The sequence below is a fragment of the Parapedobacter defluvii genome (assembly GCF_014642075.1).
Taxonomy (GTDB): domain Bacteria; phylum Bacteroidota; class Bacteroidia; order Sphingobacteriales; family Sphingobacteriaceae; genus Parapedobacter; species Parapedobacter defluvii.
The window spans coordinates 1-113,593 of the sequence record NZ_BMIK01000016.1 but is presented as its reverse complement, the minus strand read 5'-3'; the positions used below and the strand labels follow the sequence as shown (position 1 = coordinate 113,593).

At 47.5% G+C, this 113,593-nt stretch carries 110 protein-coding genes; 69 read left to right on the top strand and 41 right to left on the bottom strand.

Annotated elements, in window-relative coordinates:
- Window positions 1-488: 488 nt before the first annotated feature.
- The 3 genes from IEX60_RS18845 to IEX60_RS18835 form a co-directional block, all read right to left on the bottom strand.
- Window positions 489-758: a hypothetical protein gene (locus IEX60_RS18845; RefSeq protein WP_188752960.1), complete on the bottom strand. Its 270-nt coding sequence runs from the start codon at window positions 756-758 to the stop codon at window positions 489-491.
- Window positions 759-783: 25 nt separating this feature from the next.
- Window positions 784-1,905, bottom strand: coding sequence for an AAA family ATPase (locus IEX60_RS18840; RefSeq protein ID WP_188752959.1), 1,122 nt, complete (start codon window positions 1,903-1,905; stop codon window positions 784-786).
- A 104-nt stretch (window positions 1,906-2,009) separates the two neighbouring features.
- The gene (locus IEX60_RS18835) at window positions 2,010-3,146 is read right to left on the bottom strand and encodes an AAA family ATPase (protein ID WP_188752958.1); all 1,137 of its coding nucleotides are present in this window, start codon (window positions 3,144-3,146) and stop codon (window positions 2,010-2,012) included.
- A gap of 584 nt (window positions 3,147-3,730) precedes the next feature.
- Between IEX60_RS18835 and IEX60_RS18830 the strand changes: the two genes are divergently transcribed.
- The 8 genes from IEX60_RS18830 to IEX60_RS18795 all read left to right on the top strand — a co-directional run bounded on the left by IEX60_RS18830 (window position 3,731) and on the right by IEX60_RS18795 (window position 10,192).
- Window positions 3,731-4,153 carry a CBS domain-containing protein gene (locus IEX60_RS18830; protein WP_188752957.1) on the top strand — a complete coding sequence of 141 codons (423 nt, stop codon included), beginning with the start codon at window positions 3,731-3,733 and terminating at the stop codon, window positions 4,151-4,153.
- 36 nt (window positions 4,154-4,189) lie between these two features.
- Entirely contained in the window at window positions 4,190-5,014 is an 825-nt protein-coding gene (locus IEX60_RS18825) for a universal stress protein (protein WP_188752956.1), read from the top strand.
- Window positions 5,011-5,913, top strand: a complete 903-nt coding sequence (gene prpB / locus IEX60_RS18820) for a methylisocitrate lyase (protein WP_188752955.1) — start codon at window positions 5,011-5,013, stop codon at window positions 5,911-5,913. Before IEX60_RS18825 ends, prpB begins: the two co-directional genes overlap by 4 nt.
- A 73-nt stretch (window positions 5,914-5,986) precedes the next feature.
- Window positions 5,987-7,144 (top strand): bifunctional 2-methylcitrate synthase/citrate synthase, encoded by a 1,158-nt coding sequence (gene prpC, locus IEX60_RS18815; RefSeq protein WP_188752954.1) that lies wholly within the window; start codon window positions 5,987-5,989, stop codon window positions 7,142-7,144.
- 52 nt (window positions 7,145-7,196) lie between these two features.
- On the top strand, window positions 7,197-8,651 hold the full coding sequence (locus IEX60_RS18810; protein WP_188752953.1) for a bifunctional 2-methylcitrate dehydratase/aconitate hydratase: 1,455 nt from the start codon (window positions 7,197-7,199) through the stop codon (window positions 8,649-8,651).
- Window positions 8,652-8,688: 37 nt separating this feature from the next.
- Window positions 8,689-9,384: an RluA family pseudouridine synthase gene (locus tag IEX60_RS18805; RefSeq protein WP_188752952.1), complete on the top strand. Its 696-nt coding sequence runs from the start codon at window positions 8,689-8,691 to the stop codon at window positions 9,382-9,384.
- A 114-nt stretch (window positions 9,385-9,498) separates the two neighbouring features.
- Window positions 9,499-9,777 carry a CAMCR motif-containing small membrane protein gene (locus IEX60_RS18800; RefSeq protein WP_188752951.1) on the top strand — a complete coding sequence of 93 codons (279 nt, stop codon included), beginning with the start codon at window positions 9,499-9,501 and terminating at the stop codon, window positions 9,775-9,777.
- A gap of 7 nt (window positions 9,778-9,784) precedes the next feature.
- Window positions 9,785-10,192, top strand: coding sequence for a DUF983 domain-containing protein (locus IEX60_RS18795; protein WP_188752950.1), 408 nt, complete (start codon window positions 9,785-9,787; stop codon window positions 10,190-10,192).
- A 17-nt stretch (window positions 10,193-10,209) separates the two neighbouring features.
- Here the strand turns inward: IEX60_RS18795 and rfbC are convergent, their stop codons facing one another.
- Together rfbC and IEX60_RS18785 are read right to left on the bottom strand one after the other, a co-directional pair.
- Window positions 10,210-10,758 (bottom strand): dTDP-4-dehydrorhamnose 3,5-epimerase, encoded by a 549-nt coding sequence (gene rfbC / locus IEX60_RS18790; RefSeq protein ID WP_188752949.1) that lies wholly within the window; start codon window positions 10,756-10,758, stop codon window positions 10,210-10,212.
- A gap of 5 nt (window positions 10,759-10,763) precedes the next feature.
- Window positions 10,764-11,099, bottom strand: a complete 336-nt coding sequence (locus IEX60_RS18785) for a DUF4286 family protein (protein ID WP_188752948.1) — start codon at window positions 11,097-11,099, stop codon at window positions 10,764-10,766.
- Window positions 11,100-11,175: 76 nt separating this feature from the next.
- Between IEX60_RS18785 and IEX60_RS18780 the strand changes: the two genes are divergently transcribed.
- From IEX60_RS18780 to IEX60_RS18740, 9 genes are all read left to right on the top strand, one after another.
- On the top strand, window positions 11,176-13,062 hold the full coding sequence (locus IEX60_RS18780; protein ID WP_188752947.1) for a S9 family peptidase: 1,887 nt from the start codon (window positions 11,176-11,178) through the stop codon (window positions 13,060-13,062).
- The gene (locus IEX60_RS18775) at window positions 13,059-14,723 is read left to right on the top strand and encodes a sensor histidine kinase (protein ID WP_188752946.1); all 1,665 of its coding nucleotides are present in this window, start codon (window positions 13,059-13,061) and stop codon (window positions 14,721-14,723) included. Before IEX60_RS18780 ends, IEX60_RS18775 begins: the two co-directional genes overlap by 4 nt.
- A 25-nt stretch (window positions 14,724-14,748) precedes the next feature.
- Complete coding sequence (locus tag IEX60_RS18770) at window positions 14,749-15,441, top strand: response regulator (protein ID WP_188752945.1); 693 nt, start codon at window positions 14,749-14,751, stop codon at window positions 15,439-15,441.
- A 121-nt stretch (window positions 15,442-15,562) separates the two neighbouring features.
- A complete protein-coding gene (greA, locus tag IEX60_RS18765) occupies window positions 15,563-16,036 on the top strand; it encodes a transcription elongation factor GreA (protein WP_188752944.1) in 474 nt (157 codons plus the stop codon).
- A gap of 124 nt (window positions 16,037-16,160) precedes the next feature.
- Window positions 16,161-16,574 (top strand): HIT family protein, encoded by a 414-nt coding sequence (locus tag IEX60_RS18760; RefSeq protein ID WP_188752943.1) that lies wholly within the window; start codon window positions 16,161-16,163, stop codon window positions 16,572-16,574.
- A 79-nt stretch (window positions 16,575-16,653) separates the two neighbouring features.
- The gene (locus IEX60_RS18755) at window positions 16,654-17,310 is read left to right on the top strand and encodes a DedA family protein (protein WP_188752942.1); all 657 of its coding nucleotides are present in this window, start codon (window positions 16,654-16,656) and stop codon (window positions 17,308-17,310) included.
- Window positions 17,311-17,331: 21 nt separating this feature from the next.
- A complete protein-coding gene (locus IEX60_RS18750; protein WP_188752941.1) occupies window positions 17,332-17,883 on the top strand; it encodes an inorganic diphosphatase in 552 nt (183 codons plus the stop codon).
- Window positions 17,883-19,196 (top strand): hemolysin family protein, encoded by a 1,314-nt coding sequence (locus IEX60_RS18745; RefSeq protein ID WP_188752940.1) that lies wholly within the window; start codon window positions 17,883-17,885, stop codon window positions 19,194-19,196. Before IEX60_RS18750 ends, IEX60_RS18745 begins: the two co-directional genes overlap by 1 nt.
- 6 nt (window positions 19,197-19,202) lie before the next feature.
- Window positions 19,203-19,919 (top strand): 16S rRNA (uracil(1498)-N(3))-methyltransferase, encoded by a 717-nt coding sequence (locus tag IEX60_RS18740; protein ID WP_308420762.1) that lies wholly within the window; start codon window positions 19,203-19,205, stop codon window positions 19,917-19,919.
- Window position 19,920: 1 nt separating this feature from the next.
- Here the strand turns inward: IEX60_RS18740 and IEX60_RS18735 are convergent, their stop codons facing one another.
- From IEX60_RS18735 to IEX60_RS18725, 3 genes are read right to left on the bottom strand one after another with little or no spacing between them, the layout of a single operon-like run.
- Complete coding sequence (locus IEX60_RS18735; RefSeq protein WP_188752939.1) at window positions 19,921-20,394, bottom strand: DUF3299 domain-containing protein; 474 nt, start codon at window positions 20,392-20,394, stop codon at window positions 19,921-19,923.
- A gap of 8 nt (window positions 20,395-20,402) precedes the next feature.
- Window positions 20,403-21,755 (bottom strand): ABC transporter permease, encoded by a 1,353-nt coding sequence (locus IEX60_RS18730; RefSeq protein WP_188752938.1) that lies wholly within the window; start codon window positions 21,753-21,755, stop codon window positions 20,403-20,405.
- Between the two features lie 25 nt (window positions 21,756-21,780).
- Window positions 21,781-22,434 carry an ABC transporter ATP-binding protein gene (locus tag IEX60_RS18725; RefSeq protein ID WP_229717642.1) on the bottom strand — a complete coding sequence of 218 codons (654 nt, stop codon included), beginning with the start codon at window positions 22,432-22,434 and terminating at the stop codon, window positions 21,781-21,783.
- Window positions 22,435-22,699: 265 nt separating this feature from the next.
- On the opposite strand from IEX60_RS18725, the gene IEX60_RS18720 reads away from it, so the two are divergent.
- Both IEX60_RS18720 and IEX60_RS18715 read left to right on the top strand, forming a co-directional pair.
- The gene (locus IEX60_RS18720) at window positions 22,700-25,435 is read left to right on the top strand and encodes a TonB-dependent receptor (RefSeq protein ID WP_188752937.1); all 2,736 of its coding nucleotides are present in this window, start codon (window positions 22,700-22,702) and stop codon (window positions 25,433-25,435) included.
- A 105-nt stretch (window positions 25,436-25,540) separates the two neighbouring features.
- The gene (locus IEX60_RS18715) at window positions 25,541-26,722 is read left to right on the top strand and encodes a beta-helix domain-containing protein (RefSeq protein ID WP_188752936.1); all 1,182 of its coding nucleotides are present in this window, start codon (window positions 25,541-25,543) and stop codon (window positions 26,720-26,722) included.
- Between the two features lie 112 nt (window positions 26,723-26,834).
- Here the strand turns inward: IEX60_RS18715 and IEX60_RS18710 are convergent, their stop codons facing one another.
- Window positions 26,835-27,683, bottom strand: a complete 849-nt coding sequence (locus tag IEX60_RS18710) for a sulfite exporter TauE/SafE family protein (RefSeq protein ID WP_188752935.1) — start codon at window positions 27,681-27,683, stop codon at window positions 26,835-26,837.
- Window positions 27,684-27,935: 252 nt separating this feature from the next.
- On the opposite strand from IEX60_RS18710, the gene IEX60_RS18705 reads away from it, so the two are divergent.
- Both IEX60_RS18705 and IEX60_RS18700 read left to right on the top strand, forming a co-directional pair.
- A complete protein-coding gene (locus IEX60_RS18705) occupies window positions 27,936-28,652 on the top strand; it encodes an MIP family channel protein (protein WP_188752934.1) in 717 nt (238 codons plus the stop codon).
- A 111-nt stretch (window positions 28,653-28,763) separates the two neighbouring features.
- Window positions 28,764-29,234 (top strand): Dps family protein, encoded by a 471-nt coding sequence (locus tag IEX60_RS18700; protein WP_188752933.1) that lies wholly within the window; start codon window positions 28,764-28,766, stop codon window positions 29,232-29,234.
- 66 nt (window positions 29,235-29,300) lie between these two features.
- On the opposite strand, the gene IEX60_RS18695 is transcribed toward IEX60_RS18700, so the two are convergent.
- Window positions 29,301-31,211: a TonB-dependent receptor plug domain-containing protein gene (locus tag IEX60_RS18695; RefSeq protein ID WP_188752932.1), complete on the bottom strand. Its 1,911-nt coding sequence runs from the start codon at window positions 31,209-31,211 to the stop codon at window positions 29,301-29,303.
- A 98-nt stretch (window positions 31,212-31,309) separates the two neighbouring features.
- Between IEX60_RS18695 and IEX60_RS18690 the strand changes: the two genes are divergently transcribed.
- Window positions 31,310-32,749 (top strand): aminotransferase-like domain-containing protein, encoded by a 1,440-nt coding sequence (locus tag IEX60_RS18690; RefSeq protein ID WP_229717641.1) that lies wholly within the window; start codon window positions 31,310-31,312, stop codon window positions 32,747-32,749.
- A 12-nt stretch (window positions 32,750-32,761) separates the two neighbouring features.
- On the opposite strand, the gene IEX60_RS18685 is transcribed toward IEX60_RS18690, so the two are convergent.
- A complete protein-coding gene (locus IEX60_RS18685; protein ID WP_188752930.1) occupies window positions 32,762-33,709 on the bottom strand; it encodes a zinc dependent phospholipase C family protein in 948 nt (315 codons plus the stop codon).
- A gap of 234 nt (window positions 33,710-33,943) precedes the next feature.
- Here IEX60_RS18685 and IEX60_RS18680 point away from each other — a divergent pair, with 234 nt between their 5' ends.
- The 7 genes from IEX60_RS18680 (at window position 33,944) to IEX60_RS18650 (ending at window position 41,059) form a co-directional block, all read left to right on the top strand.
- Window positions 33,944-34,945 carry a glycosyltransferase family protein gene (locus tag IEX60_RS18680; RefSeq protein WP_188752929.1) on the top strand — a complete coding sequence of 334 codons (1,002 nt, stop codon included), beginning with the start codon at window positions 33,944-33,946 and terminating at the stop codon, window positions 34,943-34,945.
- 3 nt (window positions 34,946-34,948) lie between these two features.
- On the top strand, window positions 34,949-36,286 hold the full coding sequence (locus tag IEX60_RS18675) for a GH1 family beta-glucosidase (RefSeq protein WP_188752928.1): 1,338 nt from the start codon (window positions 34,949-34,951) through the stop codon (window positions 36,284-36,286).
- Window positions 36,287-36,398: 112 nt separating this feature from the next.
- The gene (locus IEX60_RS18670; RefSeq protein WP_188752927.1) at window positions 36,399-37,076 is read left to right on the top strand and encodes a DedA family protein; all 678 of its coding nucleotides are present in this window, start codon (window positions 36,399-36,401) and stop codon (window positions 37,074-37,076) included.
- Between the two features lie 30 nt (window positions 37,077-37,106).
- A complete protein-coding gene (locus tag IEX60_RS18665; RefSeq protein WP_188752926.1) occupies window positions 37,107-38,321 on the top strand; it encodes an MFS transporter in 1,215 nt (404 codons plus the stop codon).
- 166 nt (window positions 38,322-38,487) lie between these two features.
- Window positions 38,488-39,228: a BamJ family beta-barrel-assembly machinery protein gene (gene bamJ / locus IEX60_RS18660; protein ID WP_188752925.1), complete on the top strand. Its 741-nt coding sequence runs from the start codon at window positions 38,488-38,490 to the stop codon at window positions 39,226-39,228.
- 24 nt (window positions 39,229-39,252) lie between these two features.
- Entirely contained in the window at window positions 39,253-40,152 is a 900-nt protein-coding gene (locus IEX60_RS18655; protein ID WP_229717640.1) for an aldo/keto reductase, read from the top strand.
- A 61-nt stretch (window positions 40,153-40,213) separates the two neighbouring features.
- Window positions 40,214-41,059, top strand: coding sequence for a sugar phosphate isomerase/epimerase family protein (locus IEX60_RS18650; protein ID WP_229717639.1), 846 nt, complete (start codon window positions 40,214-40,216; stop codon window positions 41,057-41,059).
- Window positions 41,060-41,095: 36 nt separating this feature from the next.
- On the opposite strand, the gene kdsB is transcribed toward IEX60_RS18650, so the two are convergent.
- From kdsB to trpS, 3 genes are all read right to left on the bottom strand, one after another.
- Window positions 41,096-41,848, bottom strand: coding sequence for a 3-deoxy-manno-octulosonate cytidylyltransferase (gene kdsB, locus IEX60_RS18645; protein ID WP_188752923.1), 753 nt, complete (start codon window positions 41,846-41,848; stop codon window positions 41,096-41,098).
- An 11-nt stretch (window positions 41,849-41,859) separates the two neighbouring features.
- Window positions 41,860-42,474, bottom strand: coding sequence for a deoxynucleoside kinase (locus IEX60_RS18640; RefSeq protein WP_188752922.1), 615 nt, complete (start codon window positions 42,472-42,474; stop codon window positions 41,860-41,862).
- 65 nt (window positions 42,475-42,539) lie between these two features.
- Window positions 42,540-43,535, bottom strand: coding sequence for a tryptophan--tRNA ligase (gene trpS / locus IEX60_RS18635; RefSeq protein WP_188752921.1), 996 nt, complete (start codon window positions 43,533-43,535; stop codon window positions 42,540-42,542).
- 158 nt (window positions 43,536-43,693) lie between these two features.
- On the opposite strand from trpS, the gene IEX60_RS18630 reads away from it, so the two are divergent.
- Entirely contained in the window at window positions 43,694-44,794 is a 1,101-nt protein-coding gene (locus IEX60_RS18630; RefSeq protein ID WP_188752920.1) for a fatty acid desaturase family protein, read from the top strand.
- Here IEX60_RS18630 and mazG read toward each other — a convergent pair.
- From mazG to clpB, 3 genes are all read right to left on the bottom strand, one after another.
- Complete coding sequence (mazG, locus tag IEX60_RS18625; RefSeq protein WP_188752919.1) at window positions 44,789-45,592, bottom strand: nucleoside triphosphate pyrophosphohydrolase; 804 nt, start codon at window positions 45,590-45,592, stop codon at window positions 44,789-44,791. The genes IEX60_RS18630 and mazG overlap by 6 nt on opposite strands.
- A 36-nt stretch (window positions 45,593-45,628) precedes the next feature.
- Window positions 45,629-48,151: an ATP-binding protein gene (locus IEX60_RS18620; protein WP_188752918.1), complete on the bottom strand. Its 2,523-nt coding sequence runs from the start codon at window positions 48,149-48,151 to the stop codon at window positions 45,629-45,631.
- A gap of 198 nt (window positions 48,152-48,349) precedes the next feature.
- On the bottom strand, window positions 48,350-50,944 hold the full coding sequence (gene clpB / locus IEX60_RS18615) for an ATP-dependent chaperone ClpB (protein ID WP_188752917.1): 2,595 nt from the start codon (window positions 50,942-50,944) through the stop codon (window positions 48,350-48,352).
- A gap of 246 nt (window positions 50,945-51,190) precedes the next feature.
- On the opposite strand from clpB, the gene IEX60_RS18610 reads away from it, so the two are divergent.
- Both IEX60_RS18610 and IEX60_RS18605 read left to right on the top strand, forming a co-directional pair.
- Window positions 51,191-51,529: a PadR family transcriptional regulator gene (locus IEX60_RS18610; protein ID WP_188752916.1), complete on the top strand. Its 339-nt coding sequence runs from the start codon at window positions 51,191-51,193 to the stop codon at window positions 51,527-51,529.
- Window positions 51,526-51,969, top strand: a complete 444-nt coding sequence (locus IEX60_RS18605) for a hypothetical protein (RefSeq protein ID WP_188752915.1) — start codon at window positions 51,526-51,528, stop codon at window positions 51,967-51,969. The genes IEX60_RS18610 and IEX60_RS18605 overlap by 4 nt, the downstream gene beginning before the upstream one ends.
- A gap of 68 nt (window positions 51,970-52,037) precedes the next feature.
- On the opposite strand, the gene IEX60_RS18600 is transcribed toward IEX60_RS18605, so the two are convergent.
- Window positions 52,038-52,193 (bottom strand): hypothetical protein, encoded by a 156-nt coding sequence (locus tag IEX60_RS18600; RefSeq protein WP_188752914.1) that lies wholly within the window; start codon window positions 52,191-52,193, stop codon window positions 52,038-52,040.
- A gap of 105 nt (window positions 52,194-52,298) precedes the next feature.
- Here IEX60_RS18600 and IEX60_RS18595 point away from each other — a divergent pair, with 105 nt between their 5' ends.
- The gene (locus IEX60_RS18595; protein ID WP_188752913.1) at window positions 52,299-52,694 is read left to right on the top strand and encodes a hypothetical protein; all 396 of its coding nucleotides are present in this window, start codon (window positions 52,299-52,301) and stop codon (window positions 52,692-52,694) included.
- 201 nt (window positions 52,695-52,895) lie between these two features.
- On the opposite strand, the gene IEX60_RS18590 is transcribed toward IEX60_RS18595, so the two are convergent.
- Entirely contained in the window at window positions 52,896-53,606 is a 711-nt protein-coding gene (locus IEX60_RS18590; RefSeq protein WP_188752912.1) for an LOG family protein, read from the bottom strand.
- A gap of 115 nt (window positions 53,607-53,721) precedes the next feature.
- Here IEX60_RS18590 and recR point away from each other — a divergent pair, with 115 nt between their 5' ends.
- On the top strand, window positions 53,722-54,336 hold the full coding sequence (gene recR, locus IEX60_RS18585) for a recombination mediator RecR (protein ID WP_188752911.1): 615 nt from the start codon (window positions 53,722-53,724) through the stop codon (window positions 54,334-54,336).
- Window positions 54,317-55,138, top strand: coding sequence for an SDR family oxidoreductase (locus IEX60_RS18580; protein ID WP_188752910.1), 822 nt, complete (start codon window positions 54,317-54,319; stop codon window positions 55,136-55,138). The genes recR and IEX60_RS18580 overlap by 20 nt, the downstream gene beginning before the upstream one ends.
- A 10-nt stretch (window positions 55,139-55,148) precedes the next feature.
- Here the strand turns inward: IEX60_RS18580 and IEX60_RS18575 are convergent, their stop codons facing one another.
- From IEX60_RS18575 to IEX60_RS18565, 3 genes are all read right to left on the bottom strand, one after another.
- The gene (locus tag IEX60_RS18575) at window positions 55,149-56,351 is read right to left on the bottom strand and encodes an MFS transporter (RefSeq protein ID WP_188752909.1); all 1,203 of its coding nucleotides are present in this window, start codon (window positions 56,349-56,351) and stop codon (window positions 55,149-55,151) included.
- Window positions 56,352-56,429: 78 nt separating this feature from the next.
- The gene (locus tag IEX60_RS18570; RefSeq protein WP_188752908.1) at window positions 56,430-57,395 is read right to left on the bottom strand and encodes a bifunctional metallophosphatase/5'-nucleotidase; all 966 of its coding nucleotides are present in this window, start codon (window positions 57,393-57,395) and stop codon (window positions 56,430-56,432) included.
- Window positions 57,370-58,137 (bottom strand): 5'-nucleotidase C-terminal domain-containing protein, encoded by a 768-nt coding sequence (locus IEX60_RS18565; RefSeq protein WP_229717638.1) that lies wholly within the window; start codon window positions 58,135-58,137, stop codon window positions 57,370-57,372. The genes IEX60_RS18570 and IEX60_RS18565 overlap by 26 nt, the downstream gene beginning before the upstream one ends.
- Before the next feature lie 214 nt (window positions 58,138-58,351).
- Here IEX60_RS18565 and IEX60_RS18560 point away from each other — a divergent pair, with 214 nt between their 5' ends.
- The 7 genes from IEX60_RS18560 to IEX60_RS18530 all read left to right on the top strand — a co-directional run bounded on the left by IEX60_RS18560 (window position 58,352) and on the right by IEX60_RS18530 (window position 67,926).
- Window positions 58,352-58,849 carry an Lrp/AsnC family transcriptional regulator gene (locus IEX60_RS18560; RefSeq protein ID WP_188752907.1) on the top strand — a complete coding sequence of 166 codons (498 nt, stop codon included), beginning with the start codon at window positions 58,352-58,354 and terminating at the stop codon, window positions 58,847-58,849.
- Window positions 58,850-58,892: 43 nt separating this feature from the next.
- The gene (locus IEX60_RS18555) at window positions 58,893-59,960 is read left to right on the top strand and encodes an EamA family transporter (RefSeq protein WP_188752906.1); all 1,068 of its coding nucleotides are present in this window, start codon (window positions 58,893-58,895) and stop codon (window positions 59,958-59,960) included.
- A 139-nt stretch (window positions 59,961-60,099) separates the two neighbouring features.
- Window positions 60,100-61,680, top strand: a complete 1,581-nt coding sequence (locus IEX60_RS18550; protein ID WP_188752905.1) for a hypothetical protein — start codon at window positions 60,100-60,102, stop codon at window positions 61,678-61,680.
- A gap of 89 nt (window positions 61,681-61,769) precedes the next feature.
- On the top strand, window positions 61,770-62,414 hold the full coding sequence (locus tag IEX60_RS18545) for a TetR/AcrR family transcriptional regulator (RefSeq protein WP_188752904.1): 645 nt from the start codon (window positions 61,770-61,772) through the stop codon (window positions 62,412-62,414).
- Between the two features lie 31 nt (window positions 62,415-62,445).
- A complete protein-coding gene (locus tag IEX60_RS18540) occupies window positions 62,446-63,801 on the top strand; it encodes a TolC family protein (RefSeq protein ID WP_188752903.1) in 1,356 nt (451 codons plus the stop codon).
- Between the two features lie 12 nt (window positions 63,802-63,813).
- Window positions 63,814-64,863 (top strand): efflux RND transporter periplasmic adaptor subunit, encoded by a 1,050-nt coding sequence (locus IEX60_RS18535; RefSeq protein WP_188752902.1) that lies wholly within the window; start codon window positions 63,814-63,816, stop codon window positions 64,861-64,863.
- A 6-nt stretch (window positions 64,864-64,869) separates the two neighbouring features.
- Window positions 64,870-67,926, top strand: a complete 3,057-nt coding sequence (locus tag IEX60_RS18530) for an efflux RND transporter permease subunit (RefSeq protein ID WP_188752901.1) — start codon at window positions 64,870-64,872, stop codon at window positions 67,924-67,926.
- Here the strand turns inward: IEX60_RS18530 and IEX60_RS18525 are convergent.
- Window positions 67,923-68,108, bottom strand: coding sequence for a hypothetical protein (locus IEX60_RS18525; RefSeq protein WP_188752900.1), 186 nt, complete (start codon window positions 68,106-68,108; stop codon window positions 67,923-67,925). The genes IEX60_RS18530 and IEX60_RS18525 overlap by 4 nt on opposite strands.
- 107 nt (window positions 68,109-68,215) lie before the next feature.
- Window positions 68,216-69,394 carry an AI-2E family transporter gene (locus tag IEX60_RS18520; RefSeq protein ID WP_188752899.1) on the bottom strand — a complete coding sequence of 393 codons (1,179 nt, stop codon included), beginning with the start codon at window positions 69,392-69,394 and terminating at the stop codon, window positions 68,216-68,218.
- A gap of 227 nt (window positions 69,395-69,621) precedes the next feature.
- Here IEX60_RS18520 and IEX60_RS18515 point away from each other — a divergent pair, with 227 nt between their 5' ends.
- The 15 genes from IEX60_RS18515 to IEX60_RS18445 all read left to right on the top strand — a co-directional run bounded on the left by IEX60_RS18515 (window position 69,622) and on the right by IEX60_RS18445 (window position 89,370).
- Window positions 69,622-70,794, top strand: coding sequence for a FecR domain-containing protein (locus IEX60_RS18515; protein WP_188752898.1), 1,173 nt, complete (start codon window positions 69,622-69,624; stop codon window positions 70,792-70,794).
- Between the two features lie 234 nt (window positions 70,795-71,028).
- Entirely contained in the window at window positions 71,029-74,325 is a 3,297-nt protein-coding gene (locus IEX60_RS18510) for a TonB-dependent receptor (protein ID WP_229717637.1), read from the top strand.
- Between the two features lie 14 nt (window positions 74,326-74,339).
- Window positions 74,340-76,175: a RagB/SusD family nutrient uptake outer membrane protein gene (locus tag IEX60_RS18505; protein WP_188752897.1), complete on the top strand. Its 1,836-nt coding sequence runs from the start codon at window positions 74,340-74,342 to the stop codon at window positions 76,173-76,175.
- Window positions 76,176-76,202: 27 nt separating this feature from the next.
- Window positions 76,203-77,126, top strand: a complete 924-nt coding sequence (locus IEX60_RS18500) for a DUF1735 domain-containing protein (RefSeq protein ID WP_188752896.1) — start codon at window positions 76,203-76,205, stop codon at window positions 77,124-77,126.
- A 26-nt stretch (window positions 77,127-77,152) separates the two neighbouring features.
- Entirely contained in the window at window positions 77,153-78,364 is a 1,212-nt protein-coding gene (locus tag IEX60_RS18495; protein ID WP_188752895.1) for an IPT/TIG domain-containing protein, read from the top strand.
- 7 nt (window positions 78,365-78,371) lie between these two features.
- The gene (locus tag IEX60_RS18490; RefSeq protein WP_188752894.1) at window positions 78,372-80,243 is read left to right on the top strand and encodes a beta-N-acetylhexosaminidase; all 1,872 of its coding nucleotides are present in this window, start codon (window positions 78,372-78,374) and stop codon (window positions 80,241-80,243) included.
- Between the two features lie 5 nt (window positions 80,244-80,248).
- On the top strand, window positions 80,249-82,240 hold the full coding sequence (locus IEX60_RS18485) for a sialate O-acetylesterase (protein ID WP_188752893.1): 1,992 nt from the start codon (window positions 80,249-80,251) through the stop codon (window positions 82,238-82,240).
- A gap of 24 nt (window positions 82,241-82,264) precedes the next feature.
- Window positions 82,265-83,245 carry a hypothetical protein gene (locus IEX60_RS18480; RefSeq protein ID WP_188752892.1) on the top strand — a complete coding sequence of 327 codons (981 nt, stop codon included), beginning with the start codon at window positions 82,265-82,267 and terminating at the stop codon, window positions 83,243-83,245.
- A gap of 849 nt (window positions 83,246-84,094) precedes the next feature.
- Window positions 84,095-85,072, top strand: coding sequence for a collagen-like protein (locus IEX60_RS18475; RefSeq protein WP_188752891.1), 978 nt, complete (start codon window positions 84,095-84,097; stop codon window positions 85,070-85,072).
- Between the two features lie 212 nt (window positions 85,073-85,284).
- Window positions 85,285-86,019, top strand: coding sequence for a restriction endonuclease (locus tag IEX60_RS18470; RefSeq protein WP_188752890.1), 735 nt, complete (start codon window positions 85,285-85,287; stop codon window positions 86,017-86,019).
- A 134-nt stretch (window positions 86,020-86,153) separates the two neighbouring features.
- Window positions 86,154-86,873: a hypothetical protein gene (locus tag IEX60_RS18465; protein WP_188752889.1), complete on the top strand. Its 720-nt coding sequence runs from the start codon at window positions 86,154-86,156 to the stop codon at window positions 86,871-86,873.
- 319 nt (window positions 86,874-87,192) lie between these two features.
- Window positions 87,193-88,527 (top strand): AlbA family DNA-binding domain-containing protein, encoded by a 1,335-nt coding sequence (locus IEX60_RS18460; RefSeq protein WP_188752888.1) that lies wholly within the window; start codon window positions 87,193-87,195, stop codon window positions 88,525-88,527.
- A gap of 2 nt (window positions 88,528-88,529) precedes the next feature.
- Complete coding sequence (locus IEX60_RS18455; protein ID WP_188752887.1) at window positions 88,530-88,769, top strand: hypothetical protein; 240 nt, start codon at window positions 88,530-88,532, stop codon at window positions 88,767-88,769.
- Complete coding sequence (locus IEX60_RS18450) at window positions 88,766-89,053, top strand: hypothetical protein (RefSeq protein ID WP_188752886.1); 288 nt, start codon at window positions 88,766-88,768, stop codon at window positions 89,051-89,053. The genes IEX60_RS18455 and IEX60_RS18450 overlap by 4 nt, the downstream gene beginning before the upstream one ends.
- Window positions 89,054-89,061: 8 nt before the next feature.
- Window positions 89,062-89,370 carry a hypothetical protein gene (locus IEX60_RS18445; RefSeq protein WP_188752885.1) on the top strand — a complete coding sequence of 103 codons (309 nt, stop codon included), beginning with the start codon at window positions 89,062-89,064 and terminating at the stop codon, window positions 89,368-89,370.
- A gap of 22 nt (window positions 89,371-89,392) precedes the next feature.
- Here IEX60_RS18445 and IEX60_RS18440 read toward each other — a convergent pair whose 3' ends face one another.
- The 7 genes from IEX60_RS18440 to fsa all read right to left on the bottom strand — a co-directional run bounded on the left by IEX60_RS18440 (window position 89,393) and on the right by fsa (window position 97,068).
- Window positions 89,393-89,737 carry a HepT-like ribonuclease domain-containing protein gene (locus IEX60_RS18440; RefSeq protein ID WP_188752884.1) on the bottom strand — a complete coding sequence of 115 codons (345 nt, stop codon included), beginning with the start codon at window positions 89,735-89,737 and terminating at the stop codon, window positions 89,393-89,395.
- Window positions 89,718-90,035, bottom strand: a complete 318-nt coding sequence (locus IEX60_RS18435) for a nucleotidyltransferase family protein (RefSeq protein WP_188752883.1) — start codon at window positions 90,033-90,035, stop codon at window positions 89,718-89,720. The genes IEX60_RS18440 and IEX60_RS18435 overlap by 20 nt, the downstream gene beginning before the upstream one ends.
- Before the next feature lie 53 nt (window positions 90,036-90,088).
- Window positions 90,089-92,218, bottom strand: coding sequence for a ribonuclease R (gene rnr, locus IEX60_RS18430; RefSeq protein ID WP_188752882.1), 2,130 nt, complete (start codon window positions 92,216-92,218; stop codon window positions 90,089-90,091).
- Between the two features lie 195 nt (window positions 92,219-92,413).
- On the bottom strand, window positions 92,414-93,127 hold the full coding sequence (locus tag IEX60_RS18425; RefSeq protein ID WP_188752881.1) for a 3'-5' exonuclease: 714 nt from the start codon (window positions 93,125-93,127) through the stop codon (window positions 92,414-92,416).
- 2 nt (window positions 93,128-93,129) lie between these two features.
- Window positions 93,130-95,532, bottom strand: a complete 2,403-nt coding sequence (pbpC, locus tag IEX60_RS18420; RefSeq protein ID WP_188752880.1) for a penicillin-binding protein 1C — start codon at window positions 95,530-95,532, stop codon at window positions 93,130-93,132.
- Window positions 95,533-95,897: 365 nt separating this feature from the next.
- Window positions 95,898-96,359 carry a Fur family transcriptional regulator gene (locus tag IEX60_RS18415; protein ID WP_188752879.1) on the bottom strand — a complete coding sequence of 154 codons (462 nt, stop codon included), beginning with the start codon at window positions 96,357-96,359 and terminating at the stop codon, window positions 95,898-95,900.
- Window positions 96,360-96,408: 49 nt separating this feature from the next.
- A complete protein-coding gene (gene fsa, locus IEX60_RS18410) occupies window positions 96,409-97,068 on the bottom strand; it encodes a fructose-6-phosphate aldolase (protein ID WP_188752878.1) in 660 nt (219 codons plus the stop codon).
- Between the two features lie 155 nt (window positions 97,069-97,223).
- Between fsa and IEX60_RS18405 the strand changes: the two genes are divergently transcribed.
- On the top strand, window positions 97,224-98,432 hold the full coding sequence (locus IEX60_RS18405; protein ID WP_188752877.1) for an MFS transporter: 1,209 nt from the start codon (window positions 97,224-97,226) through the stop codon (window positions 98,430-98,432).
- Between the two features lie 7 nt (window positions 98,433-98,439).
- Here the strand turns inward: IEX60_RS18405 and IEX60_RS18400 are convergent, their stop codons facing one another.
- The 3 genes from IEX60_RS18400 to IEX60_RS18390 form a co-directional block, all read right to left on the bottom strand.
- A complete protein-coding gene (locus IEX60_RS18400; RefSeq protein ID WP_229717636.1) occupies window positions 98,440-99,819 on the bottom strand; it encodes an exonuclease domain-containing protein in 1,380 nt (459 codons plus the stop codon).
- 244 nt (window positions 99,820-100,063) lie between these two features.
- Window positions 100,064-100,543: a hypothetical protein gene (locus tag IEX60_RS18395; protein ID WP_229717635.1), complete on the bottom strand. Its 480-nt coding sequence runs from the start codon at window positions 100,541-100,543 to the stop codon at window positions 100,064-100,066.
- Window positions 100,544-100,548: 5 nt separating this feature from the next.
- A complete protein-coding gene (locus tag IEX60_RS18390; RefSeq protein ID WP_188752876.1) occupies window positions 100,549-101,121 on the bottom strand; it encodes a hypothetical protein in 573 nt (190 codons plus the stop codon).
- An 834-nt stretch (window positions 101,122-101,955) separates the two neighbouring features.
- Here IEX60_RS18390 and IEX60_RS25000 point away from each other — a divergent pair.
- Window positions 101,956-102,087, top strand: a complete 132-nt coding sequence (locus IEX60_RS25000; RefSeq protein WP_262892333.1) for a hypothetical protein — start codon at window positions 101,956-101,958, stop codon at window positions 102,085-102,087.
- 36 nt (window positions 102,088-102,123) lie between these two features.
- Here IEX60_RS25000 and IEX60_RS18385 read toward each other — a convergent pair whose 3' ends face one another.
- From IEX60_RS18385 to IEX60_RS18370, 4 genes are all read right to left on the bottom strand, one after another.
- Window positions 102,124-102,582: a DUF6934 family protein gene (locus IEX60_RS18385; RefSeq protein WP_188752875.1), complete on the bottom strand. Its 459-nt coding sequence runs from the start codon at window positions 102,580-102,582 to the stop codon at window positions 102,124-102,126.
- Between the two features lie 469 nt (window positions 102,583-103,051).
- A complete protein-coding gene (locus IEX60_RS25185; protein ID WP_373285064.1) occupies window positions 103,052-103,594 on the bottom strand; it encodes a DUF6933 domain-containing protein in 543 nt (180 codons plus the stop codon).
- Window positions 103,595-103,816: 222 nt separating this feature from the next.
- Window positions 103,817-103,993, bottom strand: coding sequence for a hypothetical protein (locus IEX60_RS18375; protein WP_188752873.1), 177 nt, complete (start codon window positions 103,991-103,993; stop codon window positions 103,817-103,819).
- 168 nt (window positions 103,994-104,161) lie between these two features.
- Window positions 104,162-104,377 carry a hypothetical protein gene (locus IEX60_RS18370; RefSeq protein WP_188752872.1) on the bottom strand — a complete coding sequence of 72 codons (216 nt, stop codon included), beginning with the start codon at window positions 104,375-104,377 and terminating at the stop codon, window positions 104,162-104,164.
- A gap of 146 nt (window positions 104,378-104,523) precedes the next feature.
- Between IEX60_RS18370 and IEX60_RS18365 the strand changes: the two genes are divergently transcribed.
- The 7 genes from IEX60_RS18365 (at window position 104,524) to IEX60_RS18335 (ending at window position 108,056) form a co-directional block, all read left to right on the top strand.
- Window positions 104,524-104,736 (top strand): nucleotidyltransferase domain-containing protein, encoded by a 213-nt coding sequence (locus IEX60_RS18365; protein ID WP_188752871.1) that lies wholly within the window; start codon window positions 104,524-104,526, stop codon window positions 104,734-104,736.
- 508 nt (window positions 104,737-105,244) lie between these two features.
- Complete coding sequence (locus IEX60_RS18360) at window positions 105,245-105,454, top strand: DUF8506 family protein (RefSeq protein WP_188752870.1); 210 nt, start codon at window positions 105,245-105,247, stop codon at window positions 105,452-105,454.
- 18 nt (window positions 105,455-105,472) lie between these two features.
- Window positions 105,473-105,916 carry a hypothetical protein gene (locus IEX60_RS18355; protein WP_188752869.1) on the top strand — a complete coding sequence of 148 codons (444 nt, stop codon included), beginning with the start codon at window positions 105,473-105,475 and terminating at the stop codon, window positions 105,914-105,916.
- A gap of 551 nt (window positions 105,917-106,467) precedes the next feature.
- Window positions 106,468-106,647: a type II toxin-antitoxin system HicA family toxin gene (locus IEX60_RS18350; RefSeq protein WP_188752868.1), complete on the top strand. Its 180-nt coding sequence runs from the start codon at window positions 106,468-106,470 to the stop codon at window positions 106,645-106,647.
- Between the two features lie 37 nt (window positions 106,648-106,684).
- Window positions 106,685-107,086, top strand: coding sequence for a type II toxin-antitoxin system HicB family antitoxin (locus IEX60_RS18345; protein WP_188752867.1), 402 nt, complete (start codon window positions 106,685-106,687; stop codon window positions 107,084-107,086).
- A 51-nt stretch (window positions 107,087-107,137) separates the two neighbouring features.
- A complete protein-coding gene (locus IEX60_RS18340; protein ID WP_188752866.1) occupies window positions 107,138-107,536 on the top strand; it encodes a hypothetical protein in 399 nt (132 codons plus the stop codon).
- Window positions 107,537-107,705: 169 nt separating this feature from the next.
- The gene (locus IEX60_RS18335) at window positions 107,706-108,056 is read left to right on the top strand and encodes a DUF8506 family protein (protein ID WP_188752865.1); all 351 of its coding nucleotides are present in this window, start codon (window positions 107,706-107,708) and stop codon (window positions 108,054-108,056) included.
- Window positions 108,057-108,177: 121 nt separating this feature from the next.
- On the opposite strand, the gene IEX60_RS25180 is transcribed toward IEX60_RS18335, so the two are convergent.
- Complete coding sequence (locus tag IEX60_RS25180) at window positions 108,178-108,381, bottom strand: DUF6933 domain-containing protein (protein WP_373285065.1); 204 nt, start codon at window positions 108,379-108,381, stop codon at window positions 108,178-108,180.
- A gap of 107 nt (window positions 108,382-108,488) precedes the next feature.
- On the opposite strand from IEX60_RS25180, the gene IEX60_RS18330 reads away from it, so the two are divergent.
- Together IEX60_RS18330 and IEX60_RS18325 are read left to right on the top strand one after the other, a co-directional pair.
- Window positions 108,489-109,391 (top strand): Rpn family recombination-promoting nuclease/putative transposase, encoded by a 903-nt coding sequence (locus IEX60_RS18330; protein WP_188752864.1) that lies wholly within the window; start codon window positions 108,489-108,491, stop codon window positions 109,389-109,391.
- A gap of 258 nt (window positions 109,392-109,649) precedes the next feature.
- Complete coding sequence (locus IEX60_RS18325) at window positions 109,650-109,880, top strand: hypothetical protein (RefSeq protein WP_188752863.1); 231 nt, start codon at window positions 109,650-109,652, stop codon at window positions 109,878-109,880.
- Between the two features lie 429 nt (window positions 109,881-110,309).
- Here IEX60_RS18325 and IEX60_RS18320 read toward each other — a convergent pair whose 3' ends face one another.
- Window positions 110,310-110,675, bottom strand: a complete 366-nt coding sequence (locus tag IEX60_RS18320) for a hypothetical protein (protein WP_188752862.1) — start codon at window positions 110,673-110,675, stop codon at window positions 110,310-110,312.
- Window positions 110,676-111,030: 355 nt separating this feature from the next.
- Window positions 111,031-112,068, bottom strand: a complete 1,038-nt coding sequence (locus IEX60_RS18315) for a POT-type proton-dependent oligopeptide transporter (protein WP_188752961.1) — start codon at window positions 112,066-112,068, stop codon at window positions 111,031-111,033.
- A gap of 520 nt (window positions 112,069-112,588) precedes the next feature.
- On the opposite strand from IEX60_RS18315, the gene IEX60_RS18310 reads away from it, so the two are divergent.
- Window positions 112,589-113,275 carry an Rpn family recombination-promoting nuclease/putative transposase gene (locus IEX60_RS18310; RefSeq protein WP_229717634.1) on the top strand — a complete coding sequence of 229 codons (687 nt, stop codon included), beginning with the start codon at window positions 112,589-112,591 and terminating at the stop codon, window positions 113,273-113,275.
- Window positions 113,276-113,593 lie beyond the last annotated feature (318 nt).

The following is a 113,593-nucleotide window of genomic DNA, read 5'->3' as shown; positions in this document are numbered from 1 at the left end:
GATTCACTAAACTTACTTTTTTTCATTGTCCCTAAATTATAAAACTACATTAATATGCGTAGCTGTTTTCGGGGAAGATTACATAATGAACAGCTTTCATAACGTAGGGCTATGTTTTCCTTTTCCCGCTCCATTTGGATGTCTTTGACATGATTCACTTGTCCGGTTCAGAATACTTGAACGGTGGATGCCACAATATTTACAGGTATATTGCGATTTCTCGCTCCCCTCATAAAGTTTATGCTTCCCTTTACCTCCTCCGTTGGGATGCCGCATACACGAGCCATTTGTCAGACTTGAGACACTTGGTTACTTTGTACCACAATACTCACAATAAAAATTTGCCATGGTGATTTACTGATTTTGGTTTATACTTCTGTCTAAGTCGTTTTTGTCGTTGTTGGTTATCATTCCCAATATCCCCTGCCTCACCCACCACATGCTAAACCGGTCAAAGCGATCCCGCAAATCGGCGCTGTTTCCGGCCTTCAATAGGTCAGATAAAGCGTGTCTCCCGGCATACAGCACATCTTCGAGGGGAATGGTCGGTTCCAATACAGTTTGGCCACGGCCAATATATAAATTTCCATACTTTCCACCAACCTTTCAGTGGCTTTTTCGTCGCCCAGCAAGACAGCTTGCCAAACCGCTTCTAAGGTTTCGGAATCCAACTGTTTTTTTGAAGCAGCAAACATGAGTTGATTAATCGCTGCTACTCGGTTGTCCTTTTTCGCTTCTCGAATGTGGATTTGTCTCATGTCTATTAATAGCTTGCATGCTGGTTTAACCAGCCTTGAATCCGATGGCGTTCATTTTTCGCATTACACCGAAATCGGCTTCATTTTGATTGAAGATATCTGTCAATGCCATAGGCTTTGTGATTTTGGATGTGAATCCGAGTTCGTCGGATAAGCGTTGAGCTTTATGCGCCGTCAATTCAGTGAACTCGTATCGCGCGATCAATCGCCCCTTGCGCAGCAGCGCGGGGTCGATTTTGGAAAGGTCGGTGTTGAAGGTGCAAATGATCTGGATATTCAGGCAATCCGCAAGTAATCCATCCGCCAGGTTCAGAATGCCTGCAACAGGAGAACCGTTTTGGAGGTTCCGGTCAATGACGACGTTCTCCGCATCTTCGATAACGAAAACCGAATTTGGGTGATCGATAAGCAACTCCATAAAAGTCGGGGAGGTTAGTTCGCCTGCGATCTGCACCGGAAGGAATACCACCTGTTTTTTTATTGTCGAGATGAGGTGCCGGATATAGGTGGTTTTCCCTGTGCCTGGTTTTCCATGCAGCAGGATGATACCATTATCGTTCTTTTTAGAAAGGCGTTTGACAATCGTTTCATGTACGGTTTTGAAATCGTCGTTGTAATTATTTTCAATGTCGATTCGCCGTCGCGTAATCTCCATTTCACGTGTGTCAAAACCTTTGGACGAATTGACTACTAACGAGATTTCTGGCTTAATACGAACACGACGCTTAAATTTTTTAACCCCGTCTACGATACGGTCGATGGTTTCCATAGGTGTATGACGAAAAAGCAACAGAGCCTCATTACCTTTTGTGTCAAAATAGATGAGGATATCGTTGTAAATGATATAGTACACATCGTCGTATTCTAATTTACTTTCTTGTTTCATGGGTCTTTTGGTGAAATACGCGTCGTTGATGTCTTGTTTAAAAGCATCGACTAACCATAATTGTGCTTTTTCACAGCAAATCACACCCAGGGTAATTACATTCGGTATGGTATTGAAATAAGTCGCATATAAGGCAGCGGGGTTTATGCTGTATGCTGAATAACGATTGTAAAGAACGTATGCAGGCTTTTTGCTTGGTAATTGATTTGATCCTTGCCGCTGAAACGCTTGTAAATTGATGTTGTGGATGCTTTTATTCATTATTCAACTTGTTGTTGTTGGCAAAGGTGGATAACGAAGACGTCAAGAGATGTCGTTATCCGATGAATTTTTAGAACTTGTTTGAGATGATGATTACCCCGCTATTACTTTGCGACCGCATGCTGATTAACTAAGAAACCGATGCCATCCCTTTTCGTTGTGACAGGAAAATCCTGTTCCTGCTGATTGTAGATATCCGTAAGCGTCATGGGCCTGGCAATCTCCCGTAGGAAACCGAGCTTTTCCGACAGTCGGCTCGCTTTTTCCATTTCCAATTCCTGAAACTCATAGGAAGCGATCAAACGGCCTTTGCGCATCAATGCATTATCTACTTTGGAAAGGTCTGTGTTGAAAGAACAGATGATCTGGATGTTCAGGCAATCGGAGAGCAGTCCGTCCGATAAATTTAGCAGCGACGATACAGCCGAACCACCTTTTTGTCGCCTGTCCATGATGATATTCTCTGCATCCTCAATAACGAATATCGAATTGGGATGCTCCAGCAGCAGCGAGATCAAATCGGGATTTGTGATGGATGCCGCCATGTGAGGAGGCAGGAAGAATACCTTTTTATTGACTTTCGTAATCAGGTACCGGATGTAGGACGTCTTTCCAGTTCCCGGCTTACCATGCAAGAGCACCACGCCTTTATCATTTTTCTTGGATAACCTTTTCAGGATGGTTTGGTGTATGAGGGCAAAATCATCGTTATAGTTATCGTTGATGCTGAGTTTCGGTGTGGCAATGGACTGATCAACAGTGTCAAATCCATCTTTGTCGAGGACCACGAGCGAAATTAATTTCCGATTATTATTCCGCTTCCTGAATCGATGGAGTTCGCGATGGAGCCTATCGGCTTTTGACTGCACGGAGTTATCAAAGAGGATCTCGATGCTTTGGCAGCCAGTATCAAAATAGACAACCAGTCCGTCATGCATTACATAAATAAAATCGTCATATTCCGCCAATGCGTTAAGTTTAAAGCAACGTTTGTTGAAGTATGTATCGCGGATGTCATCAGCATAATGTATAGCGAACCATTGCTGTGCCTTTTTGATGTTGATCGATTTTTGATATATCCAACAGGGTAAGGTATCGAAAAGTGCCACATAGAGTAATCTCGGATTGATGGACTCCTTGCTGTGGTTGTGTGAAAATACCTCCGATAAGGGAATGAACGGACAGGGAATTACAGAAAGGTCAGTTTTTGAAGGTGAGAAAGTCATCGTTTTAGTATCCATATGATCTACATTTATTGGTCTCAAAAGTAGAAACCGATAACGACAAGCTGCGTCGTGATGTTACCTTTTTGTATACTGGATACGCTGTCTGTTTACCAATCTCTATTTTTAAATGATATCCCCAATTACTCCGTCCGATACTGATCCGTATTATCTTAATACCTGCTTCCCATGAACGAAAGAAGAAGGCGTGGTGAGTCCGGTTTTCGCCCATAAAAATTGGACTCATATCGGATTTATTCAGGAGGAAGTATACAGCATGTGCCTGCATACCCTGAGTATGGGGATACGGAATCGCATAAAGAGAGAAATGAGAAATTGGAGCCGCCATCTATCCATTCCATGAGCAGGGGGATCGAGGAAGCCACCTATGAAAGTACAGAGCATTTTCACCTGACGAAATCTTTTTTGAACAATCCAGCATTGTATCTTCGGCATTTGATGAGCAAATGATACATGAGCTTTCGCGAAACCGGAAGATTCCCATGCGGAGATGATCAGCATCACTTTTTTTGATGATGGGAGTTCGGTATTACCATTCGCGTGTGGGTTACCTTTGTTTAAAAAGAAAGGATGTATTACGTATGAACAAGCAAGAAAAGGTAAGCGCCATCATGACCCAAAATCTGCTCACAGTTAATGTCGAAGATGATTTACATCGCGTTTATGACCTGATGCGCAAGCATAATATCAGGCATCTTCCGGTGGTGCAGGATAAAAAGCTCGTGGGGATCATCAGCCGTAACGACATTCTGCGGCTCAGTTTCGGTGACATTTTCGGAGGAGAGGAACCTGCTGATTTCGGAATTTTTGACCTATTGACTTTGGAGCAGGTGATGGCATCCAATCCCGAAACGGTCACGCCGGAGTGTACCATAGCGGAATTAGGCAAACTATTTGTGGAATCAAATTTCCATGCGTTGCCTGTGGTCAACGATGAGGGAGAAGCGATCGGGATTGTAACGACCACAGATGTTATCGCATATTTTCTGAACGTTATTGGATAGGATTTTGTATCTTACACACCATAATTTATATGTTGCATGAAAACCATATTAGTTCCTACCGATTTTTCTGAAAATGCATATGTTGCGGCGGAGTATGCCTGTGCATTGGCCAATATTTCCAAACAGAAGGTGCAATTGCTGCATGTGTATATTGCATTGTATTCGGGTTATGGAGAAGAAGGGAATAGTGTGAAACAGATCCGCTGGGCGGAGACTGAATCTGCGGAGGCCATGAAAAGCTTGGTTGAGAACCTGAACCGGCAATTCCCCGAGGTTGATATCGAAGGTGAATGTGTCAAAGGGTTTATGATTGACGTGGTAACGGATAAGCTCAAAAAGGGAGAAAACTGCCTGGTAGTCATGGGCACCAAAGGGGCAACCAATATTACCGAGAGTATTTTAGGCAGCACCACGTACGAAGTCATTAAAAAATCACCGGTGCCTGTGTTGGTCGTACCTATCGATACACCCGATTTTGCCTTTCAGCGTGTGGGTTTCTTTACGGCTTATGACGATCACGAATTGGATGCATTATTTGCTTTTCAGCAAGCCGTTAAACTCCGGCCCCACCTGGCTATGGTTCATTTTTTCAAGAAAGATGAAAAGGCTCCGGAAAAGGAGTTGGAACGCTGGCAGCGGAAGGTGGCAGAGGCGTATCCCGATTGGGGCGTTTCTTACAAAGCGGTACCTGTAGAAAAAGCCGACATCAATGCCGTGACACAGACTGCAAAATCAGAACACTTGGATTTGCTGGTATTTGCAAGGCCGCATAAATCATTTTTCCAGAAAATATTTGCTCCGAGCCTTACCAAGGCATTGGCGAATTATCCGACAATACCTTCTCTCTTTATTAAGACATGATACCTCCACGATCTTCACCGGATGATGTAACTTCCGCAGGAGCACGGTGGCGCGCCGTAATGAAGGCCGAACAACCTTTGCAAATTGTGGGTACATTAAATGGCAACCATGCTTTGTTGGCTACACAGGCCGGCTTTCGGGCGATCTATCTCTCGGGTGGTGGAGTAGCTGCGGGATCATTGGGGGTGCCCGATTTGGGGATTACCACCTTACAAGACGTGCTCATCGATGTGGAGCGTATTACCAATGTGTGTAACGCCCCGCTGCTGGTCGACGTAGACACCGGGTTTGGCCCGTCGGCGTTTAACGTCGCCCGTACGGTGAAAAGCTTGATCAAAGCAGGTGCGGCAGCATTGCATATGGAAGATCAGGTGGGGGCAAAGCGATGTGGACATCGACCTAATAAAGAGCTTGTTAACAAGCTGGAGATGGTGGACCGACTGAAAGCTGCCGTGGATGCACGTACGGATGCACAGTTTTTGATCGGTGCGCGGACCGATGCATTGGCCAGCGAAGGTTTGGAAGCCACACTTGAAAGGGCGGTAGCTTACGCCGATGCGGGCGCTGATTTTATTTTTGCGGAAGCCGTCACTGAATTGACCCAATACCGGGCATTTGCGGATGCGACTGGTCTTCCGGTATTAGCCAATATTACCGAATTTGGCATGACCCCTTTATGGACCGTAGCCGAATTATCAACCGTAGGGGTTGCAATGGTACTCTACCCGTTGTCTGCCTTCCGCGCAGCTAATAAAGCGGCATTGAACGTTTATTCGCACATTCGCAAAGACGGTACACAACGGAATGTGTTGGATACCATGCAGACACGGTCGGAATTGTATGAGACCATCGGATACCACGCATTCGAACAGAAATTAGATGAACTGTACGGGAAATGACGGGAAGTCAGAAATCGGCGCTCAAGGGTCAAAAGCCGATAGCCGATAGCCAATACCAAAAACAGTAAACAGTATGAGTAACAGCAATGAACAGACAGTGGGTAAGCCAAAAAAATCTGTAGCATTATCAGGTGTGGCGGCGGGTAATACCGCATTGTGCTCGGTAGGAAGAAGCGGCAATGACCTTCATTATCGGGGGTACGATATTTTGGATTTAGCAGAGGGTGCTTCGTTTGAGGAAGTGGCATATCTGCTGATTCACGGACGACTACCCAACGGGATACAGTTGCGGGCTTATCAACAAAAGCTGAAAGCCCTTCGCGGTTTACCGCAAATTGCCAAAAATGTGTTGGAGCAAATACGCGCTGCTGCACACCCCATGGATGTGCTTCGCACCTATACGTCGGTGTTGGGTACCATCTATCCCGAAAAAGAAGATCACAACCCGGTAGGGGCACAAGATATTGCGGATAAGCTGTTGGCATCCTATGCTTCTGCTTTGTTGTATTGGTATCATTTTGCGCATCATGGGAGGCGGATTGATGTGGAAACCGATGATGAATCGATAGGAGCCCATTTTCTTCACCTCTTGCATGGCAGGGAACCATCGGAGACATGGATAAAGTCGATGGCGGTATCACTCAATCTCTACGCAGAACATGAGTTTAACGCTTCGACATTCACCGGAAGGGTCATAGCCGGTACCGGATCTGATATTTACTCCTGCATAACCGGAAGCATCGGTGCGCTCCGAGGGCCCAAACATGGGGGAGCGAATGAGGTTGCTTATGAAATCCAGAGCCGTTATGGCGATGCAGAAGAAGCAGTCGCTGACATCAAGCAACGGTTGGAACGTAAAGAAGTTATCATCGGCTTTGGGCATCCGGTATATACGATTTCTGATCCACGAAATGTGATCATCAAGCGTGTCGCCAGGCAACTGTCCGAAGAATCGGGCGATATGGGGTTATTCACCATTGCTGAACGATTGGAAACCCTGCTTTGGGAGGAAAAGAGGATGTTCCCCAATCTCGATTGGTTTTCGGCGGTTTCCTACCATTTAATGGGGATACCCACTGCTTTTTTTACGCCACTTTTTGTCATCTCACGAGTGACGGGCTGGAGTGCCCATGTCATTGAACAACGTCAGGACGGTAAAATCATACGGCCAAGCGCGAACTACGTGGGTCCTGAATCTCGTAGTTTTATCCCGCTTCATGATAGGCGGTAGCAAGTAAAACAGTTAACCCTTAACCCTTAAAATAATTAACCCTTAAAAATCAATGTCATCGCAGCTTTCAAATAGACGGCCTGAAACCGATCAAGTTATCACGGATATTGTAGATTATGTACTTACTTATCAGATTACCAGCGACGAAGCGTTCCAAACGGCGCATTATTGCTTGCTGGATACGCTGGGCTGTGGGTTTGAAGCGTTAACCTATCCCGCATGTACAAAAATGCTCGGACCTATCGTGAGCGGGACACTCGTGCCGCATGGTGCAAAAGTGCCGGGCACATCGTATCAGTTGGACCCTGTGCAAGCGGCTTTCAACATCGGAGCGATGATCCGATGGCTCGATTTCAACGATACCTGGCTTGCCGCAGAATGGGGGCATCCTTCGGATAATCTCGGCGGTATATTGGCCACAGCAGACTGGCTTTCACGTACTGCCGTCGCCAACGGCAGAGAACCCCTTTCCATGAAGGATGTGTTGGATGCCATGATCCGAGCACACGAAGTACAGGGTGTGATGGCGCTGGAGAATTCCTTCAACCGGGTGGGCCTAGACCACGTGCTCCTGGTAAAGTTGGCTTCGACGGCAACGGTGGGTAAGCTCATGGGGCTCAGCCGTGAGGAATTAATCAATGCGGTATCCCATGCATTTGTCGATGGGCATGCCCTCCGCACATACCGTCATGCTCCTAACACCGGTAGCCGGAAATCCTGGGCAGCCGGTGATGCCACTTCCCGCGCAGTGCGGCTCGCCATGATTGCGAAAACAGGAGAGATGGGGTATCCATCCGTACTTACGGCCAAAACCTGGGGTTTTTACGATGTATTGTTTAATGGGCAGCCCTTCCGGTTTCAACGGGGATATGGCTCATACGTGATGGAAAATGTGTTGTTCAAAATCTCGTTTCCGGCTGAGTTCCACGCGCAAACGGCTGTCGAGGCTGCGATGAGCCTGCATGACAAATTGAAGAGGATGGGGCGGACAGCCGATGACATACAACATGTCCGTATCCGTACCCACGAGGCCGCCATCCGTATCATCGACAAAAAAGGCCCGCTACATAACCCTGCAGACCGAGATCACTGTATTCAGTACATGGTAGCGGTACCTTTGCTGTACGGCAGGCTTACCGCGTCTGACTACGAAGACGGCGTTGCCAACGATCCCCGTATTGATGCGTTGCGGGCAAAGATGGAGGCCAAGGAAGATAAGCAGTTTACACGGGACTACCACGATCCGGAAAAGCGTTCCATCGCCAATGCGCTTACCCTAACACTGAACGATGGAACGGTATTGGCAGAGGAAATCGTTGAATATCCGATTGGTCATAAACGCCGGCGCACGGAGGGAATACCTGTGCTGATCGAGAAATATAAAAGGAATTTGGCACGGGTATTTTCGGCAAAACAGCAGAAACAGATTCTGGACGCCTCGCTGGATCGGGATACCTTATCCCGGATGCCTGTCCATGCATTTGTAGACTTGATGGTGACCCCGTAATTTCGTATCTTTGCACGATAAGTGGAAATACGATATTATGCCTATTACCGACACTGATGTCATCTATGAAGATAACCATTTGCTTGCCGTGAATAAACGTGCGGGGTACCTTGTACAAGCAGATCCGGGAGGCGACGAGCCTTTGGAAGACATGGTAAACAAGTACCTGACTAAAAAGTATAACAAGCCCAATGGCGCTTTTGTAGGGGTAGTGCATCGATTGGATCGTCCGGTCAGCGGGTTAATTCTCTTTGCGAAGACAAGCAAAGGGCTGGAGCGGATGCAGCAATTGTTTAAAGATAGGGAAATCCGCAAAACGTATTGGGCTGTCGTGCGGCAGCCTCCGCCCGATCCCGAAGGAAAACTGGTGCATTGGCTTTCGCGCGACCGTACGCAGAATATTACCAAAGTACATAAGGAGGCAGCCGAGGGGCGGGTATATGCCGAATTGGATTATAAGCTGCTGGGGACGCTGGATGGGTACTACCTGCTGGAAGTTTATCCGCTAACCGGCCGTACCCATCAGATCCGGGCGCAACTGGCATCCATGGGATGTCCCATCGTTGGGGATCACAAATACGGTTACCCCCGGGGCAGCCTCAGGCGATCTATTTGCTTGCATGCGAGAAAGTTGTCGTTTGTTCATCCCGTTAAAAAAGAGCCCGTTGAACTGTTTGCCAAAACACCAAGGGACGGATTCTGGGATCGCTTCGAGGTATTCGGTGAGGCATAACTCCCGGTAGGAGAAATCCGTGTCAATCTGTTTGATCTGCGTCACCAGCGTTCCATCGCCGCTACCGTAAAAAAACAGCTTTTATATTAAAAGCAATTTGTCTAAGTTTGTATCATGAATAGCATAAGACGTTTTCTTGCATTGGGAGTTTTGGCAGTTATTTTAGCAGTTTCCATACCCCGGAGTGTGCAGGCACAATGTGCTATGTGTACGCTCACTGCTGAAAATGCAACCGAAAACGGTAATACGCAAGGGAAAGGGCTAAACAAGGGCATCTTGTTTTTGTTGGCAATTCCCTATTTAGCTGCTGCGGGAATAGGTGTGTTGTGGTATAAAAGATATCGCGGCAAAAAAACGGTGAATGTAGACAACGACCCGATCGTTCTCAATTGATCTGCAGATGGCCGTCGTGCATACATCGAAATTCAGGGCAATGATGGCATCCAAGTGCCCGAAGTGCCGTGTGGGAAAGATGTTCGTGGGTAGTACGTACGGGTTCCGGCGGCAACGGATGAATGACATTTGCCCATACTGCGGTTTCCGCTTTGAGATTGAACCCGGTTATTTTTATGCGGCTATGTATGTGAGCTATGGCCTGTCCGTTGCACAGGTTGTAGCAGCCGGTTTGCTTACGTACGAGGTCACCCAAAGTGAATCCCCATGGGCATATCTCGGTGTGTTGATGGGAGTGATCCTGGTTTTCGCACCTTTTAATTTCCGGTACTCCCGGCTCATTCTACTCTATTACCTTACCCCAAAAGTGAAGTATGACCCCAAGTATGAGGACCACTTTTCAGGAGATGCTTAGCAGCAAGTCGCCGAATGTTAAAACGGACTGACAATTTCTTTAAAAAGAGGTAGTTGCTGATCTTTTTCGGAAATAATCAATTCCTCGTTTTCCATCGGCCAGTCAATGGCTAGATCCGGATCATCCCACCTGACACCCAGTTCACCGGCTTTGTCGTAAAAACCCGTTACCTTATATGCAAACAAGGTGTTGTCTTCGAGCGATAGGAATCCGTGCAGGAATCCCGGCGGTATCCATAAAGATTTTGCTTCGTATTCGTCCAGTATGAGGGAAAAACTCTGTCCGAATGTAGCTGAATCCTTCCGGATATCTACGGCTACATCCAGTACGCGGCCGCGTAAAACCCGTACCAACTTACCTTGCGCATTTTCGCCTGCCTGCGCATGCAAGCCGCGAAGTACACCACGGTGAGAACAGGAGAGGTTGTCTTGCACAAAAGTCGCGGAAATATCATGGGCCGAAAAAGGCTTTTGGTTATACGTTTCGATAAAGAAACCACGTTCATCCTTCCATACTTCCGGTTCGATGATAAGCAGGCCGGATATAGGGGTCGTTACAAACTTCATTTAATTTATTGATTGAGGTATTTCATAATGCTGTCAAAAAACAATACCTTTCCTGCATACGCTGTTTCCAATTGTGCCCGGATCGCTGCAAAGCGACGCGTTTGGAATGACGCGATTTCTTCGCGGTTTTCGGTGCACAGCTGAATGCAATACGTGACGCCTTCGTGGGGTGAATCCAGCATTTCCAAAAGCGACAGGCTTGTGCCGTTTTCATCGTAAGCCAACTCTTTGTTGAGATACATACGTACGGCTTCTCCGACGTCACTTTCGGCCATGATGGAGATATTGTACAAATACATGGCGCGAAGATACGTAATCATGTGCTTTGTGGATAATGCCATGTAAAATTAAGGTTGCATAAATTGGTTTTATCGTAAAATTTTCCACCTTTGGAGGAAAGGAGTGGGATTAGTTTTTATGGTACGTAGTGTTGTGTTTTTACTCGTAGCTGTAAGCATAGCGGGCCATTTTATCGGCTGCGATGGCGGGAAAGACCGTGTTATACCCGTAGCAGATTTCTTCTCCGAACCCGAGCAGTCCGATTTCCGGATATCCCCAAATGGTAAATACATCGCTTATTTAGGCTCTTACGAAGGGCAGAAAAATATCTATATCATTCACGTAGACGAGGGGCGCCGCCATCAGCGGATTACGTCGGAAACCGAGTTGGGTGTCCAGTCCTGTTTTTGGGCAAATGACGATGAACTGATTTTTACAAAGGATAAGCGAAACGACAGTTTGCAGGTGTTTGCCGTCAACCGATCGACCTTGGGCGTGAGGCATCTGATGCTCCCTTCGACGGTAAAACTGCGCTGGATTTCTCCATCAAAGGTAATCAATCACGGGTTCTTGATTTCGCTCAATGAGCGGGATTCTTCCGTATTTGATGTATATCGTCTTCGTACGGATGCCTGTCAGAAAGAATTAGTTGCGAGGAACCCCGGTAATATTATCAAATGGTATGCAGATCTGGATGGTGAGTTGCGATTGGCAATTGCGAGTGACAGTCTGAAGGAAACGATGTTGTACCGTCATAGCGAGAAGGAACCATTCAGGGCGGTGGTGAGCAATAATTTCCGGAACTCCATTATGCCGCTGGGGTTTTCAGGTGAAAATAGAAGCTACATATTTGCCCTTTCAAATATCAATCGTGATAAATTGGCACTGGTTGAATTTGATATGGAGACCGGAAAAGAAGTGCGGACAATCTACAGCCATCCGGATGTGGATATAGACCATGGCGGCTATTCGATAGACCGGGGTGAAATGTCGTATGCAAGTTATTTTACCTGGAAACAGCAACGCCATTTCTTAAACAAACATACCGAACAAGTATATCATAAAATCCGCCAGAAACTGAAGGGGTACGAGCTAAATATATTGGACCGGGATACGGCGCGTACCCGGTTTATTGTGCGTTCGTATACGGATAAGGATCCCGGTGCCATTTATTATTACGATATGGCTACGGATGAGCTGACCAAATTGGCAGACAATAATCCGGCTTTGAATAACCGTCTGTTGGCCGAGATGAAACCCGTTACTTACCCGTCGCGTGACGGCCGTCAAATACATGGATATCTGACCATGCCACCCAAACCGAAAGGTAAGAAACCTCCGGTGATTGTTTATCCGCATAGCGGCCCAAGTGATCGCAACAGATGGGGTTTCGACCCCGAAGTCCAGTTTTTCGCAAACCGGGGTTTTGCAGTATTCCAGGTTAACTACCGCGGATCTACGGGATATGGAAAGGAATTTTGGGCCGCTGGGGCCAAGGAATGGGGAGGGAAAATACAGGAAGATATCACCGATGGGGTACGTTGGTTGATTAAAAAAGGGAGGATCGATTCAGCGCGTATTGGTATTTACGGAGCGGGATTCGGAGGATATTCGGCATTACATGGCGCCTGTTTTCATTCCGATTTATATGCATGTGCGGCTTCCTATTCGGGATTTATTAATCTGTTTACCATTCTGAAGGAAGTACCACCTCACCTTAAACCGTACTTGCAGATGTATTACGAGACAGTCGGTAACCCGGAAACAGAGCCGGAATTGATTAAATCCATGTCGCCTGTTTTTCATTCCGACCAAATAACCATTCCTGTTTTTATCGCGCAGGGTGGGCGCGATAGCTGGAGTACCGTAAATGAGACCAACCAATTTGTGCAGAAACTGAAAAAACGCAAAATCCCCATAACCTACATTTTGCGGGAGGAAGAGCGACGGTATTTCCGTAATGAGGAGAATCGCATTCTGCTTTATACGGAACTGGGTAAATTTTTCGATAAGCATCTGAAATGACGCATCGGCGCAATACATACCGCGTGAACTACCTGTTGGTTAGCGCTTTTATTGTTGTAGTGATTGCTTCCTTCGTGCTAGCCGCCTTTCTCGCCCGCGACCTTACTGTCACCTACGTCGAAAACGAATTTGCATCCCGGAAGGTAGAGGTACTGGAGTATAACATCGGACCATTCAATGATTTTTTTCATAACCGGATTCCGGAAATATCTTTTTATCAGGGCTATTTGGATTCGACCGGCGTATCTGTATATGCAGACAGTATATTTCACGCCTATCCGTTTGTGGAGCGTGTTGTTTTTTACGATGTATCATTGAGCAACGAGCGTGTGGATTATGGTTTTTCGGCCAACGACCTGGTTGTGTATCCCAAAGGAGTATATCAATTCAGTGCTGGGGCGAACGGTGCTGATTTATTGCCGCTCGTCCCGAAGAGTGGACATTTGCCTCTTTCCCTATCTGACGACTTTAATAATATGGCTGCTAAGTTTGCAGCGTTTATTGAACGAGTGGATACCACAAGAGCGCTTCAGGACGACGATATATTCAAGGTTTTTTATGCAGTGACTCCGGGTAAAATATGTTATATGAATATCCCGCGGAGAGATGACCTGAAGGCTTATAAGGAGTTGATGTATGGTAGAAATAGTCACGAAGTTGTGTATGAGCAGGACATACTTACCTATTTTATCGATCCTCAGAAGCTTTCGCTAATAAACATAATCCCCGAATTATATCAGCGTGTCCAGATTCAGCCCCTGGTGTATGAGTCGATCGATACCGACCCGGATTTATTGACAACCGAAACGCCGCTGCCGGGTGCGTTGGCAGATTATAAAATTTATTTCAGTTCCAGCCGTACTTTTCTACAGTCAGAAATCAACCGGAGGTTTTTGCCGGTGATGGCCGGCGTAATAGCCATTTATCTTCTTTTAGCTGTGATTGCTTACCTGATCTACCGGAACCTCTATGTGAATGAACGGATGTTTAAGTTACAGTATGATTTTATTAATAATTTAACACATGAATTCAAAACTCCCGTAAGTGTAATCAAAATTGCAGGCAACAATATCCGAAGTGCAAAGCAACTTTCTGATCCGGAACGTGTGCACTACGGAAGAATATTGGATGAAGAAGCCGATAAGCTTAATAATCTGATGAACACCCTGCTTTCTTTTACACAAATTGAAAATAAATCAATAAAAATAAAACGGGAAGAGGTTGATTTGCACGAATTTTGTGACAAAGTATTGAAAGCTTCCCAATTTAAATACGGAGATTTAACGCTCCGTTGTAAAGTGGATGTGAAAAGGACGTTGTACATTGATCCGGTATTGTTGGGCAGTATATTCCAAAACCTGATCGATAATGCATATAAATATTCCAAACCAGCTAATAAGGTACTGGATATAACCCTGACACAAAACAAGAAACAGATCGTTATGCGATTTGCGGATAAAGGAATCGGTATTGCCAAAAAGGAATTAATGCATATTTTTAAAAAGTTCTATCGCGTGCAGAATCAGTATAACCAACAAGGTAGTGTTGGGCTTGGATTGGCTTTTTGCAAGGAACTGGTTAATTTCATGGGAGGCGCTATCTCGGTCGAGAGTGAGTTGGGGAAAGGAACAATATTTACCATTGTATTCCCGTTAGATTAACCAAAGAAAAAAATCGTATCAGCATATGTATAAAAATGTCAAAATAGCGGTTGTCGAGGACGATGAAAACTTACGTTTTTTGGTGGTGCATCGCCTTGAGTCCGAAAACTATCAAGTGGTTCAGACCGGAAACGGCGATGAGGCTGAGAAATTGATACTGGAACAAAAGCCGGATATTGTCTTGCTCGATTGGATGCTTCCGGGAAAGCAGGGGTCCGAAATATGTGATAATTTGCGTAAAGACGGGTTTTCCAATCTCATTATTATGATGACGGCAAAATCGCAGGATGTGGATAAGATTGACGCCTATAGTTTTGGAGTTTCGGACTATATAACCAAACCTTTCAGTATGGATGTGTTGGTTGCAATGATCGAAAATAAGATTAAATATTTCGTTAATAACCAAGGCGCGGATTTGTATGCATTTGGTGACACCGAACATCACCCCAATATTCATTCCCTGATGCGTAATGGCAAGAAAATCGAGCTGACCATTTTGGAAAATCGCATTCTGCTTTACTTTCTGCAAAATATGGGGCGTGTAATCACTCGTGATGAATTAATGCAGGTGGTTTGGGGGTATAGCTCCAATGTCAATACCCGGACACTGGATATGCACATTGTACGTCTGCGTAAAAAAATCGAAGTCAATGCAGACAAACCCGCTTATCTGCAGACGGTCCGGGGGATGGGTTATAAGTTTGTAGATAACCCATAATCTTTATTTGTTTAATTAAAAAACATTTTCTATCTTCGTCCGTATGAGCAAGGCCATACCGCTTGGGACGGTATGGTCTTGCTTCTTTTTTTGACTTTATTTTTTTTAATTCATAACAGTTATGGCAGAAGTAACGTATTACAGCAAAGAGGGATTGGAAAAACTCAAAGAAGAGTTGCAGTATCTCAAAACGGAGGGCAGGGCAAAGATTGCAAAAGCCATTGCCGAAGCGCGAGACAAGGGAGATTTATCTGAAAACGCGGAATACGACGCCGCTAAGGAGGCACAGGGATTACATGAGGCCAAAATTGCTAAGCTGGAAGAGAGCTTGGCCAACGCCCGTGTAATTGATGAATCAACATTGGATACGTCTAAGGTACTGGCACTGTCCATTGTTAAATTAAAGAATGTAAAAAATGGTGCGGTGATGACTTACCAACTGGTTTCAGAGACGGAAGCGGATCTGAAAGCGGGAAAGATTTCGGTTAAGTCACCCATCGCGCAAGGCCTGCTCGGTAAATCGAAAGGTGATAAAGCCCAGATACAGGTGCCAGCAGGTGAGGTAGAGTTGGAAATCTTGGATATTTCCCGATAGGAGCGAGTGACGGTTATGTGCGGGTCTGCCATAACCGCACATGAGCGAAACAATATTGTCCGACGGCTGTTTCATAAAACAGCCGTTTTTTTATCTTTGTAATTATCATAATCAGGAAAACGATATGCCTACCATATTTTCGAAAATCATTGAAGGTGAAATCCCTGCCTATAAAGTGGCAGAAAGCAACGATTACTTAGCTTTCTTAGATATCAATCCCCTGGTCAGGGGGCATGTACTTGTCATCCCGAAACGGGAGACAGATTACCTGTTTGACATGGAGGATGACGATTATATGGGGCTGTGGGTTTTTGCAAAAATTGTTGCCCGGGGTATCAAACCGGTTTATCCCTGTGAACGGATCGGTGTAGCAGTGGTTGGGCTGGAAGTTGCCCATACACACATTCACCTGGTGCCGATCAATGAAATCGGGGATCTGAATTTCAACCGCCCGAAACTCAAACTTAGCCACGATGAGCTCGCAGAGAGTGCCGATGCCATCCGGAACGCTATTTCAGCACTCACCCGTAAATCGTAGACCTTAACCGATGATGTCCCGGCAATGTAAATCGCCTTTGTCCATCCGACCAATTTGTGTAAGTTTGTAGGTGATAGTTATGCAAGAGTTCTGGGAGTCCTTTTCACAGTTGCTGGATGCCGAAACGCTGTTGAGGTCTGGAGGCTTCTATCTTGTGGTGTTTATCGTATTTGCAGAGACCGGTTTGTTCTTTGGGTTTTTCCTGCCGGGTGATTACCTGCTGTTTTTAGCAGGTCTTTTCTGTGCATCGGGCATGTTGGATGTAGACATCACAACCTTGTGTTTGGGGCTGTTTACCGCCGGAGTATTGGGTAATTTTACCGGATATTGGTTCGGGTGGCGAACAGGGCCCATGCTATTTAAACGAAAAGATACGTGGCTGTTCAAACGCCGGTATGTGGTGATGGCCGAAGAATTCTACCACAAATACGGCGGAGCGGCCTTGATTATTGGGCGTTTTGTGCCGGTTATCCGTACTTTTGCACCGATATTGGCTGGTATCGTTCAGTTGAATTTTCGGAAATTCGTGCTGTACAATTTGGGTGGAGCAGCCATCTGGGTGTCGTTGCTCACGTTGTCAGGTTTTTTTTTGGGCCGCAAATTCCCTCAGATCAGCCACTATATTGAATATATTATTATTGGCTTCATTGCCATTTCTTTTACACCGATATTAATCGCATTGATTAGAAGAAAACTTCGCCTGGACAAAAGTAAGAAGGCTGAAATTAAAGAGTGACAACCCTAGAATCTTATTTGAATGAGTAAATCACACCCTTGGCATGATGTATCCCCCGGCGATGATCTTCCATCATCGGTTAATGCCATTATTGAAATTCCCAAAGGCTCGAAAGCTAAGTATGAAATCGATAAAGAAAGCGGATTGATTAAACTGGACCGCGTATTGTTTTCGTCGGTAATGTATCCCGCCAACTATGGATTCATTCCAAAGACCTATTGTGACGATAAAGATCCGCTGGATATCCTTGTGCTTTGCTCCGTGGATGTATATCCCATGAGTATCATCGAAGCTAAAGTTATCGGAGTGATGCATATGATCGATAATGGCGAGCAGGACGACAAGATTATTGCCGTTGCCAAAAACGATATGTCTGTCAATTACATCAACGACCTTTCGGAGTTGCCGCCGCACACCATGAAAGAAATAGTCCGCTTTTTCCAGGATTATAAAGTGCTCGAACGTAAAAACGTTACGATAGAGCGCCTTTTTGGTCGCTCGTATGCCTACCAGGTTATTCAGGAAAGTATCGAGTTATACCAAAAAGAATTCGGTAAACAAATAACAACCTGATGGGCTGGGAAATTTTCTGGACGTTATTCTTAGTAGCCGCCAATGGCTTTTTTGTAGCTGCTGAATTTGCGATTGTCAAGGTCAGGGCATCCCAGATTGAGATCAAAATTAAAACCGGCAGTCAGGTGGCACAGGTGGCCAAGCACATAACCGGCCATCTGGATGGTTACCTGGCCGCAACCCAATTGGGCATTACCTTGTCATCACTTGCATTGGGGTGGGTGGGTGAAGCGGTGATGACCGATATCGTAGGTGTATTTTTTGGGTGGTTCGATGTGGAACTAACTGGAACACTCGCGAAAAACCTCGGGCATGTACTTGCTTTTGGTATCATAACCGTGCTACACATTGTTTTCGGCGAATTGGCGCCCAAATCCATTGCCATCCAACGCCCTGTAGGCACAACCATGAACATTGCCTTGCCTTTGCGCTTCTTTTATGTGATTTTCCGGCCTGTCATCTGGGTGCTGAATGGGTTCGCCAATCTGATCCTTCGGTTGATGGGGTTTGAAGTAAATGTGGGGGAGGCCCACCATTCCTCTGAAGAATTGCAATACCTACTTGATCAAGGTAAGGAGAGTGGCGCGCTGGATACAGCGGAACATGAGCTGATCAAGAATGTATTTGATTTCAATGAGCGCATGGTAAAGAGCATTATGGTGCCGCGCACGAAAATTTATGCTGTGGAGATGAACTGTCCGGGAGCTGAATTCATTGAACGGATTACCAAAGAAGGTTATTCACGTATCCCCATTTACGATGACAACATCGACCAGATCATCGGAATCGTACATACCAAAGACATTCTTCCCATCATCGCAAAAGGAAAAGAGCTGGTACTTCGGAATATTATCCGGAAGCCTTATTTTATTCCTGAGACCAAGAAAATTAATGATTTGATGGCTGAATTTCAGCAGAAACGCATGCAGATAGCCATTGTGTTGGACGAATTTGGTGGAACCGCCGGAATGGTAACGCTGGAGGATATTGTCGAGGAGTTGGTAGGTGAGATCCAGGACGAATACGACGAAGAGACTCCGGTTGTTGAGCGCATCTCAGATACCGAATACATGGTGGATGCGAGCGCTAATGTACACGATGTCAACGAATTTCTACCCAAGGAGTTACCGGAAAGCAACGATTACGATACCATATCAGGATTGGTAACGGATTTGTTTGATAAAATACCCGATGTGGGGGAATATAAAGAGTTCCAAGGGTATAACTTCATCATCATGAAGAAAACCCAACAGAATATCGAGTTTGTGAAGCTGGAGCTCTTACAGGAAGACCCGGATGAAGATATGGAATAATCTGCCTTGACTTTGCAACTGTTTTATACACCCGATATTTTACCCCGTGCAAAGGCATATGTGCTAAGCGAAGAGGAAAGCAAGCATGCCGTTCGCGTATTGCGGCTAACGGAAGGACAGCCGGTCCATTTGGTAGATGGACGGGGAGGGCTATATGAAGGGATCATTACAGAAGCGCATCCCAAGCGGACGGCGATAGAAATTGAAGTGTATAACACGAACTATGGGGAACGGCCCTATTACTTGCATGTAGCCATTGCACCTACCAAGAACATGGATCGTATTGAGTGGTTTCTTGAAAAAGCTACCGAGGTCGGAATCGATGAAATCACGCCGATTATCTGTGACCATTCCGAGCGGAAAGAAATAAAGCCGGAGCGGTTGAAAAAAGTTATGGTTGCCGCCATGAAGCAGTCGCTGAAAGCTTATTTGCCTAAACTTAACGAGGCGGTTAAACTGCCGGAATTTTTGGGAAGCAGTGATGCCGGGTTGCAAAAGTTCATTGCCCATTGTGCAGCAGGTGATAAATTTTTTTTGACGGACCGGATGGAAGTGGCAGGCCGCTACCTAATCCTGATCGGGCCAGAAGGGGATTTCAGTACGCTAGAAATCGGAGCAGCTGTAGAGACAGGTTATGTACCCGTCACACTGGGTTCGGCTCGCCTGCGCACGGAAACAGCGGCATTGATGGCCTGTCTGGAAATAGCTGTGGCAAATCGGTGAGCTAGTTCAATTCCGCGTTAAGTACCTGGATTTCTGAGTTGCCTTCTTCCGTGTTGGAATTTAAATGGACAGTACCCGTTATCTTAATGGGTTCCTCGGTAAAACGTACTTTTTTGCCTTTTTTCATAAATACCTCAACCATGGGGGGAATATCTCCCTGGCCGCAGAACATGCACTGCATGACGGGCAGTACCGATAGCATAAATGTCTCGTGGTCCCTTCCACCATTGATGGGTACGAGGTAACCGGGCAGGGTGACGGTTTTTTTGTCAATGGCTTTCAATTCATCCGGGAAATGCGGGGTATATACCGTCTTATTGTCTTTATACGTTACTTTGTACATCAATTTATTGATCGTTTCCCAGGTGCTGTTCATCATTGGCGTGTGGTCGGGAACCTCGCCAAACGGTGCATCCTGCGCACGCGCTACCAGTGTACCAAGCACCATGAATGCAATTACGAAATACGTCTTCATATCTTCTATTAATTTCCCGATAACGTTCGTGATATCGAAGTCTTGTAAGCTTTTATTGCAGGAATCACCGCAGCAACAAAGCCAATAGCCACACCGATGAATACTAACCAACCTTCCTGTGGCAATAAAACCAGCGCCTCTAACAGCGTTGTTGTACCGCCTGTGCTGGTACCGATCAGATAAATGGCTAAGTGACCGATCCCGATTCCAGCGATTGCTCCCACAAAGGTAAGCAATATTCCTTCGGCAATCACTATGCCGAATAGTTTACCCTGTGATGCGCCCAGCGTACGCATGATAGCCAAGTCGTATTTCCGGCTTTTCAAGGCATTGTATAAGCTAATAAATACGCTAAGGGCAGCCATCAGCATAATTACATAGGCCAATACCTGCAACGAGTCAATACCGATGCCCAACAGGGAAAACAGGCGGGCACTTTCAATGGCAGGGGATGCAGCCTGCATGGATGTATTTTGGTTAACCAGCCGTGGAAACATACCGATAGCGGCTGGGTTCCTGTATTGGATTAGCATGCTTGTGATTTCCCGTTCTCCCGAGCCGACATCGCCCATGATGCTTTTAACAAGTTGGGGGTCGGTGGTCGGTGATGGGTGGTTGGTGGCATCGTCATGATCGTGATCTTCACCATGGTGGTGTTCGTGTTCCTCCACACCGGGCACGTCATGGCTGTGGTCATTGTGCTCATGTTCTTCATCTCCGTGCTCATGATGATCCTCATCTTCATGATCTCCATGCATACGCCATACGCTGGCCAGGTTGGTCAAGATAAGCCGGTCTGCAATGTGGTGAGCCGGTTTGAAAATTCCTGTGATGGTGTATGCGTGCTCATCGTGGGTATGACCTTCGCTGCTGAGGCCATGTGCGCCATATATTTTATCGCCGATTTTTAAGTGATTTTTCCGGGCAACATCGGCTCCAATGGTAGCTTCAAAATCACTTTTCCAAATCTCTCCTTCAGCCAGTTCCAGCCCATATAATTGCAGAAATGTGCTGTCGGTCCCGATAATGCGGTGGCCTTTATAATTGTCACCCAGTGAAAGTGGAACCGCTAATTTGACCATGGGGTTAGCAGCCAGTTTCTGGGCCTCTGTGAGGCTGATGTTGCCCGTGGGATTATCCATGTGGTAGATGCTGCTAAGAATAAGCTGGATAGGGCTTCCCTTGGCGCCTACCACCAAATCGATACCCCGGCTGTTGTTATCGAGTTGTTCTTCAATTTGATGGGAAGTGAGCAGCAGCACGCATAAGATACCCGTGCCGAACGCAGTAAGTAAAATTCCCAACAACGATGTTGCCGTATTCTGGCGGATGTTCTTCCAAGCAATCTGAATGCTGTTCATGTTAAATCTTCCTAGTTCAATGGATTCACCTGCTCACCTGATACGCGTGGGGTATTCGTGTTTTGACCCGTTTATCGTGTGTGGCAACAACCAGCGTTGCTCCCTGCTGTTCGGCTTGTGTGAGCAATAAGCTCAGTACACTTTCTGTATTCCGGTCATCCAGCGAAGCGGTGGGTTCATCAGCCACCAGAATCGCGGGTCGGTTTATAACAGCACGCGCAATTGCCGCCCGTTGCATCTGTCCACGGCTCAATTTGCCCGGATAGCTTTCAGCCTTATGTTCCAGGTTCAGCAACGTCAGCACTTCCCGGATTCGGTCAAAATCTACTTTGGCTCCTGCGAACCCCTGTGCGATTTGCAAATTCTCCTTCACGGTAAGGCTCTTTACCAAATGAGCTTCCTGGAAAATGAGTCCGATACGTTGCCCGCGGAATTCGTCCAGTTTCCGGGAAGGAAGGTCATAGATCCGTTGCCCGTCAATCTGTACTGTCCCGGTTTCGGGTTTTAGCAGCCCACTCAGAATATGGAGTAACGTGGTTTTCCCGCTGCCGGAATCACCCAATATCAACGTGTGTTGGCCACTAGTTACTTCCAGGTCATCGAATTGGAGCGATTCGCCCTGCGGGTATCGGTAGGTTATTCCATTCAAACGGATCACTGTCTGTTTATTGTCCTGCATGTCTATAATACTTCTGTTCCGTTTGGCAAGTTTAAGGTATTCTCGTTAAATATGCATTTTAATAATGCAACTTTATTGATATTGTCTGCTCATGCACGTCCTTAACCGCCGATAGTTTTGGGATTTTTCAGCATTCGATTGCTTTTATGAGGGGTAAAAGTGCTTTTTTAATATTTAATTAACACAATACTAAACATTCATTCATTTTATATTAACTGTAGCGTAATGTTAACTTTCGATTATTGCATGGAATTTTAGTCAAACCATGCAAAATAGAAAAACACGTATTGTACTGCTTATCGGCGTATTTTTGTCGATTTTTACCAATGCCCAAGCGCAGCGGGGATCGATTCGGGGAATTATAAAGGATTCGGGGACTACGGAGAACATTGTGGGCGCTTCGATAGGTGTCGTCGGAACTACTTATGGAGCGGTTTCCGACGATGCTGGCAATTTTGTTCTTACCGGCGTTCCGGCTGGAACGTGCGAGCTTCAGGTCAGTTATGTGGGATATACGACTGTCCGCGTGGAAAATGTTGTTGTCAGGGATGGTTTAGAAGTTGTGCTGGAGATCAAGCTGGAATCCGTTGGCGAACTGATGGATGAAGTGGTTGTGACCACTTCCCGGCGCCGGGGGAATGACATCGCCTTGTTGGCGGAGCAAAAGAAGTCGAGTTTGGTGATCCAGCGGGTTGGTGCTCAAGAATTATCGCGGAAAGGCGTGAGTGATGCCGCAACCGCAGTAGCCAAAATGTCTGGGATTTCCAAGGAGGATGCGGGAAGCCAAGTCTATATCCGTGGATTGGGAGATCGTTATATATCGACATCGTTTAACGGATTGCCTTTGCCTTCCAACGATCCTAGATTGAAGAATATTGCGCTGGAGCTGTTTTCTACCGACATCGTGGAGTTCATAGCTGTTGATAAGATCTACAACAGCAAAATGTTCGGTGATTTCGGTGGCGGTGGTGTGGATATCCATTCCAAAGATTACAGTGGAAACGGAATGTTGGAAGTTTCGGTGTCATCTACCTTAAATACCAATGCGCTCTCCAATCGGGATGATTTCAGGTTGCTTCCGGGAGGAAGCAGGTGGGGGTTCTCGGAGTATTCCATCCCGCCAAATCCATTGGGCGGATTTAACTTTACAAACAGCATGAATCCGGAATCCCGTAGCCCCTATCCTGTAAGTGTACGGCTATTGGGTGGAAAATCATTTAATATCGGTACGGAAGGAAGGCTCAACTTTTTTGCCACGGCAAGTTTCGGCAACAGCTATGAATACCGAGCGGGTATCAATCACGATGTGAATGCCCAGGGGGCCAGAAAAAGATGGTCGGATCAGGAACGCTTTGGGTACACAACCAATAGCACCGGGCTTTTCAATGTCGGTTACTTGATCAATCCCCAGCATAAAATCTCCTACAATTTACTCTTTGTAAACAGCAGTGACCAGTGGAATGACAACTATTCGGGTTATTTCAGGGATATTACAGAAGACGGTACCGGATTACGGAGGTTAGGTTCCTATGCGCAAAACAAACTGTTTGTCAATCAATTGCTGGGATCTCATCAGTTGACGGATCGCATCGATGTGGATTGGGGACTGTCGGCTAACCGGGTCGAATATACGATGCCTGACCGGATCCAGAATATGCTGCGATTGCTGGACGGACAGGGTTATGTGATTGCGCAGAACGCTCGGTCGGATAACAACCGTTTCAATCAGCGACTCCATGAAAATGAATATGCTGTTAACCTAAATGGAAGTTATAAAATAGGAGATTCGGAAACGCCGAAGGGAATAATTAGAGCAGGTTACCAGGGTCGATTCAAAAAGCGCAATTTTGAGGCATTGCAGTTCAATTTTCATCATACAGAACGCTCGTTGATCGTCGATCCAGACAACCTGGATGCTTATTACAATCAAGAAAATTACGATCGTGGCTTTTTTTCGATCGAAGGGTTTTTCGGCGAGCGGCCCCAGACTTACAGTGGTGACCAGAAAATACACGCCGGTTACGTGAGTTTAGAATACAATCTGACCGATCGGTTGACGTCCGTGTTGGGCGTACGTTATGAGAACATCCGGCAATATGTTGACTGGGTAACGCTATTCGTTCCCGAGGGTGATAACAACACCTTAGCAGAAAACCAGTTCTTGCCCAATTTGAACCTGAGGTATGCGTTGAATGAAAAACAAAACCTCCGTTTGGGGGCAAGCAAAACGTATACGCTGCCGCAATTCAAAGAACGGGCACCGTTTTATTTTGACGATGGAACCGCATTGGAATATGGTAACCCGTATCTATATCCGTCTACCAATTACAACGTGGATATCAAGTGGGAATTATTTCCCAGCTCATCCGAGTTGGTGTCATTGGCTGCATTTGGTAAATATATCCAGGATCCGATCAACTTATACAGTGTCTCGGCGACATCGAATGACATTTCCTATGTCAACATAGGTGATGCGGGTACGGTGATTGGTGCCGAATTGGAATTAAAGAAGGATATCATCCGCTGGAACAGTGACCGGGATTTATTTTCAGTTGGTCTCAACGTTGCATATATGAACACCAATCAGGATATCGATGCGAACAAAGTACAGGAAGAAACTGATTTCACTGTGCGGCCCACACATAATAACGCTAGTTTTACCGGTGCCTCCGACCTGTTGGTCAACGCAGACCTGACGTACTCAAAACGTTGGAGAAAGAGCGGCAACTTGACGGCGACGGTCATGTACTCCTATTTTTCGGATAAAGTCTATGCCCTGGGTGTCGAGCAGAAGGGAAACTTAGTCGACCGTGGGCTGGGAACGCTGGACTTCATCGTACGCAGTAAAATTAATCAACGAATTGGGATTGATCTATTGATAAAGAACATTCTCGATCCGGAGTATCGCCGCATACAGGAAAATGCATCGGGACATGTACCGGTTCTTACGTATAAAAAGGGCCAATATTTCTCATTGGGCCTGAGTTATCAGCTGTTTTAATATTACGATTGAGTGGAGTTAACAATTTAATCATATCCGGTTAATGTTCAGGATATTGTGAGAAAGCAATTTTGTATTTGAAAACTAATAAAAATGAAAATGGAAATGAAAAAGACTTTTAGATGGTTAATGGGAGCTGCAGCGCTGTCGATCACCCTGGTTGCATCGTCTTGTAGTGATAACGAAGATCCTACTCCAGAACCTGACGGCGGATTCGAAGTGGTCCGTGATGATCTGAAGGGCGAAATCACCAAAGGTGAGGTTGTACTGGAATCCGGTACTTATAAACTGACCGGGAAACTGATCGTTAAAGAGGGAGCAAAATTGACAATCAAAGCGGGCGTTACCGTTGAGGCCACAGCTACGAATGAGATGGCTTCGGTTCGTTACATTGGCGTTGCCCAAGGTGGCCAGATTGACATACAGGGCACAGCAACCAGTCCGGTTGTCTTAACGGCACAGGAACATAAGCCGGGCGCATGGGGTGGTTTGGTTATCTGTGGCAGAGCTCCTATTAACAAAGGTGCTACCGCAGTGTCCGAAGTCGGCGAATTGAACTATGGCGGTACCGATGTGAATGATAACTCAGGCGCTATTAAATATCTCCGGATTGAGTACTCTGGTTATGCTTATAACAGCGAGAAGGAATTTAATGCCTTATCGTTATTTGGTGTTGGTAGCGGTACGACAATTGAATATGTACAGGCATTTGAAGGTTCAGACGACGGTTTTGAGTGGTTTGGTGGCACAGTTAAGGCAAACAATCTTGTTGTAACCAATAAATTGGCAGATGTTGGGGATGATTTGTTCGACTGGACGGAAGGCTGGGTAGGCGGTGGCGAAAATTGGTATGGTATCCGTACCAACGCGGGAAACCGGGGTATCGAAGCTGACAACAACAGCGAAAATCACCTGGCTGATCCGATTTCTAATCCAACAATTAAAAACGTTACATTGATCGGTGGTAGCCAAGATAAAAGTTCAGAGCCGCAAGCGTTAAAACTGCGTGTAGGTACAAAGGGCACGTTTGACAATTTGGTATTGAGTAATTGGGCTACGGGCTTTGATGTTGAAAATGACGAAGGTATAGGTTATGTGGGCGAAGGGTCATTGAAAGCCACCCGTGTGAAATTTGATAATGTAACAACCAAGGCAAAAGGCAAGAAAACCGACGGCAGCTCGGCTAATGTAGATGGCGTATTTACAGAGGATGCAAGCGCTACCGGTGCCGGAGCGGGTACTGCAAAGCCTGAATGGGCAAACAACTGGACAGTTGGGTTGGATTAACCTCAAAAAATAGGTGACATTTCACACATGTCATGAATAAAAAGGTTGTTTCTTGTTCAACAAGAAACAACCTTTTTGTTTGATTGCATTCCCGTGAAAAACGCAGGTCGCTTCAATAACCGCTATGGGTGTAAAAATTCGCGAACATCACCAAGGCAGCTAGAATTAATCCCAACCCAATTAGTCTTTCCAAAACTTCGTCACTGACAGAAGGAGTCAGTCGGTTACCTGCAATGGCGCCTCCGGTAAAGCCAATGATTACAGGCCACACATGGGAAAACAGGATATGTCCCTGTAGGTAATGGCTAATGGATCCGGTGATACTGGTAATCAGAATCATAAATAGTGCGGTTGCCGTGGCTACTTTGACAGGCATTTTAAAAACCTTAAGCATAATGGGTGTTTTCATAAAACCCCCGCCAATCCCGAAAAGTCCGGCTAATGTTCCCGCAGAAAGACCAAAAAATAGAATCAACCATAGACTAGCCCGGTATGTCAAATTCATCTTTGTATGCTGGATAACCAGTCCGGGTTTCCATTGGTTCATCCGGGAGAAAAGGTCCGGTCTAGCCGAAGCCTTTTCTGCCGTTGTTTTTTTTAGCCAAAAAGATAGCCCCAATATAAAAACGAGGACTGAAAACAGAATTTCCAATCCGGCGGTCGACAGATAGGAAAGTAAGAGGCTGCCGAGTATAACGCCAAACATCGTAGGAATTTCGAGCAGGGTGCCCATTTTAAAATCCACGTGCCCTTCCTTTCGAAGACGGTAAGTAGCCATCAATGAGGAAAAAATGAGGGAAAACATCACACTGCCTACGGCAATAGCAAGCGGGTAATGAAAAATTGTAACCAGTATGGGGACCATGAAAATCCCGCCGCCAAAACCGATTAGGTTTCCGAACGAACTGACCGTAAAACCAATCAGTATAATCAGCAGGGAGGTAACAATGTAAGGATCCATGGTGCTTATAAAACATCAAAGGTATATTTTTTCCCGGTGTTATCCATGTGCACATTTGATGATATGTTAATCGATGCTTAATCCAAACATAATAAGCCCGATCTACTTTTGTTTTGACAAAAAGCAACATTCATTTTGTTAGGTTTGGTTAAATGGAAAGGCCTCGTTGTGAAACGGGGCTTTTTTATAAGGGAGAAATATTTTGTCTTTTAAGAAAAGACGTTATCTTTGAATAAACCAATATTATAAATCATGGAAATAAAGTCATCAACAAAGTTTGTGGCTGAATTGGTCGGTACCTTCGGTCTGGTCTTTTTCGGCTGCGGAGCCGCTGCTGTGGCGGGTGCAGACACGCTTGCAGGACTCTCAGGGTTAGGTCTTTTGGGGATTGCGTTTGCCTTCGGTTTATCCGTTGTCGTTTTCGCCTATGCCATCGGGGGCATTAGCGGGTGCCACATCAATCCGGCGGTCACGATTGCCATGCTTATCAAAGGCAAAATTTCGGTGGGAGATGCGATCGCGTACATCATTGCTCAGTTTATCGGTGCGTTGCTGGGAGCGCTTGTGTTGCAACAGGTACTCAGCGGGCAGGTGGCCGGGTTTACCGCCGGTGAATGGGCTTATGGCTCAAACGGATGGGGTACGGGGTACCAAAGTGAATACGGGTTAAAATCGGCCTTTGTTGCGGAAGCCGTGCTTACCTTTCTGTTTTTATTCGTCATATTCGGTGCCACATCAAAATGGGGCAATGAAACCATGGCTGGATTAGCCATCGGTTTCACACTCGTGCTTATTCACTTAGTCGCTATCCCCATTACCGGAACATCTGTAAATCCTGCCCGTAGCTTCGGACCGGCAATCTTGGCGGGGGGTGCGGCACTAAGTCAGCTGTGGCTGTTTATCGTAGCCCCAATTGTCGGAGCGGTGATTGCCGCCGTCGTGTGGCGGTTGCTCGAACGCAAGGAATAAAAGGTTTGGCGTTTTTACGGAAGGCGGTTTGACAGTAGGATGGCACATAAGGGGAGGAATCCGTCAGCTAATTAACTATCTTTGATAGATGTTTAACTAAAATCAGACGTTATGGCACAAATTGGTATTACGGAAAAAAACCGTGCGGAAGTAGCGAAAGTACTTGGAATATTGTTGGCTGACGAATTTGTCTTATACACGAAGACACGTAACGCGCATTGGAATGTGGAAGGTCCTGATTTCCATTCCGTACATGTGTATTTTGAGGAGTTATACGATGAACTGGCGGAATGGGTGGACGAGGTGGCCGAACGGATTCGGTCGATCGGGCATTATGCGCCGGCATCACTGAAAACATTCCTTGAATTGACGCATCTGACAGAGCTGAATGCAAAGGGTAACAATAGCAAGGGCTTTATTGGAGAACTGGTGCAGGATCACGAGGCGATCATTACGTACATCCGCGAGAGTATTGACAAGGTTTCGGAAGCATACAAGGATGAAGGTACGGCCGATTTTTTGACCGGTATCATGGAAAAACATGAAAAAACAGCCTGGATGCTCCGATCTCATCTCAAATAAACACATGCTATTCCGGTACGATGTCATCTGTTGAATGGCATCGCACCGGATGGTGTATATGGTTGATCACAGGCCGTATTTCAAACCTAAATTAAACCACCTTCCCGGCATGGGTACGGCGGCTGCCTCGATGTAAGTTACATCAAAAATATTTTGGGCGTCCAGGTAAATCGTTACCGGGCTGAACCGGTAGGCGATCCGCACATCACTTACAAAATAACTTTTGTAACTGATCCGTTCGTTAAAACGTGCAGTCGCCGTTCCTGAAAACCGTCCGGTGGCCAACGTGAGATTGGCAACCAACTGATGCCGCAGGCTTTCGACCGCATACTTGGAGATGAGGCCCTGTTGGGCACTCGTGCCCACTGAAGGGGAAAGCCAGGTATACGAAAGGCCTGCCATCCAACTAACGATCGATGCGGGATCGGATAGGCGGTAGTTTGCGGACGCGGCGAGGCCATGCACCCGGTTTTTCGAAAAATTTAAAGGTTGGTAGGGGGTGTCCGGGTTTTCCCGTACCCAGTCGATGAAATTGTCAATATTCCGGTAAAAGTAATTTGTGTATGCAATGAGTCGCTGACCGGTATATTTCACGCCTCCTTCGGCATGCCACGCCCTTTCGGGTACAACGGCGGGATTGCCGACGTTTCCCGGCTGCTGGTCCAGGTAAAGATCGGTAAACGATGGGATACGTTGCCCGGTACCGGTATGTGCCACCAGTTTCCAGCGTTCGTCGATTTGATAGCCGATGTCTATGCCCGGAAACAGTTGCCAGCCATAGTCGGTATTGTAGTTAATGTAGGCCCCGGCGTTGAGCAAGATGCGGTTGATTTTTTCGGTTTTGAACTCGGCATACATCCCGAAGTTGTCGCGCTCGTGATCGCCGATATTCGTGCTTCGGATCGTTTCATTCCGCATCTCCAAGCCAACCCCTATTTCACCTGCGGTAGTTTGCAAGGTGCCGTTTATTTCCGTGTTGAGCGCGTGACCCCGATGCTGGCTCCGCGCACGGCTGAGGTCATGCCGGAAATACCGGTAGTCATCGTATCCATACCGGTAACTGACACGCGGCGATATGGAAAACCGCTCGGACAATTCCGCTCGATACGAGATCGCAGCCAACACGGTTTGAACAATTTCCTGTGACTCCCGATCGCCCGGGGCGGCATAAAATCCGTTTGCGCCGAAATTACTGGAAACGTAACCACCCATTAGGGATAGCGCCTGTTTAGCGTTGGTCGGAATTTCACTTTGATAGAAAATCTTGTTATTGCGGAAGGCTGTATTATAGCGATAACCATTGCCGGAATCGTGACCGCCGTACACGGTATGTTGTCCCAGTCGCCCCGCCATCGTGCCACCAACCTGTATGCCGCGTCCATTAAACAATGCGTCGTTATTGGCGGTGTCTTTCTTCAAACCCGAACCGGCGTAAGCATTAACCGTGAAATCTGACCGTTCGGATTTCCGGGTCACGATGTTGATTGCACCCGTAAGGCTGTTGATTCCATAAACGCGTGCAGCCGGGCCACGGAGGATTTCAATGCGTTCAATCGCATCGGTGGGAATGGGCAGGTTTAGGCTGTTGTGCGCCGTTTGGGCATCCAGTACTTTGACGCCATTAACGAGTATCAGGGCTTGTTCAAAACTGCCGCCATCAATGCTTACATCAGCCTGTGTTCCGAACGGACCCCGCTGGCGCAGGTCTACGCCGGCTACATAGCTCAACAATTCGTTTAGCGAGTGCCCTGGCATTGCTTCGATCTGTTGCCGGTCGATCACCTGGATGTTACGGTTTTGCTTGGTAAAAGGAAGCTGTAAGCGGTTTTCGGTAATGATAACTTCGCCGAGGGATATGGTCGGTCCCTCTCGCTGTGCCACTGTATCTGGACGCAAACCGGTTTGTGCAACGGATAGACACGGTGCCCCGATTGTCAGCAATAAAATAAGGTGTTTGGTTGTGAAAAAGCGATTCATTCTTTTGTTTTTTGCAAATGTCGTATCTTACCGGCACATGTTGATGTGCCAGTTTTTATTTTATGGATAGTCCGGTTTTAGTGCCATATCGAAGTTTTGTGATTGTCGATCGTGTTTCGGCAACACCCGTGTACCTACAGGTTGCCCACCAATTGATCAATGCCATTCAGCGGGGTTACCTGATGGATGGCCATAAGTTGCCCGGAAGCAGAAGAATGGGTAGTTTATTGGGATTGCACCGGAACACGGTGGTAGCCAGTTATGCAGAATTAGAAGCGCAGGGGTGGATAGAAACACATCCCAGCCGTGGCACATTTGTCCGGCATGGAAAAACAGAAAAGCCGAAAAAGCTGGAAAACGGTAACCCGGTATTGGCATCGTATCCCGCGCAGACGGGATTTCATTTTAAGCGATGGACGGTCCTCGATAATCCATTCGAACCCACACAGACCGGTTTCCGTTTTGATGATGGACTTCCCGACCCACGGCTGTCTCACGTTGGGTATCTGTCGCGTTTGCTCCGTATTAATATGAAGCGAAAAGGGAATCAGGCTAAATTGGGTTATAAACATTCCACGGGAAGCGAATACTATAAGGAGAACCTGTCGAACTTCTTAAACCTGACGCGGGGCTTACATATTTCTCCGCGTAATATCTTAGTCACACGTAGCCTGGAATTGAGTATTTACCTCGTTGCGGAAACGGTGATCTCACCCGGAGACCGTGTGGTAGTGGGTGAGCTCAGTTATTTTGCGACGAATATGATTCTGCAGAAGGCAGGAGCGACCCTGATAACCGTTCCTGTGGATCGCGAAGGTCTCGATGTATCGGCCATCCGCAAGCTATGCGAGACGGGCCCGTTCCGGATGCTGTATATCACACCCCATCATCATTATCCCACTACCGTAACCCTGAGTGCACAGCGTCGGATTGAGCTGCTGGAACTATCGGCAAGGTATGGGTTTGTCATTCTGGAAGACGATTATGATTACGATTTTCATTACGAGGGTGGTCCGTTACTTCCCATTGCGAGTGCAGATACCGGGGGTATGGTCGTTTATGTCGGCACCTTTGGAAAGTCGATGGCTCCAGGGTTCCGGTCTGGATTTATCGTTGCCCCTCCGAATCTGATTGATGAAATGGATAAACTACTGGGCATCATGGACCGACAAGGAGATACACTCACCGAGTTGGCACTTGGCGAAATGATTGCAGATGGTGAGATCCACCGCTACCTGAAAAAATCCACGTATGAATACAAGCAGCGGCGCAATCACCTGGCTCAGTTGCTGCTAACACGGCTGGGTAAGCATGTGGATTTCGATGTGCCAACCGGAGGGCTGGCTATCTGGACGAGATGGCCACAGGAGTTAAGTTTAATGGAACTGCAGCGGCGCTGTGCGCGGTTCGACCTACAGATACCGCGCTACCTTCTTTATCAGTCTGCAGCATATTGCGGCATCCGTCTGGGATTTGGAAGCTATACAACAGCGGAAATGACAGATGTGATCCATAGCGTGGAACAGGCTCTTTTTTAACTAAACTTCCTACTAATGCCATTCTTCCCGGCCAAAGGGTTTTTGCGCCCTGTCGGGAGACGGAACGGAGTCCGCCACGAATAGATCGGCAGGAAGGTGGCGGATATCCGGTTGCCCTGCATCCACCCAAGCTGAATACCAGAAGCTACCGATGGCATGGATGGCTCCACGCATCCGGCGCTCTACCATCCCTTGCAACGCATCGTGGTAAGCCTTAGCATAGGCATCGGAATACGTGCGGATCAGGATGTGGTTCCGTTCGATGTAGCCGTATTTACGGTCGGGAGGAAATACGTCACTTAACTTCTTCTCCATACTTAGCACAGAATCTATCAGCATATGGCTTTCTTTCACAATGCGCCACGCTTCGTCTACCGGAGAATCTACGTACCGGGCACGCCCCACCAGAAAATCGTATTCCCCGGCAAATAGTTCCGGTAGCCGGCTTTCCCAGAATGCGTGGATACCCACCTGATTGGTCTTTTGTCCGTTGTAATTGCTGGTCGTATGCAGCGGCACGTGTGCGTCGGCAAGGTAGTGCCCAATATCGGATGAATGCCTCAGAATCCGTTGGATGTTTTTCTCGCCGAAAGCTTTCACCAACGCGTAGTAGCTTCTGTTTATCTGCCAGGGTAGAATACCCGACATCAGTAACCTGCGTTCTGTGAATTTTTCGACGGCGGCTGTCCAATGTACCGGAATCGTATCGAATGGATGCAAACCGTATTCATCGGCATCGATGAAATGCCGGACCGATTCGGCAGTATCAATGTAGCAACGTTTATCCGGATCGATCGCATGTTCGGTCATGTAGTCTACCCGGTCCTTATAAAAGCCAGCCATATTCGTAGGAAGTGTAAATACAGCCATCCGATTGATAAGCTTGTGGGCATGGAAGCCCCAAGACGAAAGCAATAGCATCGTAAAAGCGGCGATGGGTATCAGGCAGATTCGGTTCATGTGTTAAAGTTAAGATAAAGGCAGAAAGATTACAAATTGTTTATCCGTTTTTAATGATGAAGTAACGTTAGTTTGCGTTTTTAGCTATAAATTAGCGCTCAGTATCATGAAGAGATTGATTCATTGGTTCACAGGTTTGAAAAGCCGTATTTTTTTGCGTTTTTTGGCTTCAGCATTCAGACACTGATAATTGATAATTGTCAATTATCAATTATCAATTGTCAATTATCAACTATGAAGATACTTTACGCAATACAGGGCACGGGTAACGGTCATCTCAGCCGGGCAATGGACGTGGTTCCCTGCCTGCAGAAGCGAGCGGATGTGGATGTGTTGGTGAGCGGAATACAGGCGGATCTGGAACTACCCTTTGCCGTAAAATACCGGATGCACGGGCTTAGCTTTATTTTTGGAAAAAAAGGGGGGGTAGATCTCTGGAAGACCTTTATGAGTTCTACCGTTAGGCGGTTGGTTCACGAGGTGAACACGTTGCCTATCGAACAATACGATTTGATTATCAATGACTTTGAGCCGATATCTGCCTGGGCATGCAACACTCGGGATAAAGTGTGCATTGGCCTCAGTCACCAGGCCGCTGCGATGGATGCCCAAGCACCCAAGCCTACGGAACAGGACATGCTGGGCAAATTTATCATGCGCAATTATGCGCCGGCAACTATCAATTATGGTTTTCATTTCAAACGATACAACGATCGGATATTTACCCCGGTTATCCGCCGACAGGTACGGCAGTTGGACGTAACGGACAAAGGCCATTATACCGTTTATCTTCCTGCTTATGACGATGCACGGTTACTGAAACACCTGATGCGTTTCCCCGATATCCGATGGGAAGTGTTTTCCAAGCATAACAAAACCCCATTCGTATTGCGCAATGTGAGCGTCCAGCCCATTGCCAATGAAAAATTCATCCAGAGCATGGCCGATTCGGCTGGCGTGTTATGCGGAGCGGGCTTTGAGACGCCTGCAGAAGCACTGTTCCTACGTAAAAAACTATTGGTAGTCCCTATGAAAAACCAATACGAACAACACCTCAATGCAGCGGCACTGGAAGAGATAGGAGTTCCTGTGATTAAAAATTTGAAGCCCAAAAACGACGTGGCAATCGAGGCATGGCTCAACAGTAAACATCTCGTCGCGGTCGACTATCCAGATTGTACGCAAGCAGTCATCGATCAGTTGCTGGAAGTACACTTATCCAAAGCGTTGGCATAGCCCATGGTAAGAGCGGAATTTGGATCCGAATTCGAATGGGGAGTTTCCAGTGCCGCCTTTCAGACGGAGGGAGCGTGGGATGCGGAAGGCAAGGGGCATTCCATATGGGATGTGTTCACTGGCCGTAAGGGAAAAATCAAAGACGCGCAGCATGCGCGCATCGCCTGCAATTTCTATCACTGCTATCGAGAAGACATTGCGCTGGTCCGCGCATTGAACATTCCGAATTTCCGGTTTTCCGTTGCCTGGCCGCGTATTTTTCCGGCCGGTGTGGGTCAGCCCAATCCGAAAGGGATGGATTTCTATGAGCGGGTGGTAGACCATTGCCTGGAGCTGGGAATTACGCCCTGGCTTACGCTGTATCACTGGGATCTTCCACAGGCACTTCAGGATAAGGGAGGATGGACCAATCGCGATGTGCTCTTCTGGATGGAGGAATACGCAGGTTACGTTACCCGTCGGCTGGGTGATCGGGTGAAACACTGGATGGTACTGAATGAGCCGGCTGTGTTTACCGGGGCAGGTTATTTTTTCGGTGTCCACGCACCGGGATTGACCGGTTTGCGTAATTTCTTTCCGGCAGCGCATCACGCGACACTGGCCATGGGTCAGATCGGTCGTTTGATACGGTCGGAGGTGCGCGGCGCTCAGATCGGCACTACATTTTCATGTTCAAGTATCCATCCCGCCAGCGGTGGTGAGCGCGATGTCAAAGCCGCAATACGGGCAGATGCATTGATTAATCGGCTATTTATTGAGCCAATCCTGGGGATGGGCTACCCAATCGACGATCTGAAAGCATTGAGGGGAATCGAAAAATACATGCAGGTGGGCGATGAAAAGGCGTTGCCGTTTGATTTTGATTTTATCGGGATCCAAAACTATACACGGGAAGTAGTGGCAAGTTCATTTTTCGTGCCTTATTTGCAGGCACGGCTGGTGCCGGCAGCAAAACGCAAGGTGCCCGGTATCACAGCGATGGGCTGGGAGGTATTTCCGCCGGCGATCTACGAGATGATTAAGAAGTTCAGTGCCTATCCCGGAATTCCCAAGCTGTTCGTCACCGAAAATGGGGCAGCCTTTCCCGACCAGGTCGTGTCGGGTCGTGTGAAGGACCAACAGCGGCTTTCGTATCTTCAGGACCATCTTGGGCAGGTGCTGCGCGCCAAACGCGAAGGACTCAACGTGCATGGCTATTTTGTCTGGACCCTAACCGATAATTTTGAATGGGCAGAAGGGTACCATGCACCGTTCGGATTGGTGCACGTGGACTTTGCGACCCAACAGCGGACGGTGAAAGATTCGGGGCATTGGTATGCTTCGTTTTTGTCAGAGCAATGACATTTCAGGTTTTTCATCAAGAAATTATGTCTGTTTCCCAATCATGGCATGATTTTGTACAGGATCTTTCCAGCATTCGTTCATTTCTTTGCTTTTATTTTTTTAGTAGTCAGTGGCTGAGTTTCTTGATTTTTTGAATAACCTCACCAATCCGGACTGGATTGTTGCACATGGTGGACTTTATTTGTTGTTGTTTATTGTTTTCGCGGAAACCGGTATCCTCATCGGCTTCTTTCTCCCCGGAGACCCCATTCTGTTTATCGCGGGCATTATTATCGCCAACCTGACACTCGGGCCGGTGGATTCCGTATTGACATTGCTGTATTGGATTGCGTTGATATCCATTGCCGGTATATTGGGTAACTTTGTAGGCTATTGGTGCGGCAAGTATTTCGGGCACCGTCTGCTGAAAATGAAAGACAACTGGCTCTTTAAAAAAGAGTACATTTTTCGCGCACAGGAATTTTACCACAAAAGGGGAGGGGTTGCAATCATTCTGGCACGGTTTCTTCCCGTGGTCCGTACCTTTGCGCCCATTGTAGCCGGTATTGTAGAGATGGACTTCCGGAAATTCGCGTTCTACAACATCGTTGGTGGCATCCTTTGGGTAGGCAGCCTCGTTACGCTGGGGTACCTGCTTGGTGAGAATGACTGGGTTCAACGTAACCTGGAATATGTAATTATGGGAATTGTGGTTGCTGCTACCGCGCCGGTGCTGATTAAGATGATTACCGGAAAAAAGAAAAAAGTAATGCCGGTAAACGAACAAGTTTTGGAAGAAGAGTTTTAGCTTTGCACAAATTTTAGTTGATTTGTGCCCATGGATACTGACACATCCGCGGCTGCCAAACAGGCGTCCGCAACAATTTACCCTGTATTATTTGCGCTGAGTTTTTCACATCTGCTCAATGATACCATTCAATCGCTCATTCCGGCTATCTATCCGATCGTAAAGGATTCGTTTCACTTAACCTTTTCGCAGATCGGTGTCATCACCTTGATTTTCCAGCTGTCATCGTCGCTGTTGCAACCGTTGGTAGGCGTAGTGACCGACAGTAGACCGTACCCCTATGCACTGCCTGTAGGAATGGGATTTAGCCTGACGGGGCTGGTTATGATGGCCTTTGCCTCCAGCTACCACTGGATACTGGTGGCAGTCGCATTTGTAGGCGCGGGCTCATCGGTGTTCCATCCGGAGGCTTCCCGGATGGCTTATGTTGCGTCAGGCGGTAGACGCGGCTTTGCCCAATCGCTATTTCAGGTGGGGGGAAATGCGGGTAGCGCAATTGGCCCATTGCTGGCAGCGATGCTGATTGCGCCTTTTGGTCAATTCAATGTCATTTGGTTTTCCTTTGCGGCACTTGCGGCCATTATCATCCTTTACCGCATCGGCAAATGGTACAAACCGAAATCCATTCGGAATTATATCCTCCGCAAACATAAAGTTAAGGCGGTGGCCCATCAGTCGCTTCCCCGCGGAACGGTCACCTTGTCTATTGTTGTATTGCTGTTGCTCATTTTTTCCAAGTATTTTTACATGGCGAGCCTTACCAGCTACTACACGTTTTACCTGATGGATAAATTTGACGTATCCGTCCAACACTCCCAGTTGTATTTATTTGTCTTTCTCTTTGCAGTTGCGGCAGGTACAATGATAGGCGGACCGGTCGGTGACCGCATCGGGCGCAAATATGTCATCTGGATTTCCATCCTTGGTGCTTCTCCATTTACACTGGCGCTTCCGTATGCCAATCTCTTTTGGACGGTCATTTTATCCTTTGTGATCGGTGTAATTATCGCATCGGCATTTTCAGCTATTTTGGTATACGCTCAGGAACTCTTGCCCGGCAATGTGGGAATGGTGTCGGGGTTGTTCTTCGGTTTTGCATTCGGTATGGGCGGAATTGGTTCAGCAGTGCTCGGAAAATTAGCAGACAGCCAGGGAATCGACTATGTTTATCATGTATGTGCATTTCTGCCACTGATTGGTATTGTCGCTGCTTTTTTACCTAATTTAAGGAAAAGATCGGGATAATTTTCTGTCATTAGGGGTGAGAGATCAGCAAGCTTACCTATATTTGTAAGCTTGTCATTGTAGAAAAATGAATTGTATCCATATGAAACCTGTCCCGTCAGCACCTGATGCAAAAGGCGATGTAAGTGCAGGTTCCATGAGTTCTTTAAGAATAAACTATTTTCGAATGAAACTTTTAAGTATTGCGGCCGCCGGATGCCTGGCAGTGAGTGCCGGTTCGGTATATGCCCAGCAACCTGGTGCCGTAAGTCCGTTAAAAAGCCGCAGTGATTCGGTTGCTTATGCCTTTGGTGCTTCCATTGCCCGGGATTTGAAACGTACCGGAATGGAAGAAATAAACGCGACCGTGCTTGCCCAGGCAGTGGCTGATATCTTTGCAGGTAAAGAAGCTACTTTTGATGAAACGGAAGAACGTGAGCTGATTATGGATGCCATTACTGCCGCCCGCTCAAAAATGGACGCGAAACTGCAAGAGCAGGCCAACGCATTTATGGAGGAGAATAAGGCAAAGCCCGGCGTCATTACCACCGAATCCGGTCTCCAATACGAAGTGATCCGGGAAGGAACGGGCGACAAACCGACATTGACGGATACGGTAACGGTACATTATAAAGGGCAGTTGAGCAATGGCAGCGTATTCGACAGTTCATACGAGCGGGGAGAGCCTGCCACGTTTACGCTCGATCGCGTCATAGAAGGGTGGCAAGAAGGGATACAGCTGATGCCGGAGGGTGCGCAGTATCGTATTTACATACCCTATGAGTTGGGATACGGAGAACGAGGTGCAGGGCAGGATATCCCGCCTTACAGTAGTCTTATTTTTGAAGTTGAACTGATTTCGGTTAAGAAGGGCGCGGAAGTACCCGTACCCAGCGCAGCAAATTCGATCGATATACAAACTCAATAAAGACTGTCGAACTCCCATTTGCAAATGAATTCGCTAGGTAAGTCGGATTTACAGGTAAGCCCCGTTAGCTTTGGTTGCATGTCGTTGGGCGAAAGCGCAGCCCAATATAAAGATATGCTACGGAGGGCGGTAGAGGCAGGTATCAATTATTTTGATACGGCCGACTTATATCAGAAGGGGCTGAATGAGCTTCATGTAGGAGAGACGCTTAAACCCATACGTAAAAACGTCATCATTGCTACCAAGGTGGGTAACCAGTGGCGCCCCGACGGTTCGGGGTGGGATTGGAATCCAAGCAAAGAATACATTCTGAAATGTGCTGAGCAAAGCCTACGGCGGCTCAAAACCGATTATATTGATCTCTATCAGCTGCATGGTGGAACGATCGATGATCCGATCGACGAAACCATCGAAGCATTTGAGCTGCTCAAGCAGCAGGGAAAAATCCGCTGGTACGGTATTTCTTCCATCCGGCCGAATGTGATCCGGGAGTACGTAAAACGCTCGAATATCGTCAGTGTGATGATGCAATACAGCTTGCTTGATCATCGACCTGAAGAGGAAGTGTTGGATTTGCTGCATCAGCACGACATCAGCGTGATTTGCCGGGGTGCTGTCGCACAGGGATTATTGGTAGGCAAGCCCGCAGCTAATTACTTGCAGTATACCGATGGTGAAGTGGCTAGGGCAGCTAAAATGGTGGCAAAAGTGGCGGCTGAATCGGGGTTGACCAAGTTGGAGGTTGCCTTGGGATATGTGTGGTCGCATCCGGCGGTGGCTACGGCTGCTTTGGGAATGCGAACATCGGCTCAACTGGACGAAGCGATCCATGCATTGCGGCATGCAACGCCGTTATCGGCTGCACAGCGGACGGCATTGCGCCAGTCGGTACGTTCGTATCACTACGATGCGCATAAAACTTAGCGTTGCGATCTCATTGATGCCGCTAAGAAGAAAATAATCCATTAAAAAACAATTTATTCAAATGAAGAAGCAATTAAGATTAATGACCATGATGAGCCTTGTTGTACTCGCGGCGGGTATAACGATGTCATATGCCCAGCAGCCGGAAAAGAAGTTGGGTTGGCACCTCTCCACCCAGACGTATACGTTCAATCGGTTTACTTTTTTTGAGGCCGTAGACAAGACCTTACAGGCCGGTTTAAACAGTGTTGAAGCCTATCCTGGCCAGGAACTGGGCGGTGGATTGGAGGGAGTCATGGATTACAACATGGATGCCGCTCAACGGAAGGCTATTTTACGTGCGCTGAAAAAGAAAAAGGTAAAACTATGTGCATTCGGTGTGGTAAATGGCAATACCGAGGAAGAATGGAAGCAGATATTCGAATTTGCGAAAGCAATGGGTGTCAAGGTGATCAATTCAGAACCGGATGAAAAGTTTATGCCGTTGATCGGCCAGCTGGCCAACCAATACAAAATCAAATTCGGTATTCATAATCACCCGCAACCTTCCCACTACTGGGATCCCAAGGTCGTATTGGCTGCGGTGGCAAAGGCCAACAGTCCATATGTAGGTGGCTGTGCGGACATTGGACACTGGGTACGGTCGGGCTTGGATCCTTTGGAATGCCTCAAACAATATGAGGGCCATCTGGTAAGCCTTCATTTTAAGGATCTGTCGGAAAAATCACGAGAAGGGCACGATGTGCATTGGGGAACCGGGGTCTGTAATGTGGAAGGTGTGATCGCTGAATTAAAGCGGCAGGGATTCAAAGGCAATATATCTGCCGAATACGAACATAACTGGGAAAATAACGTGGGTGACGTTGCGGAAAGTGCAAAAAACTTCCGTGCAATCCTTACAAAATAGCACAGCAATCTACCGAAGAAAGGAAAGCCGCAATGTTTATTGTGGCTTTTTTTGTGCCAATAACTTTTCCAGATCTTCGGGTGTATCAACGGCAAGGGTTTCGAAGCTGGTTTCTGCTGTCTGGATGTGATAACCGTTTTCCAGCCAGCGCAGTTGTTCCAGCGATTCGGCGCGTTCCAACGAGGAAACGGGTAATTTGGTCAGTTCTGCCAATACCTGCGTACGGTATCCGTAAATGCCGATATGCTTATAGTAGGTATGTAGGTAAGGCCAATCCTGTGAGGGAGCATTGCGAAAATAAGGGATTGTTTGCCGGCTGAAATAAATGGCTTTTCCCGAATGATCGATCACCACTTTTGGGATGTTCGGGTTGAACAGTACGTCCATTGTGGTGATCCGTTTGATGAGTGTTGCAATCTGTACTTCCTGCTTTTGGAAGCAGTCGACTAACAGATCGATCTGCTCGGGATCAATATAGGGCTCATCTCCCTGTATATTGATGGCGATGTCGAACTCCGGGGTAGTGGCGATAACCTCCGCGCAGCGGTCGGTCCCACTTTGATGGGCTTCTGCGGTCATTGCCACCGGTGCTCCGAAAGACTGCACATGGGCCTGTATACGTTCGTCGTCGGTAGCGACGATTACGTTATCCAACCGCTTGCTTTTTGTGGCTTGCTCATATACGCGTCGGATCATGCTCTTTCCTTCAATGTCAACGAGCGGCTTACCGGGAAAACGGCTGGAAGCATAGCGCGCGGGGATGATGCCGATGGTTTTTAGTTGAGACATGACTTCCCTACTTAAAATAGTCCAAACAATTCGGTCTCGATTTTCTGAATTACAAATGCCATGTCGTCCGTGTTGTTGGCGAAATCCAGTTTATCTTTATTTAAAATGAGCAGCTTTCCATCTTTATAGTTCTTAATCCATTTCTCATATTTGGCGTTGAGTTTTGACAAATAATCCAGCCGGATGTTCGCCTCATATTCCCGTCCCCGGGTTTGTATGTTCTCCACCAACGTGGGCACGGAAGCTCTCAGGTAGATAAGTAAATCAGGTGCCTTTATGTACGAAATGATACTTTCGAAAATGTTGCTGTAGTTCTCAAAATCCCGGGCGCTCATTAGCCCCATATCGTACAGATTTTCGGCAAAGATATATGCGTCTTCGTAGATTGTTCGGTCCTGGATGATGTTGGTATCCCTTTTTTGGAGTTGCACGATGTGCCTGAACCTGCTGTTTAGAAAATAGATCTGCAGATTGAATGCCCAACGTTTCATGTCGCTGTAAAAATCTTCCAGATAAGGGTTGTCCTCAACCGCTTCAAATTGTGGTTCCCACTTTAAGTGATTAGCCAGCAACTGGGTCAGCGTTGTTTTCCCCGCTCCGATATTTCCTACAATGGCGATGTGCATGTGTTAAGTCAAAAGTCTGAAATCTAATATCTAACGTCTCACGTCTGATGTCCGGTATCTCAAACCTAAAATTTTCTAAAACCAATAATTTCACGTACCTCGGCTACGGTCTTACGTGCGCTTTCCCTTGCCTTTTCATTCCCTTGCCTGATTACTTTGCTAATATAGTCGTTATCATTGGAAATATCATGAATCCGTTCACGGACAGAAGCGGTGGCTGCAATCATATCTTCAGCCAACTGCTTTTTAAGATCTCCATAACGGATTTGGCATGTATTGTACAGTTCGTCGAAATGTTGCACCGTGTCGGCGGTGGACACCGCTTCCAGCAGTGTGAAGAGGTTCTGGATTACTTCCGGCTTCGGCTGGTTGGGTTGGGTCGGGCCGCTATCTGTCACGGCCCGCATCACTTTTTTACGGATAACTTCCGGTGAATCAGACAGGTATATGGCATTACCTTCACCTTCTGATTTGCCCATCTTTCCCTTGCCATCCAAACCGGGTATTTTAACCAGCTGCTTGTTGAAAGACACGGCATGGGGCTCGGCAAAATAATCCGTTTTATATAGGCGGTTAAACCGGTTGGCAAATGTGCGCGTCATTTCAAGGTGTTGTTCCTGATCTTTGCCTACCGGAACTTTGACCGCATGGTGCAGTAGGATGTCCGCAGCCATCAGGACGGGGTAGGTAAGCAATCCGGCATTTACGTTATCCGGATTTGCACGCACCTTATCTTTGAAGGATGCCGCACGTTCCAGTTCGCCAATGTAGGCGTTCATGTTGAGGTAGAGATAAAGTTCTACCACTTCGGGCACATCGGATTGGATATAAATCGTGGCTACCTCCGGATCAATACCGGCAGCCAGGTATTCTACCATCACCTGCCGGACGTTGGCATATAAATCCTCGGGAGTAGGGTGGGTCGTCAGTGAATGCAGATCGGCAATGAAAAAATAGCAGTTGTACTCATGCTGCATTTTAACAAAGTTTCTGACTGCCCCGTAGTAATTTCCTAAATGAAGCTTTCCGGTACTACGTATACCGCTTACAACTGTTTCCATATCGATCGCGAAAATACAGAAATATTGGTTAATTCGAATATATCAACGATGACTGTTGGTCATTGCAGTGTCAATGTGGATAATCAAATCCCGGTTTGTCGCGTTTTTATGGGCTATTATCTTTATTTTTGTCATCAAATGGATAAAAACGGCTGACTATGGAAACTCTTGTAAAACCGACATACAAAAAGCCGGGACCGGATGATTTTTTTAAGAAGCTTCAAAAAGAAGTACAGGAAAGGGTATTGGGAGATAAGCGTATCCAGCGCCGGAATGTGGTGAAAACCTATTTCCTGCTTTTTCTTTACCTAGGTTTTTATACGTGCATTCTATTATTTGGGAACTATACTCCGCTTTTGTTTTTGTTTTATATTTTGCTGGGTTTCTCGATGATCATGTTGTTTATCAATGCATTCCACGATGCTGCCCATGGCGCGGTGTTTAAAAAACGGAAACACAACCAGCGGTTTATGTATGTGTTGGAGTTTTTTGGGAGCAACAGCTGGCTTTGGGGAAAACGGCATAACGTGCTGCATCACCCATACCCGAATATCCAACATTGGGACACCGACATCAAACAGAGTGATTTGGTGCGGATATTTCCCGATAGTGAGCACTTGAACCAGCATCGGTACCAGCATATCTACATGTTCTTGTTATATCCCTTATATACCCTTAATTGGTTATTTATTCGCGATTTCAAGGACTTCTTTGGTACGAAAGACAATTACGTAAAGCGGGTGATGAAAATTCCACGCATCGAATATTACAAGCTGTTTGCCGCAAAAATTTTCAACCTGTTTTATCTCGTGGGAATTCCCATCCTGGTGTTGAGTCAACCCTGGTATATGATAGTTTTCGGGTGGTTATGCATGCATATTTTTGGGAGTTTGTTAGGAGTTATCGCACTTATATCTACACATGTGGATGAAACGGCCATTTTTCCTCTGCCGCCCGCAGATGGGAAAATGGACGTAACCTGGGCAGAACATCAGATGATGGTGACCAAGGATTTCAGTGCAGACAGCCCGTTAGCCAATTTTCTGTTCGGTGGTTTTACACACCATGTCGCGCACCACTTGTTCCCCCACGTTGCACATACATATTATCCCTACATTACGCCGATTATCAAGCGGTATGCAGCGGAATATAACTTGCCCTACACGTGTTACCCGGCTATTAAAGCAGTGCGTTCACACTTCGTGTTATTGAAAAAGCAGGGAGCTGGAGAGAATTTATTCCAGCACGGAGAGTTATAGTCTTTTGGCTTCTTCCCAGTAGACATCCATTTCCGCCAGCGTCATCTCTTTCAGGTTCCTGCCTGTTTCTTTTGCGCGGGTTTCCAGGTGGGTGAAGCGGGTGATGAATTTTTTGTTGGTTCGTTCCAGCGCATTTTCGGGATTGATTCCCACAAACCTTGCGTAATTAACCAGCGAAAATAGGAGGTCACCGAATTCAGCTTCCGCTTTTTCGGTGTCGATGGCCTGCGATTGAGAGACATCAAACTCGCGTTTGAATTCTGCCAGTTCCTCTTCCACCTTCTGCCATACCTGCCCCTTTTCTTCCCAGTCAAATCCAACACCCCTTACCTTGTCCTGTATCCGATACGCTTTTACGAGTGCAGGTAGCGAGTGGGGAACCCCTGCCAGTACAGATTTATTTCCCTCCTTGAGTTTGAGTTGCTCCCAATTGCGCTTCACATCTTCTTCGTTCGCTACATTCACGTCGCCGTAGATGTGCGGGTGCCGGGAAATCAGTTTATCGCACACGGTGTTCAATACATCGGCGATATCAAAGGCCCCTTGCTCTTCCGCGATACGTGCATAAAACACCAAATGCATCATGAGATCGCCCAGCTCTTTTTTTATTTCTTCCAGATCGTTATCCAGAATGGCATCACCCAATTCATACATTTCTTCGATACTGAGATGGCGTAGGGATTCCATTGTCTGTTTCCGGTCCCACGGGCAATCTGTTCGCAAGGTGTTCAATACGGTAAGCAGACGTTCAAACGCTTTCGCAGGAGTTTGCTGGGGTGAGGGAGGAGTATGGGGCATGATGACTATTTTTCGGCAAAGATACTGAATTCACCCTTACGAAACGCTTACTTCCTGGCGCGCACCCTGGATCTGCAGTTGGAGCATCAGCTCGGTAAGCTGGTTCGCAATGCTTTCCAACGCTTCCTCTTCCGGTATTTCACCGTTGCGGACGTCGATCTCGATTTTGCGCAGCTGGAATGCAATTTTATCGGCACCGATTTGTGCGGTGCGGCCCGCAAGGCGATGCAGCAAGAGTTCGACACCGGCTAAATCTTGGGCCTTATAGGTTTTTCGCAGTGCGGAAATATCTGCCGTGGTATCGCGTGTATAGAGGGCAATGATATCGTTAGCTTGTTTTTCGTCGTCTGCAAATTGCTGGATGGTTGTCCGTGTGTGCTTGGAAGGAGCCGTTTGCGATGCGGTAATATTCAGCAACCGTAATAGGTCGGCTTCCTTGAACGGTTTCAGCAACAGTCCATCAAAGCCTTGCGAAAGAATCTGTTCCTGTTCCTCGGGCAATACCTGTGCCGTACATGCATAAATCTTTACCTTATCCGATCCTATTTTTTTGCGTAATTCCCGGTTTAACTGCATTCCGTTCATTTCAGGCATCCGGATGTCCATCAATACGGTAGTAACCCGGTGATCCCAGTCGGCTGCCAGCACCTGATTTGGAGAAGTGAAGCAACGATAAGGAATGCGGTGTTTGTCAAGAATATTTTGGCAAAGTCCAAGGATCAGGCGGTCGTCGTCAATAATCCAAATCCGTCCTTCGAAGGGCTTACCGGCTTGTTGGACGGCTTGCGGAGTAGTTTCAGCGACAAGTGTGTTCGCGGTCTTGAGTGGAAGATTTACCTTAAAAACCGAACCGTATCCCTTTTTGCTTTCCACACGGATATCGCCCTGCATACTTTCACAGATTGCTTTTACAATGCTCAGACCCAATCCACTGCCGAAGTGCACGCCCGAGTTAGCATTTTCTGACTGCTCAAAATCGTTAAAGATTCGGTCCAGGTCCTCAGCAGGTATTCCTTTACCCGTATCTTTGACGACGATATTCAACTCGGTTTTTTCCGCGTAAACCACGGTGCTTACGTTAAGTGTTACTTTACCTTCGGTGGTGAATTTGATGGCATTGCTCAACAGATTGAATAAGATCTGTTTAATCCGGAACGCATCCCCGATGACGCCCCCCGATCCGAGAATCCGTGTATTGAATTCCAGCATCAGTCCCTTGGACTGAGCCTGTGTTTTCATCACCGCAACTACGCTGTTTGCTAAGCCTGCTACAGAAAAAGGCTTTTCATTGAGTACAATCTTGCCCGAAGTAATGCGGCTGTAGTCCAAAATTTCATTGACAATTTGAAGAAGATGTTCTGACGATTGGTAGATCGCATCGATCTTTGTATCCTCTACCGGATGCTCCTGCTTCAGTTGTTCCGAATAGCCGATGATGGATTGAAGGGGGGTCCGCAGCTCGTGGCTCATGTTGGCCAAAAAGCGCTGTTTAGCTGCTGCGTGATATTCTGCTTCCTCTTTCGCAGCTTCCAGCGCCAATCGGTAAAGGTTGTTTTTACGGATATCACCCAATATCAGGTAGAGCATAACCGCCGTGATGACAAAAAAGGCTAGGATAATCGCGCTGATTCGCCATACACTGTCATTTACAACGGCCTTTGCCTGTTGATTGTCCACTTCCATCTGCTGCATGGCTTCATTCTCCACGGAGTGGAGGATGCTGAGCATGTTGCTGATCAGCGTATTGCTGACAATGGTCAATTCCATTTCACGGTTTACGAGCTGTTCGCGCTGTTGCTGTTGAAGTGTTTGAAAGCGCTGTACGGCGCTGTCGATGCGAGCTAACGTGCTGTCGCGCGGAGTAGCACGGATGGTATCTACCACTGTTTCCAGTTCCTCCTCCACCATCCGGCGCTCTTCTACAACCGGCATCGACTGTTCCTGTTTTTTGCGTCCGAAAAGCCGGGAGAAAAATCCCCGGTCGTCGCTGTCTATCGGCATAGGAGTGACAGCACTGGTATCCCCGGCAATGGTCGTGGTACGGCGTTTACGTTCAGTTGTTACCACTTTCCGGTCCGGTTCAGGTTCGTATAAAACATCGCTGAGCGATTGCAACTGTTCCGAAAACTCGCGGCTGTCTACTACTTTTTCACGTACTTTTACATAGGATTTGAAGAGGTTGTCCCGTTGCCGCAACAAGGTTTTAATGGAGTCAATACGCGCTTGTTGGATGGGACTGCCTTCGTACGAGTTTTTCAGTGAATCCAGCGATAACCGGATTTTTGCCGACTCCTTCGAGAAACTTTTGTAGGACGCGCTGTTTCCGACAAATGCCTGCGAACGTTGCAGTTGGTCCAGCCGCATGATGTCTCTTGAAATCCGGCTGACGCGTTCCAGTTTCGGATCGGGTGTAGTGATGTTGTCCACCGTGTCCAGCATTTCTGTGAATGCTACCCGGCTGATAATCCAAGCCAATGCCAATGCGATGGCGCAGGAGACAAAAACAAAAATAACCTTGCGCCGTACACTTTCCGTAGATTGTATGTTCTGGGTAGGCATTGACGATTTCCCGATTTTTATGTAAAGTTACCAAAAATCGTGCTAAGTTGGTAGTCGGAGATAAGTTGGTGGCCAGGGGTGAGTGAACAGTGATCGGTGAAGGGCCACTACCGACCACCCATCACCGACCACCGATCACTGTCCACCGATCACTGTCCACCGATCACTGTCCACCGATCACTGTCCACCGATCACCGATCACTTCTCGTTAAGAAAGACAAACTTATTGTCAAACATATCCAGCTTGATGTGGCTTTCTTTGTCGACCTTACCTGCCAGGATTTCCTTGGACAACTCGTTGAGGATGTGCTTTTGGATCACCCTTTTCAGTGGGCGGGCACCGTATTGCGGGTCATAGCCCAGTTGTGCCAGCCAATCCAGTGCCTCGTCGCTCGCTGTAAGATGAATGCCCATTTCGGCGAGTTGCTTCTGAACGTTGGCGAACTGCATGTGCACAATCTTGCCCAGTTCTTCCCGGCTAAGCGGTGCAAACATGATTACTTCATCAATCCGGTTGAGAAACTCCGGCCGGATGGTCTTTTGAAGCAATTCATACACCTCGCTTTGTGTTTTGGCCATGACTTCTTCCTTATTGGTTTCATTCAGTTGACTGAAATTTTCCTGAATAAGGTGTGAACCGATATTGGACGTCATGATGATGATTGTGTTTTTAAAGTTCACGACCCGGCCTTTATTATCCGTCAGGTGTCCATCGTCCAGCACCTGCAATAAGATGTTGAAGACGTCAGGGTGTGCTTTCTCAATCTCGTCCAGCAATACCACCGCATAGGGCCTACGCCGTACGGCCTCCGTCAGCTGTCCGCCTTCATCATATCCCACATATCCCGGAGGCGCACCGATGAGGCGGGAAACGGAGTGACGTTCCTGATATTCGCTCATATCAATGCGGACCATCGATTGTTCATCGTTAAACAGAAACTCCGCGAGCGCTTTAGCCAACTCGGTCTTTCCTACACCGGTGGTACCCAGAAAGATGAACGAACCGATGGGTCGGCGTTTATCGCTAAGTCCCGCCCGGGATCGACGGATGGCGTCGGAAATGGCTTCGATGGCTTCTTCCTGTCCCGCTACCCGCCTGTGTAATTCTTCTTCAAGGTGTAGTAATTTATCACGTTCGCTTTGCACCATTTTGGTCACCGGAATACCCGTCCACCGGGACACCACTCCTGCGATGTCTTCGGCCGTAACCTCTTCTTTGAGCATGCGGCTGTCGCTCTGCTTTTCAGCTAGCTCTTTTTTGAGTGCCTCTACTTTGTCCTGAGACTCTTTGATCCGTCCGTAGCGGATTTCGGCGACGCGGCCATAGTCGCCGGCACGTTCTGCCTGATCGGCTTCTATTTTATAGTTTTCGATCTGCTCGATCTCGTGGTTGATGTTGTCTACCAGTGTTTTTTCACTTTGCCACGCGGCACGCAAGGAATCCCGATCGGCACTGAGATTGGCAATTTCCTCACTCAGTTCATCAACCTTTTTCGTGTCCTTCTCCCGTTTGATAGCCTCCCGTTCAATTTCCAGCTGCATAATGCGGCGTTCGATTTCATCCACCGATTCGGGCACCGAGTCCATTTCCAGCCGGAGTTTGGAGGCTGCCTCATCCATGAGGTCAATGGCTTTGTCGGGCAGGAACCGGTCTGCAATGTAACGTTGCGAAAGCTCTACGGCTGCGATGATGGCCTCGTCCAGGATACGCACCTTGTGGTGGGTTTCATAACGCTCCTTGAGTCCGCGCAGAATGGAAATCGCATCCTGCGTGTCGGGTTCCTCCACCATCACTTTTTGGAAACGCCGTTCCAGCGCCTTATCTTTTTCGAAATACTTCTGGTACTCGTTCAGTGTCGTCGCACCAATGGCACGCAGCTCTCCACGGGCCAATGCCGGTTTGAGAATGTTGGCAGCATCCATTGCCCCTTCACCTCCTCCGGCGCCCACCAACGTGTGGATTTCATCGATAAAGAGGATGATTTCCCCGTCACTCTGTGTAACTTCTTTTACCACCGCTTTGAGGCGTTCTTCAAATTCACCCTTGTATTTGGCTCCGGCAATGAGTGCTCCCATATCCAACGAGAATACCGTTTTGGTTTTCAGGTTCTCGGGGACGTCGCCTTTGATGATCCGGTGGGCAATGCCCTCGGCGATTGCCGTTTTTCCCACACCCGGCTCTCCTACAAGAATGGGGTTGTTTTTGGTACGGCGAGACAAAATCTGAATGACCCTGCGGATTTCCTCATCACGACCGATGACCGGATCGAGTTTCCCCGATTCGGCGTCTTCGTTGAGGTTGCGCGCATATTTGTTAAGCGCATTGTAGGTGGCTTCGGCATTCGGATCGGTTACCCGTGCGTTGCCCCGTAGATCCGTAATCGCCTTCTTCAGGTCTTTTTCCGTTACACCCTGGTCTTTTAAGAGCGCCGCGGTTTTATCGCCTGCATTCAGGATGCCCAATAAAATGTGTTCGATGGATACAAACTCATCTTTGAATTCCTTCAGATACGACTGAGCCTTTTGCAAGGCTGTATTCGTTGAGGAGGCAAGGTAAATATTGCTGCCACTCACTTTCGGAAATGAGCTGATCTGTTTATCAAGCTCTTCCTCCACGTGCTTCACATTTACATTCAGTTTTTTCAGCAGATGGGTTACTACATTTTCATCCACCAGCAACAGTCCTTTTAGCAAGTGTGCTGTTTCAATGGATTGCTGTTGGTTACCCACTGCTATCTCAGAGGCCTTCTGTATGGCTTCCTGTGCTTTGATTGTATAATTGTTGAAATTCATGATCGTTAATTTATACTGTAATTAAAACCTGTATAGTCAAAACAAGTACCACGTGAGATTTGATTGCGGAATCGGAAAATTTGTCTTGTTCTGTTTAGTTGAACCTGAATAATTGACTGGTGATTAATGAATTATACTGAAAAAATAGCAGGTTCGTGCAATTGTTGTTCCTTTTGTGCTTCGGATAACGATAAAAATATTATACATAAATTTCTTATATATATTGGAAAACTATATATTTGCTGCATGAGTTCGGCAAAACTGTTAAAAGGCACACTTCAAACCATTATTTTGAAGTTACTCGAAGACCATGATAAGATGTACGGTTACGAGATCACACAGAAGGTAAGGCAGTTGAGTCACGGGGAATTCAAACTGACCGAAGGTGCTTTATATCCTGCGTTACACAAATTGGAAGCAGATGGCTTACTGGAAACCAGTACAGAGTTGGTGGATGGGCGCGTGCGCAAATACTACGCGTTGTCTCCACAGGGTAAAGGTGAGGTGAAGGAAAAAATGAGCGAGGCCACTACTTTCATCGAGAAACTGCAATTGGTGTTAAATATTAAGCCTGCTGCGTCGTGAAGTTGAATAAACAACAACTGGAACGTCTCCGGGCTTTCATCCGCCAGCGCGGTTTTACCGCGATCGATCTCCAAATGGAAATTATCGATCATGTAGCTTGCAGCATCGAGGAAAAACTGACGAGGAATCCCGGTATGAACTTTGAAGAGGCGCTGCAACAGACCCATGCGGAATTCGGTATATTCGGATTTAGTGAACTGGAGGCAGCGATGGCTAAGTCACTTCGTGAGAAATATTTTTATCAAATATGTCTTGAATTCAAGCAGTGGATGGCTTTCCCCACCGTGTTGGTAGTAGGAGGTTTTGGGGTGGTATTATACCGGCTTTTTTTTATGATTGCCACGCCTTGGCTGTTGACAATTTCGGGTTTTGTCTATCTTGCTTTTCAGTGGGAGCAGCCGCATATAGTCTGTGGTTACAACGCAAGTACCGTAAGCTGATGGCCATGCAATTCGCTAATCAATTTATACTTCTACCGACCTTTCTCTTACAGATCGGGGGAGGGTGGTCAGCGATATCTGATCAATTCACCCTTCATCCGGAAGAAACCTGGATCTATGCGTGCCTTTTCGTATGCGTCATCCTGCTTTTCACATTCCTTTTTGCGGCGTTTTTCCGGATTACTTCGTATGCTATCCGAAAGTGCCGGGAGTTTGAACAGCATAAGCTCCTGTTTTAGCAGCTTCTTTGGTTGATTTTTCTTGCATTTTAGCGTAACTTTAGCTAAGTTTGGTCAGCTAACTCGTAACACTGAGTAAATGCATAAAACATGAATGCAAGCAAAATCAGAAAGGTACTTCCTTATACGTTAGAGATTTTACTCTTAGGAACAGCAGTGGTCTGTTTCATTGGCGAATGGATCGGGGCGTCGTCTTTTACGTCCTTTAGTGGCATGATGGTTTTTGGCATACTGGTAATTGCAATACTATTGATTTGGAAAAATAAGTATCTTGCGCTTTCGATAGCCATTTTATTGGGAGGTGCGAGTGCTTACTTTCTGTTAGCGTTACTTTCGGAGTTCCATGAATTTCCGGCGGAGAATCAGGAGAGGTGGCAAATGTTACTGATTGGGATTGCCATTTTCGGTTCATTGCTGGCAGCCTCGCTGATTATGCCCAAAAAATATTTTGCTAGCTATAGAAGCCTAATCTGCCAGATGCCTTAGCACCGGATAGAAAGCTGCCGTAGCTAACCGTGGTCGACGATGGCAATTAACGATATTAAAAATGTTAAGGCAGGCGCGGCGGACAAAATGCAGGAAGGCGAAGTGGATATTAAGGCGGGCTGTACAGTGAAAATGACACTGGACGAGTTATGGAAATAGAATACTTGAAATTGTTCTTCCGAGCAACCAAAGCGATTCTACTTAAAAATTCGGTTTGAGCAAATACTTATCATAAAACCGGAAGATATGACCGGCAGCCTCTTCGGCTGTGTCTACCAAACGATAAAGATTCAAGTCCTCCGGACTGATATTTCCTTCCTCAAGCATTCTGTTTTTTACCCAGTCGAAAAGTCCGCCCCAGTATGCTTCGCCGACGAGCACAATCGGAAACCGGGCGATTTTTCCGGTTTGGATCAACGTGATGGCTTCAAATAGTTCATCCATGGTGCCAAATCCACCGGGCAGAACAATGAACCCTTGGGAGTATTTCATAAACATGACTTTCCGCACAAAAAAATAGTTGAACTGCAGTAGTTTGTCCCGATCGATATAGGCATTGTGGAATTGTTCAAAGGGGAGTTCGATGTTGATGCCTACCGATTTTCCCCCGGCTTCATAAGCACCTTTGTTGGCGGCTTCCATGATACCCGGCCCGCCACCCGATACCACACCGTACCCTCGTTCGGTAAGCAGCCGTGCGATGTCTTCTGCCAGTTTATAATTTTTATGGTCCTGTGGCGTCCGGGCCGATCCAAACATCGATACACAGGGGCCTATCTTGGCCAGCTTCTCAAATCCATCTACAAATTCGGCCATGATTTTGAAAATCTGCCAGGAATCTTTCACTTTGATTTCCTGCCAGGTCTTGTTTTCAAAGGCCCGCATGATTTTATCTTCCCGTGTTCTTGCCATCGTCGGTAATTTTTTGATTTTCGCTAAAGTAGGATTTTTTGCGCAAAGGATGGAACACGGACGACGCGTTCAATCCGGCTTTCGGACTTCCAGCCTAAACAATTATCTTTGCGTCATGAACTTTTCTTCCAAGTTGCTGGAACAGGCGGTGATCGAGTTCGGACGCCTGCCGGGAGTGGGGCAGAAGACCGCCCTGCGCCTGGTGCTGCACCTGCTGAAACAACCCGAGACCGATGTCGTGCGGTTTACCGAAGCATTGAATCGCCTGAAACAGGAAATCCGGTACTGCACTACCTGCCACAATATCGCCGACCATACGATTTGCGAAATATGTGCGTCTCACAAGCGCGACAAAGGACTGATCTGCGTGGTTGAGGATACGCGCGATGTGATGGCCATTGAGAATACCAATCAATATCAGGGTGTATACCATGTGCTCGGCGGACTGATATCGCCCATGGATGGAGTGGGGCCGTCTGACCTCCAGATCGAGAGTTTGGTCAGCCGGTTAGCGGCCGGTGGGGTACACGAAATAATCCTCGCACTAAGTGCCACCATGGAAGGTGATACCACTATTTTTTACCTGTATAAGAAACTGAAAGATTTCGGTGTGCAGATCAGTACCATCGCCCGCGGCATAGCCTTTGGAGGTGAGCTTGAATATGTGGATGAAGTAACCCTTGGCCGGTCTATCGCTACCCGGGTACCCTATGAACGGAGCATTGCATAACAAGACGGTCATTATCACCGGAGCTTCTTCAGGTATCGGGTTGGCCTGTGCGGAAGCATTTGCGCGGCAGGGCGCGTCGCTGGTATTGGGGGCCAGGCGTTACGTCGACTTATGCGCCATCAGCCAATCCCTGGAGGTCAGGTATGGCATACGTGCAGTAGCCGTGCAGTGCGACGTGGCAAACGAAATGGATTGCCGGGCATTGGTGCAGCAAGCCGTCACCACGTTTGGTGGTGTAGACGTGTTGGTGAATAACGCGGGGGTCAGCATGCGTGCCCTGTTTGCCGATCTGGATCTGTCTGTATTGCGCAGGCTGATGGATGTCAATTTTTGGGGTACGGTGTACTGTACCAAGTACGCAATAGGTGAATTACTCCGCAGTAAGGGATCGGTGGTAGCCGTATCCTCCATTGCCGGTTACCGGGGCCTGCCGGGGCGCACGGGGTATTCAGCCTCTAAATTTGCCATTCATGGATTCATGGAATCCCTTCGCGTGGAAAATCTGAAAACCGGTCTCCATGTGATGCTGGCATGTCCGGGTTTCACCGCCTCCAATATCCGGCAGACAGCGTTGGATGCCGCAGGGAGTGCCCATGGAGAGACCAGCATGGATGAAGATAAGATGATGACAGCCGAAGAAGTTGCCGGGCGCATTGTGCAGGGGGTATTGCGCCGGAAGCGTGCGTTGGTAATGACCCGCCAGGGCAAACTGGCGGTACTGATGAACAAACTGCTGCCCGCCTGGGTAGACAAGCAGGTCTATAAGCTTTTTGCGAAAGAAAAAAATCCGTTGGTGAAGTAGAAATCAACTTCTACATTTTCCTCACGACGAAATACAGTCCGCCGGATACACCTAAAAGAACGATTGCGGTGCCCCACCAAAGAATATTGAACCCATAATTGTCGGCCACATGGGTCCCGACAAATGGCGAAAAGACATGTGCTGCCGAAAAAGCCAAAGCATTCAGCCCCATGTAAGCGCCCTGGTTTTGTTTTGAAGCACGTTTCACGGCCACGGAGGCCATGAAAGGCATGGCAAGAATTTCTGAAATACTCATCAGAAAAATAGCAGCATACAGAATCCAGTAGCCCGTAGGCATGGGCAGTAAGGCAAAGGAAACCGCACAAAGAGCCGTTCCCCAGAAAATACTGCTTGCATAGGTAAGGCGGCGTTCCGCAATATGCACCAGCAACATTTCGAAAACCACAACAACGAAACCACTGAACCCTAAAATAATACCCACCTGGCTTTCCGTAAGGCCGTGTCCTTTTTGATAAAAAAGAGGAAGTGTACTCAGCAGTTGAAAAAAGCAGATCGCATAGATGCAGCAGAGCAAACTGAACAGCAGGAAAACCCGGTCGCGGTAAGGCGATTGCGTAGGATCGGCGACAGTCTTAGCCGATTCAGCGGGCCGGGACTTAACATTCCCTTTCCGTTTGTAGAAAAACGAAACAAAGGTCAGGGTAGCAATGGAGGCGCCTAAGGCATTACCATAGAAGATCCAGTTGTAAGAAATCGAGGCCAGGAAGCCCCCCAGTGCAGGTCCAATGGAGAAACCGAGGTTGATGGCCATCCGGTTGAGCGAAAAAGCGCGTGTAATATTTTCAGGTTTGGCATAACGTGCTACCGAAACGGAATTGGCGGGTCGGAACGATTCCGTGGTTACGCTCAGGATGTAAATGATAGCTGCAAGGGACTCAACGGAAGTGAATAAAGGGATTACCGAAAACAGCGGAACAGATAGGAGCAGGCTCAGTGTCTGTACCCAGAAATTGCCGTAGCGGTCTGTTAACCATCCACCCAGCCACGAGCCTGTAACCGCACCTAATCCGAAACAGGCTAACACTACACCTACCTCCTTAATGGTGAAACCCAATGCCTGTGTCATATAAATACTCAGAAAAGGCAATACCATGGCCCCGGTGCGGTTAATCAGCATCACCAATGCCAACATCCAAGCAGATTTGGACAGCCCTCTGTACGAGTCAATATAGATGCGTAAAAGTTCTTTCATGTTTGGTAATAGAACGCGGATAACACAGATTTCACGGATTGCTACGGATTTATTTCAGATAGCCATTTGGATGCCACCTTATCCGTGTTCGATTGAGGAATACACCTGTTCGGAAATCTCGTACCGGCCCGCTGTTACCAACCTTTTCTTCCCCGTTGTCCGTTCAAACACATAATCAAGTCGGCCGAGGTTAATACCGGCAAATCCTACCTGATTGATGGTGGTCACTTGTCCATCGAGGTTGCGGATGTGCTCCGGTTCCGGCATAAAGGTATGGGTGTGCCCCCCAATGATGAGATCGATACAGCGGGTGTCGGCAGCCAATACCCGGTCAGAAACCTGATTGTCTGCATAGCGGTAACCCAAATGCGATAGGCAAATGACGAGGCTGCACTTGTAGTCATGCTTAAGCCGGGAAGCGAGGGTGTTTGCGATGGGAACAGGATCCACGTATTTCACATCGCGGCAATTGGTAGGGTCAACCAAGCCAGCCAGCTGGATCCCCAATCCAAATACGCCAATCCGAAGGTCCTGTTTCCTGAAAATAATATAGTCCCGTGTTTTTCCCTTCAAGGGTGTATTGCTGAAATCGTAATTGGCTGTGAGGAAAGGGAATTTGGCGTAAGGAAGCATCTTCGCTAAGCCTTCCAATCCGTTGTCAAATTCGTGGTTGCCAAAGGTGCTCGCATCGTAATGCAGCTTGCTCATCAGTTCCAATTCTACTTTCCCCCCAAAAAGGTTGAAATAGGGGGTGCCCTGTACGGTGTCACCTGCGTCGAGTAAGAGTACATTTCGCTGCTCGCTCCGGATGCGTTCCACCAGCGTCGCCCGGCGTGCCACGCCCCCCAAACCCTGATTGCGTGAACCATCCATTGGAAACGGATCAATGCGGCTGTGCACGTCGTTGGTATGCAGAATGGTCAATGAGACGTGATCTTCGTTGGCCAAAGCGGCAAACGGAACCCCGCCCAAGGTTGAGAGCATGGCAAGCGTGCCTGCTTGCTTCAGAAAAAGACGTCTATTGATTGTGGATAATTCTTCCATCGAGTTGCGTATTTATGTGTTTGCCTGCCTGCGTCTGTTCGCTAACATAGGTGATCAATGTTTCCCGGACTTTCTCTCCCAGGTTGATGCGGCTAACCGGATTACTCAATCCACGGGAATTATCACCTCCATTGGCAAGATAATCGTACGTAATCAGTTTGTAGGTGCGAGATCGCTCTACGGGCTTACCCGCAACCGTAATATCAGCAGCTTTCCCCTTATCGATTCTCATCCGCAGTCCCGAGACCGGCTGTCCACCCGTGGCCGCAATGAAACGAGCCAGTTGCAGGACGCTATCGCCCGAAAGCTCCAGCAGTACCAATTCGTTTTCGAAGGGCATGAGTTCGAAAAGATTACCCACGGTGATATTCCCTTTTTGCAATTCGATGCGTAAGCCGCCTTTCGTGCCAAAGGAAAAGACGGCGTCTGGATATCGCTTTTGCCCTTCGGCCAATAACGCGTCGGCAAAGAAGTTGCCGAGGCGTGTTTCAGGCACGCCGCTGGGTTTGGTTAAGGCTGTGTCGGCGTAGCCGATTACACGATTCATTTCCGCGTCCAGTTGTTGCTTGTACGGTTCATACAATCGTATAAAAGTAGGGTCGTCTGCCAGGGTGCTGTCAATCTGAAATTTGGTATAGGTAGCCTGTCCGTGCGGAGTAAAGTATTTATTGCACGACGTACTTTCTAAGCCAAGGGCTACGGCAAGCCATACAAGGTAACTTCTGGGGGTAAAATATTTCATGGTGTGGCGAAATTCCCTTGGCCGCAGCCAAGCGTAAGCAAAGGTAGCCAACCTGGGTTAAATTGTGAAGAAGTTTTTGTGACCTGAATACGAACCACGGGAGTTTTCCGCTAAATAGGAACAGGTCAGGTAATGGTCGTTAGTGTAGAATATAATTCATTATATTGGCATGTATTTTGAATATAATTCAAATATATGTTAATTTTGCAGAACAATGAACAAAATAGACTATAGCCTGGATCAGACTGATTACGCCATCCTGCGCTTAATGCAGGAAAATGCACGGATCAGCAATGCAGACATCGCCCGCGAGCTGGGAATGGCCCCATCAGCGATTCTGGAGCGGATAAAAAAGCTGGAACAACGGGAAGTGATCCTGCAATACCGGACGAAAATTAATCCCGTTGCTTTGGGCCAGACCATGCTTTCGTTCATTTTCATCCGCGCGGCAGACGGCATTGGATGTGTCACCACGGGGCAGGCATTAGCGGCGATCCCGGAGGTACAGGAAGTGCACGATATCGCAGGCGATGACGGTTATCTCGTGAAAGTACGCACGGCCGATTCAGCGGCATTGGTGGAGCTGATGCGTAACTCGTTTGCAAAGATACCGAGCATCATCTCTACCCGCACCACCATTGTGCTGGAAACCGTCAAAGAAGAACAGCAGTTGGTAATCCCCGAGCTGGAAGAGCAAGGACGGAAGGAATAACGAATACAGGTAGAAGGAATAAAAAATAAGGACGAAGACAACAATGACAAGGGAAACACAGGGCACGCATTTCAAATTGAAGGTGATTGTGGCTTTCGCCATGATCTATATCGTTTGGGGGTCGACGTTTTTTTTCATCCACAAAGCATTAGCGGGTTTTGGTCCCTTCTTGTTGGGAGCTATACGGTTCAGTACGGCCGGATTGCTCATGCTCGCTTGGTGTTACTTCAAAGGATACCGGATTTTCCATCGACCCACCATTCTTCACGCGGGGCTGATGGGGTTGTTGCTTCTGTATGTCGACAACGGCATTATCATTTGGGTTGAGCAGTTCATGCCCAGCGGCCTTGTTGCCATTATGTCAGCTTCGGCCGCCATTTGGTTCATTGTTTTGGATAAGCCCAATTGGAAAGCCAATTTTGGTAACCTGCCTGTGGTTATCGGCCTTTTCATGGGGTTTTTCGGTGTGGTCATGCTGTTCGGCGACCGTCTGGCACAGGCGCTGGATGCTTCCCAGCGGCAAACAAACTTCGTAGGTATGTCTCTCCTGCTGATCGGTGCCCTCGCATGGACTGCAGGTTCGCTGTATGCCAAGTATCGGGGGAAGTCCGGCGGTGGTGAAAAGGGGAGTGGCGTAGTAGGCACCGCATGGCAGATGTTCATTGCAGGAATGGTTTTCACCGTGACTGCGGCCGGCCGGGGCGAAGTTGCCCGTTTTCAGTTCGACGCGGTCCCGGCCTCGGCATGGTGGGCCATCGCTTACCTGATTGTTATGGGCTCTATTGTCGCTTACAGTTCCTATATCTGGCTCCTGCAGGTCCGGCGGGCAACGGAAGTAAGCACGCACACATACGTAAATCCGATTGTCGCCGTATTGTTGGGTGCCTGGTTTGCCCACGAAACGGTCACTTCTTCTCAGTTAACGGCACTATTGGTGATCCTGGGCAGTGTATTCCTGATCAATTGGGATACCTATAACCTATCGGCCCTGTTTACCAAACGTGGAAGCCGGTATGCGCGGCTTCGTGAACGCGTACGCACACAGGCCAGGATACGGACGGCGCTCCCTGCCTCTTCAGAATCGCGGCGTATGGGGAAGATGCCTCACTAAGTAATTGCCCACACGATCCTTGATTAATATGAAAGTTCGGTCGCATTTCATTAGGTGTGTACCCAATCTTATGTGGGGTCCCGTGTACTAAATCCGGAATATCCGCGTTTAAAAACTAAAAACTTAGTTATTAAACAGAATGAGAAAAACAGCAATAAGTTACAGCCATTGTATGTACGGGATATTGGGGATGGCCGCTCTGCTGGCCGGATGCCGGTCGCCCCAAATCAGTCGCCATTTTGAGCATAACAGGTATTTGCCGTTGTATGGCAACGTGGTATACAACGATTCGGTTTCCCTGTTTTTCCCTTCTTTTGGAGACGTCGTCTACGAGCGGGATGCCCGGCGGCTTCGACGGCTGCTGCGCAATGTTCCGTTGGCTCCGGGCGATAGTCTTGTGCTATGGGGCAATACTGCGGCGCCGCCCTACTATTCGTTTGCGCTTACGGTGAATGAAGCGTGTAACGGCGAAATGCCTTCCATGGACCCAGCTTTCTTTTACCGAGATACCTGCGTGAGCGGCAAGTGGTTCAGGTTTATTGGACGTGCCGGTGGTGACAACGACCGTATTTCCGTGGATAAGGATTTAACAGACATCTGGGGCCGCATGGGGCTGGATTCCTTAACCGGCGATCGCTTTGGGTCACCTTTTACGATCACCGGCACTCCAACCAACAAGTTGTATGCCGTGCTGGACAATCTGCTGCAATTCCCGGTGTATACCGAACAGGAGCAATGGAACAAAACGCAATTGGTGCTCACTTATGCATCGTTCCTTGGAGATCATGAAGCCTATAGGCGGGAGCTGGCTGCACTAGAAGCCAGGATGGAGGTGGATTCGGCGGCATTGCGTACGTTGGAGACCGAGCCGAAGATCCGGGGTGACGACGCCCTGGCTTCCATTGTGGCCGAATCGCGTAACCGTCAGCTTGTGATGATTAATGAAAATCATTTTTATCCCACACATCGTTTGCTGGTTTACGACCTGTTGGACTCGTTGCGGGCCGCAGGTTTTCAGTACCTCGCGTTAGAGGCCCTTGATCCCCGGCAGGAGGAGACCGTGAACCGTACCCGGCAAGTCGACCTGCACACCGGATTTTATATCCAGGAGCAGCACTATGCGCGGATGGTCCGGAAAGCGCTTGAACTGGGGTTTACCCTGATAAGCTATGAAAATACCGATCCCGCAATCGACCGGGAAGTCGGGCAGGCAACCAACCTGTATGAAAAGACTTTTGCCAAAGACCCGCATGCCAAGGTACTGGTGCATGCCGGCATGTCGCATATTTTTGAATTGCCGGATTCCGATGGCAGGAAATGGATGGCGGCGCATTTCAGGGAGCGTTATGGGATTGACCCCCTGACAATCGACCAAAACGGTTTTAAGAACCTGCACAGCCTGGCAGAGGATACCTATCAATTGGTTCGTTCAGACCGTTTTGACAGCCATCGGCTGCGTTCGGTGGATTACCATGTAATCAATGGCCGATCGGTGGCAGCACCCGTTGGGCAAGAATACCTGGTTTACAAAAACCCACGCAGAGACAGCGTGCAGGTCTTGCTGTTTCTTACCGATAAGCCAGCAAACATTGCCGTGCCAACGGAAGTTCCCTATTTCACAACGGTCGTGCCCGGCAGATCGAAAACACGTATCCCCAAGGTGCCCGGCAAGCCGGTGCTGATGGTCGCATATGACCGTCAGGGGAACCGGGTAAATTAATGGGATCGTTCAGGTAACATAAAAAAAAATAAAAAAATATTTTTATTTATTAACAGTGTTAAGTAATTTTGACACGTTAATTAATTGCTATGGGTATCAAGGAAAGAAAGGAACGGCACCGGGAAGATTTTAAGGCCAAGATTCTGCAAGCGGCGAAAAAGTTGTTTGTAACGGAAGGATATGAGGCTACCTCTATCCGGAAAATCGCTGCCGAAATCGAGTTCAGTCCGACGACGATCTATCTGTATTATAAAGATAAGACCGATATCGCCTATGCACTCCACCAGGAGGGATTTGGCTTGTTGCGTGAACGGTTTTCCACGCTCGCCTATGTAGATGATCCCTTTGAGCGATTGAAGGCGATGGGTAGGGGGTACATCCAATTTGCTGTGGATCACCCCGATTTTTACGAATTGATGTTCATCATGAAAGAACCGATGCAGTATTTGCAGGCGCATCATCCGGAAGAAGAGTGGCCGGAGGGCGAGCGGGTGTTTGACGCATTGATGCAGACGGTGGACGGGTGTAAGGCCCGCGGTTATTTCAGCAGCATGAACACCGAGGAAATGGCCATGCTTTCCTGGAGCATGGTGCACGGGTTGTGTTCCTTGCACATCACCAGCCACTTCAAGCACATTGCTGAAAAATGCAGCGGGATTGAACTCGTTAAGCAGGATACGTTACTGGTAAATGTATTCAGCGCCTACTTGCAATTACTGGAAAGGCTCAAGTAATATTTTTGTTTATAAGTAAACACTGTTAAGAATGAGAACGGTATTAATACTATTATTGGGGCTTACCGTCGGGCAGGGAATGGCACAAGCGGTGTTGGATCGTTACGTTAACGAAGGGATGGAAAGCAACCTGGTGCTGAAACAGCGTCACGTATCGCTTCAAAAGGCCACGTATGCGTTGAAATCTGCCCGGAGCATGTATCTTCCCATCGTGGCCTTGCAAGCGGGGTATCAGACAGCCGATGGGGGACGGAATATACCCCTGCCGATAGGAGACATGCTCAATCCGGTATACCGTACACTTAACGAGCTGACGGGATCCGGCAATTTTCCTGAGATTGAAAACGAAACCATCAATTTCCTGCCGAAAAATTATTACGATGCGCACATCCGCACCACCATGCCGCTTATTAATACGGATATCGGCCATAACAAGCGTATCCACGAACAGCAATTGCAACTCAGCGAATTGGATGTGGATATCTACAAACGCGAGCTGATCAAGGAAATCAAGGTGGCCTATTTCAATTACCTCAGTGCGCTGCGGGCTACCGATATCTACCGGGCGGCGCTGGATCTGGCCCGGGAAGGGCAGCGTACCAACGAAAAACTGGTGGAGAACGGAAAAGGGCTGCCGGCCTACGTGCTCCGTTCGAACAGCGAGGTCGCCGAGTCTGAAGCCAAACTGAACGATGCCGAAATGAAGGCGCGGAATGCGCGGGCTTATTTCAACAGCCTGCTCAACCGCACGGAAGATGCTGCGGTCGATACCTCCTTTGATCATGAAGCCGCGCTCATGCGGGCGGCATCTATCGTGCATGGCGACAGCGATACCGGCGGTGAGCGGGAGGAACTGAAATCGTTGTCGACTGCCATCGATATCCGTTCAACAATGCTTAAAATGGATCGGCAGTTTGCCGTTCCGAAACTGAATGCGTTCCTCGACCTCGGATCGCAATCGGAGGGTTTCCACTTCAACGGGCAGACGCGGTATTATATGGCGGGGCTGCAATTGGAATTTCCGATTTTCAGTGGCAACCGAAATAAATACAAAATCCAGCAGTCGCGCCTCGATCTGCAGGATGCGCAGCTGCAGCTGGCGCACGCAAAACAACAGCTGCAGCTTTCCAGTTCGGTAGCCTACCATAACCTTCGGTCGGCCTGGAAAAATTATCAGTCGGCAAAAAGCCAACTGGACGCGGCGCAGGCTTATCGCCGGTTGATCACAAAGGGCTATCAGGCCGGATCGAACAGTTACATCGAGACCGTGGATGCGCGCAATCAATATACCTCGGCCAGCATGGCCGTATTGATCAACACCTATCAGGTGCTTTCCGCGGCGGCAAGCCTCGAACGCGAACAAGCAAGCTATCCCCTTACCCCCTAAAAATACAAGACAATGGACTTGAAATCATTTCCCTATCATTACATAGCCCTCGTACTCGGCCTCGGTGCCTGCGGGCACGACGGACAGCGTGCCGATGGGCTGGCCGACAGCAATGTGATCCCAGTGCGCATTCTCCAACTGGCCACCCAGGATACTGCACAGGCAATTGCAGCCACGGGCACATTCACGACCGATGACGAAACCGCACTGGCCTTTAAAAACGGTGGAATCATTCAGCAGATCCATGTGAAAGAGGGAGACGCCTTCCGGAAGGGGCAGTTGTTGGCGTCGTTGGAACCTACGGAAATCAACACTGCGGTCAGGCAGGCACAGCTCGGACTGGAAAAGGCCGAGCGTGACTACCAGCGTGCCCGGCAGCTGTTTCTTGACAGTGTAGCCACCCAGGAGCAGATGGAAAATGCACAAACGGCGTTTGAAGCCGCCAAACAGGATGCAGAACGCGCGGCCTACAACTTAGGACATGCCCGCATCCATGCGGCATTCGACGGTTACGTGTTGCAGCGTCCGGCCAGCACGGGCCAGGTGGTTGGGCCGGGTACCCCGGTTTTGGTGGTGAGCAGTACGGGCCGCAATGGCTGGCTGCTTAAGGTTGGCGTGAGCGACCGGCAATGGTCGGCCATTCAATTGGGCGACAAGGCGGAAATAACCGCCGATGCAGCTCCCAATAAACGCTTTCAGGCGACAGTGTTCCGTAAATCCGAAGGCATCGATCCGCAGTCGGGAACGTTTACCGTTTACCTGAAATTAACAGGGAGCGAACTTCTCAACGTAGCTTCGGGCATGTTCGGTAAGGCGGAAATCCATTTGTCGGCTAAAAAAGGTGCGTGGTTTATTCCTTACGAAGCACTGCTGGATGGCGATGCAGGGACGGGTTACGTATTCGTTACCGACGACGGCCAAACAGCCCGACGGGTTCAGGTACAGGTGGGCGGGATACAGAAAGACCGTGTCGTGGTGACCGGCGGACTGGAAGATGCGACTTCGCTGATCGTATCGGGCAGCCCTTACCTCCGGGATGGTTCAAAAATAACGGTAAAATAGAAAGCCATGGACTTGATCAAATATCCGATTAAGAACTATCAGTTTACGCTCATCATGGTGCTGATGATCATCGCCATCGGCGTAAGCAGCATCCTCACCATGCCCCGGGCGGAAGACCCCGAGATGCAGCCCGCCAATTTTCCGGTGGTGGTGATTTATCCCGGTACGAATCCCAAGGACATGGAGCAACTGGTGGTCAAGCCCGTCGAATCACGGCTGTATGACCTGGATAACATCAAACGCATCCGGACTACGATCCTGAACGGTTTGGCGGTGCTGTTCGTGGAATATGAGCACGGCGTAGATTACGACAATAAATACCAGGAGCTGATCCGCGAGGTAAGCGCGTTGCGCCCTCAGTTGCCGGCCGAGCTGTACAGCATCGACGTGCAGCAGATTGACCCGACGGGTGTCAACGTGCTGCAAGTGGCACTGATTTCTGAAAATGCATCGCGCAAAGTGATGAAAGAGGTGTCCGACGATCTCAAGGAAGAGCTGGAGAAGGTAAAGGCATTGAAGGAAGTCAAGGTGAGCGGCCTGACGGATCAGCTGGTCCGTGTGGATGTTGAGCCCGCCCGCCTGGCGCAATTGGGGATTCCGCTCAACCAGGTGATGCAAGCCATCCAGAGCGAAGGGGCGAATATTCCCGGTGGCAGCGTGCTGGCGGGTGGAAAGGTGTTCAGTATCAAAACCAGTGGCAACTACCAAAGCGTTGAAAGTATCCGGAATACCATTGTATCAAGCGCGCAGGGAAAAAACATCCTGCTGCGGGACATCGCCGATGTATACACCGATTTTGCGCCGGAAACACACATTACCCGTTTGAACGGATACCGTGCCGTATTTGTCAATGCGGCACAAAAAGCCGGCGAGAACATCAGCCGTACACAGGAGGCTTACCGGCAGGTATTGGACCAATTCAGGGAACGCCTGCCGGAAAACATCGATATGGTGCTGCATTTTGATCAGGGCGAAAATGTAAATAAGCGGCTGAGTGGCCTGGGGGTCGACTTCCTGATCGCGGTAACCCTGGTCCTTATTACCCTGCTGCCGTTGGGCACACGGGCATCGCTGGTCGTGATGATCGCCGTGCCCTTATCGTTGGCGATGGGTGTGATTGTACTCAATGTGTTTGGCTATTCGTTGAACCAGTTGAGTATCGTCGGGTTTGTGGTTGCCCTGGGGCTGGTCGTGGACGACAGCATTGTCGTCGTCGAAAATATCGAACGGTGGATGCGGGAGGGGTTTTCGCGCGTGGAAGCCGCCATCAAGGGCACCCACCAGATCGCGCTGGCCGTGGTAGGGTGTACGGCTACGCTGGCCATCGCCTTCATGCCGCTCATGTTTATGCCGGAGCAGGCGGGCGACTTCATCCGCAGTCTGCCCATGTCGGTCATCGGATCCGTACTCGCATCTATGCTTGTGGCCCTGCTGGTGGTGCCTTTTCTTTCCAGCCGCCTGCTGAAACCCCATGAAAACCCCGAGGGGAATGCCGTACTGCGCTGGCTGCAGCGGACGATACACCGCACGTATTCCGTATTGCTCGACCGGGCATTGAAGCGCCCCTGGCATACCGTGGTGATTGCCGTGTTGATCTTTGTGGGCGCTTTGGCCCTTATTCCCGTTATCGGCTTTAGCCTGTTTCCTGCGTCGGAAAAGCCGCAGTTCCTGATCCGGATCAGCGCACCGCTGCAAGCGAATATCTACACAACGGACAGCATTACGCGTCAGATCGAAAGACAGCTGGATTCATTGCCGGAAGTGCAGTACTTCGCATCCAACGTGGGCAAAGGAAATCCACGGATTTACTACAATGTAGAGCAAGCCAATGAACGGGCTGATTTTGCTGAAATATTTGTGCAATTGCAGCCGGAAACTCCATCGAGGGACAAAGAGGCGCTGATCGAACGACTCCGGCAACGCTGGACACCCTATTTGGGCGCTAAGGTGGAAGTGAAGAATTTCGAGCAGGGGGTTCCGGTTATTTCCCCGGTGGAAGTACGGCTCTTTGGGGATAACCTGGATACATTGAAGCAACTTGCTTACCGGGTGGAGCAGATGATGGAGCAAACGCCCGGGGCACTGTATGTGAATAATCCGGTACGCAACGATAAGACGGATATCCAGGTAGACATACAGCGCGACAAAGCGTTGGCGCTGGGGGTGCCGAGTGCCAACATCGACCGGACGGTCCGCATGGTACTGGCCGGCGTTGACGTGACTACCTATACAGACCCTGCATCAGACGATGACGATTACCTCGTGCGGCTCAGCGTACCCAGGGCGGCGTATCCCGATCTGTCGGTATTTGACGCCATTTACGTTGACAACGTACAGGGAACCGCGATACCTTTCAGTCAACTCGCTGCATTAAAATTGGTCCCTTCACCACCCGCCATCTACCACTTCAACCGCGACCGTACGGTTTCGGTCAATTGCTTCGTCGATGCCGGGTATACCAACGACGAGGTGATACAAGACGTTGCGAGTCAAATGGATGCCATGAAGCTGCCCGTAGGCTACCACTACGAGATGGGGGGAGAGGTAGAAAGCCGGGAACAGTCGTTCGGCGGCTTCGGTACCGTGATACTCGTTACGGTGTTTTTGTTCATAGCCGTGCTAGTGCTTGAATTCAAGACGTTAAAAAGTACCCTGATTGTGCTTTCGGTCATTCCGCTGGGTATTGTGGGGGCGGCACTGGCGCTCTTGGTCACAGGCAATACACTATCGTTCGTTGCCACCATCGGGCTGGTGGCACTGGCGGGGATCGAGGTGAAAAACACGATCCTATTGGTCGATTTTACGAATCAGTTACGCCGGGAGGGTATGGAACTCAATGAAGCGATTGAAAAAGCGGGGGAGATGCGTTTTCTACCCATTATCCTCACGTCGTTGACCGCAATAGGTGGATTACTGCCCATTGCTTGGTCAAGCAATCCACTCATTTCACCCCTCGCGGTGGTAATGATCGGTGGACTGATCAGTTCGACCCTGTTATCACGTGTGGTTACACCGGTCGTTTACAAATTGATGCCACCGAAGATCGACATGAAAACAGATTAACTGTTTTCGTTACCTTGGCCGTTATCTATCTTGGACTTGCCCGTACGGACACCACCCGCATTGGGCAGGCCCTGGTGACGTTTTAGGGTTCGCATGTCCTTGAATGTTTTATCGGACGTTGGGTGGCCCATTTCTGCATTACGGTTTTTCTCAGGTGTTTCAGCGATGCTCTTTCTTTTCATGACGTCTCTGTTTATAGCTTTACACTTCACTATAATAACAGTAGAATGCCTCAATTGTTCGCCTTTGGAAGCAACATTAGTTATAGACCTGAACGTGCCGGTCGCATCTACAGCTCTTTGTTCTCGTCGGTTCCGGTTTCATTTTTCGCTTTCCGTTCTTTGGCTTCCAGTATATCACGTAGGTTCCATCGCTTCAGGAGGATTTTTGTAGAATACCGTTTGAGGTGATATTTCTCGGGTTCGCCGATGAGAAATCCGAACGCATTCATCGATGGTATGGCATCGAAAATAACTTTAATCGTAGCGGTAAGCGGAAGTGCCAGGATCAATCCGGCGAGGCCAAAGAGCATACCGCCCAATAAGATGGAAATAATGGCCATGAGCGGGTTGATGCTGACTTTGCTGCCCACAATATTGGGGGTGATTACGTTGCCTTCCAGGAATTGCACCACCTGGAACCATGCGATGACCCCCACGGCATACCAGGCACTGTCTTTGGTGGCCAGCGCAAATAACGCCGGAAGTATGGAGCCGATGGCAATTCCTATGTAGGGCAATAACATAAGCAGTGATGCCAGGGTTCCGAAAAACCAGGCATATTGGATGCCCATAATCCACAACCCCACGGTGTTAAGTATGGCCACAATACCCATTACGGTAACCAATCCCAACAGGTAACTCTGTACCACGGTATAAATTTTGTTCAGGGTGGTATGTACTACATCCTGAGGCGTAGAACGGAACGCCCGGAAGAAAAATTCACGGAAGAAAACCCGGTAGTAAAGTAAAAAAAAGGAGAACAGCGGCACCAAAACTGCGCCGGCCAAAATATTGCCCAGCGAGCCGAATGCAGCGGTCACATATGATGCCGCGTTGGACAATATCTGGTTGGCCTGTCCTCTCAGCCGCTCAACAACGTCGGTCGGTTCCAGCCCGAAACGCTCCTGCAGCCATTGCTGGATGGTGTCAAAAATGGATAGAAATTTGGTCTGGATTTCTGCACCATCACGGCCGATGACGATTACTTGATGGATGATAAACCAGATGAGGCCGGAAAGGATGGCGATGGCCAGGATAACCGCTAACAGCGCGGAAAAGGCTTTCCCCAACCGGAGCCGTTCCAACGTCCCCGCCACCGGATAAAGCGAAATGGCAATGAGGATCGAAAACATCAGGGGCAGCAGTACGCCTTGCAGTACATACATCAACGCAATGATGAGCGCCAGCGAAATCAAACTTGCAGCCAATTCCAATACATAAGGCCGTTTGGTAGGAGTTTCTTGCATACGATTCAGATAAAGCCGTTTTTGTAATTTTCCCTCTTTCAAAGATAGTGAAATAAATGGACAACACTAGTTGTAAGAGGTTTGAGAATGGAACAAAAAAATAATTGGAATGTTTTAAATTTTTCTAGCTGATTGCCAGTAATTTATGAATTTGTTGGTTTTTCGGGCAGGTGCTTTCTGCCCCAACAGCGTATTGCGTCAAAAAACCGTATAAAAAACGGAATACCATGGTAGACCTCTTTCGCAAATATTTGCAAAACAACATAAGTCGGACGGAACTGCAGGAGCTGATGGATTACGTAGGCCAACCAGACAACCGGGCTGAAATGATCGCGTTAATCCGCTCCGCGCTGACCGATGACCATATTTCTCCCGATCAGGCTGAGCAACTTCATCAGCTATTGGATGGCTTGGATAGCCATGTGTTAAACCGGGTGAAGGCAATGGCCGAGGGTGCTGAACGTAAGGTTTGGATAAAACGGAGGAGGGTAGCTTACCTGCGGGTTGCCGCCGTGCTGGCGGTGGCACTGTCGGTCGGTGCAGCCTTTTATCTGTATCGTCATGAAACCGCTGACAACACCGTGCAGATACCGCAATTGGCGGATATCCAGCCGGGTGGGAACCGCGCCATTCTGGTGGTAGAAGGTGGGGAAACAATCGTGTTGGACAGCACCCAGCTGGGAGTAAAAGTAGAACCGGGTGTGATACGTTATGAGGGCGGTGCATTGGTGACCCAGGTTAGCGAAGGCGAAGCGGGTATCCAATACGCAACATTGACGACATCCCGGGGTGGGCAGTACCAGGTAACGCTTCCGGATGGCTCCAACGTATGGCTGAATGCGGCTTCCTCACTACGTTATCCGGTCCGGTTTACCGGCGATACCCGCGAAGTGGAACTGGAAGGTGAAGGTTATTTTGAAGTAGCCGCCAACAAGCATCAACCTTTTATCGTAAAAAGTAAGCAACAGGCAGTGGAGGTATTGGGTACCAAATTCAATATCAATGTTTATGAAAATGAAGGTGCACCGGCTACCACGCTATTGGAAGGTGCCGTACGCTTGGTCCAAGCGAGTGATCGGAATAACCGGCGCGAACTGCAGCCGGGCCAGCAAGCAGTAATCCGGGATGGCCGTATTCAGGTAAAGCCGGTAAATGTATCCTATTACACAAGTTGGAAAGACGGAAAATTTACGTTTGACCGCATCGGACTGTCGGTTGTACTGCGGCAGATAGAAAGATGGTATGACGTGGAATTTGAATACGATAAAGCCATTCCGGAGGTTCCGTTATGGGGTACGCTTTCGCGGAATGTCTTGTTGTCTGAATTGTTGCAAGCGTTAGAAATAAATACAGGATATCAATTTAAACGAGAAGGGAGGAAGGTCATTATGAGTCAATAAGTACGCATAAAGGCCCATTTAAAAAGAAGCCGGATCCCGACAGCCATCGGAATCCGGTGAAAAAAGCCGGGCCTGATAAGATGGTGTTCTAAATCCAAATTTATAAACCCAGCATACAAACTTAGTGAAATAGCCTGAAGTATCAAATGTACATCGGCTGTGCCTACTGCGTGCGTATGCGAAATGCATAACGTATCAATGAAATATAATAAACCGATTAAGTATTTCTTGGTTATGAAGTTAACCTTTCTACTGCTGCTGGCCGGTATGCTCAATGTGTCGGCGAATGTATATGCGCAGCGTATCAGCCTGACGGTGAAGAAAGCTTCATTCGAATCCGTGCTGATGGATATCCAGCTGCAAAGCGGATACAATTTTTTGTTCAAGGCTGAGTATTTCGACCAGGCGAGACCGGTAACCCTATCGGTGAAAAACAAGGACATTTCCGAAGTGCTGCCGGCCCTGATGGCATCGCAGCCGTTTGACTACCGGATAAATGGAAATATCATTACGCTGCTGCCGAAGACAAAAATCAGCTTGCCCAGCGAAGCGCTGAAGCCATCCCAGCAGGAAGTAACTGGTAAGGTCACCGATTCGTTGGGAAACCCGCTAGCCGGCGTTTCCATTTCGGTCAGAGAGACGAAACTCGGCGCAACCACAGACGCCGATGGCCGCTTCCGTCTGACCGCCAAACCGGGGGATATCCTGGTGTGCAGCAACGTCGGCTACATACCGCAGGAAGTGCAGGTCGATGCCTCCCTGGTTGTCTCGGTTGTCCTGAAGGAAGAGAAGGCAAACTTGGATGAAGTGGTGGTCGTTGCGTACGGAACCCAACGCAAAGAGAGCGTTATCGGGGCAATCACCACGATTACACCCGGTAAATTAGATCAGCCGGTTTCCAAGGTCAGCAGCAGCCTTGCGGGTCAGCTGGCGGGTATCGTCGCGATCCAATCTTCCGGAGAACCGGGAACGGGCGCCCAGTTCTGGATCCGGGGTGTCAGTACCTTTGGCGCCAACAGCACTCCCTTGATTTTGGTCGATGGCATCGAACGGCCGCTGGATTTGGTCGACCCGGAAGACATTGAGTCTTTCTCGATCCTCAAGGATGCGACGGCTACTGCCGTATACGGAGTCAGGGGTGCCAACGGCATTGTATTGGTAACCACCAAAAGAGGTAAGGACAAGGATAAGCCGACCATCAATGCACGGTACGAACGGGGCTACCTAGAACCTACGCGGATGGTAAAAATGGCCAATGCCGAACAATGGATGGATTATTATAACGACATCAGTTTTGAAGGGACGCAGAATGTACCGTTTCCGGACCACGTAAAACAGCTGTACCTGACCGGTGCCGACCCGGATTTATATCCCAATGTGGACTGGATGGATGCCATCTTTAAACCGGGTACGACCAATCAACGCATGAACCTGAATGTAACGGGCGGCGGGCGTGTTGCGCGGTATTATGTCTCGGGTTCCCATTTAAGGGAGAATGGCATTTTTGAACCGGTGGTTACACCAAATTACAATCCGGAATTTAACTACCAGCGTTTCAATTTCCGGTCTAACCTGGATATTAACCTTACTTCGTCGACAGTATTGAGCCTGAACCTATCCAATCAATACGAACGCAGGAACCGATTGGGGGTCGATATGGAGGTCATGTACCGCATATTGACGTCAACACCGCCCATATCCATTCCGTTGGAGTATTCAGACGGTACACATGCCATGCCGTTGGTGGGCAATAATCCGTATTATTCACTGAACAGTACCGGATATTCGGAAGATTTCTGGAATACATCCCAATCCCTCATCAGTGTGACGCAAGATTTTTCGGAGCTGGTTACGCCGGGCCTGCAGGCAAATGTCAAATTTTCCTGGGATGCCGTAAATGCCGCCACACTGGATAAACGAAAAAGTCCGGCAACCTTTTATGCAACCGGCCGGGACGAAGCGGGCAACCTGATTTTTCATCAGAATACCGATGGGAGCGATTACCTGAGTTTGGCGAGATCCAACCGGGGCAATCGAACCATCAACCTGGAAGCGTCTACCACGTATAACCGGAATTTTGCGGACCGCCATCGCGTGGGTGGACTTATTTTGTTCTCCATGAGGGAACACACCGACAACTTTCCAGGAGACTTCATCGCGGCCTTCCCTTACCGGAATATCGGCATCGCCTCACGGGTTACCTACTCTTTTTTGGATCGGTACTTTATCGAGGGCAACTTCGGGTATAATGGATCCGAAAACTTTGCTCCCGGTAAACGGTTCGGCCTGTTCCCGTCGCTTGCACTTGGTTATATCCTCACGAATGAGCCTTTCTTTAAAGACCTGACATCAACGATCAGCCTGTTAAAAGTACGCGGATCAATCGGGGAAATCGGGAATGACCAGATCGGCGGAAACAGGCGGTTTGCTTACAATTCCGAAATGAAATCCGCTACCGGATACCGGTTCGGCAGTACGGGGCAGCGTGACTTAGGCGGCATTGCTACCGGCCATCCCGGTAACCCGAATGTCTCCTGGGAAAGCGCAATCAAGCGGAACGCAGGACTTGAACTGGGGCTTTTCAATAACCTGATGATTATTGCCGACTACTTTTGGGAAAACCGCGAGGGAATTTATATCCTGCAGGAAAGCGTCCCGTCGATCGTCGGAATCAACGTTCCCCAATACGTGAATTTAGGGCGGATGGAGAACAAAGGGGTCGATGCCTCGTTGGAATACAGCCGGTCATTCGGCGAACTGCACGTTCAGGCCAGAGGTAACTTTACCTATAACCGGAACAAGGTCCTCTATAACGACAAGCCGACACCGATCTGGCCCTACCAGTCATTTGAAAACAAGCGGCTCAACCAAGTGTCAGGTCTGATCGCGATGGGGCTCTTCGAGTCGGAAGAAGACATCGCAAACCATCCCAAGCAGATGTTCGGGGAAGTAAAGCCCGGCGATATCAAATATAAGGACATCAATGGAGACGGCGAGGTGAACGTTTTCGACTACGTTGGAATCGGCTATTCACCCATTCCGGAGCTGAACTACGGATTCGGTGTGAGCACCGCTTACAAGGGCATAGATCTGTCGCTGTTTTTCCACGGCGTAGGCAATGTGAGCCGCATGATCGGTGGAACAGCTATTACGGGACCAAATTCGAATATCCTGGTTGAGGGCCAGATTTATGCAGATGTGGCGGAAAAAAGATGGCGCCCCAGCAATCCCGATCCCGATGCGGAATACGCGCGGCTGTCGTTGGCCTACAATGAAAATAACGGCCAGTCATCTACGTTTTACTTGCGCGACATGACTTTTTTGCGGCTCAAGAATGCTGAACTCGGCTACACCTTTCCCTCACATTGGTATAAACAAGCAGGTTTCTCATCGATAAGACTTTATATGCAAGGGGTTAACTTGCTTACCTTCAGTAAATTCAAATTGTGGGATCCGGAATTGAGCACGGGCGACGGAAGGTCGTACCCGCAAATGAAGGTCTTCAACCTGGGGGTTAATGTTGTATTATAAGGAGAAAGTATATCATGAACAAAATATCAAATTACCTCATATTACTGCCGTTCATCTTTTTTCTTGCCGCCTGCGAGAAATACTTGGACGTAGAACTGCAGAACCAGCTTACCTTGGAAGAAGTGTTCAGTAAACGGCACACAACCGAGTCGTACCTGGCCCATGTGTATAGTTTTCTTCCACAGGAAAACCTCATTTTCAGTAATGACGGCGATTTGCCGGGTAGGAGTGACGAGGCATTGTATTCCTGGTTATCCGGCGTTCCCTGGCTGAATATGAACGCCGGCGCACAAACACCAGCTACCGGCAATTATCAAACGTGGGAACATAATTACCAGGCGATCAAGCAGGCTACGGTCTTCATCAACAACGTTGATATGTGCTTGGAGATCAACGAGCAACAGCGAGCTGTGATGAAGGCAGAAGCGCGCTTTCTCCGTGCCTACTACTATTTTTTACTGGTCCGCAAATACGGCCCGGTGTTTATTTGGGGAGATCAGGACAGCGACATCGCCATCCGAAACGAAGAAATAGACCGGCATCCGCTGGACGTAAACATCGATTTTATTGCGTCTGAATACGACCAGGCAGCAGCTGTTTTGCCCGAAACGATAACCGAAGCGGCTTGGCAGGGTAGGGTAACCAAAGGAACGGCATTGGCAGCCAAATCCGAACTGCTGCTTTACATGGCGAGACCCCTGTTCAATGGAGCAGCCATTTACCGGGGGTTGAAGAATCACCAGGGTGAGTTCCTGTTCCCTCAAACCACAGATCCGAATAAGTGGCAGCAAGCGGCAGATGCGGCAAAAGCGGTCATCGACCTCAATCGGTATGCACTGTACCGGAATACATCAGAAGCAGATCCCTTCCGGAGAGCAATCAAATCCTACATGGGGGTGTATTTTGAGTTTTGGAACGAAGAAGTCATCTGGGGCAGGTGGGATGCTGACCCATTTCAGTTCGTTTCCCGTACATTACCCCCGCAGGTGGTCCGGACGGGTTATGGCGGGTATGCACCCTCGCTGAAATTGGTGGATACCTATCCGATGGCGGAGACCGGGAGATTTCCGATTACCGGATACAACAACGGTAATCCCGTCATTGATCCTGCGTCCGGTTATTCAGAAAATGGCTTTGTGGAAGATTTTGTCCATCCCCTTGACAATTGGGCCCCCATCAAGGCACACCGGAGTACGGTGGGCCGGGACGCCCGTTTTTATGCGTCGGTACTGGCAAACGGCTTTTGGTATATAAATACCTACCACGGCCAGAAACTGGTTACTTTTCAGGTCGGCGGAACATCTCCTTACACCCAATCCGGAGACTGCGTAAAGTCCGGATACCTGTGGCGCCGGATGAGCGACCCCTCCAATGATACGGAACAGGGGCAGTGGGGGCAGTTCAGCTGGCCATATTACCGGCTAGCGGAGATTTACCTGAACTATGCCGAAGCATGCAACGAAAAACCAGCCCGCGACGAAACGGAAGCGTTCAGGTACCTGAACCTGATCCGGGAACGAAGCGGCCTGAACAAGCTGGAGGAGGCGTACCCGGAGGTGATCGGAAACCAGCAGCTGTTGCGTGAACTCATCCGTAAAGAACGGATGGTAGAATTGGCTTTTGAGGGACATCGCTATTACGATATCCGTACGTGGATGATTGCCGAACAGGAGTTTAATGGACCTTACTATACGAGGAACCTGCTCGCTAACCGTTTTGAGGATGCCTGGTCGCGCACTTCACAGGTGTTCCCCGGAAACATGGTGTTCCAGCCCCGGCATTACCTGTTTCCGATCCATCAAAGCCAATTGGCGGAAATGCCCAACATAACTCAGAATTACGGATGGTAATCGGCTTTTACTCTAAAATACATAAAGATGAAAACAATAAGTTGTAGCTATTTTCAATGGATTTTCCTGCTGTTTTTTTTCACCTGGGGATGTGAGGAAAACAGGTGGAATGACATGGAGCCGGATAAGGTATACCTGGCTAAACCGGGGTTGCAGGAAGTAAACGTGTATAATTGGGGCACGGATTCCATTCCCGTTTATGTGATAAAAAGCGGCATCGGCCAGCAAAACGTGCAGTTAAAGATCGAGGTGGATCCTACCTTGCTACACAAGTACAACAGGACATTGAGCGAGCCCTACGAATTGCTGGGCGATCAGGTTTATTCGTTGGTCAGCACAACGGTTAAGATGAACGCGGATGACTACCGGGCTTCTTTTTCATTTCTGCTGAACACCGAAGCGCTTGCTACAGCTTTGGCAGCAGGCAAGAAACTGGCCCTGCCATGCCGGGTATATGTGGTCGGTGCATCCATCGAAAAGGCCGATGAACCCGTTATGGAGACGTTGCTTGTGCCCAATCTGAAGGAACCGTACATCCGATTCGACTTCCCGGGAATCCAGGAAAATACGGTACAGGTAAAAGCGGACCAAACGGACGGATTTTGGATTTACTCCAAGGTAAGCACAAATTACACAATTTCTAATCAATTACCTTTTGAAGTGGTTGTAGACGAGGATTTTGTCCATCAATACAACGAAGAAAATGGAACAAATCTCGTACCTATGCCCGCGTCGGCCGTAGATATGAGCAGTACAGACTGGTTTATTCCCGCAAAAGGTACCGTTAGACAGATTGCCTGCAAGTTGCTGGCAAATCGGTTGGTAAAACCCGATGGATCGCCCGCGTACGGCGAATATTGGATGCCGTTGCGCCTTGCATCGGTGGCAGCAAACAAGATAAACCCAAATGCTGAGATCCAGATTTTCAGGATTGAATATACAGAAAACTGATCTTCGGTCACAAAACGACAACCGTTATGAAATTGAATAATCGATATATGTTTGGATGGATATGTGCCTGTGGTGTTTTGTTGACCGCGCTCTCCTGCCAAAAGGAAGAAAAACAATGGCCTGTGGATAACGATCCGGTCATTCTTGAACTCAGCCCCGAAGTGGCGTCAGTTGGTGACGTGCTGACCATCAAAGGGGATCGTTTCTCGGAAGTCCTATCGGATATCGAGGTCCACTTCGATACCGCGTCAGCTACCGTTGTATCGGCCGGGTTAAAAGAACTGCAGGTGATGGTACCGCAGATCGAAGCCGTCACTGCTGATGTGATGGTAACCGTCAAAGGACTCCCGTCAACCGTCAGGACGGTAGTACTGGCACATCAACCGGTGATTGCGGAATTTGTGCCGGAAACGATCCGGGCAGGTCAGCAACTGGTGATCAGGGGACAGTATTTTTCGCCGGTCGCCGCAAACAACCTGGTCAAAATCGGAGGCATTCCGGTTGACGTTGTTTCCGCAACTCCCGCCGAGCTGACCGTTATCGTACCCCAGCGTGTCGAAAGTCCGGCAGAGGTGGTGGTCACCGTAGCGGGCAAGACTGCTGAACCCATAACCGTCGATATTCTGCCGGGTGCATGGATAGAAGCCTTCGATCGCCCGGATGTTGCGCTGACCGACGCATCCGTAATCCCCAGCCCCATTGGTGCAGGCTGGCAAATCATGGAGGGAAACTTCGGAATCCGGAATGAAAAGCTCTTCGGGGAGGCCCATTGGACCAATGCACACATGCTTTATCGGGACCAATGGCTCGATCTGCAGGTTGGAAATGGAAATTCTTTCAAACTCGGTTGCGACATCCGGGTGTCCGAAGGAGGAGCTTTACCGGGGGTAATATTCAATGTGCAATCCGACGGGAAACGGTTCTACCTGGTGCGCCTGCTTGACAATGGGATCCAGTTTTTGAAGACCGGTGCAGGTGGGCCCGAAGACTGGATTATGGTGGTTTCGGCAGTTGATCTGCCGGGCTTTTCCGTAGGTAATACCTACCGGGTTGAAATATCTTCCGCAACACCGGGGGAGATCGGTGTGAAGCTGACCAACCTGGATTCAGGGGATGCCTTGCTTAACGCCACCGTACCCGATGACAACCCGTATGTCGGCGGATCGGTAGGTTTCTACTATTACCGGATGAGCAATGCGGAAATTTCATTCGATAACCTTTCTGTGGAACTGAATTAATAAGCCGATGAGACGTTTTGTTATTGCCATTCTTTTTCTTTTTCCATCTTTTACGATCGTGCGGGGCCAGTCGGCCCCGCCTATTATTCCGATTCCTGTTCAGGTTGAGGATCGGCATGCGTCGTATGAAATCAGTCCCAATACGGCAATTGTCATTGCCGACGGATCCCTCCGGGAATTGGCGTCCCGGCTCTCGTCCGGAATCGCCCAGGCAACGGGAATTTCCGTTCCGGTACAAATCAATGGATCGACAGCAGGAGCCATCGTGCTGGCATTGAACGGGAAGAAAGCGGATACGTTGGGCGAAGAAGGCTACGACATGGTCATGGAGCACGATGGGGTGCGGATTTCGGCGAATGCGTTACCGGGCCTCTTTTACGGAATCCAGTCTTTTCTGCAATTGATCCCGAATGCGGTAGACAAAACCCGCGAAACGGTGCCTGTTCCCTGTTACCAGGTACGGGATTACCCCCGGTTTGCCTGGCGTGGCCTGATGCTGGATGTCAGCCGGCATTTCTTTTCAAAGCAATTTGTGCTGAAATACCTCGACGAGATGGCCAAGCACAAGCTGAATGTGTTTCATTGGCACCTGACGGATGATAACGGCTGGCGGATCGAGATCAAAGGCCTGCCCCAACTTACCGATATCGGGGCTTGGCGCGTCAAACGCACGGGAACCTGGGCTTCGCTGGCCCCGCAGCCGGGCGAGCCGGCGACGTACGGCGGCTATTACACGCAGGAGGACATCAAAGAAATCGTACAGTATGCCAAAGACCGGTTCATCAGGGTCATTCCTGAAGTCGATGTGCCCGGGCACAGCCTCGCCCTGATCGCTTCGTTGCCTCATCTTTCCTGCAGCGGGGAAACCTATAGCGTGGGGAACGGCGCAGGCATGGAAAATGTGCACAATGTCCTGTGCGCAGCAAACGATTCAGTATATACGGTGTTGGACCTTATCTTCTCGCAGATTGCGGAACTATTCCCCGATGCCTATATCCACACCGGAGGCGACGAAGTAAACTATACGTTTTGGAACGCACATGCTGCCTGCAAAGCGCTGATGGAAGAAAAGCGGCTGGCGAACGCCGAAAGCCTGCAGGGGTATTTTTTTAAGCGCATGCAGGATAACGTGCGGGCTAAGGGTAAGCACACGGCCTGTTGGTATAGCAGTTACCTGGAAGAACCGGGCTTGCTGGATAAAGAAACGGTGGTCTATGCCTGGACCAGCCACGAGGAAGGTGCCAAATTATCCCGGCAGGGGTATCAGGTGGTAATGACACCTTCCCGCGAAACCTATCTGGATTTTGCACAGGGCGTGTTTTCGTCGGAACCGGTGAACGTGATTCCAGCCATTGTCCGGTTAAAACATTGTTACGACTTCACGGTGGTTCCGGAGGGAGGAGACGAAGCGTTCATCCTGGGTGGCCAGGGTAACCTGTGGACGGAAAGCGTACCCACCGAAAGGCATGTCGAATACATGACGTGGCCAAGGGCGCTGGCCCTTTCGGAAGCGTTCTGGTCGCCCGCAGCACGCAAAAACTGGGAGGACTTCTTCCATCGGGTGGAAAACCGGATGGTGTATTTTGACCGGGCGGATATAAACTACGCCAAAAGCATGTACAACCCCATTATAGCGGGCATGAAGGATGAAAACGGGAAATGGCAGGTAAAATTGGACAGTGAAGCGCCGGGAACAAGTATATATTATACCTTTGATGGCACCAATGTGGATCACCATTCCACCCGTTACGAGGGGGAACCGCTGGAAATACCCTTGGGAGCTTCCCAGGTGCGCGCTGTTTGCTATAGAAACGGGGAGCGCATAGGCCAGCAGGTAACGTGCATGCTCCACGAGTTTGAGAATATGGAATTTAGATAAAGCCTATGCAATTGGTAAAAGCCGTATCGGTGTTTTTAATTTTGGGCCGGTGTATGGTATTCCCGGCAATGAGTCAGGATATCGCCATAGCCCGGCAGCTTGGGGCGGATGCCGGCGATCGGCATCTGTATTGGGATTCGCTTTCGGTCGACATGGCCGTCCGCTCGGACAACGATCCGGTAATCGGTTTACTGCTCAACTACAGCGACTCCTCAGATTTTCATTTTCTGACCGTTGCCAACCGTAACGGGAAGCTGTTGGTTCAGTTGGGAAGGAAGCAGTACGGTCATACCCGCATCGCCGAGCAATTTGTGAAAGAAGGGCAACTGTTGGCCCAACACAACTACCGGCTGAAGGTATACCGCGCTCCATGGGTGGACCGGGAGCATTGGAGGCAATGGAAAGCTGAGCTGGTCGACCTCTCGCAGGGCAAGCGGATTTTCAAGGAAAGCGTGGAGAATATCCTGCCTTTTTTCGGATTGGGCAGGACCGGACCATTTATCGGTGGCCCGGCAACCGAGCTCCGCGCATTTAACCGTTATCCAACGGTACCCGGACCCGAACAGGCGTCATTGAAACCAGCGGCTCTATTCGGCAGCGGCATGGTGTTGCAGCGTGAAAAGCCGATTCCCGTATGGGGTACTGCCAAGCCCGGAAGTAGGGTGTGTGTCGTGCTGGCTAACCGCAGGGATAGTACCTTGGCGGGGCCCGATGGCAGCTGGCGGGTGGTCCTGCCAGCCAGGGAAGCGGCCACCGGCCTGACGATGCAGATCCGCTGTGGGACTGCCACAGTGGAATTTCAGGATATCGCCATCGGCGAAGTGTGGGTAGCCTCCGGGCAGTCCAACCTGGAAATGCGGGCTTGGCAGAGCGATGTGGTACAGCAATTGGATTCAACGTGGAAAAATGGCGCTATCCGTTTTTTCATGCAGCAGCAATGGCCGTCGCCACAGCCGGAGGAAACAGCAGTGGGTAAGTGGATCAAAGCCGACTCGCCGGATGCATGGGGGTGCTCCGCGGCGGCACTGAGCTTCGCGATTCACCTGAATGGACAACTGGGCATTCCAGTGGGCATACTGCAAGCCGCCTGGGGAGGAACGGGTGTAGAGAGCTGGATACCCGTCGATTCGCTCCGCGCCATACCGCAGGCCAGCGCGATGTTGGAACGGTACAACGGTTACCTGGACGTGCAGAAAGCAGGAGGGGAGGTAACGGCCGAATGGCCCTTGAGCTGGGATGTTCCCGGACAGAATCATGCACCGGCTTACCTGTATAACGGAATGATCCATCCGCTGCGGTCTTATCCCGTCCGTGGTGTTTTATGGTATCAGGGGGAAAGCAACTGCCACCGATCATCCCAATATCAGTACCTGCTGCCAACTTTTTTGAAATCGTGGCGGGAAGCCTGGCGGGATGACAGCCTGGCGTTCATCGGTGTGCAATTAGCCGGATACGATGGTAGGCAAAGCGGCAACCAGGTTCCCGGAGCCTGGCCGCTGCTGCGCGATATCCAGCGGCGTGTTTTGGACGATGATCCCCGCGCACGGCTGGTAACGGCATTTGACCTGGGCGATAGCCTGGATATCCACCCGTACCGGAAATGGGAGTTGGGTCGGCGCATGTCGTTGGCAGCGGTGCAACTTGTACAGGGTGGGTTATCGGCGCCGTTTTCCGGGCCCGATGTAGCAAACGTAAAACTGGAAGGAAAGACGGCCTGGGTTTCCTACAAGAAAGGAACGGCCGATTTCGGCGGACCCGACAGCGAGATAACCGGGTTTGAAGTAGCGGGAGACGACCGACGGTTTCACCCCGCCAGGGCAACGCTTACCGCCGATGGCCGGATACGCCTTACGAGCGCCGATGTGCCGCACATTGCCGCCGTACGGTACGGTTGGGAAAATTACCCCGTCCGGGCCAACCTGAAAAACACGGCCGGATTGGGAGCGATCCCGTTCCGGACGGACAACTGGGAAATAGCAGATCAGTATCCTTATTGAAAATCAGCACTATAAAACAAACAGATGAACCGAAAGCTCTCTTTTTTGACAATGCCGGCATGGGTAGGCCTTATCGTACAATCCTGCGGAAGCGGAAATGCCACGACTGCACAGGAGCGGGTGGTACATGACACCCTTTCGATTTTTGATGATCCGGGCTTCCGCAATGGCCTGGCGCTCTCCGGAACGAATACCAGCGATCAGCAGTCCGGAAAATACCTATTTCCCTTCGGCGAACATCCGCAGCCTGTGCGCTGGCGTATTGCCGAATGGGGATCCAGGTATCCACTTTCCAGTGAAAAGACCGTTTTGCCGGGCGGAGAAATCGTATATGAAAACCGGGGGAAAACATTGGGATTGAGTAAGAAAGACGACGTAGTCAGTGTGCGGATGGAAGTGATGGCAGAACATGAATACGATAAACCAAGGGAAGAAGGAACCTATTGGCCCCATCTCCTGTTGGAGCAGGCGTTCCAAACCCCTACCAGGTTGTCGGAAATCGAAGCCCTGTTGGTCCAGCTGGATGCCAAATTGCTTTTCAGCGAATTGAAGATGCCTGAATCCGCGTTTAACAAGGGCCTGCATTCCGCACAATTCCAGGTATTCATTACCTTGCAGGACGGCAATCCCGAGTCGCCGGGCCAGGGAGATTTCCTGTGGTTCGGCTTCCCGCTTTACGATTACCGGTACCGGGATGTACCTGCCTACATGGCGGAGGATATCGGCAAAGATGACGCATCCGGTAAGTACATCTACATGCTATCCAGCAAGGAGGTGATTGACCGATCCATGCACGATAAGCAATGGGTCTCCGTGAGGCGGAATATCCTGGATGATCTGACGGCGAGTTTCAAAAAGGCACAGGAAAAAGGATACCTGAAAAACTCCTCCCTGGCCGACATGTACGTGACCAGCCTGAACATCGGATGGGAAAACACGGCTACGATTAATTCCGGCGTGCTGTTCCGTAACCTCGATATACAGAAAGTGGTTAAACGGGAGTAGCCGTCCAAACGGAGCATCTGATTTGCGCTGATCTGGAGTACATAAGTTAGGTAATCAATTATTACCGCGTAATTTTAATTTTATCGTTACCTTTGAAGTGGAGTTTCGTAAACCAAGCTATAAATATAAACAATAAGTGTATGAGATAGCATATTTATATACATAACAAATAATTGAGCATTTAGCTTTATTGGACTTGTCTTAGAAATCGGGAAATTTCTTTTATGGCGACAGGGGCAGATAGGCTGAGTGCCTGCGGATAAGCGCAGGCCTCCCTGTTTGTTGTCGCCAGGGTTTTCCCGAACCTCTAAGACACAAGCAGGTGTAGGTCTGCGCTTATTCTTTATGATTGAAATTGATACAGATAAATATGGAATAAATGGAAAACAATCAGCTTTCCACAATTACAGAACTAAACGAATTATGGTTTCCCGTAAAGAAAGGTGGGAAAGATGGGATACTTTTGCCACTGCACTAAGTTGCAGAGTCGTAAATAATTTGACAATTCGAAAAAGAAAAGCTTTCATGAAACATGAATCTAAAATGATTATTATTCAGGGGCTCATAACGTTGACAATAGCTTATATATTTATTCGTTGGCTAAACCAAGAGGTAATATTGAAGGATTCAGAGGGCTATTTGCCCTACATCCGACAATCACTGGAAAGGGAAGCTAACAATATTATGATTTATACTTTATTGATCGTAGTTCTATTGACTCTGATCCGTGTGGCAATAATAGAAAAAGGAAAGAACAACAAGTAAAAGGGCTGCGCTATTAACGGAAGGCTTGAAGACGCCTTAAAATAAGCGCTACTTTAGTCCAAAACATTTTTATTTTTAGGCAGTATGAAGAAAATTAACATCATTCCAGTAAAGCAATTTTTATTCGCGTTTATTTGCCTATTCAGCTTAGACAGTTGCGAAAAAAGTGGTCCCGTAGGACCACAAGGTGAGCCAGGAAATTCGGGTGCAGATGGCTCAACTATTTATAATGGTCTAGGCATGCCTAATCATGATGTAGGCAATTTAGGTGATTATTATTTAGATAAGAAGGGTGCCAATCTATATGGGCCTAAAACGACTTCAGGATGGGGTTCGCCCTTGAATTTGCGAGGCGATGACGGGGTTCCTGGAACACCGGGAAACCCTGGCTCCTATATTTTCAGCGGAGAAGGGTCTCCAGAGATATCAATGGGTACCGTGAATGATTTTTATTTCGACAGAACAGATGCGATGTTCTACGGCCCTAAATCCGAATCAGGGTGGGGAATGCCTATTAGCTTGCGGCCGGCCAATAGCAATGGAGCAAAAATAGTCATTATAAAGAACCATAAATTTAATGAGGTGGGTATTGAAGAAAACTATGAATGGGGATTTAGAGGATATTTGAAGAGCAGTATTATTCCGGTACCTGACTATGCTGATTACTATGATAACGGAATTGTATTGGTTTACGTCAGGTTTCCTAATGATATGGATAGCTCGTGGTCGATGATTCCCGACGGGTATATCCCAATAAATTATTCCTTTTTAAACGGAGACTTGGTTGCATCTCACCAAAGCGAACGGTCTGCTGTCAAGTATGGTAGGAATGATATAACCATAAACGGTTTCTATATTTACACTTATCACTACAATTCCGAAACAAGAACTTATTATGAACCTGAAGAAAATATACAGGAGCTTGTTGGCGAACATGTCATCGAAAACCTCATCTACGATTTAAAATTCGTTCTAATATCCGGTGCACAAGTAAGTGTTATGCAAAGGCTAAATATTGATGTATACAATTTAAATGCAGTTAAGGATTTTTTAGAAATATAGGCTTTTATAGGTCCTTAAAACGCTATACTGCAAATTAAATTATTCTAGTCGTACAGTTATGGATACAACAGCAGACATTCAACATGCAGCGAAAATAAAAAGAGTGGTAAGTGAGTTCTTTAAAAGATTTACCCAATCGGTAGTTCAGGGAAAGAATTAGTCGATAAGTAAATTTAGTAGATTAAGTGTAGTTGACAATCTTTTTTATTGGGATGGATACTTTTATTGTAGTTATCATCGTGATTGTTTTGATTAGTGGTATAGCTTCTTCTTCTGACAAATCAAAAATACACAAAGAGCAACTAAAGAAGGAGATTGAAACAAATAGAAAAAAAAGTCTTGCCAGTTGTAAGCAGATCATCAATAAGCATATTGATGTGCTTGCCGTTCAGAGAAGGCAATTAGTTTTTACGGATCCGTATGGAACCGAAATCTTAACCAATTGGGAGACGAAAGGGGTGAAATATTTTATTGACAACTATTTAAGCGATTATGTGGCCACCATGGATGATTGGGCTAGTCCGTCAGGTAAGCGATTTACATACAAAGAAATAGCGGTAATGATCGAAGAAATGGTGAAGGAGCGTCAGTTGAAATTAATGGAGACAGATTCGTTTTCTGAAAATTTTACTGGTCATCAATTTGAGATTTTTTGTGAAACTAAACTGAAAAACGAAGGATGGGAGGTGCGAAGAACCAAAGGAAGCGGGGATCAGGGGGTAGATTTAATTATTGTTAAAGCGGAGCGGAAAATTGCAATACAATGCAAGAAAAGCAAAACAGCCATTAACAATAAGGCTGTGCAAGAAGTGGTCGCAGGCATGAAATTCTACAATGCTAGGGAGGGATTGGTAATTAGCAATAGTTCTTATACAAAATCAGCAATATCGCTCGCCGAAAGCAATAATATAAGATTAATTCACTACTTGCAGACAAAAAATATATAAACGCAAGCCCCACTCTGTTAACAATGATGAATTATCGTTTCATTTAATTACTTCATTATGAGAGTTTTTAGTGAAGGTGTTACTTACGGGTCATAGGATGAAAAAAGCCTAATGATTTTGATTTCAGATATAACATGACCATAACTTTTCAAAAAAGACATTTTGTGATTTTAGGAGTAATTGCAGTGACCTGTTTTTTTGGCTACTATTTCCGAGGTAAATTACTGGATCAATTTTTAAATAGCCCAGAAAAAACAGTTAACAATGCATTAAACTATTTGATGTACAATAAGGCAGAGAGTTCTGGCTTATTCAGTACTAGATATGAATATGGGGTATTGAAAAATTATTCCTATTATAGAATTGACAATTGGCAACTTACTTCTAAATCTATTGGCTTTCAAACATACCTTGTGGAAGTTATTGAAGCAAGTTTGGGGCGAAATGTCGTTTTCGTTGTAGAGAAAGCAGGAAACGGTTGGACGATAATTGATAGTTATAACTTTGTCGTTATTAATACCGTAGGCGATATGAATGGAAAATCTGATATAGAAAAATACGTATTGATGTCAGATATAAAAGAAAATGTGAAGCTTGAGCATTGGAAATATGAATTACTGCGTGGAGGTATTATACAAGGTTGGGGAACGGTAGTTAACAATTCTAAGACAGCAGTTGACTTTATAAAATTTGTTATGGAATACAGAGATAAGTCAGGCAATATTGTCAATACCCAGGAAACCTATGCAATAGGAGGGGATTACTTACTCCCCGGCCAACGAAGGAAATTTCAATGGTTTACATATAATTGTTATGATTGCCGAAAAGGTTCAGCATATTTAAAATTTGAATAAACGAACGTGAACATACCTCTCAATCTTGTCCTAATACATTTATTAATTCATTTCACTCTGATAGATTTCAACAACATTGAATCCGTCAGAAAAACTGGAGAATCCAGTTTTGTGATCACTGGATGTAGGCTAATTTAACAGTTGAAAGATGCAAAGCAGCTTGTGGTTTGTTGGAAGACATTGCCGAATGGCGACCCTCGGGGGACCGAAAGAGAATTAATACAAGCGTTCTTGAGGCAATATGGCAAACGACCATTTGCGAATTTAGCGGATTGAATGATCAGAAATATATCATACTAACCTAAAAAAAGAGTAAAATATGGAACCTAAAATCCATTATGTCGTCCGTCATGCACGATATATCGCTAATGAGCAGGGTGCAACAGATGTTCATGTATCTGTTAATAGGGTGTTTGTGCATGAACAACCAATTGTTGCAAGGAAACAAGCGTTTGATTTCTATGAAAAGATTCAGGAAATGATTGATTACCGTCGTCTTGAACTAGGTGATGCGGAGGAGACTGGAAACAATGCTATAGGTAAAAAAGTCGAGGGTCCCAGAAACTTACCCATTGAAAACAATACCGATATCCCGGAAATGTTTCGTAAATCCGACGAGTCGCAAAAACTATGGCAAGAACTTCAATCGTTTTATGAGGGGAATCCCCATCGGGTATGGGCATTGGAAAATCCTGAAAAGGCAGACAAAGTGACACCGTACGGTGATGCAGTGGTTATACTCGTTCGGGACGTAAATCTTCTTGATGCAGAAGATGATGAAGCAGAGCTAACTATTCACCGAACCATTAAACTTGATGCCAATGACCCTCATATCATATCAACAGGTTATGACGTAGATGAGTTGATGCTGAACCTCGATACCGAATATATACTGTACCAAAACCTCGGATACGACACGGCAGACCAGTCAGACAAAGTTTATTATTGGGATTCGGAACGCTACTATGAAGGGTTACCGCAAGAGAAATGGGCAGATTGGCACACCATCCTGAAAACACCATTTGACTGGACGCCCTACCAAAAAGAGAACTGGTGGGGGGATCTCGAGTTTTTTCAAAATCATGAGCGGAAGTTGATTGATGAAAAGGTTGAAATGATCTTCAATCAACATGAAGAACTTATTAAAAACGGAGAAAGTGAGACCGTAGAATTCAAACCTCTTCTTTTTGGGACAATACCTGGAAAGGATAAAAATGGAAACCCTAAACCTAGAAATATGGGGTTAGAAGTGGCTCAAGTCATTTGCTCTTTTATGAATAAATATGGAGGGAACATCTATATTGGCGTAAAAGATAACGGAAAAATTGTCGGTGTTGAGTTGGAGAATAAAAACAACGAAGATGATTACATTAAGTCTTTCTCAACCATGAAAAGATATTTTTTCGGAAACGACCCCGTCTTGGTCTATCACTATATAAAGGGAAGGTTTGTTACCGTTGAAGACAAGCGGTTATTTTGCATTACAGTTAATAAAAGTGATGATGAGCCTGTGTTTTTATTTAACAGAAATGTAGTTGGGGGAGCTCGTCATGAATTTTATGTACGTGAAGGAACCTCGTCTCTTCTGTTATACGATGCCAAACATATAGCTGCTTACATCGAAGAAAAATGGTGGCGAAAAAAATACCAGTAAGGATGAAAAAGTTTACTTTTTTCTGTGCGACCGTGCTTCTGCTTACGAGTTTCATCGCTTTTCAATCCCGCACCCGCATGTTCGAGGTACGGGTTGAAGCCAAGATTAATTCTTGTATCTCACGTCATGACGTGATAGTAGAGGCCCGTAACATACAGGACGCTAGGGAGAAAGCACAACGTGTGGTGCAGACACGGCTGGCGACTAAGGCTATCCGTGTTAAGGAAATCAAACAACCATGAAGGGTTTCGCAAAATACATAGTCGCGATGTTATGCCTATTCCGTATGCTTGAGTGTAGGGAAAACGAACGGGATCAGCAGCGGTGGGAACGCAGCAGTGAACATCCGACGTATCCGGTGAAATACGGTATTGCCGACGACTCGTTACCGTCGGACCCTCGGACCGAATCAGACGTACTTCCCGATGATTCATTAGAGCGTACGTATGATCGGAATTACATGGATTACGATCCTGAACATAATATGGATAAAGACGATGAATGGCACGATTATTTTAACGATTAAAAGAATCAATGATGGAACACTACAAACGCTTTTCTTACAAACCTTGGCCGCACGAAATTTATGACAGTGAGAAAAATAAGGAGGGCTTAGACGAACTGGTCAGTAGGATACTTAACAAAAAAATAGTTGAATGGGCCACAGGTATGGCAGCTAAACATAAAAACTTTACCTATCGAATCGTCAACGCCGAAAGTTTCCTTGACCCTCGTGTAAAAACCGACCCGGGTTTGGAGTCAGCTACCGTTGTTGTGCATGTGGTCTATCATACCGATCAAATTATTCTGAATAGTCTGCAGTATAAATCAAAATCTGTTTGAAAGAAGAGGGTTGAGCGGGTCATCACGCTTTCTCCTGCTCAAGGATGATGGTCAAATATTCGCGAAGCGTTGGGATCTCCGAGATCACGGTATCCCAAACGATATCATAATCAATCCCGAAATAATGGTGAATAATGCGATTTCTTAAATCGCTCATTTCTCGCCAAGGAACAAAAAGGTATTTTGATTTGAAATCAGGGTGTATTTTATTGCTTGCTTCGCCAATAATCTCTAAACTTCGGCAAATCGCTTTTGAAAGGCGTTGGTCAACTAAGAAATCGTCATAGCTATTTTGGGACGATTCTTTCAAAAGGTAATCGCATTCCGCTAAAATATGCCGGATAAACTCAATTGCCGAGAGATGCATAGGCAACGGTATCCAAGATGTGGGGGCCGATATAAGGACTAAGCGATTGTTTTGTGATCAAGTCGACTTTTGTGCCCAATAAGTCTTCAAGATAATAATTTAAAGCCAAAAAATTGCGTAGCGTCTTATGCTCCTTTTCGATATCCACCAATAAATCGACATCGCTATCTCGGTGTGAATCACCCCTTGCATAGCTTCCGAACAATCCGATTTCTTTCACACCATAGCGCCTGAGCTCTTGTTTTTTTTCGGCAAGAGCGTTAAGAATGGATTCTTTGCTTTTAATAGATGGCGCCATTTTCTCGTGAGTATTATCCACAAAGATACCAATAATTTACAACTTCAGCGCTCCTAAGAAATCAACGTGAAGTCGATCTGCCGTTTCGCCAGGTCGACTTTTTTCACTTTGATCTGCACCTCGTCGCCCAACTGGTACCGCTTTTTCTTCCGCTGGCCGATGATGGCATAGTTCTTTTCATCCAGGGCATAGAAGTCGTCGGTAATGTCGCGCAAACGGACCATGCCTTCGCATTTGTTTTCTTCGATCTCGACATACATACCCCATTCGGTTACACCGGAAACAATGCCCAGGTAGGTTTCGCCCACTTGATCCTGTAGGAATTCGGCCTGTTTGTATTTAATGGACGCACGTTCGGCGTCGGCTGCTTTCTTTTCCATTTGGGAGGCGTGCTCGCATAACTTCTCGTATGCTTCGGCGTTAACGGACTTGCCGCCCGATAAGTAGTGTTCCAGTAAGCGGTGCACCATCACGTCGGGATAACGCCGGATGGGAGAAGTAAAATGGGTGTAGTAGTCAAATGCCAGTCCGTAATGGCTGGTCTTCTTGGTGGTATAAATGGCCTTGGCCATGGAACGGATGGCCAGCGTGGTCAACACGTTCTGCTCTTTGGTACCCTCCACGCGTTCCATCAGCGCGTTGAGCGAGCGGGCAGTCTCCCGGTCGGACTTGGTATTGAGTTTGTATCCGAACCGGGCCGCAAATTGCGCAAACGCGGTGATGCTTTCTTCTTTTGGCACGTCGTGCACCCGGTAAACGAACGTTTTTTTGTTTTTTCCCTTACCCTGTTTGCCGATAAATTCCGCTACACGGCGGTTGGCCAGTAGCATGAAATCTTCGATCAACTTGTGCGCATCCTTCCGTTCTTTGACGTATACGCCCAGGGGCTTGCCGTTTTCGTCCAGGTTGAATTTAACTTCTGTCGTTTCGAAGCTGATGGCGCCATGCTTGAACTTGCGGTCGCGCAGGATGTACGCAAGCTCGTTCAGTTTGAGTAGTTCATCGCTGAATTCGCCAGCTTTATTTTCGAGTATCTCCTGGGCCTCTTCGTAGCTGAACCGCCTGTCGGAATGGATAATGGCCTTGCCGAACCATTCGTGGATGACGTTGGCATGCTCGTCCATTTCGAACACAGCGGAAAACACGAGGCGGTCTTCGTGTGGCCGTAGAGAACACAGGTCGTTTGACAGCCGTTCGGGGAGCATGGGGATGACGCGGTCTACGAGGTAAACCGAGGTCCCGCGCTCGAAGGCCTCTTTGTCCAATGGCAGATCCGGCCGCACGAAATGCGTTACATCGGCGATGTGCACGCCGATTTCATAGTTGCCGTTGGGAAGCTGCTGGAAGGAGAGCGCGTCATCGAAGTCCTTGGCATCGGCCGGGTCGATGGTGAAGGTGGTAACCGGCCGGAAATCGCGGCGTTTGGTAATTTCCTCCGGAGAGATTACGGATGGGAAAGCGGTGGCCTCCTTTTCCACGTTGGCGGGAAATGCCAAAGGGAAGCCAAAATCTGCTAAGATGGCGTTCATCTCGGTGTCGTTCTCGCCTTTCTTTCCCAGCACATGTTTTACTCTGCCTACCGGATTTTTGCTGTCCTGGGGCCATTCGGTAATGGCTACAACCACCTTTTCGCCGTCCTGTGCACCGTTTAGGTCTGCCAGCGGCACAAAGATGTCATTCAGCATTTTCCGGTCGTCAGCAATCAGAAACGCAAAGCGGGGCGATATGTTGATGGTGCCTGTAAATTCTGTGCGGGCGCGTTCGAGAATCTCCACCACTTCTCCTTCTTTACGCTTGCCGCGCCGTTTTTCATAGGCGTGCACCTTTACGCGGTCGCCGTGCAATGCCTGCCGCAATTTACGGGGAGCGATGTAGATATCGTCCTCGAATTCATCTTCGGGCACGATGAATGCTGAACCGTCGGCCGTCATATCCACGCGGCCCACAACGAATGCCTTCAGTTCTTTCAGTATATATTTTCCTTTTTCAACCTCCTTGAATGATCCCATGCGGGCTTCCTCCTGCAGGATGTCCTGGATGGTATTGCGCGATTCGGTATCGGTGAGGTTGAGCTTCGCTGCCACCTGTTTGTAATTCAGGGGTTTGTTTCCTGATTTTTCGATCACATCGGAAATCAGTTGCGTCAGGATATGTTTAAACGCTTGGGTTTTTTTATTTGACATGTTTGATGTTGAATATTGAGATTGGCGATCAGCTTTCAGCGATCAGCGATCAGCTTTCGGCTCTCTGATTTTGTAAAAGTATCGATTTTATTATCCGTTATTTTATTTTTATTCATGATGTATTGTTCTTAATTTACTTTAGACCGATCACCCACCACCGATCACTGACCACCCACCACTGACCACCGATCACCATTATTCCGCAAAGCTGATTGCGTCCGGTTCGATCAACGGTTCGCCACGCAACCTGCGCAATATTTGTGCCGTGGTGATGACGTCCTTTTCGCAATAGACGCGGATGCGGTCCAAATTGTTTTCTTCGTGGTATACCCGGTACACATCCTCGCCGCTGATGTCGTCTTTGGGTGTCGGTATGTCCAGTACCGCGGCCATGAGGCTGAGCGACGTATAGCTGCGGAAATCACCGAACCGCCAAAGCTCCATCGTATCCAGATGGTTGCTTTCCCAGGGCTTTTTTCCCGATAGGTCCAATTGTGGCGGGATGGGTAAGCCGTTAATGACCAATCGCCGGCATATAAATGGAAAATCAAAATTCCTGCCGTTGTGCGCGCAGAGGATAAGGTTTGGGGGCTGGGACTGCAATAACGCGGTGAAGTCGGCCAGCAACTCCTTTTCATCCCCGTTTACAAAAGATTTGGTCCGGAAACCCATCCGGCCTCCCCGGTGGTGGAATACCCCGACCGATAGGCAAATGATTTTTCCGAATTCGGCGTATAGCCCGGCATTCGGATATACGTCGGCAGCGGTTTCCCCTTCTTTGAGGGTATTGCGTACTTTATGCGCCCACAATTGCTGGAAATGGTCGGGCAATTCGGTATAAGCGGCTTTTTGGGATACCGTTTCGATATCCAAAACCATGAGCTGTTGCAGATCAATTGTCTCTAACATGGCTATTTCTGTAAAATTTCAAAACGCTGACTGATCCGGACGCCCTTGTCATCTACCAGGGTGATGCGGTGAGGGCCGGTGGGTATATCGAGCGCCAGCTGATGGAACGTTTGTGTTTCGCCCACGAAGGTGTCATCGAGGTGCCAGTATATCCGGGTACCGTCTTTGCGGTGGGCAGCGTTGAAGATCACACGCCCACGCTGTCCGTCGATTTCCTGCGGTATATAGATCCTGGCATTATCTTTCGGATAGATCATTTCCATGACACGGCTTTCGCCGCCGGGCTGGCATCCGGGAGCGAATGGCGGTAGTTCCCGGTAGTTGCTGTGACGGGGTTTGTAGTAGTATTCCATGGCGGGTGGCAGCACAAACCATTTGGCCGATACCAGTTGATCCGGTGGGATGCAGTCGGCCGTTACCTGCAACGTACCCTCCGGGTTCGTGTGTATGGTCTGGTGAAAAGGACAAACGGCAGACCGATGGCCCGGAACGGGAATGTACACCGTATCGGCATGGGGGCAGTCAGGCCCGGCCAGATAGCCGCTTTCCCGGCATACCGCAGTTTGCACCATGCGATCAAGCGGAGCTGGGAACCAGCCGGAAGCGGGCAGCAGGTCAAATATGTCAAACAAGATAGGCGCTGCTGTTTCGATACCCGTAAGGCCCGGCCGGCCTTCACCGTCGGCATTTCCGACCCATACGCAAACCACATGGGCAGGAGTGAGGCCCACTGCCCATCCATCGCGGAACCCAAAACTGGTACCGGTTTTCCAGGCAATCTTTTTGGAGGATCCAAATTGTTCCCACAGCGTTTCTTCTCCGGGCCGCATCACCTCGTTCATGGCCTGAAATGTAAAGTAAAGGGAGGCATGGTCAATAATGGATGCCCGCTCAGTGCCTTTTTCGGGCGATTGGGCGTCGTTTTTCAGGTAAGTCGGTGCGTGGTAATCTGCGGGGTTATAATTCGCGTGGTAGCGCTCGTAATGATTCAATGTGCGGGCCATACTGGCGTAGGTGCCCGCCAGTTCCCACGGGGTAACTTCGCATCCGCCGAGGATCATGGAGAGGCCGTAAAAATCGGCAGGCCGGGTGAGGCTATGGATGCCCACACGTTTCAGGTACGGGTGAAACCGTTGGTACTTGTATTGCTGAAGCATTTTCACGGCCGGTATGTTGAGCGAACGGCTCAGCGCCCGGGATGCCGGGATGGCCCCGTCGTATCCGAGGTCATAATTCTGTGGCATATAGCCCCCGATCTGGGTGGGAATATCGGGGATGAGCGTGTGGGGCAGTATCAGTCCGTCGGTAAGCATAGCCGCGTAAAGCAGGGGTTTTAAGGTGCTGCCGGGACTCCGCAGCGATGTGATCATGTCCACCTGGTTTTCGGATTCATCTGACCGGGGTGTGTGCACATTGCCCACATAAGCCAGGGCTTTGCCTGTTTCCACCTCCAGCACCAGTGCAGCTGCATTGTGAATGCCGTTAGCGCTGAGGTTGCGGTGGTAACGGTCGATGATGTTGACCACCTGCTGCTGCAGCTCGGCATCGAGCGACGTCCGGATGCGGGTCTGGGCAACCCCCAGCTGACTGTATTCCTTTTTGAAACGTTCCAGCAGATGCGGGGCAACCCGTGGGAGCGGATGGGGCTTGTCCGGCAAGGGTTCCAGTTTGGCAAGGTCAGCGGTGCTGGAATCGATGGTACCCATTGACGCCAGCCTGTCTAGCAGTGCATTGCGTTTGGCCAGCAATACCGTCCGGTTGCGCCCGGGGTGAATGAGGCTGGGGGCATTGGGCAGTACGGCAAGCATGGCTGTTTCTGCCCAGGAAAGCTGTTTGGGAGGGCGGCCAAAGTAACGCCAGGCGGCGGCATCCAGTCCGACCACGTTGCTTCCAAAGGGAGCATTCGCGCTGTATAGTCGCAGAATGGATGATTTTCGATAGCCTGCTTCCAACCTGACGGCCAGAAAGGCTTCGATAAATTTTTGCCAGACGGTGCGGGGTTTATTGCGGCTCATCCGGATTACCTGCATACTGAGTGTACTGCCGCCGCTGACGACCCGTTTACCGGAAATATTCTGGAAAACCGCCCGCGCCAACGCAATCGGGTCTACCCCCGGATGCACGTAAAATCGCTTGTCTTCAAAGGCAACGATGCACTTGGCAAATTTGTCTGGAACCGCACCTGCAGCCGGAAAACGCCACTGTCCATCTGTCGCAATGGAAGCCGCCAACAGGTTTCCATCCTTGTCTTCGATTACGTAGGAAGTAGGGGTGAGGAAGAGGCGTTTGGGCAGTGCCATACAAAAGAGTACGAGCAGGACGATTAGCGAAGCAACGATTACGCTGCCTTTCGGGGTTTTACAGAACGCTATGAAACGCCTAATGCGTGTCTTTAACCAACTCATTTACCTTGCTAAGATACAAAAATAAGTAACACCGATTTAAGAAAGCAACGCGACCCTGTGCTAAATTAAGGTAGGTAGTTATTATTTATGTAATAGTAATTATTATTTTGATTAGTAATCAGTTATTTTGATAATTGCTATAAATTTAGCTTAAAATACCAATTTGTTTTAGTGGAATATTCCGTTGGAAAGCGGAATGACAGGTTAATGCGGTTAATAGGTATAAAAGCAATGGTTTTGCTAAAAGCGTATGGGTTGATTTTTGGTGAATGTAACCAATACAATTAATTGTATTTAATTGTGTTAAAAATACATAATATAGTTTTTTAGCAAGTATTTGTGTATGATTTTAGTAGTGCGGAGTACTATTTAGTGAGCGCTTTGCATTCGGCGCAGAGACCCACGGCATTGATGCCGACGGATTGGAGCTGGTATCCTTCGGGCAGGTTTATTTTGGGTAGCTTGATGTCATCGAGGCAATAGATGCTGTTGCAGGAAGAGCAGATGAAGTGTACATGTTCGTCGTGATGGTGGTGCTCATCGCACTCCGTTGAGCATAACGCATACGTAGCAGTACCGTGGAGGTCAAATATTTTATGGAGGATCCCCTTTTCTTCGAACGTAGCCAATACCCGGTAAAGGGTTACCCGGTCGACGGTATCGCCAAGCATTTTCTCAAGTTCCGGCTGGGAGATAGCGGTTTCTTTTTCGGAGATGATTTTCAATACACCGAGCCGGGGTTGTGTGACCTTCAGTTTGTTTTGGCGGAGCAGGCGGGTAAACTTTTCCTCGGCGGTAATTTGATCTTTTTCAGTTGCTGTTACCATGGTACACCTGTTGGTAAGCCCACGGCCGGAACCGTGGGCTTTGGGTAAATTATTTTCCGGCTGCTTTGGCGTGATCTGCCAGGAATTGGGCGAGACCATTGTCCGTAAGCGGGTGTTTGAGCAAGCCCAATATGGCGGAAAGAGGACCTGTCATGACGTCCGCTCCGATTTTTGCACATTCCACGATGTGCATCACGTGGCGTATCGATGCAGCCAATATCTGCGTTTCGTATCCGTAGTTGTCATAAATCAACCGGATGTCTTCAATCAAGGACAGTCCATCTGTTGAAATGTCGTCCAGGCGGCCCAGGAAGGGCGATACGTAGGTCGCGCCTGCCTTGGCAGCCAATAATGCCTGCCCGGATGAAAATACCAATGTACAATTCGTCTTGATGCCGTTGCTGCTGAAATATTTGATGGCTTTCACACCTTCTTTGATCATCGGTACTTTGACCACGATCTTATCGTTGAGTTTTGCCAGGGCCTCTCCCTCTTTGATGATATTGTCGAAATCGGTGGCGATTACCTCCGCACTTACGTCGCCTTCTACAATGTCGCAGATGGCTTTGTAATGGTTAATGATGTTGTCTTGTCCGGTGATTCCCTCTTTGGCCATCAGGCTCGGATTGGTGGTTACTCCGTCCAGTACGCCAAGATCCTGGGCTTCTTTGATCTGTTGAAGATTGGCAGTATCAATGAAAAATTTCATATGTATAAACTAAATATAAGGTTATTGAACAATCTGTTCAGTTTCAAGCTGTAAAATTACGCATAATTGTCGGAATTAGCGAAAAAGTTTTCGTGCCGACTGTGGTATGGATTTTGCATCGTTACCGCCAGCCCGGCACCCCTCAATCGCTAAGCATGTACATCTTACGAGCATTCAGACATCGCAACTACAGACTGCACTTTACCGGACAGGCCATTTCGTTGATGGGTACATGGATGCAGCGCATTGCGGTAAGCTGGCTCGTGTACCGGCTTACCGAATCGGCTTTTATCCTGGGTTTTATTTCATTTCTGTCATTGGTGCCTTCGCTGGTATTGTCGCCGTTTATCGGGAGTTTTGTAGACCGGCACAATAAGTACCGGATTTTGCTCATTACGCAAAGCGGCCTGATGTTTCAAGCCGGGGCGCTGGCACTGCTGGTGTTTTTGGGAAATTACAGTGTCTTTTGGATTGGTGTGCTCAGTCTGTTACAGGGTGTCGTCAATACGTTTGACGTAACGGCAAGGCAATCGCTTATGGTGGAACTGGTGCCGGACCGGGCAGACCTGCCGAACGCCATCGCGCTCAACTCTTCGGCGTTCAATGCGGCGCGGATGGTGGGCCCGGCAGTAGGCGGAATCCTGCTGAGTACTTACGGGGAAGCAGTATGCTTTACGGCCAATTTTGTGAGCTTTATTGCAGTGTTGGGTACGCTGCTGGCAATGAAGTTGTCTCTTTCGGCACCTGAGGTGAAGCAGGAGAGTACGTGGCAGGGGTTGAAGGAAGGATTCAGCTACCTGCGTCACTCCCCGCATCTTTCGTCGCTGATTCTGCTGTTGGGTACTTCCAGCTTGCTGGTGATTCCCTATACCACGCTGCTCCCGGTAATCGCGCGAGAGATGTTCAACGGCGATGCCACAACGTTTAGCTGGTTTGAGAGTGCCGCCGGGTTTGGCGCCATGACGGGTGCCGTCTACATGGCGTTGACGAAAGCGGGCACCAACCTGCGTTTCCGTGTAATGAAGGCCTCCGGGTTATTTGCTTTCGGCATCCTGATGCTTTCCTTTGCCTCATGGCTGCCTTTGGCGCTGTTGTGTATTATGCTGGCATCCATGGGGATGATGGTTCAGAACTCCAGTATCAATACCTATATACAGACCCATGCCATGCCTGCATACCGTGCCCGTGCTATCAGCTATTACATCATGGCTTTCCAGGGGATCTTCCCGTTGGGGAGCCTGTTGATCGGCGCGCTTGCCAATATGTGGGGGATACACTATACGCTGGTATTTCAGGGCGTGGCCGGCGCTTTGATCGCGCTTGGTTTTGTTGGATACATCCGCATCCATATCCTGAAACGGTAGCTGCCCGTTAGCGGGGTATATCGCCGCCCGGTCTCCATATTTTAGCAGGATGTTTTTGTGCATAATGAAAGATCAGCTGCATCATATACCGGTTGCTGATATACGGGGTGAGCATTTCTTTGGCAGCTTCCGGTGAACCGATGTCTGCGAACTGGCTGATGTAGCCCATGCCATGCAGTTTACCGTTTTCCACCCAGACGCAACTGACCTCGGTTTCATCCCGCCCTTTATCGAAAATGGCAAATGTGGGTAGCTCATTCGCCAGGTAGTCGAGCGCCCGTTGCACGCGCTGGTTATGGATTTCGGGCGGATCGACGGCCGGCTTTCCGGCCAGAGGCCGGGGACCACTGAAGGTACAATATTGCGGATGCAGATCGAATTTATCAATTAACTGATGAAGTAAGTTTACGGCATCCAATTGGTTGTGGAACAGGTGAGTATGTTGGTGGTTTCTACTGTGCTTCCCGATAGCCAGCCGAAGGTAACCTGCGTGATCCTCATAGGCGTACAGCGCATATTTAGGTTCGAAACGTTTCAACGAGCGGTTGTATGCGGGCCAATGCCGTTTGATTTCTGCCGCCTCCAGTAGCAGCGCCATGAGCTCGGTGCCGCAGCGTTCGTACGTGATGGAGTGGATGTTGCGGAGAAAATGCTGGCGCTGGGGGTTGGGATTGTGCCCGGTGAAGTGTTGGGCGACACGGCTGTAGATATTATTTGCTTTACCTACGTAGATGATTTTTCCACCCCGGTCCCTGAAATAATATACGCCGGGACTTTGGGGCAGCGTGTCGAATTGGTCTTTGGGTAAGTTTGGAGGCAACTGCTGGTGTTTGGATTTCTTTTTCAGCATCTCCGTCAGGTTGCCCTGAGCGTCCCATTCCATTAGCTTGCCGAACAGGATGGCGGTAGCTTCTGCATCCCCACCGGCCCGGTGCCGATTGCGGATGGGAATGCCCAACGCATCGCACAACCTGCCGAGGCTGTAGGAAGGCAGCCCCGGTCGGATTTTCCGGCTCAGCCGGACGGTGCACAGCTTTGGCACAGCCAACGAGAATCCGGCCAGTTCGAGATAGTGTTTCAGGAAGGAGTAATCAAAATTAACGTTGTGGGCCACAAACACGCATCCATCCAGCAGGCTGAAAATTTGGGGGGCCAATTCATTGAAAGAGGGACTGTCTGCTACCATATCGGGAGTAATTCCCGTCATAGCCTGTATATAAAGGGGAATGGGTTGCTGCGGATTGATCAGTGAATCGAAACGTTCAATTACCTGTTGGCCGTCGTGAATCCGTATGGCAACTTCGGTAATCCCGCTGCCTGCAGCATAGCCGCCTGTGGTTTCGATGTCCACAATGGCATATCGGATATTTTCGGAATGCTGCCCCACAGGGGTAAATATACTAAAATAATTAGTCTATCAATAGAGATGAGTATTTATTTTTCACATTTATCCAACTTACTGCGTAACCGCTGCCTGACTGCTGCGGTTGGCTTAGCTGTCTTCCTTCGGTGAGCTGGCGGTCTGCTGGCTGTTTTTCGCACCCTTACTGCAAGGAGACCGCAACTTGACCACCGGCTAACCCCTCTGAGATGTGGAGCCTTTTGGCCGCCGGTATGGAGGTATCGCCAAATTATACCGCGTCCGTTGGCTCGGATGGACCGATCGGCTCGGTAAATGGCGCTTCGGCTTCTTCCATGGCTTGTTTTTTGCCACGGCGTACGATCATAAAATAAAGACAGGACACCGCCCAGGCCCCCCAGAAAAGATAGGCGCCGCTGTGAAAGGTCTCTTTCATCAACCGATGGGAGGTAGTAGTAAAATCCAGGTAGGTGAAATAGGCGCCTACGAGCCCGAAAAGCAGTACCAGCAAGAAAGTTGCCAGCGCAATACGTCGCCCCAGTAGCCGCTTGATGAGCCAGAGTACAGCGATCAGTATAAGTTGAACTGCAAAAAGCAGAATGGCTGTTTTCCACCAAATCTTAAAAATGCCGTATTCGTTGTACAATACACTAATGCCCACTTTTCCAATGAATGACATTTGGGAAACCAGTACGCCCGAAATGGTGGAAAGCAGTGCCTGTACGGCAATGAGGGTGCTTAAACCTTTCATCTCTGCTATTTGGTAACTTCCCAGCCTGCATCGCCATTGAACCGCAGCGAATAGGTTTTTTTGGTGAATGAAGCGTTGTTATCCGGATCTTTTTTAGCAAAATCTGCAAAATCGGTTTCCGCTTTCCGAAGGGTTACGGTAGCCTTCGCCCGGTTTTTTCCGGTTTGCTCAATCAGCACGCCGCCATCCTCATCAAGTGCATATTCGAACGTCTTTACGGTTACTTTTTTGTCCGTTTTTTCCAGTACAAATGGAATCGCCTTGTCGGTCAGCTTGACAAGGTAGACGAATGTGCTGTCTTTTGAAAGGAACTTTTTGCGCTCTTTCAACCGTTCCAGGGTGACATATCCGCTTTTTTCCAACCGTTCATAGGCGGTCAGGAGGTCGGCGTCCGACCGCTGGCTGAATTTTAGTTCGCCGTAGCCCATTTCAGCGGTCTCATAGACCGGATTGGATTCGATATAGTGTGCAATCTCGCCCAGCGCAACGCGGTCGCTGATGGATTTTTCGTGGCCACAGGCTGCCCATAGAAAGCCGGCAAGGAGCAGGGACAGGAATCGATAGTAAACAGGTACCATAAATGCTATTTTTGTCAAAGATAGGTGTTTGCAAAAGTTGTTCCAATAACAAGAGTCTTTGTAAGCTGGAACGTGAAAGAGTCTCTCATCATTTTACATTGCATTGATCTTAAACTCGACAGGTTTCCCTCTTCCCATATAACCCGAAACCCTTCTTTTTATCTTTTAAGCGCATGATCGTCGGATTCCTTATTTAGAAATAACTGATACATTTTTAGTTAATCCCAGATTTGGTTCCTGCGTGAACAAGCAATAAATTTCCAATTTTTTCAACGGCATTTTTGGTTCTTAGCCATTATTCCTTCTAATCGTCGATGATGCTTCGAGGTGGAATAATGGATTCCGGTTGTCAGGTCGCTGTATACAAAGAACGGTTCGGGGATAATTAGGTTTACTAATTTATCCAGCCCACTGTTCGCTTTGAACTCCATAAGCATAGAAGTCTTCGAAGGCTTTATGTACTTGGATGCTAAACAGTCGGAGGTGTTGAATCTTGCGTTGTGGATTTGGACAATATTTCTTTACGGATATTATTCGTGAAGGTATCCTGTTATACGACACCGGTAATTGCCAGTTTGCCGAGCCCGCTACACTCACTCCAAAGGAGGAAACCGAGAAAGCTCAGGGGATATTTTGATATTTGGTTTCCGAGGGCACACGGATTTCTTAAAGTTATAAGCCCGACTACCACATCACTGCGGACGAATTACAGACACTCATTGAAAAGGTGACGCGCATGCAGGAAGTCGTGGAACGGATTTGCACCGAAAAAGTCACATCAATTAGGGAATGAGTCATTAATTTTTTAGTAACTTTGTGCTAAAGCAATGGAATATGGAAGCAATTATCCCTTGCTATCCGGCAACTTGGGCAAAGCAACTTTTGAAAGCACTTTGTTTGCGGCTTCCAGTTTTTCAGGGAACAAAACCTGGCCCTGAAATTTATTTAACCGCTTATCTATTTTAACGATAGGCGTTTTGGCCTTATTTATACGTTCTATTCTCATATCACAAAGTTACGATTTTTTCTAGTTACCAAAAAAGCTTCATAATCTTCTTCAGAAACAAATTCCTCCCACTGTTCGTTTGTAAGTCCATAAACATAGAAGTCTTCCGCTATTTCAGTGAGATTATTGGTTAGCCCCATTCGATATAACCGTGTGCGCACTTCGGTACTACCAGTAGCATAAATCCAAGAATCGGGATACCTTCCCGTGAAAGCGTACACTGTCGAGGCAACAGTAGCTAGTACTTTTTCGCTATCGCCATTGTTCGTTACGATTTTGTCGTTTATACCGCCAGCGTTTTCATCGTAATCGCCAAAAGCCAAATTAAAAACGTTTGCCAAACTTGTTTCGGAATATTCTATAATCTTTTTTATTTCACCTTTAGGTCCTATGCTCGTAAACTCGAAGTGCATCAACTGGCTTTCGGCTACGTAATCATATTTAGGATATTTCATGGGTTTATAGATTTGCTAACAAATATAGCAAAATTAGAGGTGCTCTGCAAATATTTTTTAATCAAACCTATCTACCTTCCGGTTTCCTGTAATGCCCGCCCATTCCATTCATATACTTTTGTGATGTAATAAGCAAGCATAAAGCGGTGAGAGTTCGAGTCTCTCTCCGGGCATTACTATGTATACGGTTTGTTGATATAGCCGTTATATTAGACGGTGACGCTCGGAATTGGAACGGGATTTAAATTTGGTGTAGATGAAGACTACTAAAAAAGCAAGGAAAATCAGTAGTTCAATAATTGGTGAGATTCTGGGCGAATTGACCCTCGCAGAAAAAACACAAACGGCGGTCAAAATGAAGCTGGCGGCTGAATTGGATGATTTGATCAGACAGCGTGGTTTGAGCAAAGGAGATTTTGCTGATCGTGTAGGCAAGCATCCTTCTTCGAAAAAAAACGAGTCAACCGCATCATTTGACCATAGCGTTGGTATCCAAAAATCGTTTCATTTCAGTCAATGCGTCGGTATAACCGCTAAACCGCTTTTTGGAAGTCAGGTTAATCGGGGTTTTGTTGATCCGGTTAGTCAAATCTCGGATTGGCATGTATTCCAGACTTTGGTATTCGTATTTCCAGTAATCCAAATCGAGTAGTCGCTGGTTTTGATAAGCGGTTGTGCTTCTGTCGTTATCGGTAGGATAGAGGTGAACATCCTCCAACAGGCGATTAACATTGTCCAGAGAAATAGAAATGCTATCATATTGCAGTTGTGTATAAAAAGCCCGTTTAAATATCCGATCAATATCAGCTATATCGGCAGCTTTGATGTCGGGCAGAATGACGTGGTATTGTGTTTTAGCATTCGTTATGAGCCAGCATTTTTTACGATCTACAAAGAAGACCGTGGCGTTCCATTTTCCCAGAGGTGCATTTTCGATGTTGTGCGTTTGTGGAATTACCCATTTTTTTATGAGTTTTTCAAGTTTCCGTGATGTGTGAATCGCTGTAAGCATGCAATAAATATAGATATCTTTTTTTACCCAACTTTCACCCAACTTTTTACCCAATATACTTTTCCAAAAATTTCATTCTCGGAATAGAAAAGGTCACGACTATCAGATTTTCATTAGCTCGTTATGCCGTTATGTATCAACGGCTGTATGGAAGAAGAAAAAGTCAGATAGGCTGCGGTATCAAAGTGCAGGGGCTCGGTGAGCTCAGCGTTATGTCGCATTCTAACCTATGCCTGAAATTTGCTTTTTATCGACTAACTCCTTAGCGAAGCCGTGTTTTTCCAGAAAGGCCTTAGATTTATTTGCTTTTTTTACAAAATAGGGATCATTGCCATAATCGCGCGCATGATCTGCTTTCGAGTCGGTAGCATTTGATTTTTTATCCGTAGGGTTTTTCATATCAAACCTCCTATTTTTACAAATATATTTCATTATTTACGTGTCACCAAAAACGCATCGTATTTACCTGGTGTTCAAAACGTTGCCAGCCGACTCCTACATATAACGTGTTATATATAAGAGGGCTATAATCTTAGGATTTATTTGCTTAAATGCCTGTTTTTAAATCTATTTCGCATCAAACCGATAATTCTTGCCCATATAATGTACGTGAATATATGAGTCCGTATAATAATCGTATAGCCGGGTGAAATCGCACAGCCCTTGAAAAGAATAAGGTAACTGCCTTTCTCGCAATTCCAGGTCCACCAAATGATGGCATACTTCGCCCAAAACACCATCCATTTCCAGGTTCTTTTTGATAGTTGGGTGAATTTTCTCCATATGTTTAGCATATAACTCCTGCCTTAGTGCTTGCAAATTAATGATCTCTGTTTTTCGTTTTCTTTCTCGTTTCATGAGTACAAATAAACTAAAAATATTAGTAATATTAATTCGGTTTATGCGTAAATTTTTCTAACTTTACCACCATGAGCCTCTTATCCCGTCTTCCGGAATCCAAGCAACAGGAAATTGCTGAAATCCTTGAAATCATCAAGGAGGAGGCGAAGCCGGAAAAAGTTATTCTTTTCGGGAGTTATGTTTCCGACAAGTGGGTAGAGGACGAATACGTTGAAGATGGGGTGCGTTATAGCTATATCATATCAAGAATGCAGTTAGCCCGATTGTACATGAAAAGATGACGCGCTTGCAGGAAGTCGTGGAACGGATTTGTAAAGAGAAGATCGGAGGAAGTAGTTAAACTATGCCTACACTGTACATTGTGTCCGGATGCAATGGAGCAGGAAAAACCACTGCTAGTTATACGGTATTACCCGAGATTTGGGATTGCAAGGAATTTGTTAATGCTGATAATATTGCAGCAGGGCTATCTCCATTCAATCCGGAAAGTGCGGCATTGGAAGCAGGCCGCATTATGCTTAATCGAATCCGCGAGCTATTCACCGCAACATGCAATAGCGCGGGTTGCTCAACGTGTATCCGAAGGAGGCCATCACATTCCGGATGATGTGGTGGTTAGGAGGTATTACAGGGGATTGTATAATTTGGTGAATTTGTACATTCCAAAATGTGATAAGTGGATGGTTCTGGATAATATGGATTTAAATCCGGAAGTTATTGCTAAATCCGATGAATTTGGAAAAGTAATCGTTAATGACGAAATTTGGTCAATAATACAACAACAAAGTGATGGCACTAAATAGTAAACCCATTCGTTTTCCGCCCGAGATATCGTTTTCGGATAAGGTGCTTTATGGCGTTCGAAAGGCATTGCGGAAGCTTGCTGAAGAAACCGCAGCCAAGGGGGGGAGCTTGGTAGTTAAAATTGATGGGGAAATCAAGAAAGTGCCCGCACAAGAGTTACTTAAAACTCTCCCGAAGCAAGACGATTTTCAATAGGTGAGAAATTTAGCGATAATGATTCCCCTCGCAGTTGATATGGATAGGTCAAGCAATCTTTCCAACACATTGTTAGGGAGCCGGACTTTTTTTGTTTCCGAGTTTACACTTGCCTTTGATCTTGACATTAAGGAAAACCAGGTCAAGGGCGACAAAATACTGCTAAAATTAAAGACAAACGGTCATGCGGAAATCCATAGCTATGTGAATGAGGCATATAACGGTTTGAAAGAAGCGAATGATATTCGCAATTCTCTCGCACATAAATTTTCCAAACTCAGTTCAGACAGAAGGGGGGCAATTTCCGATGACGGCAGGTCCTACGGCGCAAGTGCGGGGCATTTCATTGACTATCCCAGCCAAGTAGAGATTCTTGATCGTTCTCTCGAATACCTTCGAGATTTCTTTTTTTCAATAAGAGGCTCAATGATGCAGATCCACCAACTCGAACTGGACGACTGAGCCTGATAACCATTGAAATTTCGTTTCTATGAAATTCAAGATATTGCGGCAATTGATTACCGATATGCATTTTATAATTGGAATACCCATTTGAAGATTACAATTAAGTGCCAGAACCAAAACGCTAGTGTGATTTGTCAGGCTATACACACCAATTCGATATGAATCGAAGGAAAAACTTACTAAGAGTTGAACAGGCTTGTTTTGACAAGGGCCGAATCTAAAGTGACAGGGACGGTTCATACTGTACCAGATTACGCGTATCAAATAGGACGTGGCCTAAAGTCGCTGCAGGAATGGAAAGACCTGATAAATCACTGATGGAGTGGGTAGGAAATTTAGATGAACGGTGTTGTCATCCTAGATCCAAAATTCCTTTCAATTACTATTTTATCACAGAATCTGAACCGAGAACCCCAAAGAACGCCGCAAAAGAAAAATAATCCTTGTTTGTGTGGTAGTATTTTTACTACCTTTGTCTCGCTGATGGTATAAGGCGTGGCTCAAATTATTGAGGCTAAATATTTGTCCACACTTAAATTTGATTCCTTATGAAATCGAGTGAATTCCATCGGTTTCTGCGGAAGAATGGCTGGATTCATATCCGTACCAGTGGTAGTCATTATATTTATGAAAAGGAGGGGAGGACTTATCCCATTCCGTATCATGGTAACAAGGAAATGGGAGAAGGTCTCCGTAGAAAAATCATTAAGGATTTGGGGCTGAAATAATCCCCATATCCTTATTTGTCACACATCGCATTATATTATGAAAACACTGAAAATTATCATTGAGCGGAGTGCTGATATGTTCAGTGCTTATGCAGAGAATGTTCCGGGTATTTATGGGGGTGGGGATACTGTGGAGGATGCAAAACAATCCATACTGGAAAGTGTAGCATTATTGAAAGAATATAATACCTCAGATGATATTCCCGCGCTTCTGAAAGGCGATTACAACATCGTTTATCATTTTGATGCCGAGAGTTTCTTGAACTATTACAAAGGCATATTTACCAATGCCGCTTTGGAAAAAATCACGGGTATCAACCAGCGTCAGCTTCAACATTATTCTTCTGGTCTTAAGAAACCTCGGCAACCCCAATTGAAAAAAATCGAAGACGGTCTTCATAGGTTGGCGGCCGAGTTACAGTCGGTGGAATTGGTGTAGGTGTTGTTTTGCAAGGCTGTGGAGCAATAGCAAAATATTTGATAATACATTATGGAGATAGGCTGGCTCAAAGAATTTAACGCCCATTTGTCGGAGCTTGAAAAGGAATATGATTTAACAGATCTTGAAACCGAAGATGATAAATATGACGACAATTCATATTGGAATAAGATTGGTCAGCTTTCTGTTTTTGGTCACAATATGAATGCAAATGGATATCATTTTTTGTATGAAATTAAGGGCCTAAGTAGCCAAATTCTTTTCGGTCTGAAAGCAAGTTTGTTATTTAATAAGTTACGCAGCAACGAAAAAGGTAAACCAAACATTTATAATCATCGGTATACCTTTTTATTAGAATCCACGATTCATGGGGTTTACGCGTACTGGAATAGAGTAGCATTGTTGTTAAATTATTACTTAGTCAAAAAGTTTGATAAGAAACGTTCGTAGGAAAATACGTTCAGGCGGTAAAATCCTTGCAGCAGGAGTTCACACAGCAAGAGTGACGGCAAGAGTCATAGCAAGAGTTAGCAAAAATAACGATGCAATTGTCGATAGAATTGATGGAGCAATTGGGCAAAAAATGAGCGGATTCTCATAAAAATGTATCTTTGTTCCCATGAAGCCCATATCCGAATTACCCGATTCCAAACAACAGGGTATTGAACACGAAATGCTTAGCTACTTCAACCAACTCGATGAATTGGAGAAGGCATCTTTTGTTGGAATGCTCAGGAGGTTCGTCAATAGCCAGAAGGAGGGCAAGGCGATCCGCGATGAAAAACACCACCCGATATTGTTCCCTCCTGGCACCTCATTCTCGGATAAAGTGCTTTATGGGGTGAAGAAGGCGCTACGTAAGCTTTGTGAAGAAACCGCTGCGAAAGGAGGAAGCCTCGTCATCAAACGGGATGGTGAGATCCAGAATGTACCAGCGAAAGAGTTGCTAAAGACTTTGCCTGAGGTATAACCCATGACAAAAACAGTTTGTTAAATCAGTCGAATAATAATTTTTTGCCAAATGCGCATTCAATAAAAAACCGAGGCAACCGCATCATTCGCCAATAGTCCAGGCCTTGGTATTCGTGTTTTCAGTAATCCAAATCGAGTAATCGCTGGTTTTGATAGGCGGTTGTGCTTCTGTCGTTATCGGTAGGATAGAGGTGAACATCATTCAACAGGCGATTAACATTGTCCGAGGAAATAAAAAATCCATCATATTGCAGTTGGGTATAAAAAGCCCGTTTAAATATCCGATCAATATCAGCTACATCTGCAGCTTTGATGTTGGGCAGAATGATATTACAAAGTTATGATTTTTTTAAATTATGGTTTTAACTAAAAATATTAGTTAAAACCATCAATTTTCCCTATCTTTGCCCATAACCAATCAAAACTAGATATGGAAAACCAACAACCCAAACAACCCCGAATCGGAAAATTCATTGATCCGCTCACCGACTGGGGGTTCCGCCGTCTTTTCGGGCAGGAGCCCAACAAAGAGATCCTGGTGGAATTTCTAAACGACCTGTTCCAGGGCGAGAAACACATCATTGATCTAACGTATGCACCGAATGAATTTGATGGGGACGACGTTACGGATAAACGCGTTATTTTCGACCTGCACTGCCGGGGCGACAACGACGAATATTTCATCGTGGAGATGCAGCGCATCCGACAGGATCACTTCAAGGACAGGGCACTATTTTACGTATCGCGGCTCATCCAGCGGCTGCTGCGGAAGGGGAGAGAAACCAACAGTTACAAACTTCCGGAAGTGTATCTCATCGGCATTTTGGAATTCAGCATGGATTCCGTGGCCACAGACCGTTATTTCCACGACATTGCTCTGATGGATAAGCATACCTGTAAACCTTTTTACAATAAGTTGGGTTTTAAGTTTTTGGAATTACCTAACTTTGTAAAAGAGACGGATGATCTGCTCACGGATATGGACAAGTGGATGTATCTGTTGAAGCACATGAGCACACTGGATAAAGTGCCAACATTTTTGGATAAGCGGGTTTTCCAGCTGATTTTTAAGATATCGGAAGTGGCCAAGTTAAAAAAGGAGGAACGAATGGCATACGAAGCAAGTTTAAAGGCTAAGTGGGATACACAGAATGCGTTTGACAGCGTGAGGCGTGAGGGGAAAGAAGAAGGGAGAATAGAAGGCAAAACCGAAGTGGTAAGAAATCTGATCGTTAAACTTGGTTTAACTAATGAGCAGGCTGCGGAGGTAGCCGAAGTATCCATCGACTTCGTGGAGAAGGTTCGTACGGACCTCCAGAAAAAAGACAAATAAGTTTCCTTATAACCGAACAGGGCCACCGCTTGCGGTGGCTTTTTTGTTTACAACCAGCCCCACAATAATATACCCCATCAGCCATAAAACCACCAAAAAATACCCAATACTAGGTATTCCACAACCAACTTCAACCACCTACTTTTATACCAAGATCAATTAATCACGTATTCACCTAAAGGAACTAATCCTATCAAATTCAATTGCCCGGGTTTACTCGGATGCCGTAAAGAAAAACCAGAAAGTATTATATGGCGTATGCGAGCCCGGATTCCCCTTAAAGCTGGGCGACCACCAACTATTTCCGAGCTAGCCGAACTGAAAGATTTTAAGATCAACTACCGAACAGACAATACGAAAGACGAAAAGTTCTTCACATATAGCTACTTCATTTCGTTCCAGGCCGATGCCAAAGTACCGGTAATAGATCTGGCCAATGGGTCGTTGGACCTTACAGCTAAGGCCCGGGGAGTAAAATTGAACCTATAGGTTGGATGCATATGCGGAACTTTTGGGTCGTTTTGATGCTCATAAAGAATAGATCCGTGGCGGGGGACATGATGATTTTCCCCAGGAAAAGAAATTATTTTCATTATACCAACTTTATTCCTTACCTTTGTAACGGAGGCTTTGCCAGCAGTGGCATTGCCTTTTTTGTTTATACGACAGATATACTCCATATTTCGAATCCCTCCCCGCTGTCGATTTCTCGGAATGTGCGATAGCGCAGCGGCTTGATGATATTGAGGAACGAATCAAATTCTGGCCGGGATGCCTTATCTAATTTTCCCGACCGAAAATTCCACGAAAGAATCTTCCGAAAATCCGTCACCAATATGCCCTCTAACGCCGGGAACCCTCTTAAGGAACTCGATTAATTCAATATTTCGTGTATCGCTCATACTCATTAATGATCTGTTAGTTATCGCCACGAACCGGATTAATATTGGAATCAACCGTATCCAATATCACCAGTCCGGTATCCACTTTCGTGTACTTATCCGGTTTTGACAACGCCACTAATCGTCTGTCTACCAAAGTTGTCAGGTCTTTCGAATAGTATTGTTTTCTCCCTATTTTATCATCGGGTACGATTTCAAAGTTTATACTTTCGATGAACAATCCATCTATACAACAAGATTTGCCGGTTCCAAAAAATGCCGAAGCATTAAATCCTACGAGATTTTTTTCAAGATTTCGTCCGTCGGCTTGCCTTACAATGGGTTTCGTATAAACCTTGCTGAATGTCCAACGGTTAAAGTATCCGATTCCATTGCTGTCCACCGTCAATATATTATCTTTCGTTTTGGATAATACCAGTGAAACTTCACCGGTGTATCCATTCGGAACGATTATCGTTAAAGTAGGTGAATATAAATGATAATGAAACGCTAAGAAGGAGACACTTACCAATATACAGAACACCGTTAGGAAAGAATAGTTCCTAAGCAGTATTCTGACAGCTGGTGTTAGTAGCAAGCAACTTATGACGATTGCGGCAAGTATCATCGATCCTAAAAAAAGCCCTGATAGAATTAACCCTCCCGGTATCGACTTCAGCTTGTCTAGCAACGTTATAAGCAACACTGTTGCTACGGAGCCAAAAATGATATTAAGTCTAAAATCTCTCATTTTGTAGCTAATTGTCAGGGCTATCAATAATTTTTGACGAAGCCCTCCGAACAATCCCAAGAATAATAAATCCAAATGCTACCAAAGCCAACATCCCAATCCAAACCTGCAGCACAGCGTCTCGAGTCACCAAACCTATTGTAATATCCAAGCCAGACGTAAAAGTTGCAGCCGGTAGAAAGGCCAGACTTATCAACGTAGCCAGATACTTCGGATTGGCGTACTCTGTTAATACAGAAAAGATAATCGGCGCTATGCAAACTTCCGCTATACACAGGATAAACAAGGAGGTAAAGAATAGAGCTACATCTTGCTGTCCCGGAGCAGTTGGTATGAACAATAATAATCCAAGCGACAGGGCGGCAATTAAACATCCCATAAATAACTTAATGAATTGCGAGGTATAAGTAAACGACCATAGGATAACTGCGCCGATACAGAGCGGGACAGTGAATAATGCGCCGTACGAAGACCACAAAAATTCCGGGAGATTTATTGTATCGATTTCATGGAAAGCAGAACTTATTATTTCGCTATAGCTGCCGCCTAGCTTGACAAATGCCGAGTACAAACCAACTAGTAAACAAGCAGCAAGTATTATCGATCGCCTAGAGAAAGAAGTCTGCATAGCCTTTTCGGGTACGGCTTTCTCAAAAGCTGGAGATTGAAAAAGTAGTGGTAAAAGACTCAGCACAGCACAGGAACCGGACAGTGCAAAGCCGAGTTCCCAATTAGATCGTTCTGCGGCCAGGCCGACCAACAGGATACCGCCTGTTGATCCGACCGATGCGGCCAAGTATAACAGGGTAAATCCGGAGTCCAGCAACTTCCTCCTATCAAGGAGACGCTTTCCGAACGCAGCCGCTAAATTTGCGCCGTAAGCGCCTCCTCCAATCGCGACGAGTACCAAACCTCCGTACAATCCAAACGTACTGGATAAACAGAGCAGGAAAGCACCAACGGCCTGAACGATGGTTGCAGCCAGTATGATCTTTCTGTTGCCGATAATGAGGTCTCCGAGTACCGCACCGACGATCTGAAATATGGAAGTTAGGCCAGCAACATGCTAAACACGACTATTGCTTCACTTTGAGTCATACCTACGCTGTCTATCATATAAAGCGTGATCAACGTATGTACCCCAAAGTAAGCAGCTCGTTCTGCCATCCTTGAGAATGCTAAGAGATAGATAGTCTTATTGTGATTCAGGTTAACTGTTTTTTTCATTTGAGCTGTCAATAGGTCATATTGGCTGGTTAAAGGTAAAAACAAATTCGTAATTGATCAACACGTGCATTTCAAACCAGTGCCCTCCATGTTTTTTTAACCATCGGGCATTGTTCGGCCTTCTGAGTACGCCATGCTTTAATTTATTGAGCTGGTCACAATTTGTGACCAGTTCGGTTTTCTCCTGAGATCACAAAGCTGAAAACGAAAATCTTTCAGAAGCCTATTAATCTTCCTTTTAACGTCTGATTTAATACGTAGTTTCTATCCGGTAACCGAAAATTTGAATTGGTTATAGGTTTCCTATCTTTGTCCCATTAACCAATCAAAACTGGATTATGGAAAACCAACAACCCAAACAACCCCGAATCGGGAAATTCATTGATCCGCTCACCGACTGGGGGTTCAGACGTCTTTTCGGGCAGGAACCCAACAAAGAGATTCTGATCGAATTCCTGAACGACCTGTTCCAGGGCGAGAAACACATCATTGATCTAACGTATGCACCGAATGAATATGATGGGGACGACGTTACGGATAAGCGCGTCATTTTCGACCTGCACTGCCGGGGCGACAACGGCGAATATTTCATTGTGGAGATGCAACGCATCCGGCAGGATCACTTCAAGGACAGGGCACTGTTTTACGTATCGCGGCTCATTCAGCGGCTGCTGAGAAAGGGGAAGGCGTCCAATGATTACCAATTGCCGGAAGTTTACTTAATCGGCATTCTTGAGTTCAGTATGGATGCCAGTGAACAGGACCGGTACTTCCACAATATTGCTTTAATGGATAAGCACGCCTACAAACCTTTTTACAATAAGTTGGGTTTTAAGTTTTTGGAATTGACTAACTTTGTAATGGAAGAGGATGATCTGCTCACCGACATGGATAGGTGGATGTACCTGTTGAAGCACATGAGCACGCTGGACAAAGTGCCGACATTTCTGGATAAGCGGGCTTTCCAGCTGATTTTTAAGATATCGGAAGTGGCAAAATTAAAAAAGGAGGAACGGATGGCATAAGAAGCAAGTTTAAAGGCTAAGTGGGATACGCAAAACGCGTTTGATTCGGTTAGACGTGAAGGAAAAGAAGAAGGGAAGGAGGAAGCTGGTTATCAATTTGTAAAAAACCTGATCGTTAAGCTTGGTTTAACGAACGAACAGGCTGCCGAGGTAGCCGAAGTATCCATCGACTTCGTCGAAAAAGTCCGCGAGGACCTCCAGAAAAAAGACAAATAAGTTTCTTTACAATCGAACATGAGGCCGTCTCAAAAGTACCGAGACGGTTTTTTTCGTTTTTTATATTTATCGGGTCCGTTTACCGGGGATATTCTTATTCCC

Bases quoted from the DNA above. Each gene is read 5' to 3' on its own strand.
- IEX60_RS18550 (WP_188752905.1), top strand. From the start codon at position 60,100: ATGAGAAAAACAGCAATAAGTTACAGCCATTGTATGTACGGGATATTG.
- IEX60_RS18535 (WP_188752902.1), top strand. From the start codon at position 63,814: ATGGACTTGAAATCATTTCCCTATCATTACATAGCCCTCGTACTCGGC.
- IEX60_RS18685 (WP_188752930.1), bottom strand. From the start codon at position 33,709: ATGAACCGAATCTGCCTGATACCCATCGCCGCTTTTACGATGCTATTG.
- IEX60_RS18800 (WP_188752951.1), top strand. From the start codon at position 9,499: ATGAATAGCATAAGACGTTTTCTTGCATTGGGAGTTTTGGCAGTTATT.
- rfbC (WP_188752949.1), bottom strand. From the start codon at position 10,758: ATGAAGTTTGTAACGACCCCTATATCCGGCCTGCTTATCATCGAACCG.
- IEX60_RS18600 (WP_188752914.1), bottom strand. From the start codon at position 52,193: ATGCTGTTCAAACTCCCGGCACTTTCGGATAGCATACGAAGTAATCCG.
- IEX60_RS18335 (WP_188752865.1), top strand. From the start codon at position 107,706: ATGAAGCCCATATCCGAATTACCCGATTCCAAACAACAGGGTATTGAA.
- IEX60_RS18465 (WP_188752889.1), top strand. From the start codon at position 86,154: ATGACCATAACTTTTCAAAAAAGACATTTTGTGATTTTAGGAGTAATT.
- mazG (WP_188752919.1), bottom strand. From the start codon at position 45,592: ATGCCCCATACTCCTCCCTCACCCCAGCAAACTCCTGCGAAAGCGTTT.
- greA (WP_188752944.1), top strand. From the start codon at position 15,563: ATGGCAGAAGTAACGTATTACAGCAAAGAGGGATTGGAAAAACTCAAA.
- IEX60_RS18630 (WP_188752920.1), top strand. From the start codon at position 43,694: ATGGAAACTCTTGTAAAACCGACATACAAAAAGCCGGGACCGGATGAT.
- IEX60_RS18540 (WP_188752903.1), top strand. From the start codon at position 62,446: ATGAGAACGGTATTAATACTATTATTGGGGCTTACCGTCGGGCAGGGA.
- IEX60_RS18470 (WP_188752890.1), top strand. From the start codon at position 85,285: ATGGATACTTTTATTGTAGTTATCATCGTGATTGTTTTGATTAGTGGT.
- IEX60_RS18610 (WP_188752916.1), top strand. From the start codon at position 51,191: ATGAGTTCGGCAAAACTGTTAAAAGGCACACTTCAAACCATTATTTTG.
- IEX60_RS18675 (WP_188752928.1), top strand. From the start codon at position 34,949: ATGGTAAGAGCGGAATTTGGATCCGAATTCGAATGGGGAGTTTCCAGT.
- IEX60_RS18565 (WP_229717638.1), bottom strand. From the start codon at position 58,137: ATGAAATATTTTACCCCCAGAAGTTACCTTGTATGGCTTGCCGTAGCC.
- IEX60_RS18330 (WP_188752864.1), top strand. From the start codon at position 108,489: ATGGAAAACCAACAACCCAAACAACCCCGAATCGGAAAATTCATTGAT.
- IEX60_RS18350 (WP_188752868.1), top strand. From the start codon at position 106,468: ATGAAATCGAGTGAATTCCATCGGTTTCTGCGGAAGAATGGCTGGATT.
- IEX60_RS18555 (WP_188752906.1), top strand. From the start codon at position 58,893: ATGACAAGGGAAACACAGGGCACGCATTTCAAATTGAAGGTGATTGTG.
- IEX60_RS18655 (WP_229717640.1), top strand. From the start codon at position 39,253: ATGAATTCGCTAGGTAAGTCGGATTTACAGGTAAGCCCCGTTAGCTTT.
- IEX60_RS18355 (WP_188752869.1), top strand. From the start codon at position 105,473: ATGATTCCCCTCGCAGTTGATATGGATAGGTCAAGCAATCTTTCCAAC.
- IEX60_RS18595 (WP_188752913.1), top strand. From the start codon at position 52,299: ATGAATGCAAGCAAAATCAGAAAGGTACTTCCTTATACGTTAGAGATT.
- IEX60_RS18805 (WP_188752952.1), top strand. From the start codon at position 8,689: ATGCCTATTACCGACACTGATGTCATCTATGAAGATAACCATTTGCTT.
- IEX60_RS18370 (WP_188752872.1), bottom strand. From the start codon at position 104,377: ATGGAGAAAATTCACCCAACTATCAAAAAGAACCTGGAAATGGATGGT.
- IEX60_RS18845 (WP_188752960.1), bottom strand. From the start codon at position 758: ATGAGACAAATCCACATTCGAGAAGCGAAAAAGGACAACCGAGTAGCA.
- clpB (WP_188752917.1), bottom strand. From the start codon at position 50,944: ATGAATTTCAACAATTATACAATCAAAGCACAGGAAGCCATACAGAAG.
- IEX60_RS18705 (WP_188752934.1), top strand. From the start codon at position 27,936: ATGGAAATAAAGTCATCAACAAAGTTTGTGGCTGAATTGGTCGGTACC.
- IEX60_RS18830 (WP_188752957.1), top strand. From the start codon at position 3,731: ATGAACAAGCAAGAAAAGGTAAGCGCCATCATGACCCAAAATCTGCTC.
- IEX60_RS18360 (WP_188752870.1), top strand. From the start codon at position 105,245: ATGGCACTAAATAGTAAACCCATTCGTTTTCCGCCCGAGATATCGTTT.
- IEX60_RS18485 (WP_188752893.1), top strand. From the start codon at position 80,249: ATGCAATTGGTAAAAGCCGTATCGGTGTTTTTAATTTTGGGCCGGTGT.
- IEX60_RS18385 (WP_188752875.1), bottom strand. From the start codon at position 102,582: ATGAAATATCCTAAATATGATTACGTAGCCGAAAGCCAGTTGATGCAC.
- IEX60_RS18475 (WP_188752891.1), top strand. From the start codon at position 84,095: ATGAAGAAAATTAACATCATTCCAGTAAAGCAATTTTTATTCGCGTTT.
- IEX60_RS18760 (WP_188752943.1), top strand. From the start codon at position 16,161: ATGCCTACCATATTTTCGAAAATCATTGAAGGTGAAATCCCTGCCTAT.
- IEX60_RS18680 (WP_188752929.1), top strand. From the start codon at position 33,944: ATGAAGATACTTTACGCAATACAGGGCACGGGTAACGGTCATCTCAGC.
- IEX60_RS18735 (WP_188752939.1), bottom strand. From the start codon at position 20,394: ATGAAGACGTATTTCGTAATTGCATTCATGGTGCTTGGTACACTGGTA.
- IEX60_RS18720 (WP_188752937.1), top strand. From the start codon at position 22,700: ATGCAAAATAGAAAAACACGTATTGTACTGCTTATCGGCGTATTTTTG.
- IEX60_RS18575 (WP_188752909.1), bottom strand. From the start codon at position 56,351: ATGAAAGAACTTTTACGCATCTATATTGACTCGTACAGAGGGCTGTCC.
- IEX60_RS18710 (WP_188752935.1), bottom strand. From the start codon at position 27,683: ATGGATCCTTACATTGTTACCTCCCTGCTGATTATACTGATTGGTTTT.
- IEX60_RS18505 (WP_188752897.1), top strand. From the start codon at position 74,340: ATGAACAAAATATCAAATTACCTCATATTACTGCCGTTCATCTTTTTT.
- IEX60_RS18640 (WP_188752922.1), bottom strand. From the start codon at position 42,474: ATGCACATCGCCATTGTAGGAAATATCGGAGCGGGGAAAACAACGCTG.
- IEX60_RS18450 (WP_188752886.1), top strand. From the start codon at position 88,766: ATGAAGGGTTTCGCAAAATACATAGTCGCGATGTTATGCCTATTCCGT.
- IEX60_RS18310 (WP_229717634.1), top strand. From the start codon at position 112,589: ATGGAAAACCAACAACCCAAACAACCCCGAATCGGGAAATTCATTGAT.
- IEX60_RS18435 (WP_188752883.1), bottom strand. From the start codon at position 90,035: ATGGCGCCATCTATTAAAAGCAAAGAATCCATTCTTAACGCTCTTGCC.
- IEX60_RS18725 (WP_229717642.1), bottom strand. From the start codon at position 22,434: ATGCAGGACAATAAACAGACAGTGATCCGTTTGAATGGAATAACCTAC.
- IEX60_RS25185 (WP_373285064.1), bottom strand. From the start codon at position 103,594: ATGCTTACAGCGATTCACACATCACGGAAACTTGAAAAACTCATAAAA.
- IEX60_RS18775 (WP_188752946.1), top strand. From the start codon at position 13,059: ATGACGCATCGGCGCAATACATACCGCGTGAACTACCTGTTGGTTAGC.
- IEX60_RS18425 (WP_188752881.1), bottom strand. From the start codon at position 93,127: ATGTTAGAGACAATTGATCTGCAACAGCTCATGGTTTTGGATATCGAA.
- prpB (WP_188752955.1), top strand. From the start codon at position 5,011: ATGATACCTCCACGATCTTCACCGGATGATGTAACTTCCGCAGGAGCA.
- IEX60_RS18570 (WP_188752908.1), bottom strand. From the start codon at position 57,395: ATGGAAGAATTATCCACAATCAATAGACGTCTTTTTCTGAAGCAAGCA.
- IEX60_RS18745 (WP_188752940.1), top strand. From the start codon at position 17,883: ATGGGCTGGGAAATTTTCTGGACGTTATTCTTAGTAGCCGCCAATGGC.
- IEX60_RS18510 (WP_229717637.1), top strand. From the start codon at position 71,029: ATGAAGTTAACCTTTCTACTGCTGCTGGCCGGTATGCTCAATGTGTCG.
- pbpC (WP_188752880.1), bottom strand. From the start codon at position 95,532: ATGAGTTGGTTAAAGACACGCATTAGGCGTTTCATAGCGTTCTGTAAA.
- IEX60_RS18445 (WP_188752885.1), top strand. From the start codon at position 89,062: ATGATGGAACACTACAAACGCTTTTCTTACAAACCTTGGCCGCACGAA.
- IEX60_RS18395 (WP_229717635.1), bottom strand. From the start codon at position 100,543: ATGAAAGGTTTAAGCACCCTCATTGCCGTACAGGCACTGCTTTCCACC.
- IEX60_RS18365 (WP_188752871.1), top strand. From the start codon at position 104,524: ATGAGCCTCTTATCCCGTCTTCCGGAATCCAAGCAACAGGAAATTGCT.
- IEX60_RS18715 (WP_188752936.1), top strand. From the start codon at position 25,541: ATGAAAAAGACTTTTAGATGGTTAATGGGAGCTGCAGCGCTGTCGATC.
- IEX60_RS25000 (WP_262892333.1), top strand. From the start codon at position 101,956: ATGGAAGCAATTATCCCTTGCTATCCGGCAACTTGGGCAAAGCAACTT.
- IEX60_RS18785 (WP_188752948.1), bottom strand. From the start codon at position 11,099: ATGGCATTATCCACAAAGCACATGATTACGTATCTTCGCGCCATGTAT.
- IEX60_RS18750 (WP_188752941.1), top strand. From the start codon at position 17,332: ATGAGTAAATCACACCCTTGGCATGATGTATCCCCCGGCGATGATCTT.
- IEX60_RS18490 (WP_188752894.1), top strand. From the start codon at position 78,372: ATGAGACGTTTTGTTATTGCCATTCTTTTTCTTTTTCCATCTTTTACG.
- IEX60_RS18375 (WP_188752873.1), bottom strand. From the start codon at position 103,993: ATGAAAAACCCTACGGATAAAAAATCAAATGCTACCGACTCGAAAGCA.
- IEX60_RS18770 (WP_188752945.1), top strand. From the start codon at position 14,749: ATGTATAAAAATGTCAAAATAGCGGTTGTCGAGGACGATGAAAACTTA.
- IEX60_RS18325 (WP_188752863.1), top strand. From the start codon at position 109,650: ATGCGAGCCCGGATTCCCCTTAAAGCTGGGCGACCACCAACTATTTCC.
- recR (WP_188752911.1), top strand. From the start codon at position 53,722: ATGAACTTTTCTTCCAAGTTGCTGGAACAGGCGGTGATCGAGTTCGGA.
- prpC (WP_188752954.1), top strand. From the start codon at position 5,987: ATGAGTAACAGCAATGAACAGACAGTGGGTAAGCCAAAAAAATCTGTA.
- IEX60_RS18440 (WP_188752884.1), bottom strand. From the start codon at position 89,737: ATGCATCTCTCGGCAATTGAGTTTATCCGGCATATTTTAGCGGAATGC.
- IEX60_RS18515 (WP_188752898.1), top strand. From the start codon at position 69,622: ATGGTAGACCTCTTTCGCAAATATTTGCAAAACAACATAAGTCGGACG.
- IEX60_RS18545 (WP_188752904.1), top strand. From the start codon at position 61,770: ATGGGTATCAAGGAAAGAAAGGAACGGCACCGGGAAGATTTTAAGGCC.
- kdsB (WP_188752923.1), bottom strand. From the start codon at position 41,848: ATGTCTCAACTAAAAACCATCGGCATCATCCCCGCGCGCTATGCTTCC.
- IEX60_RS18405 (WP_188752877.1), top strand. From the start codon at position 97,224: ATGTACATCTTACGAGCATTCAGACATCGCAACTACAGACTGCACTTT.
- fsa (WP_188752878.1), bottom strand. From the start codon at position 97,068: ATGAAATTTTTCATTGATACTGCCAATCTTCAACAGATCAAAGAAGCC.
- IEX60_RS18730 (WP_188752938.1), bottom strand. From the start codon at position 21,755: ATGAACAGCATTCAGATTGCTTGGAAGAACATCCGCCAGAATACGGCA.
- IEX60_RS18620 (WP_188752918.1), bottom strand. From the start codon at position 48,151: ATGCCTACCCAGAACATACAATCTACGGAAAGTGTACGGCGCAAGGTT.
- IEX60_RS18495 (WP_188752895.1), top strand. From the start codon at position 77,153: ATGAAATTGAATAATCGATATATGTTTGGATGGATATGTGCCTGTGGT.
- IEX60_RS18520 (WP_188752899.1), bottom strand. From the start codon at position 69,394: ATGCAAGAAACTCCTACCAAACGGCCTTATGTATTGGAATTGGCTGCA.
- IEX60_RS18500 (WP_188752896.1), top strand. From the start codon at position 76,203: ATGAAAACAATAAGTTGTAGCTATTTTCAATGGATTTTCCTGCTGTTT.
- IEX60_RS18835 (WP_188752958.1), bottom strand. From the start codon at position 3,146: ATGGATACTAAAACGATGACTTTCTCACCTTCAAAAACTGACCTTTCT.
- IEX60_RS18460 (WP_188752888.1), top strand. From the start codon at position 87,193: ATGGAACCTAAAATCCATTATGTCGTCCGTCATGCACGATATATCGCT.
- IEX60_RS18780 (WP_188752947.1), top strand. From the start codon at position 11,176: ATGGTACGTAGTGTTGTGTTTTTACTCGTAGCTGTAAGCATAGCGGGC.
- IEX60_RS18340 (WP_188752866.1), top strand. From the start codon at position 107,138: ATGGAGATAGGCTGGCTCAAAGAATTTAACGCCCATTTGTCGGAGCTT.
- IEX60_RS18755 (WP_188752942.1), top strand. From the start codon at position 16,654: ATGCAAGAGTTCTGGGAGTCCTTTTCACAGTTGCTGGATGCCGAAACG.
- IEX60_RS18530 (WP_188752901.1), top strand. From the start codon at position 64,870: ATGGACTTGATCAAATATCCGATTAAGAACTATCAGTTTACGCTCATC.
- IEX60_RS18840 (WP_188752959.1), bottom strand. From the start codon at position 1,905: ATGAATAAAAGCATCCACAACATCAATTTACAAGCGTTTCAGCGGCAA.
- bamJ (WP_188752925.1), top strand. From the start codon at position 38,488: ATGAAACTTTTAAGTATTGCGGCCGCCGGATGCCTGGCAGTGAGTGCC.
- IEX60_RS18825 (WP_188752956.1), top strand. From the start codon at position 4,190: ATGAAAACCATATTAGTTCCTACCGATTTTTCTGAAAATGCATATGTT.
- IEX60_RS18795 (WP_188752950.1), top strand. From the start codon at position 9,785: ATGGCCGTCGTGCATACATCGAAATTCAGGGCAATGATGGCATCCAAG.
- IEX60_RS18580 (WP_188752910.1), top strand. From the start codon at position 54,317: ATGAACGGAGCATTGCATAACAAGACGGTCATTATCACCGGAGCTTCT.
- IEX60_RS18525 (WP_188752900.1), bottom strand. From the start codon at position 68,108: ATGAAAAGAAAGAGCATCGCTGAAACACCTGAGAAAAACCGTAATGCA.
- IEX60_RS18560 (WP_188752907.1), top strand. From the start codon at position 58,352: ATGAACAAAATAGACTATAGCCTGGATCAGACTGATTACGCCATCCTG.
- IEX60_RS18650 (WP_229717639.1), top strand. From the start codon at position 40,214: ATGAAGAAGCAATTAAGATTAATGACCATGATGAGCCTTGTTGTACTC.
- IEX60_RS18590 (WP_188752912.1), bottom strand. From the start codon at position 53,606: ATGGCAAGAACACGGGAAGATAAAATCATGCGGGCCTTTGAAAACAAG.
- trpS (WP_188752921.1), bottom strand. From the start codon at position 43,535: ATGGAAACAGTTGTAAGCGGTATACGTAGTACCGGAAAGCTTCATTTA.
- IEX60_RS18480 (WP_188752892.1), top strand. From the start codon at position 82,265: ATGAACCGAAAGCTCTCTTTTTTGACAATGCCGGCATGGGTAGGCCTT.
- IEX60_RS18345 (WP_188752867.1), top strand. From the start codon at position 106,685: ATGAAAACACTGAAAATTATCATTGAGCGGAGTGCTGATATGTTCAGT.
- IEX60_RS18415 (WP_188752879.1), bottom strand. From the start codon at position 96,359: ATGGTAACAGCAACTGAAAAAGATCAAATTACCGCCGAGGAAAAGTTT.
- rnr (WP_188752882.1), bottom strand. From the start codon at position 92,218: ATGTCAAATAAAAAAACCCAAGCGTTTAAACATATCCTGACGCAACTG.
- IEX60_RS18455 (WP_188752887.1), top strand. From the start codon at position 88,530: ATGAAAAAGTTTACTTTTTTCTGTGCGACCGTGCTTCTGCTTACGAGT.
- IEX60_RS18665 (WP_188752926.1), top strand. From the start codon at position 37,107: ATGGATACTGACACATCCGCGGCTGCCAAACAGGCGTCCGCAACAATT.
- IEX60_RS18810 (WP_188752953.1), top strand. From the start codon at position 7,197: ATGTCATCGCAGCTTTCAAATAGACGGCCTGAAACCGATCAAGTTATC.
- IEX60_RS18695 (WP_188752932.1), bottom strand. From the start codon at position 31,211: ATGAATCGCTTTTTCACAACCAAACACCTTATTTTATTGCTGACAATC.
- IEX60_RS18390 (WP_188752876.1), bottom strand. From the start codon at position 101,121: ATGGTACCTGTTTACTATCGATTCCTGTCCCTGCTCCTTGCCGGCTTT.
- IEX60_RS18700 (WP_188752933.1), top strand. From the start codon at position 28,764: ATGGCACAAATTGGTATTACGGAAAAAAACCGTGCGGAAGTAGCGAAA.